General features: G+C 42.7%; 99 protein-coding genes, 6 pseudogenes and 1 other annotated feature (2 of these 106 cut by a window edge). Of the genes and pseudogenes, 20 read left to right on the top strand and 85 right to left on the bottom strand.

The features are described 5' to 3' along the window. The 9 genes from MKY42_RS16860 to MKY42_RS16900 form a co-directional block, all read right to left on the bottom strand. Positions 1-114 carry the beginning of an FAD-binding oxidoreductase gene (locus tag MKY42_RS16860; RefSeq protein ID WP_179264681.1) on the bottom strand. Its footprint begins 1,221 nt before the window's first position, so only the first 114 of its 1,335 coding nucleotides appear in the window; it begins with the start codon at positions 112-114; its stop codon lies off the left edge, out of view. 47 nt (positions 115-161) lie between these two features. Further along, positions 162-1,178: an ABC transporter substrate-binding protein gene (locus tag MKY42_RS16865; RefSeq protein WP_179264679.1), complete on the bottom strand. Its 1,017-nt coding sequence runs from the start codon at positions 1,176-1,178 to the stop codon at positions 162-164. 35 nt (positions 1,179-1,213) lie between these two features. Then, positions 1,214-2,080, bottom strand: coding sequence for a fumarylacetoacetate hydrolase family protein (locus tag MKY42_RS16870; protein WP_179264678.1), 867 nt, complete (start codon positions 2,078-2,080; stop codon positions 1,214-1,216). Further along, complete coding sequence (locus tag MKY42_RS16875) at positions 2,077-2,919, bottom strand: creatininase family protein (protein WP_179264676.1); 843 nt, start codon at positions 2,917-2,919, stop codon at positions 2,077-2,079. The genes MKY42_RS16870 and MKY42_RS16875 overlap by 4 nt, the downstream gene beginning before the upstream one ends. A gap of 72 nt (positions 2,920-2,991) precedes the next feature. Continuing rightward, a complete protein-coding gene (locus MKY42_RS16880) occupies positions 2,992-4,179 on the bottom strand; it encodes an amidase (RefSeq protein WP_179264673.1) in 1,188 nt (395 codons plus the stop codon). Between the two features lie 21 nt (positions 4,180-4,200). Continuing rightward, positions 4,201-5,013 (bottom strand): cysteine hydrolase family protein, encoded by an 813-nt coding sequence (locus tag MKY42_RS16885; protein WP_179264671.1) that lies wholly within the window; start codon positions 5,011-5,013, stop codon positions 4,201-4,203. 63 nt (positions 5,014-5,076) lie between these two features. Continuing rightward, entirely contained in the window at positions 5,077-6,105 is a 1,029-nt protein-coding gene (locus MKY42_RS16890) for an ABC transporter substrate-binding protein (protein WP_179264669.1), read from the bottom strand. A 26-nt stretch (positions 6,106-6,131) separates the two neighbouring features. Beyond that, the gene (locus MKY42_RS16895; RefSeq protein WP_091037235.1) at positions 6,132-7,010 is read right to left on the bottom strand and encodes an ABC transporter permease; all 879 of its coding nucleotides are present in this window, start codon (positions 7,008-7,010) and stop codon (positions 6,132-6,134) included. 30 nt (positions 7,011-7,040) lie between these two features. Continuing rightward, a complete protein-coding gene (locus tag MKY42_RS16900; RefSeq protein WP_179264667.1) occupies positions 7,041-7,838 on the bottom strand; it encodes an ABC transporter ATP-binding protein in 798 nt (265 codons plus the stop codon). 272 nt (positions 7,839-8,110) lie between these two features. On the opposite strand from MKY42_RS16900, the gene MKY42_RS16905 reads away from it, so the two are divergent. After that, a complete protein-coding gene (locus tag MKY42_RS16905; RefSeq protein WP_339843444.1) occupies positions 8,111-9,709 on the top strand; it encodes a PucR family transcriptional regulator ligand-binding domain-containing protein in 1,599 nt (532 codons plus the stop codon). 635 nt (positions 9,710-10,344) lie between these two features. Here the strand turns inward: MKY42_RS16905 and MKY42_RS16910 are convergent. Further along, positions 10,345-10,902 (bottom strand): TetR/AcrR family transcriptional regulator, encoded by a 558-nt coding sequence (locus tag MKY42_RS16910; RefSeq protein WP_339843446.1) that lies wholly within the window; start codon positions 10,900-10,902, stop codon positions 10,345-10,347. Positions 10,903-11,162: 260 nt separating this feature from the next. Between MKY42_RS16910 and MKY42_RS16915 the strand changes: the two genes are divergently transcribed. After that, positions 11,163-11,954 carry an SDR family oxidoreductase gene (locus tag MKY42_RS16915; protein WP_179264663.1) on the top strand — a complete coding sequence of 264 codons (792 nt, stop codon included), beginning with the start codon at positions 11,163-11,165 and terminating at the stop codon, positions 11,952-11,954. 602 nt (positions 11,955-12,556) lie between these two features. Here the strand turns inward: MKY42_RS16915 and MKY42_RS16920 are convergent. From MKY42_RS16920 to MKY42_RS16980, 13 genes are all read right to left on the bottom strand, one after another. Next, the gene (locus tag MKY42_RS16920; RefSeq protein WP_339843448.1) at positions 12,557-13,471 is read right to left on the bottom strand and encodes a phosphotransferase; all 915 of its coding nucleotides are present in this window, start codon (positions 13,469-13,471) and stop codon (positions 12,557-12,559) included. 829 nt (positions 13,472-14,300) lie between these two features. After that, on the bottom strand, positions 14,301-14,795 hold the full coding sequence (locus MKY42_RS16925; protein ID WP_339843451.1) for a hypothetical protein: 495 nt from the start codon (positions 14,793-14,795) through the stop codon (positions 14,301-14,303). A gap of 554 nt (positions 14,796-15,349) precedes the next feature. Then, positions 15,350-16,342 (bottom strand): WG repeat-containing protein, encoded by a 993-nt coding sequence (locus MKY42_RS16930; RefSeq protein WP_339843453.1) that lies wholly within the window; start codon positions 16,340-16,342, stop codon positions 15,350-15,352. A 1,142-nt stretch (positions 16,343-17,484) separates the two neighbouring features. Continuing rightward, complete coding sequence (locus tag MKY42_RS16935; protein WP_339843456.1) at positions 17,485-18,459, bottom strand: copper amine oxidase N-terminal domain-containing protein; 975 nt, start codon at positions 18,457-18,459, stop codon at positions 17,485-17,487. A gap of 245 nt (positions 18,460-18,704) precedes the next feature. Next, on the bottom strand, positions 18,705-18,896 hold the full coding sequence (locus MKY42_RS16940) for a hypothetical protein (protein ID WP_339843458.1): 192 nt from the start codon (positions 18,894-18,896) through the stop codon (positions 18,705-18,707). Between the two features lie 852 nt (positions 18,897-19,748). Further along, on the bottom strand, positions 19,749-20,273 hold the full coding sequence (locus tag MKY42_RS16945; protein WP_339843460.1) for a hypothetical protein: 525 nt from the start codon (positions 20,271-20,273) through the stop codon (positions 19,749-19,751). Between the two features lie 176 nt (positions 20,274-20,449). Then, a complete protein-coding gene (locus MKY42_RS16950; protein WP_339843462.1) occupies positions 20,450-21,418 on the bottom strand; it encodes a hypothetical protein in 969 nt (322 codons plus the stop codon). A gap of 955 nt (positions 21,419-22,373) precedes the next feature. Next, positions 22,374-22,979: a hypothetical protein gene (locus MKY42_RS16955; protein ID WP_339843464.1), complete on the bottom strand. Its 606-nt coding sequence runs from the start codon at positions 22,977-22,979 to the stop codon at positions 22,374-22,376. Between the two features lie 922 nt (positions 22,980-23,901). Then, a complete protein-coding gene (locus tag MKY42_RS16960) occupies positions 23,902-24,327 on the bottom strand; it encodes a MarR family transcriptional regulator (RefSeq protein ID WP_090898565.1) in 426 nt (141 codons plus the stop codon). A gap of 139 nt (positions 24,328-24,466) precedes the next feature. After that, positions 24,467-25,207, bottom strand: a complete 741-nt coding sequence (gene nfsA / locus MKY42_RS16965; RefSeq protein ID WP_339843466.1) for an oxygen-insensitive NADPH nitroreductase — start codon at positions 25,205-25,207, stop codon at positions 24,467-24,469. Positions 25,208-25,533: 326 nt separating this feature from the next. Further along, a complete protein-coding gene (locus MKY42_RS16970; RefSeq protein WP_090898571.1) occupies positions 25,534-26,637 on the bottom strand; it encodes a Gfo/Idh/MocA family oxidoreductase in 1,104 nt (367 codons plus the stop codon). 210 nt (positions 26,638-26,847) lie between these two features. Continuing rightward, entirely contained in the window at positions 26,848-27,975 is a 1,128-nt protein-coding gene (locus MKY42_RS16975) for an NtaA/DmoA family FMN-dependent monooxygenase (protein ID WP_339843470.1), read from the bottom strand. After that, positions 27,951-29,036 (bottom strand): LLM class flavin-dependent oxidoreductase, encoded by a 1,086-nt coding sequence (locus MKY42_RS16980; RefSeq protein ID WP_339843472.1) that lies wholly within the window; start codon positions 29,034-29,036, stop codon positions 27,951-27,953. The genes MKY42_RS16975 and MKY42_RS16980 overlap by 25 nt, the downstream gene beginning before the upstream one ends. 249 nt (positions 29,037-29,285) lie before the next feature. Between MKY42_RS16980 and MKY42_RS16985 the strand changes: the two genes are divergently transcribed. Continuing rightward, a complete protein-coding gene (locus MKY42_RS16985; protein WP_090898580.1) occupies positions 29,286-29,639 on the top strand; it encodes a helix-turn-helix domain-containing protein in 354 nt (117 codons plus the stop codon). 217 nt (positions 29,640-29,856) lie between these two features. On the opposite strand, the gene MKY42_RS16990 is transcribed toward MKY42_RS16985, so the two are convergent. The 11 genes from MKY42_RS16990 to MKY42_RS17040 all read right to left on the bottom strand — a co-directional run bounded on the left by MKY42_RS16990 (position 29,857) and on the right by MKY42_RS17040 (position 47,619). Continuing rightward, the gene (locus MKY42_RS16990) at positions 29,857-31,281 is read right to left on the bottom strand and encodes a glycoside hydrolase family 32 protein (protein WP_339843475.1); all 1,425 of its coding nucleotides are present in this window, start codon (positions 31,279-31,281) and stop codon (positions 29,857-29,859) included. Beyond that, positions 31,278-32,948 (bottom strand): glycoside hydrolase family 172 protein, encoded by a 1,671-nt coding sequence (locus tag MKY42_RS16995; protein WP_339843477.1) that lies wholly within the window; start codon positions 32,946-32,948, stop codon positions 31,278-31,280. The genes MKY42_RS16990 and MKY42_RS16995 overlap by 4 nt, the downstream gene beginning before the upstream one ends. A 166-nt stretch (positions 32,949-33,114) precedes the next feature. Continuing rightward, on the bottom strand, positions 33,115-37,791 hold the full coding sequence (locus tag MKY42_RS17000) for a GH32 C-terminal domain-containing protein (RefSeq protein WP_339843479.1): 4,677 nt from the start codon (positions 37,789-37,791) through the stop codon (positions 33,115-33,117). 205 nt (positions 37,792-37,996) lie between these two features. After that, positions 37,997-40,276, bottom strand: coding sequence for a GH32 C-terminal domain-containing protein (locus tag MKY42_RS17005; RefSeq protein ID WP_339843482.1), 2,280 nt, complete (start codon positions 40,274-40,276; stop codon positions 37,997-37,999). Next, positions 40,273-41,775, bottom strand: coding sequence for a glycoside hydrolase family 32 protein (locus tag MKY42_RS17010; RefSeq protein WP_339852950.1), 1,503 nt, complete (start codon positions 41,773-41,775; stop codon positions 40,273-40,275). Before MKY42_RS17010 ends, MKY42_RS17005 begins: the two co-directional genes overlap by 4 nt. A 105-nt stretch (positions 41,776-41,880) precedes the next feature. Continuing rightward, the gene (locus MKY42_RS17015) at positions 41,881-43,491 is read right to left on the bottom strand and encodes an ABC transporter substrate-binding protein (protein ID WP_339843484.1); all 1,611 of its coding nucleotides are present in this window, start codon (positions 43,489-43,491) and stop codon (positions 41,881-41,883) included. A gap of 124 nt (positions 43,492-43,615) precedes the next feature. Beyond that, on the bottom strand, positions 43,616-44,512 hold the full coding sequence (locus MKY42_RS17020; RefSeq protein ID WP_090898601.1) for a carbohydrate ABC transporter permease: 897 nt from the start codon (positions 44,510-44,512) through the stop codon (positions 43,616-43,618). Positions 44,513-44,524: 12 nt separating this feature from the next. After that, complete coding sequence (locus MKY42_RS17025) at positions 44,525-45,481, bottom strand: ABC transporter permease subunit (protein WP_192264214.1); 957 nt, start codon at positions 45,479-45,481, stop codon at positions 44,525-44,527. Between the two features lie 197 nt (positions 45,482-45,678). Further along, positions 45,679-46,647, bottom strand: a complete 969-nt coding sequence (locus tag MKY42_RS17030; RefSeq protein WP_090898607.1) for a LacI family DNA-binding transcriptional regulator — start codon at positions 46,645-46,647, stop codon at positions 45,679-45,681. Between the two features lie 439 nt (positions 46,648-47,086). Then, complete coding sequence (locus MKY42_RS17035; RefSeq protein ID WP_179264643.1) at positions 47,087-47,428, bottom strand: hypothetical protein; 342 nt, start codon at positions 47,426-47,428, stop codon at positions 47,087-47,089. 35 nt (positions 47,429-47,463) lie between these two features. Continuing rightward, positions 47,464-47,619, bottom strand: a complete 156-nt coding sequence (locus MKY42_RS17040) for a hypothetical protein (RefSeq protein ID WP_339843487.1) — start codon at positions 47,617-47,619, stop codon at positions 47,464-47,466. 121 nt (positions 47,620-47,740) lie between these two features. Between MKY42_RS17040 and MKY42_RS17045 the strand changes: the two genes are divergently transcribed. Continuing rightward, a complete protein-coding gene (locus MKY42_RS17045; protein ID WP_143067025.1) occupies positions 47,741-47,905 on the top strand; it encodes a transposase in 165 nt (54 codons plus the stop codon). 212 nt (positions 47,906-48,117) lie between these two features. Here MKY42_RS17045 and MKY42_RS17050 read toward each other — a convergent pair whose 3' ends face one another. Further along, positions 48,118-48,786 (bottom strand): SDR family NAD(P)-dependent oxidoreductase, encoded by a 669-nt coding sequence (locus MKY42_RS17050; protein WP_256222212.1) that lies wholly within the window; start codon positions 48,784-48,786, stop codon positions 48,118-48,120. Positions 48,787-49,289: 503 nt separating this feature from the next. Between MKY42_RS17050 and MKY42_RS17055 the strand changes: the two genes are divergently transcribed. Beyond that, positions 49,290-50,048, top strand: coding sequence for an SDR family oxidoreductase (locus MKY42_RS17055; protein ID WP_179264641.1), 759 nt, complete (start codon positions 49,290-49,292; stop codon positions 50,046-50,048). Positions 50,049-50,187: 139 nt separating this feature from the next. After that, positions 50,188-50,805 carry a TetR/AcrR family transcriptional regulator gene (locus MKY42_RS17060; RefSeq protein ID WP_090898619.1) on the top strand — a complete coding sequence of 206 codons (618 nt, stop codon included), beginning with the start codon at positions 50,188-50,190 and terminating at the stop codon, positions 50,803-50,805. Between the two features lie 347 nt (positions 50,806-51,152). Here MKY42_RS17060 and MKY42_RS17065 read toward each other — a convergent pair whose 3' ends face one another. The 5 genes from MKY42_RS17065 to MKY42_RS17085 form a co-directional block, all read right to left on the bottom strand. Beyond that, positions 51,153-52,232, bottom strand: a complete 1,080-nt coding sequence (locus tag MKY42_RS17065; RefSeq protein ID WP_179264639.1) for an alkene reductase — start codon at positions 52,230-52,232, stop codon at positions 51,153-51,155. 45 nt (positions 52,233-52,277) lie between these two features. Beyond that, positions 52,278-52,976, bottom strand: a complete 699-nt coding sequence (locus tag MKY42_RS17070) for an SDR family oxidoreductase (RefSeq protein WP_179264637.1) — start codon at positions 52,974-52,976, stop codon at positions 52,278-52,280. Positions 52,977-53,199: 223 nt separating this feature from the next. Next, positions 53,200-53,778, bottom strand: coding sequence for a TetR/AcrR family transcriptional regulator (locus MKY42_RS17075; RefSeq protein ID WP_090898626.1), 579 nt, complete (start codon positions 53,776-53,778; stop codon positions 53,200-53,202). Positions 53,779-53,859: 81 nt separating this feature from the next. After that, positions 53,860-54,639, bottom strand: coding sequence for an SDR family NAD(P)-dependent oxidoreductase (locus MKY42_RS17080; protein WP_339843493.1), 780 nt, complete (start codon positions 54,637-54,639; stop codon positions 53,860-53,862). An 18-nt stretch (positions 54,640-54,657) separates the two neighbouring features. Then, positions 54,658-55,659 (bottom strand): NADP-dependent oxidoreductase, encoded by a 1,002-nt coding sequence (locus MKY42_RS17085; protein WP_179264633.1) that lies wholly within the window; start codon positions 55,657-55,659, stop codon positions 54,658-54,660. Positions 55,660-55,861: 202 nt separating this feature from the next. Here MKY42_RS17085 and MKY42_RS17090 point away from each other — a divergent pair, with 202 nt between their 5' ends. Beyond that, positions 55,862-56,461, top strand: coding sequence for a TetR/AcrR family transcriptional regulator (locus tag MKY42_RS17090; protein WP_218152273.1), 600 nt, complete (start codon positions 55,862-55,864; stop codon positions 56,459-56,461). Between the two features lie 808 nt (positions 56,462-57,269). Here the strand turns inward: MKY42_RS17090 and MKY42_RS17095 are convergent. The 5 genes from MKY42_RS17095 to MKY42_RS17115 all read right to left on the bottom strand — a co-directional run bounded on the left by MKY42_RS17095 (position 57,270) and on the right by MKY42_RS17115 (position 62,032). Continuing rightward, a protein-coding gene (locus tag MKY42_RS17095; RefSeq protein ID WP_339843497.1) for an IS3 family transposase occupies positions 57,270-58,630 on the bottom strand; the annotation gives its coding sequence in 2 pieces (ribosomal slippage) (positions 57,270-58,174 and positions 58,174-58,630; 1,362 coding nt in all). 295 nt (positions 58,631-58,925) lie between these two features. Continuing rightward, positions 58,926-59,594, bottom strand: a complete 669-nt coding sequence (locus MKY42_RS17100; RefSeq protein WP_090898636.1) for a hypothetical protein — start codon at positions 59,592-59,594, stop codon at positions 58,926-58,928. Between the two features lie 711 nt (positions 59,595-60,305). Beyond that, positions 60,306-60,446 (bottom strand): recombinase family protein, encoded by a 141-nt coding sequence (locus tag MKY42_RS17105; protein WP_143067026.1) that lies wholly within the window; start codon positions 60,444-60,446, stop codon positions 60,306-60,308. A 489-nt stretch (positions 60,447-60,935) separates the two neighbouring features. After that, positions 60,936-61,457 carry a riboflavin kinase gene (locus MKY42_RS17110; protein ID WP_090898645.1) on the bottom strand — a complete coding sequence of 174 codons (522 nt, stop codon included), beginning with the start codon at positions 61,455-61,457 and terminating at the stop codon, positions 60,936-60,938. A gap of 8 nt (positions 61,458-61,465) precedes the next feature. Next, positions 61,466-62,032 carry an NADPH-dependent FMN reductase gene (locus MKY42_RS17115; protein WP_339843500.1) on the bottom strand — a complete coding sequence of 189 codons (567 nt, stop codon included), beginning with the start codon at positions 62,030-62,032 and terminating at the stop codon, positions 61,466-61,468. A 284-nt stretch (positions 62,033-62,316) separates the two neighbouring features. On the opposite strand from MKY42_RS17115, the gene MKY42_RS17120 reads away from it, so the two are divergent. The 4 genes from MKY42_RS17120 (at position 62,317) to MKY42_RS17135 (ending at position 65,066) form a co-directional block, all read left to right on the top strand. Continuing rightward, a complete protein-coding gene (locus tag MKY42_RS17120; protein ID WP_339843502.1) occupies positions 62,317-63,153 on the top strand; it encodes an alpha/beta hydrolase in 837 nt (278 codons plus the stop codon). A gap of 302 nt (positions 63,154-63,455) precedes the next feature. After that, positions 63,456-63,917: a nuclear transport factor 2 family protein gene (locus tag MKY42_RS17125; protein WP_090898654.1), complete on the top strand. Its 462-nt coding sequence runs from the start codon at positions 63,456-63,458 to the stop codon at positions 63,915-63,917. Then, positions 63,914-64,495, top strand: a complete 582-nt coding sequence (locus MKY42_RS17130) for a TetR/AcrR family transcriptional regulator (protein ID WP_179264618.1) — start codon at positions 63,914-63,916, stop codon at positions 64,493-64,495. Before MKY42_RS17125 ends, MKY42_RS17130 begins: the two co-directional genes overlap by 4 nt. Before the next feature lie 100 nt (positions 64,496-64,595). Next, positions 64,596-65,066 carry a DinB family protein gene (locus MKY42_RS17135; protein WP_179264616.1) on the top strand — a complete coding sequence of 157 codons (471 nt, stop codon included), beginning with the start codon at positions 64,596-64,598 and terminating at the stop codon, positions 65,064-65,066. A gap of 821 nt (positions 65,067-65,887) precedes the next feature. On the opposite strand, the gene MKY42_RS17140 is transcribed toward MKY42_RS17135, so the two are convergent. From MKY42_RS17140 to MKY42_RS17190, 11 genes and pseudogenes are all read right to left on the bottom strand, one after another. Then, the gene (locus tag MKY42_RS17140; protein WP_177185715.1) at positions 65,888-66,064 is read right to left on the bottom strand and encodes a hypothetical protein; all 177 of its coding nucleotides are present in this window, start codon (positions 66,062-66,064) and stop codon (positions 65,888-65,890) included. 102 nt (positions 66,065-66,166) lie between these two features. After that, positions 66,167-66,610, bottom strand: a complete 444-nt coding sequence (locus MKY42_RS17145) for an ASCH domain-containing protein (RefSeq protein ID WP_090898665.1) — start codon at positions 66,608-66,610, stop codon at positions 66,167-66,169. A 470-nt stretch (positions 66,611-67,080) separates the two neighbouring features. Then, a complete protein-coding gene (locus tag MKY42_RS17150) occupies positions 67,081-67,260 on the bottom strand; it encodes a hypothetical protein (RefSeq protein WP_339843509.1) in 180 nt (59 codons plus the stop codon). A gap of 439 nt (positions 67,261-67,699) precedes the next feature. Then, a pseudogene (locus MKY42_RS17155) lies at positions 67,700-67,942 on the bottom strand (RHS repeat-associated core domain-containing protein); the annotation flags it as partial. A 608-nt stretch (positions 67,943-68,550) separates the two neighbouring features. Beyond that, positions 68,551-69,423, bottom strand: a complete 873-nt coding sequence (locus MKY42_RS17160) for an SDR family oxidoreductase (protein WP_339843511.1) — start codon at positions 69,421-69,423, stop codon at positions 68,551-68,553. Between the two features lie 69 nt (positions 69,424-69,492). Next, on the bottom strand, positions 69,493-69,888 hold the full coding sequence (locus tag MKY42_RS17165) for an NAD(P)-binding domain-containing protein (protein WP_339843514.1): 396 nt from the start codon (positions 69,886-69,888) through the stop codon (positions 69,493-69,495). A 219-nt stretch (positions 69,889-70,107) separates the two neighbouring features. Further along, on the bottom strand, positions 70,108-70,449 hold the full coding sequence (locus MKY42_RS17170) for an antibiotic biosynthesis monooxygenase (protein ID WP_179264612.1): 342 nt from the start codon (positions 70,447-70,449) through the stop codon (positions 70,108-70,110). 163 nt (positions 70,450-70,612) lie between these two features. Beyond that, a complete protein-coding gene (locus MKY42_RS17175; RefSeq protein WP_090898686.1) occupies positions 70,613-70,960 on the bottom strand; it encodes a helix-turn-helix domain-containing protein in 348 nt (115 codons plus the stop codon). 229 nt (positions 70,961-71,189) lie between these two features. Beyond that, complete coding sequence (locus MKY42_RS17180; RefSeq protein ID WP_256222071.1) at positions 71,190-71,321, bottom strand: hypothetical protein; 132 nt, start codon at positions 71,319-71,321, stop codon at positions 71,190-71,192. A gap of 59 nt (positions 71,322-71,380) precedes the next feature. Next, on the bottom strand, positions 71,381-73,252 hold the full coding sequence (locus MKY42_RS17185) for an alanine--tRNA ligase (protein ID WP_177185716.1): 1,872 nt from the start codon (positions 73,250-73,252) through the stop codon (positions 71,381-71,383). A gap of 109 nt (positions 73,253-73,361) precedes the next feature. Next, positions 73,362-73,605: a binding site (T-box leader), on the bottom strand. 611 nt (positions 73,606-74,216) lie between these two features. Then, entirely contained in the window at positions 74,217-74,621 is a 405-nt protein-coding gene (locus tag MKY42_RS17190; RefSeq protein ID WP_339843520.1) for a helix-turn-helix domain-containing protein, read from the bottom strand. 227 nt (positions 74,622-74,848) lie between these two features. Between MKY42_RS17190 and MKY42_RS17195 the strand changes: the two are divergent. After that, positions 74,849-75,697: pseudogene (locus MKY42_RS17195) on the top strand (N-acyl homoserine lactonase family protein). Between the two features lie 317 nt (positions 75,698-76,014). Here the strand turns inward: MKY42_RS17195 and MKY42_RS17200 are convergent. Beyond that, complete coding sequence (locus tag MKY42_RS17200) at positions 76,015-76,896, bottom strand: TetR/AcrR family transcriptional regulator (RefSeq protein ID WP_090898695.1); 882 nt, start codon at positions 76,894-76,896, stop codon at positions 76,015-76,017. A 130-nt stretch (positions 76,897-77,026) separates the two neighbouring features. Here MKY42_RS17200 and MKY42_RS17205 point away from each other — a divergent pair, with 130 nt between their 5' ends. Continuing rightward, a complete protein-coding gene (locus MKY42_RS17205; protein ID WP_090898698.1) occupies positions 77,027-77,605 on the top strand; it encodes an isochorismatase family protein in 579 nt (192 codons plus the stop codon). 256 nt (positions 77,606-77,861) lie between these two features. On the opposite strand, the gene MKY42_RS17210 is transcribed toward MKY42_RS17205, so the two are convergent. From MKY42_RS17210 to MKY42_RS17225, 4 genes are all read right to left on the bottom strand, one after another. After that, positions 77,862-78,326, bottom strand: a complete 465-nt coding sequence (locus tag MKY42_RS17210; protein ID WP_339843523.1) for a hypothetical protein — start codon at positions 78,324-78,326, stop codon at positions 77,862-77,864. Between the two features lie 326 nt (positions 78,327-78,652). Then, entirely contained in the window at positions 78,653-80,119 is a 1,467-nt protein-coding gene (locus MKY42_RS17215; protein ID WP_339843525.1) for a pyridoxal-dependent decarboxylase, read from the bottom strand. A gap of 351 nt (positions 80,120-80,470) precedes the next feature. After that, the gene (locus tag MKY42_RS17220) at positions 80,471-80,668 is read right to left on the bottom strand and encodes a transcription initiation factor TFIIIB (protein ID WP_090898719.1); all 198 of its coding nucleotides are present in this window, start codon (positions 80,666-80,668) and stop codon (positions 80,471-80,473) included. Between the two features lie 234 nt (positions 80,669-80,902). Further along, entirely contained in the window at positions 80,903-81,145 is a 243-nt protein-coding gene (locus MKY42_RS17225; RefSeq protein ID WP_339843528.1) for a hypothetical protein, read from the bottom strand. A 536-nt stretch (positions 81,146-81,681) separates the two neighbouring features. Here MKY42_RS17225 and MKY42_RS17230 point away from each other — a divergent pair. Further along, positions 81,682-82,095, top strand: a pseudogene (locus MKY42_RS17230) (N-acyl homoserine lactonase family protein); the annotation flags it as partial. A 263-nt stretch (positions 82,096-82,358) separates the two neighbouring features. On the opposite strand, the gene ilvD reads toward MKY42_RS17230, so the two are convergent. The 11 genes and pseudogenes from ilvD to MKY42_RS17285 all read right to left on the bottom strand — a co-directional run bounded on the left by ilvD (position 82,359) and on the right by MKY42_RS17285 (position 95,938). Then, positions 82,359-84,050: a dihydroxy-acid dehydratase gene (ilvD, locus tag MKY42_RS17235; protein ID WP_339843530.1), complete on the bottom strand. Its 1,692-nt coding sequence runs from the start codon at positions 84,048-84,050 to the stop codon at positions 82,359-82,361. A 16-nt stretch (positions 84,051-84,066) separates the two neighbouring features. Further along, positions 84,067-84,732, bottom strand: a complete 666-nt coding sequence (locus MKY42_RS17240; RefSeq protein ID WP_339843532.1) for a GntR family transcriptional regulator — start codon at positions 84,730-84,732, stop codon at positions 84,067-84,069. Between the two features lie 336 nt (positions 84,733-85,068). After that, positions 85,069-86,994 carry an FtsX-like permease family protein gene (locus MKY42_RS17245; RefSeq protein ID WP_339843534.1) on the bottom strand — a complete coding sequence of 642 codons (1,926 nt, stop codon included), beginning with the start codon at positions 86,992-86,994 and terminating at the stop codon, positions 85,069-85,071. Further along, entirely contained in the window at positions 86,972-87,757 is a 786-nt protein-coding gene (locus tag MKY42_RS17250; protein WP_339843536.1) for an ABC transporter ATP-binding protein, read from the bottom strand. The genes MKY42_RS17245 and MKY42_RS17250 overlap by 23 nt, the downstream gene beginning before the upstream one ends. 102 nt (positions 87,758-87,859) lie before the next feature. Then, positions 87,860-88,897, bottom strand: coding sequence for a sensor histidine kinase (locus tag MKY42_RS17255; protein ID WP_339843538.1), 1,038 nt, complete (start codon positions 88,895-88,897; stop codon positions 87,860-87,862). A 12-nt stretch (positions 88,898-88,909) separates the two neighbouring features. After that, positions 88,910-89,593 carry a response regulator transcription factor gene (locus MKY42_RS17260; RefSeq protein WP_339843540.1) on the bottom strand — a complete coding sequence of 228 codons (684 nt, stop codon included), beginning with the start codon at positions 89,591-89,593 and terminating at the stop codon, positions 88,910-88,912. Positions 89,594-89,753: 160 nt separating this feature from the next. Continuing rightward, on the bottom strand, positions 89,754-91,802 hold the full coding sequence (locus MKY42_RS17265; RefSeq protein WP_339843541.1) for a serine hydrolase: 2,049 nt from the start codon (positions 91,800-91,802) through the stop codon (positions 89,754-89,756). 277 nt (positions 91,803-92,079) lie between these two features. Further along, a complete protein-coding gene (locus MKY42_RS17270) occupies positions 92,080-93,039 on the bottom strand; it encodes an L-threonine 3-dehydrogenase (protein WP_090898725.1) in 960 nt (319 codons plus the stop codon). Positions 93,040-93,076: 37 nt separating this feature from the next. Further along, positions 93,077-94,267, bottom strand: coding sequence for a glycine C-acetyltransferase (locus MKY42_RS17275; RefSeq protein WP_339843542.1), 1,191 nt, complete (start codon positions 94,265-94,267; stop codon positions 93,077-93,079). 712 nt (positions 94,268-94,979) lie between these two features. After that, positions 94,980-95,063: pseudogene (locus tag MKY42_RS17280) on the bottom strand (DNA-binding response regulator); the annotation flags it as partial. 110 nt (positions 95,064-95,173) lie between these two features. Continuing rightward, complete coding sequence (locus MKY42_RS17285) at positions 95,174-95,938, bottom strand: YheC/YheD family protein (RefSeq protein WP_256222074.1); 765 nt, start codon at positions 95,936-95,938, stop codon at positions 95,174-95,176. Between the two features lie 202 nt (positions 95,939-96,140). Between MKY42_RS17285 and MKY42_RS17290 the strand changes: the two genes are divergently transcribed. From MKY42_RS17290 to MKY42_RS17300, 3 genes are all read left to right on the top strand, one after another. Then, positions 96,141-96,950 (top strand): DUF6492 family protein, encoded by an 810-nt coding sequence (locus MKY42_RS17290; RefSeq protein ID WP_090898737.1) that lies wholly within the window; start codon positions 96,141-96,143, stop codon positions 96,948-96,950. Positions 96,951-96,967: 17 nt separating this feature from the next. Continuing rightward, positions 96,968-98,347: a sugar phosphate nucleotidyltransferase gene (locus MKY42_RS17295; RefSeq protein WP_090898740.1), complete on the top strand. Its 1,380-nt coding sequence runs from the start codon at positions 96,968-96,970 to the stop codon at positions 98,345-98,347. A 507-nt stretch (positions 98,348-98,854) separates the two neighbouring features. Next, the gene (locus tag MKY42_RS17300) at positions 98,855-99,055 is read left to right on the top strand and encodes a hypothetical protein (protein ID WP_090898746.1); all 201 of its coding nucleotides are present in this window, start codon (positions 98,855-98,857) and stop codon (positions 99,053-99,055) included. 573 nt (positions 99,056-99,628) lie between these two features. Here MKY42_RS17300 and MKY42_RS17305 read toward each other — a convergent pair. The 3 genes from MKY42_RS17305 to MKY42_RS17315 form a co-directional block, all read right to left on the bottom strand. Further along, a complete protein-coding gene (locus MKY42_RS17305; protein ID WP_339843545.1) occupies positions 99,629-99,874 on the bottom strand; it encodes a hypothetical protein in 246 nt (81 codons plus the stop codon). 53 nt (positions 99,875-99,927) lie between these two features. Further along, the gene (locus MKY42_RS17310) at positions 99,928-100,509 is read right to left on the bottom strand and encodes a TetR/AcrR family transcriptional regulator (protein WP_090898749.1); all 582 of its coding nucleotides are present in this window, start codon (positions 100,507-100,509) and stop codon (positions 99,928-99,930) included. Positions 100,510-100,601: 92 nt separating this feature from the next. Then, positions 100,602-101,612, bottom strand: coding sequence for a fumarylacetoacetate hydrolase family protein (locus tag MKY42_RS17315; protein ID WP_339843547.1), 1,011 nt, complete (start codon positions 101,610-101,612; stop codon positions 100,602-100,604). A 166-nt stretch (positions 101,613-101,778) separates the two neighbouring features. On the opposite strand from MKY42_RS17315, the gene MKY42_RS17320 reads away from it, so the two are divergent. Beyond that, on the top strand, positions 101,779-102,801 hold the full coding sequence (locus MKY42_RS17320; RefSeq protein WP_339843549.1) for an MBL fold metallo-hydrolase: 1,023 nt from the start codon (positions 101,779-101,781) through the stop codon (positions 102,799-102,801). Positions 102,802-102,952: 151 nt separating this feature from the next. On the opposite strand, the pseudogene MKY42_RS17325 reads toward MKY42_RS17320, so the two are convergent. The 3 genes and pseudogenes from MKY42_RS17325 to MKY42_RS17335 all read right to left on the bottom strand — a co-directional run bounded on the left by MKY42_RS17325 (position 102,953) and on the right by MKY42_RS17335 (position 104,998). After that, positions 102,953-103,826: pseudogene (locus MKY42_RS17325) on the bottom strand (IS3 family transposase). 108 nt (positions 103,827-103,934) lie between these two features. Continuing rightward, complete coding sequence (locus MKY42_RS17330) at positions 103,935-104,402, bottom strand: hypothetical protein (RefSeq protein WP_090898759.1); 468 nt, start codon at positions 104,400-104,402, stop codon at positions 103,935-103,937. 65 nt (positions 104,403-104,467) lie between these two features. After that, entirely contained in the window at positions 104,468-104,998 is a 531-nt protein-coding gene (locus MKY42_RS17335) for an S-layer homology domain-containing protein (protein ID WP_090898761.1), read from the bottom strand. Positions 104,999-105,551: 553 nt separating this feature from the next. Here MKY42_RS17335 and MKY42_RS17340 point away from each other — a divergent pair. Further along, a complete protein-coding gene (locus MKY42_RS17340; protein WP_090898764.1) occupies positions 105,552-106,829 on the top strand; it encodes an MFS transporter in 1,278 nt (425 codons plus the stop codon). Between the two features lie 185 nt (positions 106,830-107,014). On the opposite strand, the gene MKY42_RS17345 is transcribed toward MKY42_RS17340, so the two are convergent. From MKY42_RS17345 to MKY42_RS17365, 5 genes are all read right to left on the bottom strand, one after another. Then, complete coding sequence (locus MKY42_RS17345; RefSeq protein ID WP_339843553.1) at positions 107,015-108,346, bottom strand: hypothetical protein; 1,332 nt, start codon at positions 108,344-108,346, stop codon at positions 107,015-107,017. Continuing rightward, on the bottom strand, positions 108,343-109,485 hold the full coding sequence (locus tag MKY42_RS17350; protein ID WP_090898772.1) for a glycine amidinotransferase: 1,143 nt from the start codon (positions 109,483-109,485) through the stop codon (positions 108,343-108,345). Before MKY42_RS17350 ends, MKY42_RS17345 begins: the two co-directional genes overlap by 4 nt. Before the next feature lie 274 nt (positions 109,486-109,759). Further along, a complete protein-coding gene (locus MKY42_RS17355) occupies positions 109,760-110,926 on the bottom strand; it encodes a cytochrome P450 (RefSeq protein WP_090898776.1) in 1,167 nt (388 codons plus the stop codon). A gap of 1,335 nt (positions 110,927-112,261) precedes the next feature. After that, complete coding sequence (locus MKY42_RS17360) at positions 112,262-112,450, bottom strand: hypothetical protein (RefSeq protein ID WP_090898779.1); 189 nt, start codon at positions 112,448-112,450, stop codon at positions 112,262-112,264. Between the two features lie 412 nt (positions 112,451-112,862). After that, on the bottom strand, positions 112,863-113,318 hold the full coding sequence (locus MKY42_RS17365) for a hypothetical protein (RefSeq protein ID WP_256222076.1): 456 nt from the start codon (positions 113,316-113,318) through the stop codon (positions 112,863-112,865). Between the two features lie 76 nt (positions 113,319-113,394). Here MKY42_RS17365 and arr point away from each other — a divergent pair. After that, positions 113,395-113,712, top strand: a pseudogene (arr, locus tag MKY42_RS17370) (NAD(+)--rifampin ADP-ribosyltransferase); the annotation flags it as partial. Between the two features lie 66 nt (positions 113,713-113,778). Here the strand turns inward: arr and MKY42_RS17375 are convergent. After that, positions 113,779-114,741, bottom strand: a complete 963-nt coding sequence (locus tag MKY42_RS17375; RefSeq protein ID WP_339843557.1) for an amidohydrolase family protein — start codon at positions 114,739-114,741, stop codon at positions 113,779-113,781. Between the two features lie 16 nt (positions 114,742-114,757). After that, a protein-coding gene (locus MKY42_RS17380; protein WP_339843559.1) for an ABC transporter substrate-binding protein crosses the window boundary here: on the bottom strand, positions 114,758-115,343 show its 3' portion. It continues 908 nt past the right edge of the window; only the last 586 of its 1,494 coding nucleotides appear in the window; its start codon lies off the right edge, out of view — the gene reads right to left on this strand; the stop codon is at positions 114,758-114,760.

Raw genomic sequence — 115,343 nt, forward strand, 5'->3', positions numbered from 1 at the left:
CACAGGAGAGAAGTGATGATAATCCATCGAATATTTGGCAAGCGCCGCCTCCTCCCACTGCAGCAATTCCGGATCCATGCGTTCTTTCAATACGGCTATCCAATGTTCATTCATTCGGTTCCCCTCCCGTATTTGTAATACTGATCTCCCAAAGGAATCTCTTAGGACTTCGGCAAGAATTCATCCGTAAACACCTTGCTGACATCAGGCTCCTCTTTCAAGGCCCCAATCTCCTTAAGCTGCTTTCCGAGCTCCGTCCAGCGTTCCTCTGTCATATAGCCAACACCATGTGTCGCTGCATCACCTTCATATACAAACGGGATAAGCGCTTCTGCGGCATAGTTCAGCTTTTCTTTCGTAAAATCAGGGTTTTCCTTTAAAATGACGTCATTCACGGTATCATAATTGGTCTTGTAATAATCCCAGCCCTTCATCGAAGCCTCGACATAACCACGCACAATATCAGGATGATCCTGAATATACTGCTCCGTGGTGAACAGCACATTGGAGTACGGGTTATAACCGGCATCTGCCAGTAGCAGGAAATTAATATCCACATTCTGCTGCTTCATCTCGTAAGGTTCACTGGTTACATATCCCTGAATCGCAACCGTTTCATCGGCTACAAAAGGAGCCAAAGAACCGGTATAAGCCAATTCCTTCACGTTACCCAATTGGTATTTACTCTTCACAAAATCCCAAAACACCGAGCCTGTACCCACGTATACGGAGCGGTTGTTCAAATCGGCCAGGGAGGACATGTTCTGATTGGCATGAACCATAAGTCCCTGCGGGCTTTTCTGGAATATCGTTGCAATCGCTACAAGAGGGATTCCTTCTTCACGAGCGACCAGCAATTGATCCGCTGTAGCAAGTCCGAACTGCGCCTTGCCTGAAGCCACGATCTGTGTTGGAGACACCTGCGGCCCACCTGCCTGGATGGTCATATCGAGACCGGTCTCATTGTAATATCCTTGTTCCTTTGCCGCATACAGCCCCCCGTGCTCTGCTTGTGCAAACCAGTTCGTCACCTGTGTAATTGCCGTGAGTTCCTCGCTTCCCCCCGTAGCAGAGGCATTCTCAGCAGTTGGCTGTTTCCCGCAAGCCGCCAGTAATGTGGATAAGGAAATCATTGCTGCGAGTAAAACGACAGTTCCCTTTTGTCTGTACTTGTTCATCTCATTACCACTCCCCAAGGAAAATTACGGATGATTTACTCTACTACTGCTACCGGATTTTGAAGCGTCATAAAGCCACTGATTCTACACTCGGCGACATCTCCTTGCTGAATCCGGACGGACCCTGGTGTGCCTGTCATGATCACATCTCCCGGATAGAGAGTCATCATCTGTGAAAAATACGAGACAATGAACCATGGATGATACATCATGTGAGACACCGTATTGCTATGAGTAACCTCATCATTTAACACCGTTTCAACCACGAGGCTCTGCAGATCACTTATTTCATCAGGTGTTATTAGTTGTGGTCCAAGACTGAAAAATGTATCGAATAACTTGGATCGCTGCAGGAATCTGGGGTTCCGTGCGTGAATGTCCTGGTTAGTCATATCAAGCGTTGCGGCAAAACCTGCAATGACCTCCTGCGCACGTTCTTCCGGCACATTTTTGCAGGTTCGGCCGATGATAATGCCAAGCTCAGCTTCTGATGTCACATTCACATCCTGAGCCGTCAGCTGGATATACTCTTCCGGCCCGATCAGGCTTGAGTCCGGCTTCATGAAGCAGACCGGCTCACGCTCTGGAGGAGTAGATGCGAGATCGATCGCTTTTTGCACATAATTCATGCCAATTCCCCATATTTTACGAGGGTGGCGGAAGAGAGGAGCAGGTATGGCTCCCTCTGAAGGTATGAAAGGGATGGATGAAACTGTTCTGTCCCCGTGCTTCTGATACCACTGGATTAACTCGTCTAGCTGGCTTTGCTGCAAGATCTCCATAACGGAGGTGCCCCATGTGCTTCCTTCCGCCTTGTTGATCTCCTCTAGAAGAAAGAATCGTTCCGCATGTTCAATCGCTGCCTGTTCACCATCGCCGTGTTTCAGACTGACGAGCTTCACGGGGTGCTTCCTGCTGGCTGTTGAACCGGTTCAGTCCCACGGACATCGGTGATTTCAAAATCACACAGTTCCTCCAGAGCCTCCGACAAAATCGTTGAGATTCTATCCTGAATAATCCTGCCTTTCTCAGGCGTGGCCGTCGTAGCATCGCCAGCAATGCCGGTAGCGGAGATATCAGCCATCTTCCAGGCGAAGCGGATGTTCCCTTCTAATGTAAGAAAGCGGTAAGAGGACATATCGGGAAGCTCTTTAACGAGGAACTCCTCCTTCACCCAGTCCGGTTTGATGGACATCACGAGAGAAGTCTCATAATCGCCACCATGAATACCATATTCCAGCTCCTCGGAAGACAGGAGATCCTCTGCCACATTCAGACTGCTGGGACTGAGATAGAAAACCATCATCCCCGTTCTGATCCGTATTTCTCGTGATACTGTATTCAGCAAATCCACGTTGCCGCCATGGGTATTAAACAACAGTAACTTGCGAAATCCACTGGCCTTCAGACTTTCTGCAATGTCCAGCATGATGGCATGCAGTGTGCTCGCCGATAAGGAAATGGTGCCTGGAAGTCCAATATGTTCATTGCTTTTGCCATACGAGATCGGAGGCAGCAGCCAGATCTCCTTATCCTCCCGAACCCGCTCCAGCGTTTGTGATAATGTCGCTTCCCCAATCAAAGTGTCCGTATATACGGGCAGATGGGGGCCATGCTGCTCCACAGCTCCGACTGGGAGAATAACCAGCGCCTTATCCTTCGGCAGTTCTTTGACCTGTTTGCTTGTCAGACGGGGCAAAAATCGTTCTTCCCACGCTGTTCCTTCATATCGTTGAAACATAACTGACACCCTTTCTCCTGAGGCTTTATTGTTTTTACGCGTAGCTTCATGTCCATATATCCAATGATGCTCCTACCCTTTTACTTCTGAATTTACTGCTGAAAGAAAGGATGTGGCCCATTCCAGCAGACGTTGATCCTGTCCTGGACCTGCAATGATTGAAATACCGACCGGGCGGCCCAGTACCTCCGCAGCGGGAATCGTAAGCTGCGGCAGACCCGACAAGCCGGAAATGCAGGTTAAACGCATCGTTTTCACTCTTCGTTCTTCAATTAAAGGCCCGCCCAAGCCCAGCTTCGGGGCTGCTCCAGTTGTCGTCGGAATCACAAGCACTGTATCCGTTCTGAGCAGGTCAGTCATGTGCTTGCACACCTCAACCCGGCGTTTGGCTGCCTTCTCCTGATCGGCACGTTCAACAGTGCTTGCCCAGGAGAATCGCCCGGCCGTATCTGGCCCGAAGGTTGGCTGCTCACGTTCAATCCACTCCCCATGCTCCTGCCATATTTCATAGCCTTGGATCGTCCTGAACATGGTCATCCATTCAGGCAGACCCTGCGGGGCGATGCGAACTGTTTCATGGCTCGCAGCCATGCCGCATAGCAGCTTCAGGTAAGGGGTAAGCGCATCTTTGCTCTCCGTGTCAGCAAGCTCCCACGCATCCTCACCAATGAGCACCCGACTGAAGCCTGTACCCGAGTCTGTCTGCGGCAAAAGCACTTCTCCTACCCGGCACAGCGTCTCGAGATCACGTGCCATCCAACCGACGGTGTCGAAGCTGGGAGCGAGTGGAATAACGCCTTTCGCGGAGACAATGCCATGTGATGGACGCATTCCATAAATTCCACAGTACGAAGATGGCACACGTACCGATCCTCCCGTATCCGTTCCAAGGGAGAAGTCAGCAAGCCCAGCGGCGACAGCAACCGCCGATCCGCTCGATGAACCGCCAGGGATGCGATCGGGAGCCCTTGGATTCACTGGTGTTCCATAATGAACATTTTCACCATTCAAGCTGAACATCAGCTCATCCGTATGCGTCATGCCCGTTAGCCTTGCTCCTTGCTGCAATAGCAGGTTGAGCGTTTCCGCGTGTTCCGCCTCGGGCCCATGCGTCTGGAGCCAACACGGATTACCCGCGCCATTTGTATTGCCACGGACGGCATATACATCCTTGACCATCAAGCTGAGTCCGTTCAGCCTACCCTGACCTGTCGGTTCAACGATCACCTGGTTGACAGTGGCGTTCCATTGGTCCTTCATTGCTTCATCCCATCCTTCCGCTCAGCCTTCTAACGATGCCAGCTCTTCTGAGGTATTTCTCTCTATAGGAGTCGCTGCCCCGCTCAGCTCTTGTACCAACCAGGTGGAATCCGTAACGAAGCCATAACATTGCTTGATATTGTACAATGTCGCTTCTATGCAGAAATCCGGGGAGCTTGTTGCCGAGCAATCCTCCAGAAGTATGCCGTCATATCCGAGACAAGCCGCGTCCTGCAGTGTATGCATGACACACTGATCGAGATTTACTCCGGCAAACAACACCGTTTGAATATTGAGATTGCGTAGAATACTGTCCAGTGGTGTATCCCAGAACCCGCTCATGCGATATTTATCCACATAGATATCATCGGGGGACGAATCCAGACCATCGACAATGGCCGTTCCCCAACTGCCTTTCTCCAGCACCTTGGAGCCGTTCCCCGGCAGCGGGTCCCCGATGCCGTTGCCTCGCCCATCCGAATTGTATACATGAAGCACGGATGGCGGCACGTTCATTCGGTCTTCCCGATTGCCCCAGTTCACCCATATCACAGGCACTCCCGCTTTGCGCAGCTCGGGCATCAGTCGGTTCAGCCGGCTGACCGGGTTAAGGAGCGGAGAGGTATCGACCCCAATGGAATCCAGCCATCCACCCGGTGTACAGAAATCATTCTGCATATCGATGACAATAACTGCCGTATGGTCGAGATCAAATATGACTTCCTGCGGCTGTGCAGGGAGGGTTACTGACTTGCCGTACTTTTGCGTTCGCCTCAGATCCACCAGCGTTTCGGACACTTGCCAATAGCTCTTTCGATTTCCAAGTTTGAACATATTAAGTCCCCTCATTTTTTCTGAAATTTCTGATTTGAAGCTTCAAATACTTTTGGTTCAGGTCTATGGCTTCATCAGATACTCCGTTGTAAACGCCTGGGTAACATCTAGTGATTTCGTTAATCCTCCGCCCTTGATCATCTGATCCTGCAGGGTGCTCCAGCGTTCCTTTGTCATGTAACCAACACCATTTGCTTCGGAATCCTTGTTAAGAATAAAGGGTTTTTCCTGCACTGCCTCATAATTCATTGCTTCTACCGTCATATCGGGATTGTAGGTTTGGATAAACGGGTTTACCTTTTCATAGTTGTCTAGATAATAGCTCCAACCTTTCTGACTTGCCTGCACCACAGCTTCAACAACATCAGGGTGCTCTTTAAGGTAATCTTCCGTCGTGAAAAGAACGTCTGCATAGTTCGCATAACCGGAATCGGCGATTTTCAGATAATCCACCTCAACCCCCTGCTGAGAAAGCGCGTAAGGCTCATTCGTGATGTAACCCTGATTGAGAGAACTGGGGTCATTGATAAAATTGACCAGCTGCCCGTTATACTTCATTTCTTTTACATCTGTCAGATTGTATTGGCTCTTGATATATTCCCAGTAAGGCACCGCTGTACCGATGTATACGGTTTTGCCGTTCAGGTCTGTGAAATCCTGAATGTTCTCCCCCTTGTGGTACATCAGAACCTGCGGTGTGCTTTGAAAACCGGCAAGGATACCGACAACAGGGATTCCCTGTTCCCGCGCCTTCAAAATTTCATCCGCATAAGAGATGCCGAATTCAGCTTTGCCTGCAGCGACAAGCTGCATGGTTGACACCTCAGGGCCTCCTGGCTGAATTGTCATGTCGATCCCCTTGTCCTTATAATAGTTCTGCTGCAATGCCGCAAAATAGCCTCCATCTTCCCCTTTGGCGTACCAGCCCTCGATCAGTTTCACCTGCTTCAAATCTGTTCCGGCTTCCCCACCCGCCGGGGCGGCGGATTCTAGAGCGGAGGAATTGGAGCATGCGCTCAGAAGCAGTAGGATCAAAGAAGCAGCCGACAGCAGCCATTTCTTGTAACGAAAGTTCATATGATGTTTGGACATGCTGGATCTCTCCCCCGGTTCTGGTATCATTTCATTGCTGATTCATGCCAGGACTTCAAAAGTTTGTTCGACACCATGTTGATGATCAGAAAAAATGCGATTCCTAGGGCCGATGCCGCTAAACCGCAGGCGAACAGGTAAGGCGTTTGCAGGCGGGTTGCCGCAACGGTAATCCCGTAACCGAGTCCGCCTTGTCCGCCACCAATGCCTGCAATGTATTCACCCACGATTGCTCCGACAACCGAACTGGAGCATGAAATTTTCAGCCCTGCCATAATGTACGGGAGTGCCGCCGGAAATCTAAGCCTCCAAATGGTTTGAAGCTTGCTTGCATTATACAGATAGAATAAATTCTTCATGTTCTGATCCGTTGAGTTCAATCCGATCAGCGTATTCGATAAAATTGGGAAAAAGCTGATTAAGAATGAAATGATCACAATGGCATTTATTCCCGCTCCGAACCAGATCACTATGATTGGCGCTACCGCAACGACCGGAATAGTCTGTAGGATAATAGCGTAGGGATATACGCTTTTTTCTACCGTTTTGGACAGGGCCAGCAGAATGGCCAATGAAATACCGAGCACGACACTGATCGTAAAACCGATCAACGCCTCAACAATGGTTGTGCTTACCGACGTAATCAGATTCGCGCTGTTCTCAGCAGCGGCTGCGGCAATATCGGATGGCTTGGGCAAGATATATGGGGGCATTCCGAGTATCCGCACGATTAATTCCCATCCACCGATAAACAGGACAAACACGACGATTGGCGGCAGAATTTTTTTCAGCAGTCCAATGACTGGGCTCTCTTCTGCCGGATGATGGCTGCGGGCATTGTCCTTCCCGGAAGCTCGGATACCTGGTGTCGTTTCAACGGCTGGATTAGCTACCATCTCTTCCATGTTGCTTCCCTCTCCTCTCATTTCTGGCTATCAATGATTCAGTACATTGGACACGCTGCGTACATATTCACCGAATTCAGGCTGGGTCCGAAATTCATCATCCCTCGGATAGGCAAACGGAATATCAATGAAATCCGAAATTTTACCGGGACGAGGGGTCATCACCACGACATTTGTTGATAGGAACACACTTTCGAACACGTTATGCGTAATGAACAGAACCGACATCTTCTTGTCCTGTTCCCAAATATTTAGCAGTTCATTCTGCAGCGTCTGCCTGGTAATTTCATCTAGGGCGCCAAACGGTTCGTCCATTAACAGCAGCTTGGGACGGGATATCAACGCTCGTGCAATAGATACTCTCATCTTCATTCCGCCGGACAACTCACGGGGCAGCACCTTCATATAATCCTTCAGGCCTACCAGCTCTAGAACCCGCTCCCCTTCGGTAATCCGCTCCTTTTTGGATACGCCACGCAAAGTAAGAGGCATGGTGACATTATCAATCAGTTTGGCCCACGGGAGCAGGGTATGCTCCTGAAATACAAAGGCAATTTCATTCTGTTTACGTGCTTCCTTTGGAGAAGTACCCAGCACGGTCAGATGACCGGAGGTCGGTTCCGTCAAACCGGCAATCATATTGAAAATGGTAGATTTCCCGCAACCGGAAGGACCGACAAAACATAGAAATTCTCCTTCCCCCACATGCAGACTCGCATGCTGCACAGCTACAGTGCCATTGGGGTAGATTTTGCCGACATCATCGATTACAAGCATGGAACGACTGTCCTTTTGGGCCGCTGCCTGTTGATTTTGGGTGAGCTGCATCTGAATCCCCTCTTCTCTTTGAAGTTGTGTCCTATCATATAGCCAAAAAATATGCGTGTAAATATTCCTTACACAATTTTGGTTTTTTATCTAACGGTATACGCTTTACGTTGGTTCAAAAACAGAAAATTCTATGTTTTGGGTTAACTTATATGACATATATATAACAAAAGGGATTGCAGAAATTCGACAAGAGCCTATATAATTGCTTAAAAGTTACGTGATGTCCGGTACCTGATTCAGATATGTATCGTTTAGGAGGATGGATTGACATGCAATTAACTATAGAAGATGCGTTGGCGGTGTACCCGTTATCGGAAGGGAAGTTGGCAGCCGGTAAAAAAGGAATTTCTCGAACGATTAGCTCCATCAATTTGATGGATGCGCCGGATGTGATTAACTGGATGAAAGAAGGGGAACTCTTACTGACTACAGCGTATGCGATTAGGGATTCACCCGAGGAATTTGTTAATTTGCTGCAAAAGCTGAATGAATGTGGGGCCTCCGGACTTGGCATCAAGCTTGGTCGATACTGGGCGGAAATACCAGAGATAGCCCTGCTGGAAGCTGATCGGCTGGGCTTGCCCCTAATTGAGCTGCCTTTTGAGTTTACCTTCTCCGAGCAGATCACCGCTCTCTACCAATCCGAGTTTCAACGCGATACCCGCCGGCTGAATGAATTGCTTGAAACGCAGAAGAAGCTGGTTGATTTTGCCATGCAGGCGGATGAGTACACCAATTATTTTCAAAGTATCACAAGCATTTTAGGGGTTCCTTTAGCCATCGTTACCTCTGAAGGACAGACCTTGTATAATATGACCCGCTGTTCCGATATGGAGCTGTTGAGCGATTGGCCCTGGAATCAGGACAATCGGTTTTACAAGTCGGCGAGCAACCTGTTGTATAGGGTTCCCCTGCTGAAAAACGGAAAGTCATACGGTTATTTGCTGATACAAACTGAAAATCTGCTGGAAGCACATGAAATGGAGGGCATTTTTCACCAAGCTGCCGTTATTCTTTCCTATCATCTGGAGGTCATCCAGAATCAGGAGGCTACTGCGGCAGGCAGTCGTCTTGGCACGGCCATGGAACGTTACTTAAAGGGGAATGCCTCTTTGAAAACGGTGCTCGAATTTGCCGAAGCATTGGGAAGCACATTTTGGAGCACGCCTTACGTATGCATGGTATCTTCCTCAAGAGCGGATGCTTGGGACCATGAAAGTCAGAAGCGCAAACTGAGGGAGATTCAGAATAGGCTTCAGGATCATCCCAAAACATCCTCCTTGGAATCCCATCATTTTTATGTGATGAACCGCATATATTCACTCTTCCCCCTTCTAGAAGAAGAGGCCAAGGATCGAAGGAAGTATGAGGATTCGGTACGTTTGTATGCGGATTTGATGCATTCATGGGACCACGGAACAAGGACATGTTTTATCAGTAAAGTAAGAACGGGCATGGAGGAGTTCATCGACGGCTTCCGGGAGTGCGGGGATGCTGAGAGAATCAGTACGGAGCTTGGTTTAAGCGAACCGGTTGTCATGTTTGCTGACCTGGAATTTATTTATCTCTTCAAGCATATTCCACAGGAGGTCATGGTCAGGTATTGCTCTTATTTATTCCGTCCACTGCTGGACAAAGAAGAGGAATACACCAGCGAGATGATGCACACACTTGAAGCCTATTTCGCCAACAACGGCCAAGTGAATGAAACTGCACGTGAGCTATATATCCATCGCAACACAGTACTGTACAGGCTGGAGAAAATTTCGGGGCTGCTGAACCTGGATATGAAGAATACCGATCATCTGCTGCTCTTAAAGCTGGGACTTATGTTTAGGCATTTAATGTCTCCCGAGAGACAAATTTAAAAAAGGTCTAGGGTATACCTAGGAGCCTCGATTCCTGGTAACCGGTCAGAGCTCCCCGCGAATTGGCCTGGTTGAAAAGTTTGGGTCAATTTCGAATGAGCAACCAGTATTCAGATTGAACAAAAATGCTCAAACAAGTTATCTTTCAGTCGAATTATCATCCAAATGTAACTATTTACTTAATTCCAAATGTTTTTAAACGGCAAAGTCTTATATTAATGTGCTTTTTCCCGCCACACCTGGGGTTAACAATCACATGGTGAATCCTGAGGACCTTAACATTAGTTCTGTCATGATAATATTTAGATAACAATCTAATCCGCAATGACACAATGTTCTTGTCCTTTTCGGCAAAGGAACCAAGTTCTTGTCCTCAGTTTAGGACAAGAACTTGGTTCCTTAAAACAAAAAAGCCGCTATAATAGCGACTTTGAATGGAACAATGTTCTTGTCCCGCAACAGCTTATTCGTTTAGCAGTTGTTTCTTCCTTACCTACGCAAAAATCCTAATACTACAATAACATTCTGTTTTTCTACTAAACTATCTATTACTTCTCCCAAAGGCATTTATTGCGGATCAAATTACGGTGCAAACCTGGTGAATCCTTTTCTATGTTTTAATATGATATCAGAAGCTAGACCTTAATGGCTCTCCAGCACGCATCCAATGTTTGCCGAATCTGCTCCTCGCCAAAAGGGTATTTTCCTCCCAAATACCCCCTTATTGAAGTAGCAACCATGCCTTTGATGAGATGACAGCAAAACATTGGATTCATTTCGCTGATGATGCCCTGCTTCTGACCTTCTTTGATAACAGCAAAAATTTCAATCATCGCAGGATTCATCATATTTCTCACTTCTTCGTCGATGTAAGGAGAATCGCTATATCCTTCCAGAAACAGAATTTCTTTTGGGTAATTCAGCCCGTAATCCACCATGTGTCTCAGAATTCCCTTGGTTCGTTCATAGACTGTGAGATTAGGGTCATAGCCGGTCATGATCACTTCTCCCATGTGCATGAGTACACTTTTATATAGCTCATTAACTAGCTCTTCTTTGTTTTTATAATAATTATAGAAGGTGCTGGAGCCAACATTGGCTCGTTTGAAAATTTTTGGGAAAGTAACGGACTGTATGCCCTCCTCAATGATTAAATCCAGCGCTGCAATTCTAATATCCTCTCGCTTACCCATGTTCACCCCTCCTTTTCGGAAAATATTTTCTATCAAAATTATAGATCTGAAAAATAACGATGTCAATTTTAGAATAAAAATTCCACAAAATCGATGGAAAATAGATATTTCCTGTGATTATCAGAAAAAAAACACAGGAAAAAGAATTAAAATTCTATATTATTGACAACTACAGCCTCAATACGTATATTTTATTTAGAAAATATTTTCTAAACTTTTAACAAACAACATAAAACCTTATTAATCAGGAGGTCATATTAATGATTATTTATAAAGGTAAAGTCGCTCTGGTCACAGGTGCTTCATCTGGTATAGGAGAGGCCTACGCAAGAGAGCTTGCTGCAAGAGGCAGTCATGTCATTGTGGTTGCACGTTCGAAGGATAAACTTGAGTTACTTGCCAAAGATTTAAAGGCTACTTATGGAGTTAATACTTACCCTCTAGTCAGTGATCTTTCAAAGCTGGGGGCTGCTGAAGAACTGGCCGAAAAGGTTAAGGAGCTTGGACTTAAGGTGAACATTTTGATTAACAATGCAGGATTCGGAACAGACGGCCGGTTTGAAGAAACCTCTATGGAACGTTATCGCGAGATGGTTGATCTGAATATCACCTCACTCATGGATATGACGGCTCAGTTTTTACCCTACATGCAGCAACAGAAGGATGGAATTATCGTTAATGTTTCTTCTTTTTTAGCTTTTTATCCATTTCCATATATGGGGGCTTATGCCGCTACCAAAGCATTTGTACTTTCTTTCTCGGAATCACTCTGGGCAGAGAACAAACACTTGGGAATTCGTGTTATGGCACTATGTCCAGGAGCGACCAAAACAGGATTTTTCGATAAGGTCGATGCTACGAATTTGCCAATAAACGTTACGGGTACTCCTCAGTCTGTTGTAAAGACCGCCTTTCGTGGACTTGAGAAAAACCGTATCTATGTGATAGACGGTGTCGGCAATTACTGGATCTCCAATAGTGCCCGTTTTGTCACACGTAAATTTATGGCTGCCCTCTCTGAACGTCTTGGACGTCCTGCATCGAAGAAATAAAAGTTGATTTTTTGGAGACTCGCTACCCATGAATATATTAAAAAGCTTGAAAACAAATCGTTTGAAGAAAATATAGATTGATTCAGAGCAGCTAGGTTACGTAAAGTTCAGCGGGGAAAATGGTCAATTCGGGCCAAACTTGCGTGGCACCCGATTATGTGCTTGTCCATGAATTGGTGAAGGTGAAGCTAATCAGCGAATTGATCCTGACGATTAAGCAGTTTTTTGGTTCGGAAATCGTCAAAAGCTGTGATTATGGCCGCATTGTGAGCGCGAGGCATTTCAACCGGTTGAAATGCCTTCATTGAGAAAGGCAAAGGAGAAATCATATACGGCGGTTCATCCGATGAGAATAGCGGCTTTATCGAACCGACTTTAATGGGATGGTCGCCACATGGAGTTCGGCGACTATGGCAAATGAAATTTTTCGGTCCAATTTTGCCTATAATTAGCTATAGCAGATTGGAAGACGCAATCGTGTACCTATTGCTGTAGCTGGACAAGAACGGCATCAGAGAAGGCGGATCGTACCTTATCGCTGCCTTTAAACGACAAAATGGTGCCGATAGCCATAGCCCCATAGCCGCAACGAAATAATGAGCCTAATCCGACAGTGCCCGCATGATGTTGGATTTTGCCTCTGCCGCAATCGCTTCATTCCCGTCATCGACCGCTTGCATTAAGATCAGTATGGGGATGTATACCGCGATCAGCCGCCCCAGCAGCTTCGTTTCCTCGTCCGCTCCTCCGTACATTTCGAAAAACACGCCGCGAGCGTAAGGTGGTAAAAAGCTATAAGCAACGCTCAAATCGCAAGCCGGATGGCCTACGCTCAGATCGCCCCAATCAATGATGCCGGAAACGATCCCGTTCTCATTCACAAGCATATTTTTGAAATGAAGATCGCCATGTAGCACTGCATTCACCGCCTCGACACGGTCCTTTTGCAGCCTGCTAATATACGCTTCGATCACACCGGACTCCTCCGGCGACAAGTGTTCAACCACCTTCGATAGAAATCCTTCCAATTTCACTTTGCGCGATGCTATGTCCGTCAAGTTTCGATGATCTTGCTGAACTCCGCACTTCAGCGCCGCCTGCAGCGGAAACTCATGCAATCTCCGCAAAAATTTCGCCAGCGTCTCTGCCGATAAAGCCCGGCGTTCTTCCGTCAAACCGATTGGGAAATCTCCTGGCACGTAGGCATAGCCAAGAAATGGTGCCGGGTATTCGTCACTTGCTTCGCCATAAAACAACGGTTTCGGATAGGGGATGGTCATATATGCTTCCAACTTCGGCAGCAGCTTCCCTTCCATACGAATCGAGCCAACTGCAATAGATCTTCTTGGAAACCGGAACACGTACTCGTCACCGATGAGAAAAACCGTATTGTCCCAGCCCCAGCCCAATCGCTTCACTTGCTTCGATGACAGCTGAGGGAATTGTCTGCCGATCAGCGTCCGCGCCTGCTCTTCGTTAACCTCCCACTCCGCATCCCAAACATTCGTTCCACCCATGAATTGTCTGCCTCCTCGTTCCTTACGTTATTTAGATGTTTACATTCCTTGGAAGTTACGCATAACTGCCCGTTAGTTGAGTAAAAGCAGCCAATCACAATGATAAGCTGCTTTCTTGTTGTTATTGAGCTAACGTTTCCCGTTAGCTTAGTGGATTACAGTCTTTTTGCGTTATTAAATCTATGTATGCCAAATCCTTTGAAGTCTGAGGCTAATATTGCTTCTCTAAGAGGATATAGATTCGTTGTGAATCTTAATCCGACTCCTTTTTGGATGAATCTCTCCAACAAATATCCAAACGTATCAACTGATTTAACCTTCTCTACTTGACGAGAAATATAGTAACCAGCAGTCTTGTCAAAAAGCTCAAAGCCCTCATCATCAAAACAATATCTAAAAATGGTCTGATTTGTAATCCTTGTATACCAATCTCTTTCTACGGTAACTATGGTATCAGCTATTGTATAGTTAAAGAAAAGTTGCAAATGTTGGTCCGCCGTAGCCTCGTCTCTCCTACACACAATTCGAGGACAATCCCTCGGGAAATAGTATGTAAACTCATGCTCTTCATTAATTGCCCAAACTACTCAGGAAAATCTGGTCGATTTTAATACTGTTTTGCACCGAAGATTGCATACCATAACTTTGATCCACTCCAAGCAGTGATACTCGGGACATATAAAGCAGCAGCCAGTATAAAAGCTAAGGAGATCAACGACCCGGTAAACAATAATATTCCACCTATTATTACCTTTTTATTAAAATCCCTCCATTCGTATTGACTAATATAGCTCTCCCTCGCTAGAGCTATGATTTCCCGTCAGCTTAATCATCTAATTTCAATAACAAAAACTGCTGATGTATCCCCCAGCGAAAATTCCCCATCATCGGTGGTCCAGAATGCTGAAATCTCGTAGTAATACGTACCTTGTTCATTCGGGGCATTAAAAGAGCCATTTTCCAAAGGAATATGTAATGGTTTATCATCGACTAATTGCCGAATGTTCAACCGTTCCGGTGCTGGTTTATAAGCAAAAGAAACTGCAATGTCTCCTTCAGGAGTTATAACTGTAGGACTAACCCCTTTTAACATTGTTCTTCCTCCTGCATAATCTGCACATCCTAAATTGCCCCAACAATAACTACTCTGGATAACTGGAATTTGGATTTGCCCCGAAGTAACTCTAGGAAGGGGTAGCGATTTCTCTGTAATTCTAATACCTACGCTCTTAGCGTATCCTTCAAATCTTGTATTTGCTACGAGGTTTCCTACAAAAGGAGTTAAATAAATAAATAAATAAATAAATACCACTAGTAAAGCCAAAAACCCCGTAACAAATATAATAAATACTTTTTTTGATTCATCACAATCCTCCTTACTCTAAAATAAAAAACGTAATTTTACCGTATAAGTTACGTCATTTTTAAAGTAATCTGCCCGTTAGTTTAATGAATTGAAGGGCAAGATGACGATTAGATACACGCCTAATCGGCAATAGGAACATGTTCTTGTCTATTCCGGCAATCGGTACAAGTTCTTGTCCTTGGCTCGGGACAAGAACTTGTACCGATAAATTAAAAAAGCCGCTAAAATAGCGACTTCAATGGGACCATGTCTTGTCCCTCGACAATACATAGTTAAGCAATACTTTATCTATATTCTGGCTGAACTCCTCACTAGGATATGAACTATTTTGGTTACAATTTCATCTTTAGATTATGATGCTATTATTATAACACAAACTCAGATTAATTATTCATTTATGTTCATCTCAAGTTAATTTAATCATGGTTCCTTCCCAATCAGGCCTTAGCAGCATGTTCTCAATAACTCACAAAGGTTTTCCTTAAAACAGGACTTCATTGTTCGTACTAGTTTTACTCATCATATTCCCACTTCAGAATGTCTTTAGCCTCCTTTATCACTTTTCCTTTTTTGTTGATGTAATAGGCTTTTCCATTCTTATAAACGATAGCTTGTCCATTACTGAAGCCCGTTACACTACTGTAAATCGCGGGGATGACCATTGTACCTTTTTTGTCGATGAAGCCGACTTTTCCGTTATGTAAATATACAGGAGCTAACCCTTCCGAATAAAAAAAGATACCAGCATACTTAGGCTTCACAACAACTGTTCCTTTTTCATTGATGAAACCCCAATTTTTGCCGATTCTCACTCCAACCATTCCTTCATGAAATCCAGCATCATCAATTTCGTCAAACTGCGGCTTAATTAAGTAGGCTCCTTTTTTATTGATGAACCCATACTTTCCATTGATGCTGACTCGAGCTGCCCCTTTAGCGTTAAATGGTTTGGCTGTCTGAAATTTTGCCGGAATGATGATTTTTCTGTTTTTATCAACATAGCCGTATGTCCCTTGGCTACTCTGGTAAACATATAGCTTCTGATTGTGAGGATCATCATTAAAGATTTTTAGAATACTAGATTCTGAAGATTCAACGATAAATTCGATGGTAAACTCACTTAATACACCACCACCGATTTCATATACCGAGAGTTCTAGCAGGTATTTCCCAGGTTTCACCTTTTGGGCGAATTTGACGGTATACGAAAACGCGCCACCATCGCCCGGAAGCAATTTTAGCATCGCTGGCGAGCTTGTGACCGAAACCATGTTTCCTCCAGCGTGACCCCATCCGGACAAATAAGCTCGGGGTTGTAGATACATCGTTTCGTTGGTGTTATTGGTATAATGGGAGGGAACCTTGAGCTTCTTCGCTTCGCCAGGTTTTAATTTAACCGTTTGGATCACTTTTTGGCTCGCGGCAACTTGAGTAGGAATGCAAAATACAGATAATAGAATGGTAACAATAGAAAGCAGTAATGCTAATTTCAATTTCGTTCTCATGCTTAAACCTCCAGTTAATTTTTCATTAAACTCTAATATATATGTAAATTTCTAACTTATAAATGAGCAATTCACTTCTAGCAAACTGTAGAATGAAAAAGTAGCAATTCCTTGTGATGAAGGGTAGTTACATACCAAATCAGGGCCAGAGGAGAAGCGACGACGTCATATAAGGGTACCGTACCCGAAAGTCCGCTATTTGCAACTATTTATTACCAGGAGCGCCTGCTCTTTTTCTTAATCCAAAACGGTTATGGCACAATATGGAGTCATATATAGTTGCTTCGACGGTCAAAAGATTCCGGGGGAAGTTGTCTGTTGGGTTAAACACAGCCATTTAACTTCCATTGGCCATTTCTGGTGTAAGGCAAATGGGTCAAAAAAGCGCCCTAGCCCTTCCTATCATTTTAATAAATTTAATTAACTATATATTTTACAGTGTACTTTTGGAGTAGTTTTTTGGCTATATTAATTTAAAAAATCAATATTGATTTTTTAACTAATCAGATATCCTTTGGTTGGTTCTCTTATCCCATCTTTTCATATAAACATTGCAGATGCTGATTTGTCTTCCATTTGAAGCACCTTATTGAGATAAGTTTCTGTTGTGCAAATGCTTTTTCTTTTCCATCAGCTTATAAATGGGGTACTTTTTGAACAAGGGTACTTGTTAACAAGCATTACATTATCAGATTCTATTTTGGTCCCGATAGTTTTATCATAAATATAAAGTGCTAATTCCAGAAGTTCTTTATTGTTCGATAGTATATATGTATGCACTGATACATCGCAAACAAAACATATTAGTTTATGTTGAATTTCCGAGCGCTGCTTGTGTCCTAAAACCTGCTTGAAATCGTTTGTTTCTGAGATAGGTAGTAAGGCTACTCATTAAAACCTCCCTCATGTACTTCCAAAGCATACCTGTATATTCTAAATATACAACTGAATTTTGCATAATGTAAAATTATGATACCCATAGTTTAATTATTTCGAATTAAAAACAGCCACCTATACACTTGATACAAAGGAAAATGACGTGCCAGATTGTTGTCAATTTGCACGTCATTATATGTATCATTTAATGCTTTTGCATCAAAAGGGAACCCGTTTAGAAATCTTGAACCTGTTTTTTTGTTTATTTATGGGATAGTGCTTACACTAACGGTTGTTGGATAACCACTATCGGTATCAAATATTAAGGTTACTTTATTGGTTTTATAATCGAATAAAGTGGAATACACTACAGCGGTTACGACATACTTTCCACCCAAGTATTTCACATTACCAATTCTATGCAGCATATCATTTCCATCACCTGAAGGGTCGCTATCATAAACGCCTCTGTATGCCTGGTGAATATAAATGCTGGTAGACTGATACTTATCATGCAAATAATTTGCAACGGGCACTGTCATGTAGATCGAGGCTTGTAGGTTCTTAATGTTTGCATCAAAAATATGATCGGTATCTTCAAGATCGTACAGCATCGTGATCTCCATACTATTCTCATCTGAAATCTTCGCTAAATATTTAATATCATACAGGATTCCATCATAGGTCAGTAGGCTCTTATTATTAGTTAAATCATTTACAACAGTATCAGCAGCCACTTTACTAGGAGTGCTAGTATTTTTAGAAGGTATTGCTGCAGTTTGTGTAGGTGTGGTATTTGAATTGTAATTGGATGTTGCTATGTGTATTGTATTCCTTTTAATAGTAATACTTGCACCAGTCGCTTCACTTACTAGACGTAGCGGTACAAACATTTTCCCCTTCACAATTCGTGGTGCAACCTGCAAGGTAGTCACACTACCATTGACGATCGCTTGCTTCTTCCCTAAGGTAAGTTCAATTGTTAAGCCTTCTTTCACTGCTGTGACGGTTTTAGTAGCACCATCCCACTGAAAAAACAAATCTAGCTTTTGAAAAATCGGGGTAAACTGCACTAACGTTGTACCCTCCGTTTGAATGGGGTCCACCTCAAATTTCACCTTTTCACCATTTATTAAAATCGGTATCGCTGTTGCCGCTTCAGCCTTCTCTTGTAAAGCAGGTAAGCCAAGTACAGTGAATGCTAGCATGAATGTGAAACAGTATATCACTAATTTCTTCATTCCTCAGTCTCCTTGTCATGATGTCTACGTAGGTACTAGTTCCTATTTCTCCCTTTAGCTTATATCGGTAATATTAATGGTTTAATTAATACTTCATACCCGATTAAACAAGAATATAAATTCGTTGCGCCACTGAGGTACATTCCCACGCTTTGTTGACATGTAAAACGCGGCATTTCGTCAATAATATGCAGCATAACTTCCTATAAAAGAAACGGGCGAAGCAGTAGGCCCAAGCATCGTATCTACAAGTATTTTTTATTGTCAAGACTGAGTAAAAAAGCTGAGTGTCCAAACCATGTTAAACTATCTTCAGGACCTTTAATTTTGTCCCAATTGATTTTGGTTACAGGCAATTCACCAGTAGGATTGCGGTCTTGGTCACCTGAAATATAATCCTTAATCATAGAAAAGTAATCAGATGTACTAGAGGTCATCTTAGTTGGCTCCTGTTCTTTATGAGGTAGTTATTTTAATTTATTTTATCTTATTAGAAGCAAACCTGTTAACAACATTATCATACTGATGATATCCAAGTTGTAAAGATTAGTGGATATATTCGGCAGCTTGTTACCATCATGTACTCCTGTTACGTTCTCAGCTGGAACAGTGGGTGCTCCTTCGATAATTTCATCGACAGGAGAATGCAATCCTTGATCTCCGGATGATGATGTACATAGGATTGAGTCGGAGATGTCGGTCTGATCCCGGTCCTGTCCTATCCGTTCCGTTCCCTAGGTGACCGTAAGGATGCACTTGTCATCGCAGATATGGTGAAGATGGTTACTACTCTCCTGTACGATTCCGCCGGAAGGCCTACGAGGAACTGCCGATTCTCATGGCCAACCCGTGATACGGTCGCTAAGCGACTTAACAGCGCCGTGAACCAGATTCATGGCTGAATCTAGCGGAGGCTAGTTCTGGGAGGCTTTGCACCGTTACAATGTGGAGGGAAAAAAGCTAAAGAAGATGAAGTCCATCATGAAGTTATGCAGCAAAGTAGCTCGCCTTTGTTCCCGCATGCCTATTTTTACGTCTGTCCGCCCACCGGCTCCGCCCACCTCCTCTTCTTCGCACTAACCGCACTAACTACAGGATGAAATCCTGCGAATTCATGAGCCTGTGTGAGGGCAGCAATTTAGGTATCTTATAATTGGAGTTCATATTAAAACCTCACTATCTATATAATAATTAACTAATTCTAATACATTCACAACCGACCTATATTTTTCCTTATACTCGACAGCAGACTTTAACTTGTTCTGAACAATCATTTCCCGTTAGCTTAATCATCTAACTTCAATAACAAAAACTGCTGACGTATCTCCCAACGAAAATTTACCATCATCGGTTGTCCAGAATGCTGAAATTCCGTAGTAATACGTACCTTGTTCATTTGGGGCATTAAAAGAGCCATTTTCCAAAGGGATTTGTAATGTTTTATCATCGAGAAATTGCTGAATGTTCAACCGTTTAGGTGCTGGTTTATATGCAAAAGAAACTGCAATGTCTCCTTCAGGAGTTATAACTGTAGGAGTAACCCCTTTTAACATTGTTCTTCCTCCTGCATAATCTGCACATCCTAAATTGCCCCAACAATAACTACTCTGGATAACTGGAATTTGGGTTTGCCCCGAAGTAACACTGGGAAGAGGTGGCGATTTCTTTGTAATTTTAATACCTACGCTCGTAGCGTATCCTTCAAATCTTGTATTTGCTACGAGGTTTCCTACAAAAGGAGTTAAATAAAAGAGCACCACTAGTAAAGCTACAAATCCCGTAACAAATATAATAAATACTTTTTTTTGATGCATCACAAGCCCCCTTACTCTAGAATAATGAACGTGATTTTTCGGTATTAGTTACATCTCCCCATTGAAAATGTATTTAAAATATTCTGCCCGTTAGTTGAACAAAAGCAGCCGATCACATGGATCAGCTGCTTTCTTAGTATTATTAAGCTAACGTTTCCCGTTAGTTTAATGATAAATTATTCATTTAGTCGTTTAAATTTGAAGAGCTCGAGTAATGCATAGAAGAATCGAAGTGTATCTTCCTGAGATGTGATTCTATCTTTATACTCCTCATACAATGCATTAGCTAAAGCGTGATTTCTATTTAAATTCCCTCCATAAAATCCATAAACTGCTCGTGAAATTGTCCAAGCAAATGAAGAACAATCAAGGCGTCTCTTTTGTGACGCTTTACCCGCAGTTGTTTTCCATGCCCAGATTTCTGCTAACGCGTTTAATGCCATCTCAGGAGTTTCTGAACTGAATTCCGGATCAAAACCCTCATCGCTCCCCATCTGCATCACTTCATCAAGACCTATCGGTTTTCCTAAAACCAAACTTAGGTCCTTACGCATTAAGTCACGAATCAACGGAAAGTCTATTGTTGAGAAATTTAATAAATCCTCTTTCCAGAACCATGAGTCATCGGGGTCTTTTATCTTTGTGAAATCAATTTCATTTATTTCATTCAATTGGCCCGGTGTTAAATCAGCGAGCCTAATATTATTTCTTTTTAAAGTAGTTGTAGTTTGAGGTGACTCTTTATAATAGCAAACACCATTCTTACAACCAAATTCTAATATGTATCCGGTGTCTTCATAGACTAATTTCTCATCGAAGTCAGCAGGTCTTGCTTTCTTTACATATTCAACAAAAAATTGAGCTGCATTAAGAACTGAGGCTTCATTTTCATTGCCTGCTATCGCAAGTCCACTAGGTCCCTGATAAACTGTAATTTCATAAGAACTTTGAACATTGTCTGTTGCTGTGATGGTGTATTGAAAGGCATTCTCCGCATTGGATGTTTTATAATCAGGTTCTCCAAACAGCGTCAACAGAGCTCCTCTAAATTGAGCGAGTTCTTCCCTATCTCCAATCTCTGGGGTAAGTATCTTCGAACTTTCAGAGTCATTAATATTTTTTTTACTTGCGATAAAATCATACATATTCCTTTAGACCTTTCTTTGTTTAATTTAATTCAATCATATTAAAGGATGAAATAAATAACAATAAATATTCACTTCAGATCACATTAGAACCTCGAGATGTTGTTAAACTAACCTGCCCGTTAGTTTAATGAAACGAAGAGCAAGTTGCCGATTAGATATACGCCTAATCGGCAATCGGACTATGTTCTTGTCCTTGACTTGGGACAAGAACATAGTCCGATAAAATAAAAAAGCCGCTAAAATAGCGACTTCAATGGGAACATGTTCTTGTCCCTCGACATTAAAGCTGCACTAATTTTGCCGTCAATTATACCTCTCCACTGAGTGCTCTACGATAGTTCCTCTATTTCTTTCAGAACATCTCTGTAAGTAATCTCATTGTTTATTAGATGTGGATAGCAATTGAATGCTTTGTCAAACTGAGCGTCTGTAACTTTTATATACCCGTTACCGATCATTTCTTGATCCGTTTCATCTGGGTCGCTTAACATCTTATACTCTATATTTTTTTTAAAAAAATTTCTTCCCATGATTGACCTGATTAGCTTTCCTTTTAAGTTCCATCTACTGTCATTGCATTATACTGCTGATAAGTAAGACAGTTCCAGATAAAGACTTACCGATCGTTTCCCACCAAGAAACGATTATATAGTTCACTTTTCCTCTCAGACATGCTACGACATTAAACTGCTATTAAAGAGGATCCTTTTAAACTTCGATATCTTGAGATTGAGCCTGTAGGTGATGTAATAAATCCCTTCAAAGATGAAGCATATATCGCAAAGAGTCTAGGGTCATGAGATGACTTTCAAATGAAAAAAGCCGTCAAGAGATGAATGACGGCTTTTTTCGTGTAACTAGTATATTCGAAAGGCTTCCCGTTGTAGAACTCACATCACTCCATCTAGCTTAATCTTCTGCAATAATAGAGAAAGAATCAAATCCTATTTGATTACTCATTTGCAAAATGATGAAGATCTTCAAGTTCCACATAACCAACTCTGCCAGTTTCGTCAAATTTAATCCTTGCTCGAAGGGGATTATTTAACTTGTCTACTTTAAAACCAACCAACTCTCCTACCATATTTCCTGTAACCACAAAGAGTTGATGAAGCAAATCCAGTACAGGCATGTGAGGTATACCATCTGGAGTTTCAGGAATTGACCAAAACTTGCAATCTAGAAAAATCATTGAAGTAATTGGAGCTGTGTTTTTTTCACCATTATCTGTCTCACGGTAATAAACTTGGGCAGCATCCTGGAATACCTCCTGGATCGTTCCTCCCCTCCCCTCTGAGAATATGATCCCGCAGGAAGCAAGGGTTACAAGAACATCCTCCCATATGCTATTGAGAAAGTATTTTGCGACATGAGTGGCAAACGGAGTAAATGGTTCATGACCATAATGCCACGTTGGAACAGCTAAACTTCGATTTATTGGTGTTAGGTGGTTCTTTAGATCATTAGCAATTTCCCAAGCTGGAAGCATCCATCCGTGCAGATTAGTTAATAATTCCTCGTTAATACTTTTTCCGTCTTTACTTATAATGTCTTTCATGTTTTTCGGAAATTCATCGTATGGCTTTTTTTGCTAATTTTTCGATGGCAGTAGTAAGGGATTCTTCTGATCAACCAGCAAAAAGTGCCCCAAGGTGTGTTGCTTCCATGCCGCCTGGCCCCCCACCACTTACGACATTGAAACCAGATTCAGAGAGCATTTTAGCAATTTGTGCAACCTTTCAGTAAGATTTTCTACCGCGCGGCTCTTTATGTTTGCCCATGATTGGACAGGACGGCGTCCTACCTGCATCTCTTTCGCTAAAAATGCATTTATCTCTATTCACGCGAATTTTTAAATTCATGTGCTTTTTTCTAGCCACGTGATCTTCATCATGATACTATTTAGGTAAAAATCTAATCCGCAATGACACAATGTTCTTGTCCTTGGACAGGTGATTGCTTCTGACCCTGACGTCCATGTAGTAGTGTTAGAACATTGTTCCATTGCCTTCCTCCTTACCTTTTTGCGACAACCAAAAGCCGTTAATCATCATTGCACAGATTAACGGCTCAAAAAATTTAATCTTTTCACATATGCTTCAACTGATTTTTGTAATACTTTCTTTTCATCATTCCTGAATGCTTCTTCTGATCAGCATCGCAACATGAGGTGTATAAGACTTCATAGTATAAATATTACGTTTGGCGCTTTCATGTTGATATGGCGGCTGACGAAAATTGCTAATTGATAGAGTTACTGAAGTTAGAAGTCAAAGCTTATAAGCATCCACAAATGTAATAGGATTATTTACTCCGTAGCTGTACCCATTTCGATTCAGCGGGTTATCCAGATCCAAATCTTGTTCAGAGTCCAATGAAATGAAGGAACCAAGTTATGTTCTTGTCACTCGACATGAGTACATGTGGAAATTTAATGATTTATATTTAGTTTACTAAGTATAAATCAAAAGAATAGAGAGTCACACTATATTCCTCTCCATTTGTTGCATGAGTTTTCTTAGTATCAACCGTTCTTCCGTCGAAATCGATTGAAGCAATTTCTCCTGCTGTTCCCTCCATTTAATATCGACCGGCTTTTCTAATTCTTGTCCTTTGTCCGTTAGATAGATACGCATGATCCGCGCATCTTCTACATCACGTTTACGATATATAAAACCGTTCTGCTCTAATGATTTAACCATGTTCGTTACTGTAGGTGGTTCACATTTCAAGTGTTCACAAAGCTGCATCTGGGTTACCCCATCACCCAACCATAGACGATACAACAAATTATCTTGCCCCACATAGAGATTAAGTTCTCTAAGAGACTCACTATAATTCCGACGCATCTGGGAAGAAATTCGATCTAATGACTGTCGAATATCACAATCAACCGCATCTGTCATAAATTATCCCTTCCTGTCATTCAAATAATATTTAGCCCGCTAAATTTATCACGATAAATTACAGTTGTCAATTTACCTTAGAGAGCTACCGCTATTATCGGTAGCTCTAAAGTTCAGGAAATTCAGCTTTGTCATAAACCTATTTTTTTGCAAATCCTTGCTTGTTCAAATAACTCATCATTTGAGGTTGAATACTTCTCTGGAGATGATCCTGGATGTGGTTACTCCATCCCTTTACTTTTTTCACAGTGAAAGGGGCTCTTGTCGGTCGATTTTCATAATACTTCAACATCGTTTCATCATAAGTTGCTAGTTTTTCTTGATTAAGAGAACTGTAATTATTTTCAAGCAACACCATAGATTGCGGTAGGCGAGGTTTCAGATCAGGTTTATCTCCAGCTGGAGTACCTATGCATAATCCCACCAAAGGAATCACATATTTCGGTAAATTTAATACTTCAGATAGTTCGTTAATATTAGCTCTAACCCCACCAATAAACACACCGCCAAGTCCCAAAGATTCGGCAGCTGTTAACGCATTTTGCGCCACTAGTCCGGCGTCGAACGAACCAATTAACAGAAATTCTATATATTCAATATCCACTTCTGGGGCAATTTGATGATTGCGATTAAAATCTGCACAGAAAATCCAAAACTCAGCCGCTTCTTCAATATAAGGTTGATTGACTGAAAGGTTTCTGACTTTTTTCCGAGTCACCGGATCAGTGATTCGAATAATGGAAACGGCCTGTAAGAGACTGAATGATGAAGTTTGATTCGCTGCCTGAAAGATCGCATTGATCTGTTCCTCAGTCAGGGGTTGAGATGTATAAGAACGAAACGATGTATGGTTATGAAGCAACTCAAGTGTCTGATTCATTAAAATCCTCTCCTCTATCCGTTTATTTCATATTCCTTGTGGTACAAACCGCGCTCCTGCAAGATGTGCACATCGAAATCCGCAACACCATAGTGGAAATCACTTATTTTAGTTCCGAAAATAATTAGCCTGCTAATTAAATGTTAAATGATTTTACTGTTCAGTAACATTGACACTATCATAAATATATTTGTTGCATCTGCAAAGAGGGCAATATGGATGAACTTAGTACAACTTTTTGTACCTTTAGATGATGCATAATCCTAACCAATAAGAATCCGCAGCAACAATGTGATTGAGTGCTGCGGATTCTTGTGTTTTTTAGGTTAAAAGTATTGGCGTTCACCCGTCTGTGCTGATTTTTCAATGGCATCTAGTAATTGATGAAGTTTCACCGCATCAGCAAAAGTAGGTGCTAAGGTTGTACCTTCTTGAATATCTTGTGCGAATTTACGATAAGCCTGAGCCATATTCAGAACAAATCCGGAGTCATTTTTTAGAGATTGTGGGCCCCAGTAATAGGAATCGGGAATAGTTAGTTCATGAAGTTCGTTGTCAGTAGCTCCTGCACCGCGTAGTTGGTGTGATCCAAATTGAATGGATGCGGGCGCACTCAGTACGATCGTTCCCTGATCTCCGAAAATTTCAAGGGTAAGTCCTGTCTGGTGTTTAACGCCACCTTGAATATGAACACTGGCAGCGGCACCACTCGTTAATTTTCCAGCAATCAGTATCTGATCATCTGTCGTCTTCTTAATAGTTTTCTGAATATCCACCAATTCAACTTCAGGAAACTGCTGTGCTGTGAGAGCAGAAAGTTCGGTAAAGTCTCCAAGCATGTAGGTAAATGCATCTAGATTATGTCCACCTACAATGGTCAGCAAGTTTCCTCCTATCTTCCGATCAAACAGGTAGGCATTGGACTTATCACTCACGCCACCCATGGCATCAATGGAGATCTTTAAATTGGCAGATAACACTTTACCCACATAACCTTCTGCTAATAAATCTTTCACATACTGAACGGCTGGGGCTTGTCTGGCCTGTAATCCAATCGCATTTGGTAATTTTGCGGACGCTACCCATTCCTGCATTTCAAGTGCTTCACCTGTATTCGATCCCAGTGGCCATTCACAATAGATCGGTTTTCCAGCAGGCACGATGGCTTTAACGGCGCTAAAATGTTCCTTGACGTTAATACTGACAACGACCATGTCCACTTTAGGATGTTGAGCCAGCTTCTCCATGTTATCAAAGCCGTGATCTGCGTAGAACGCTTCTGCGCTTTTCTTCGCACTTGCCATATTGCTCGTACCCACTGCTGTAAGCTCAAACTCATCCAAATGCTCTATAGCTGGAATATGTGTACCACTCGCCCACCCATTATTAATGGAAGCCCCTATGATTCCTGTACGAATTTTATTACTCAATGTAAAACATCTCCCTTATTTTAAATATATTCTCTCAGCCGCTCCTGTTCTTTGGCGGATCAATCACTTATATTAATTCATTGCTGCAGCAAATTCTGCAGAATTAACCCATGTCATCGCAGCTGAAATAATAGGATATTCAATACCAAGTAGTTCTGTAATTCGGTTTTTCATCATTAATATCTCCTCTTGTTAAACGAATTTTAATATTTACTTCGTGTATTTATTCTCAGGGTAAGGTAAACCTAAATTCCCCCGAAGTGTGTCGTCCTCATATTCCTTGCGGAATATGCCTTTATCTTGCAAGATGGGAACAACTAATTTAATGAAGTCCTTAAATCCTGCTGGATGATCTTGTCTAATGAGCAAGATATCCATGACGCCTTCTCGATACCAATGTTCGATTTGTTCAGCAACGTGCTCCGCCGATCCGATCAACCCCGGTTTAGGCATTCCATAACCTTTAGGCATCCATGATTCGATTTCCCTTAGCTTTTCCAGGGCTTCTTTTTCCGTTCTACCAACGATCGGATTGTGAGAAGGCATCATCAACAGGTCATGTGGTGAACGGCCCTGATTTTGTACTCTACGTTTCAGTTCAGCAGTGAATGCTTTGAGGTATTCCAAATCATGTCCAGGAGCCATGATAACTTCCGCATGCTGTGCAGCATTATCCATGAACTCCGGGGAATTACCCGCTTGAAAGACCACGGGTCTGCCTTGCCTCGATCGACTGATATTTAACGGTCCCTCTACGGAAAAGTAATTCCCAGTATAATCTAAGGAATACATTTTACTCGGATCATAAAATATCCCTCGTTCCTTATCACGTATAAAGGCATCATCTTCATACGAATCCCAGAGGCCTTCAACAATCTCTAGAAACTCTTTTTGCATGGGATAAAGATCTGCTTTTCTTAAATGGGACCGACTGTAATTGGCTAATCCTCCAGAATTCGATGTAATTGCATTCCATCCTGCTCGGCCCTTGCTAATCTTGTCGAGTGAAGCGATTTGTCTGGCAACCGTAAATGGATCAGCATATGAAGTCGCTATGGTTGCGCCCAAGCCAATGGAGTGTGTTACCATACTTAGTGCAGACAAAATGGATACGCCCTCAAACATGCTTAGATAGTGTGGGATCATGCCCGGTCCAATATGACTTACGTCTGCCAAAAAGATGAGATCAAACTTTCCCTGTTCAAGTTGTAAGGCTTTCTGTACGTAATACTCAATATTTTCACTGGCATCAGCTGGAATATCAGGGTGTCTCCACCCCGAGTAATTCCAACCCACGCCATCAATAATTCCTCCTATTTTAAGTATTCTTTTTTCCATGGTTGAATGCTCTCCTTTTCACGTGCTCGCTTATTTTCCTGTGATAAGCCTAATTCTTTGGCCAACAATTCATGCCCTTTCTTACGGCTCTCTTGATTGGGGTAAAAGTCTGCAATCATGATTTCATCCACTAAACTTGCTTTCGAAAGCTGACTGAGCTGCTCTGCAACTTGTCTAACACTTCCAATCACAAAGCGATCCTTATTACGTTCCCTAGCCAGCTCTTCATGAGGCGTGTATCGGTGATTTTTGGCTTCTTCCGGTGTAGGAAAAGTAAGATTTCTCTCCCCTGTACTCATCTGTGCCCACATTAATTCCGCCGGCCCCGCGGTATATTTAGCCTCTTCCTCCGTTTCAGCTGTAATAACGATCGTCGCTAACATACTTTGAGGTTCAGTTAAATAGGACGAGGGCTTAAAATTCGAACGATAAGCTCTCAACACAGGAATAGCGCGTTGTGGTGCCAAATGAGCTGCGAATACAAACCCTAATCCTTTTTCCAAGGCAAAATGTAATCCGCCCTCGCTAGATCCCAGCATAAACATATCCGGAACCATTGAATGATCCCCCGGAGGATGGATGTGATTTAACGGGTGGTTGGCTTTAAAGTCACGGGCAAAGAAGCAAAGCAAGTTATCTAATTGCTCTGGAAAATCATTCACTTCCATTAATTCTTGGGATCTTAACAATGCCCACATGGTTCTGCCATCCGTACCTGAGGCTCGGCCAATCCCGAGATCTACGCGCCCTGGATGTAATCCTTCAAGAAGCGTAAAGTTCTCCATGACTTTCAAAGGGCTATGATTTGGTAACATGATTCCTCCAGAACCTACCCGAATGCTTTTAGTGTGAGATGCTGCGTGCAGACTCAGTAAGTCTGGTGAAGTACTCATCAAAGTTGTTGTGTTATGGTGTTCAGTGAACCAATACCTGTTGAACCCCCACTGCTCTGCTAGTTGAACCATATCTGTCACGTTCTGAAGACTCTCCGTAGCCGAGGTACCGTTATAGATATGGACAAAGTCTAAAATTGAAAGCTTTAGTCCGATTGATGTATTCACATCAGGTACTCCTTTCTGTTTTCACACTTATTATTTAGCTTGCTAAATATAGAATTAAAAAATATACTTATTACTTAGCTTGCTAACTATAAAACCAAAATGAGTTTATATTTTGACACTTTAGCCAAACTAAAATGATTTTGTTTTAGTTGTTGATCCAATCATAAGTGTATCCGTTTCGTTTGCAAAGAGGGCAATTTAAATGAACCTAGTACATTTTTTTGTACCTACAGATTAGGAGAGATATCAATGAAAGTCTGTAATGATGGATTTGAACAAGAGTTTATGGATGAAAAAAGTGATATGTACGCAATAGCCTTTGCCCAGAATGTTCTTTCCGGACGTTGGAAGTACTTTATACTGTGGTTCCTAAAAAATGAAACACGCCGTTATTCGGATATCAAAAAATTCCTTGGAGATCTTTCTCAAGGCTCTCTTACCAAGCAACTTAAGGAACTAGAGAATGATGGCGTTATTCGACGTGATGTTTATCCGGAAGTTCCTCCAAAGGTGGAGTATTCATTAACAGACAAAGGAATGAAGTTACTCCCCGTCCTTGAAAAGATGGAAGACTTCGGTAAAATGTACGGCGGAAATAATTAATTTGAGGAATTTGAATTCTTGTCCATTCCGGCAATCGGTACAAGTTCTTGTCCTTGGCTTGGGACAAGAACTTGTACCGATAAAATAAAAAAGCCGCTAAAATAGCGACTTTAATGGGACCATGTTTTTATCCCTCGACAGGAATGCACTCCGAGAGTTTAATTCAAAAAGTCGAGCAAGGAACTCTTATTGGGTCCCCTGCTCGACTTTTCCCATATTATTCTCTGATCGCAATTTTCACATTGCTGAGTTGAGCACTGCCTTGACTGACGAACAAGCCCAGGTTCCCTTGAAGAATATCATACATTCTGGCACTCATCGCAATTTCATCGTCCACGTAAATTTCGCATATCGATCCGTCAATATACACTTTGATTTCATAAGGACGATTGGGAATAAGCTGAACGGGGCGTTCCAGCTCAACCTCATAAGGGAACGTCTTCCCCCCCTCTTCCGACTGCATAATCGCCCCCCGAAAGCTAATGCGGTTCCGCTGTGGTTCCAGCGTGACATAATAGGCCGCATCTAGAGTGACTTTTGTCCGGAGCATCAGCCCAACACCTTGAGTTTGTTCAGAGAATGAGACAACAGCCGATATTTTACATTGATCGGGTAAATCTTCCGAAGTTGTACAACCGGCAAACCTATACGGTGACTCGCAAGAGATCGATCCGTCTGCGAACTCCCACTCTCCAATAATACCATTGAATTGAACAGGCAGCGTTTTGGCGAAAGCGGCATCAACCGTTTCCGGTACTTTTACGCCAAGGGTTCCATCCGACCGCTGAACGATTTCATGCACAATCAGATTCCCGCCCCAGTCCCAAGTGTCGTAATCCTTGCCAAGGGACTTCGGCGGATTCCAGCCGAATAAATCGTCATTCTTCGTCGGATTCCATCCAAACAGATAGCGCTTCTCACCGTCTGAAACGGATTTGGCAGCATAGTAGGCACGACCGTCGAAGGTATCTTCCTTTGGAGTAATCCAAGGGCCTTCCAGGGAACGGCTCATCCGGTAAAAGGTCGCGAATCGTCCGGTATAAGAGGAGTAGATCAAATACCACCAATCTCCGATCCGAAACAAATCGGGACATTCGTGAGCCCCCACGTGAAGATTTGGCGAGTACAGGGGCTCGCGGTACTCCCAAGCTTTAAGATCCTTGGATGACAGCAGCGCGGTGCATCCCTTTCGATTAGTTGGCCCTTTTGCCATCGCTGCAAGCAACATCCAGTACTGGCCTTCCTCTTCATTCCAGAATACGAAGGGATCACGCCAATCGGATAGCTCATATATTCGGTCGTCAGCGGTAAAGGAATCCTCAGGGATCGCCTCCCATGTCTTGAAGTCTCTGCTTATCGCATGACATACCAACTGCTTGCCTTCAGGAAATATGCAATAGAACATATGGTAGATGCCGTCCACTTTCAGAACGTGACCGGTGCCGCCTTCGATCTGGCAAGCTCCTTCTTCCCGATAATTCACAAAATCCTTCGTTCCGACAAGATACCAGCCGTGATCGAGGTCCTCCCGGTAGTTATCTCTCCATCCGTGCAGATAGAACAGCTTAAACTCCCCGTCCTCATAATATGGAATAACGTCTCCTACCCATGCGTTATCCGGCCGATAGAAAAATTCCTTCATCTTTTATGCCTCCTGGTGTTTAAAGTAACTAAGCGGTCATTGACTGAAACAGGCCTATAATCATCGCTTGTGTACCGCTCCTGATACCAATAAACCGTGGAGGCATACAAACATTGGTTATTTGGGCCCCATTGATTCTCTTTATATTTTTCAATAAATCCCTCGAAGGAGTTCATGAAGGGAATGTTATCACAAATATGAAATCGGCTAACCGAGGTATGTCCGTTCGCATCCAATTCGATAAACGGCTGACTGGCGAAAGCACTGTCAAACATCGGGAAGGGAGGCTCAGCCGCCCAGGCATAGCCGATATAGTCCTCACTGCCCGTTCCGAAAGTGGACGGAAAGGATTCGCCATCCACGAAAAATTTCTCGTCCCCTTCTCCCCACCACCAATCAATCGTTTTTCGATCCCAACGCCCATACCACCAGGTTTCGGCTTCCTCATCGGGTTTCTCCCAGGTATTGTACACGTGAAGGTGAACGCCGCAGAACCTTCCCCGGCCTTTCGTCAGCAGCAGAGGCCAATCCGGCCAGCGATCCCCGCCTTCCTTGAAGCGCTCCACGTCCAAATCCAGATAATCGTCCCGGTGCCATTTCGCATGAAAACGCAGGAGATCGTCAGTATAAGATGTTGTTAAGGGAAAATAACGGATATCAGCTGATATCTCACACGGCTGCGTTCCATCATTTTCAATTTCGATCCTGGCGCCTTCCGAGAATGGCATGTACCAATAACTGTACATTTCATGTTCATTCATACCCAGAGGCAGTGAGCGGTACGGCTTGATGCCGGGAGCGCTTCCAAAAAAATCACCCAGTGGAGCCCATACGGAGGGATCTACTCCATTGTCCCATTTCATTGAGATGGCCAACTGCCTAACCAAGATCCGCTGCTGTTCCTCGCTCTTTCGTCCAAGGTCAGTCCTGATCCGGATCATGGAGATGGCGCCGGCCCCCTTTTTATCAAAAAGCACTGCCTTGCCCCCTGCTGGTACGGATACCGTAACGTTCTCGAGGGAAGACCCTTCCGTATTCAAGGAAGAATCGATTCCTCTTTGCTGTAATACCCGATCCGCTTCGGCCAGTGCAATAGCTGACTCCTTGTCGATGCTACCATCAAAAGACGGCAGTTTGACTTCGGAAGGGAATGAAGTATAAGTGATGTGGTAATAAGCGCCCCAACCTTTATCCAACAGCACCTTGCAATGTTTTTGAAAGGAGATCGGAATAAAGCTGTTTCTTCCGCGGGATAATGTTGGCGACAGATTCGGAAAATTGGCCGGGGGCCCTTCCTGGTTGAATTTTTCAAAATAATCCCGGAAGGGCTGATTGATCACAGGGGTATCGGCATGATCAATATAAATCCGGATATGTCCATCCTCCGGAAGCGCAGACCAGAATCTCCAGATCACGCCAGGACCGCTAAGTTCCATAGCGACGATGCTGTCCCCTTCCTTGCGAATGAAGCCCTCTCCGTCATCATTGGCGCCCCAATTCTCGTATAAGCCGGTCTCGGCATTATAAACAGAACTTCGGTCAAAGCTTGAGAAGCACCCCGATTTCTCACCCGCCTGCGGCGGTACCGCCAGCGATTCAAAGTCATACAGTCTTCTCACAAGGTCCTTATATAAATAAGATGGCTGCTCTTGCTTGGCTTGAGTCATACTGTATACTCCCTCCTTTCTTACCTGTTGATCTTCTCCATACTGCGATAATTTGAAGTCATAGACCTCTCATAAAGCGGATATATCCGCTTTATTCTTGCTTCCGGCACACTTATCCATTCCCTGCAAATCCTTCAATATCTCTGCGGGAATTTCGATCTCTGCATCACTGTCTGATCTTCGGAGCGTTCTTTTCATCGTTGGCCGATGTTCTGACCGGGAACCCACCTGCCGTTCTTCCTTCTCCATTTCGAATGACAAGCTGCTCTGACTTGCTCGGTTTGTTTGCGGTGACCACAGAGTTATTCGGAGGGCTGGTAGGACCGGCTGGGTCGATTGAATTGGTCGGATTATTTGGATTAGTGGGGTTATTCACCTTAACAGGTACATTGAAATCATCGACGTTAATATGTCCAAAACCACCTGTGGATTGGTCAACCACCTTGATGTAAAGCTCCTCACCGATATACGCGGACGCATCCCAAATCTTCCGTTGATACTCTTCATAATTGGTGGCGGTTTCTTTGAATAACTCTTTGCCGTCCGATACCCGTACCAGCGCAACATACAGTTTATCGATATCGCGTCCGCCGCTGACCAGAAAATTGAGTTTACCGTTCCCGCCAAGGATGAAGTTCTGTGATTTAAGCGTTCCCGTTAAACTGTCGCCGCCGGCTTCCTCATTGAAGCCCCACAAATGATAGCCTCCCGGAATTTTATGCGACGGGTTGAAATAAATCGTGTCCCAGAAAAACTGGGTATCGGTCACATGGACATTCTGGAAGGCCTCTCCTTCCGTTATCCAGCCTGTTAAGTCGCCTGTGGCAAAATCATGGTTAGGCAGGTCCGTAATATCGGTGTATACGGAGTTGTCCCAGTTGTCAGGCACATCGACCGGAGCAGCCGGTTCACCCGTCAAGGCATTCATATTCCATACTTCCATTGACTTGACCGTTATATCGTTGTCGCCCCAGACCTGCAAGCCCAAGGCGTCGTATCTGCCTACATAGACGCGGGTTGTCAGCTTTTTCTTGTAATTGGCAAAGGCTTCAACAACCGAGCGATCGAGGAAAATATGGAGCTTCAGGTTCTCTCCGTCCAAATCCACGTATCCGCCTTGAATACCATCCACGCGTACATCCGGATCAATGCTGCTTTTTGTCCGATCTACATTAAAGGTCCCGTTTGTCTTGTCATAATAAATCAGCGTCTCTTCTTGGCCATTATCGGAGCGCCGCACCTTGAGCCCAAATTTCTGGGCTTCGCCCGGATCAACTTCCATCACAATCTCCAGCATGTCGCCTTTGACATTTTGAATCAATTGATTGGCGGCAGCCAGATTTTTGTCCGAGAAATCAACTACCTTATCTCCCCGGAGACTCTGCAATTCTTGAATGGGCTCAATGCGCAATTGATCATGGTCGTCTAGGCTTAGGGAAACTGGCAGTGCCAGATTATGAGCCCATCCGGCTTGATATTCAGCTTGCGGCGTTCTTACATTTTGCACCATGGAGTAAACGACCGTTCTTCCGTCAGGTGTGACCATACCGCTCTCTGCGGTTAAATAGCCATCGCCCACATCCATTTTGGAGGGTGCCTCCTGGTCGGGAATAAATTTGAAGTGATCCCGGTCCCAGGTGCCTATCCAATAAAAGACCTCAACATCTCTTTGCACATCGTTCGCTGGAGGCACTTGCTCCGGTTTCTCATGAGGATTGATCATGAAAATATACTTTTGATTGCCTGCGCTATCCTTGCCTAACGGCAGCAATACCGGCAGTTCCCATACCGTACCGAGCTCCGGATACAGGCTTCTGTCGCTAACGAATAAAGGCCCCTTATACTCCCAGTTGTACATGTCGTCGGACACATACACCAAAGCTGTGCCGCTGCTGAAGTCTTGAAGACCGGATGTCACTAACTGATACCACTTATCCACCTCTTCGTCATACCAAACGAACGGATCGCGGAACTCGTTATGGATGCCGTTCCCGTTCTGTTCCGTCACCGGATCAGGATATTTCACCCATTGTTCCAGATTGGGGTCGGACAAATCTGTCGGAGTCGCCAGCCCTGTTCTTTGATTCGGCGACAGGGAGTCATTGCCGGCAGTATAGAACAGAACAGGATTGCCGTCTCGATCATACGCTGCACTACCTGACCATGCGCCGTCTGGATCAAGGGTGCCCGCTTCGGGGGCAAGAGCAGGCCTCACATTTTCCCAATGTACCATATCGTCACTCACCCAATGTCCCCAATGGATTTGATGCCAGTATGGACCTTGCGGGTTATGCTGATAAAACAAATGGTATTTGCCGTTATAATAAATCGGCGCATGCGCTTCATTCATCCAGTTTTGTGGAGGCATCGCATGGTACTGAGGACGATGCTGATCGCCATCAAACACACTTGGATCCTCATCAATATCACCATTCAGAATTTCCGGGACCGAACCGCCGTGAAGCGACTTCACATTCTCATACTCAGCAAGGACCTCCTGATCAGTGAGGACTTTGTTTTGCAGCTTCACTTCATCAATGAGTCCAGAGAACATATTGTAAGAGAACAACCCCGCCAACTCTATCGGTTTATTATGTTTACCAATGATCAGGTTTTCAGTAGAGGGTGTGATCGGAACGTTGACAGGGGTCGCTTGGGAAGCCACTTCCTCACCGTTCAGGTACAACTTGATCATTCCATCCTTTTTGTCGAACGTAGCCGCCACATAATTCCATTTGTACTTTTCGAGTGGATGATCTTTTACCCATACCTGAATCCACTGGCCGCCAATTCCGACCTGCATGGACCATGTACCGTGCCGGTACATGCCAAGCGCGAAGCCTTCCGCCTTATCCTGATCGGACTGGTTCACAATTGCAGACAGCTTGTTTCCATCTCCCCATTCGTAGCTGCGCGGCGCGACCCAAGTTTCAAGCGTTAACGCGTCACTTACAGGAACTGCATTCTGTGCATTGACCTCGATATTATTTGAGTATCCATCGAACAGCAGGGCGCCGCCTTTTACTCCGCGCGGAGTCCATCTCGGTTCCTTGGAGTCCATGTATCTGGCGTTGTTAAATACATAGTTCACATCGTGTTCAATATTGCTTACTTTCTCAAGCGCCTTTTTTCCTGCGTCTTCATCAAGACTCATGTGAAAAATGGTACCCGTACCATGAGCTTGAAAAGCATCAACGGAAATACGAGCTTGATTGGATTGATCGATAACCTTGATATAAAGCCGCTTGTTATAGTATTGCTGCATTTTCCAGGAAATCTTCTTATTCGTACTGACATCCCCGGTCTTCTCAAGCAACGTGTCAGTACTGGCATCATATAATGCGACGTAGGCATGCTGCGGATTGACGATGTCCAAAACAGTGAAGTTAATAGTCCCAGTTCCCTGCAGAGTGAAGGTGCTAGAGGTAATGGATCCCTGACCTTCCAAGGAGGATTTGGCAAAATAGTTGCCTTCTTTACCCGCTTGAGCTTCATTGTTCACTTGAAAAGCGTTGCCCTGGGCGGTCCAGTTCTCTAAATTTCCGGTTTCAAAGCTGGGATTCTGGATTTCAGTCGGCATAATATTATCTGCCATAACTCCTTCTTCCGGTACGAGTTCATTGAAGGTGTTGAAGGCGTCCGCAAAGATTACTCCCCAATCCGAGTGCCCATTATCAACGATCTCCACATACAGCTTCTTGCCGATATACTTGGAGAGATCGGCTTTATACTGCTCCATATTCGCGAGCCTCAGGCCCTGTGCCGGATCCGGGAACCCCGACTCGTTAAATTCGGTGTTACCGTACCTGGCAATCAGTTCACCTGTGTCCGCATTGATGACGCTCACATACACTTGATCCGTATGCTTGCCTCCGCCCAATCTGAAGGTAATCCAGCCTGTTCCGCCCAGCTCGAAGGTGCTGGAACGAAGCTTACCTGTCGCAGCCTCGTTATACTTCAATCCGTTTAAATGATAACTGCCTTCCTGGTTATACGGGATTTCTTCAACCCAATAGGTTGTTTCGTCCGACACGCTGTTCGGACCAAACGCCTCGCCTTCTACAACCGTCCAGCCTGTTAAATTCCCTGTTTCAAAGCCGGGATTTTCGATTTGATAGCGTTTGAAATCCGGCTTGATATCCGTGGCGGCAATTCCTACGGCCGGCTCGGCTTCATGGTACATGAAGAAGGCGTCCGCAAAGATCACGCCCCAATCCGAGGTTGCATTGTCAACGATCTCCACATACAGCTTTTTGCCCAAATATTCGGAAAGATTCGCCTTATATTGCTCCATATTGGCAAGCCGCAAGCCCTGATCGGGATTTGGGAAGCCAACGTCAGCGAAGGCGCTATTGCCATACCGGGCAATGACTTGCCCCGTCTCGGCTTCCACGATATTTACATATGCCTTGTTTGGATTTTTGGCACCGCCAAGCTTGAAGCTGATCCAGCCGCTGCCACCCAGCTCGAAGGTGCTGGAGCGGAGAACGCCGGTTGCAGCCTCGTCATGCTTCCAGCCATTTAAATGATAAGTACCTTCCTGATTGTACGGAATTTGTTCCGCCCACCAAGTGGTTTCGTCTGATACGCTGTCCTGACCAAACGCTTGGCCTCTTACAACCGTCCAGCCTGACATATCCCCGGTTTCGAAGCTTGGATTCTGGATTTGATAGACTGTATCCGTAACTGATAACCCCTCGTCAGCCTTAGGGGTTAACGCCTCCCGAGCATCTACTCCAGGAATATCGGCTGCAGCCGATATTCCTGGAGCAACAAGCTGGAGAACCAATACCCATATGACCATTCTGGAGATCCAGGTTTCCCTTGTTCTTACGTTCCTCATTCAAGATCCTCCTCCATGATTTCATATTCAGAAAACATCGATACCGCATTTCGACATGCTCTCCCTGTAACAAGGATGAATAGTCATGAAGGAAGGAGAGAAAAGATAAACGTATATGTGAAGCGCTTCCAAACTGCAGAGTACAAATTTTCCGAGATTTGCTCCCTTTATCCAAAGGGTGTAAGGAGCGCCTAAAGCGCTCTTTTTACCAAATGGATTTCATCTCCCATATATCCATCGATTTAACCAACAATTCCCCATCTCCCCAGATCTCAAGCCCCAAAGCATCTTTACGGCTTGGATACACCCGGGTCGTCAGACTTTTCAATCCGTTTGCATAGGCTTCGACCATGGAGCGGTCCAAATAAATATGAAGCTTTAAATTCTCCCCTAGCAGTTCCAGCTTACCGCCTTGGATCCCTCGGCACTTTTCTCCCGGATGAAGCGTCGTTTTCGTTCGATCAACCAAGAGCATCGATTGGTTCCAATCATAATACAGCAGGGTTTCTTCTTCGTTATCCGGCGTACACCGGACCTTGATGCCGAGTCGTTTGGCACTGCCAGGCTCCATCTCCAGTTGAATCTCAAGCATGTCTCCTTGTACATCCCCCAGCAGCATATTAGCCTCAGCCAATGATTTGTCCCGGAGTGATAACCGCTTGGCACCACGCAAGGATTGGAGCTCTTCAATCGGCTCCATTCCCAGCCGTCCGTCATCCCTCAAATACACGCTTAACGGCAAGCCGCCATTATGAGCCCAGCCCGATTGATATTCCAGCTCGGACGTCCGGTCACCTTGCGCTATCGTAAACACAATTTTTCGGCCGGTCTTCGGATCAACCATTCCGCTCGGACCGGTAAAATGGAAATCACCGACGTCAATCAATTGCGGCTCCTCTTGATCGGGAATGAATGATAGATTTTGTTTGTCAAGCTTCCCTATCCAATAGAATACCTCGACATCCGCTCCCTGTCCCACTGGACTCACCAATAGAAGATGCTTGTTCACTCCCTGCTTGTCGCTTCCAAGGGGAAGAAGCACAGGAAGCTCCCAGATGGGTCCGAGATAAGGGAATTTCTGAATATCCGCTTTAAATAATGACCCTTTGTACGTCCAATTCAGCATATCCTGTGATGCAAATGCGAGCGCTGCTCCACCTTCGCCTTCGATCCCGGACCCGACCAAGACAAACCATTCGTCATCGTCCTTCCACACGAACGGATCCCGGAAATCTCCGAATACGCCCATACCCTTCTTCTGCACGATCAACGGCTCCCCGTGTTTGACCCAGTGAACCAAATCCGGATCTCCATCCCGGGAATAGGTGCTTCGGGCAAGCGCCACGCTCTGATTGGGCGAAGCACTGTCATTGCCCGCCGTAAAGAATAAGACAGGCAGGCCGTCTGCATCATATGTCGCGCTTCCCGACCATATCCCGTCCGGTGCGAGCTGATCATTTTCAGGGGCTAATGCCACAGGAAGATCAAGCCAATGCACCAGATCCTTACTTACCCAATGTCCCCAATGGATCTGATGAAAAAACGGCCCAAGGGGGTTATGCTGATAGAATAAATGATAATGCCCGTCAAAATAGATCGGCGCATGGGGCTCGTTCATCCAATGAGCCGGCGGGCTGACATGATACTGCGGTCTATGCCGATCCGGCAGCAGTGGCGTCCGATCCAGCTTGATCTCATCATACGTTAATTGTGGATGGCTTCCTCCATGGGCGGTGTCCAGCACATGCCGATAGGAAGTGGCCACCTCGTCCGCGCTCAGAGGCCGATTATAAATCTTGAGCTCATCGATGATACCGCTAAACATGTGCAGGCTGAATACTCCCGCCAGCAGGTTGCCGTGATTATTTTTGCCGATGAGCAGATCCTCGCCCACAGCCTCGGCCAAGCGGGAACCACGAGGCAAGACGGCCGAAGCAATTTCATTGCCATTCAAATACAGCTTCATTTCCCCTTGGTCCCCATCGAACACGGCACTCACGTAAGACCACTCATTCTTAGGCAGTTCATGGCCGTCCGACGACCAAACTTCCTCCCATCTGCCCCCTTCAAGACCGACTTGGAAGGACCAGGTGCCATGACGAAACATGCCAAACAGATAACCCTGCTTGCGATCCGTGTTGTAGCGATTCACAATGGCGGACAACTTGCCCTCATCTCCCCATTCATACGAGCGCGGTGCTACCCATACTCCGATGCTTAGCGCAGAAAGATATTGCGGCCCGCCATTCGCATCTCCCTCATTGAGCGGATGGGCAATATAAGTCGAGTAGCCGTCGAAGAGGAGTCCGTTTCCCAAAACTCCCTTTCTCCACTGCGGATCGCACGGTTCGGTAAACTCCGCTTGTGTAAATACGTACTGAATATCATCCCGATCTTGGGAGACGCTCTCCATCGTGCTGGCTCCGGTTCCTTCATCGAAGGCCCAAGACATAATCAAACCCTGATTGTTGGGTATTTGGTTCACGATTCACCCCTCCTCGATGTATTTCCTGTGTTGTTATTGGAAATATGAATGGACTGAAGTGTATGGACATACAGCGAATTCAGTACAAACTGCCCTGATTCCGTACTTATTGAAATATGATCTACCTGGGCAACCGGAAAAATTTGATCCGTCAGCACAACCAAGCCTTCATTCGCATACACTTCAAGCGAATTGCGATCCAGCCAGATATGCAGCTTAATTTCCCCGTTTTCCGGAGCCAGCCTAACTCCATGCTGACATGCAAACGAAGGATGGAAGTCCGTTATGCCCGATTTGAAACGATCGATGAATAGCCATTGACGCAAAGGGTCATAGCCGATGATTGTTTCACTCTGCCCGGACGATTGCATTTTGATATGAACCTCGCCCGCAGTCCGAATATCGATGTCCGCTTCAATCTCCAGTAGATCATCCTTTGTCTTTATCATAAACGGGACATCCTGCGTAACCGTGACATCAGACCAGCTTTTCGACTCTTTCCGCAGCTGTTCTATTTCCCGGACAGGCATTTGGGTTAGCTCAATGCCCTCGTCCCGACTGGTCAGTGACAGGGCGCGAGGCAGAGTCATTGCGCCTCTCCAGTCTCCGGTTGGCGTCTCGTTTGCATATTTCCAGTTGCTCATCCAACCGATGATCACACGTCGTCCGTCTTGTTCATGCATATCCGACCAGGTGACCCCTGCATAGTTGTCCCGACCGTGATCCAACCACATGATATGATCAGCCGAATTGTCGTTGATGAATGTATTTCCGTCGAACTCTCCGATAAAATATTGCGTGCGTGATCCTTCCGGAAAGGCAGGGTTATCCCCAATGCTAATGATAAGTACCCATTTGGAACGTCCACTGTCATCGATTGGCAATTCAAAGAGATCCGGGCATTCCCAAACGCCGTCATGCGAGCCTTCCTTTTGCCCGAATTCCCCTGTTAATTTCCATTCACGCAAATTTTCCGACCCATAAAACCGAGCATGATCTCCCGCTACAATGGTCATAACCCACCGCTCACTTTGTGCATGCCAGAACACTTTCGGGTCCCGGAAGTCTACCAGATCCATTTCGGCAAGAATCGGATTCCCCTCATATTTATGCCAGGTTCTGCCTTTATCGCTGCTGTAAGCCAAGCTTTGCCGCTGGCGCGGCTGCCCTGTCTTTGGACAAGTATCCGCTTGGGTAAAGATCGCAATCAATCCATGAGAGCCCGCGAACAGTCCGCTGCTGTTATTAAAGTCAACCACACAGCAACCAGAAAAAATGGCTCCATGCTCGTCAGGGAACAGAGCGATAGGTTCATGTTGCCAATGAATCAAATCATGGCTTACGGCATGGCCCCAGTGCATCGGCCCCCATTTATTACTATAGGGATGATGTTGATAAAACAGATGATATTCTCCCTCATAATAGACTAATCCGTTCGGATCGTTCATCCAATGGGATGGAGGCGAAAAATGATATCCCGGTCTATATCTCTCATCCATAAACTGTTTATTTGACTCCATTACCTTATTCATTTCCTCAGTCTTCGACATAGATTGAAGAGCCCCTTCCCGTCTTGTTAATTCCATGATCATCGATTTGATTAATTATTTGTTTAAACTTGCGTTATAACGATCCAGCCCCTTTTGATAGATCTCCATCAATTCGTTCAATCCCATCTTATCCAGGTTCTTCACATAGCTGTCCCACTGCTCATCCACGCCGCCATCAACAATGAATTTTCCTCGCTGGGTATTTACATATTTAATCAATTCGGGCTCGATTCGATTGATTTTGTCCAGCTCCTCTGGCTCAAAGAAGATACTTGGGTAGTTTTCCTCTTCCATATAGGGATCGTAATATTTCTCCAAGTCTTTAACGCGCTGCTGGGCTCTAGGCTCCAGATCAACTACTTTTCCCAAATCTTCGATGGTTATGACGCCAGGGCCGCCTGCGCCTGGAGCCACTTTTTGACGGAATTCGCCAGCGGAAGTGCCCTCAGGAATCGGCAGGTTCACCAATTTCCCATTTTCGTCCTTCTTGAATACGACATCCAGCGGTCCCCAGTGGATTTGAGCAGCCATGTACGGTTCATACTGCTGGTCGATCCAACGCATTGTGATTTCCGGATTCTGGTTCTCTTTAGTAATCACGAAAGCACCGCGTCCTGGGCCGCCACCGTTGCCCCGACCGATCGATTGATCCCCGTTCGGTCCTTTGAGCGGGGACAGCAGAGCATAATCTTCGCTTCGCTCCGTTCCGACCACCTCATCGACTTCCCACCAGATATAGGAGCCGAGCGTTTCGACTGTTGTTTTCCCTTTGGCCAGATACTGAGCAGCGTCCTGGGTGAACGATTCAGGATCAATCAAGCCCTGCTTATACCATTTTTCATTAAAATATTTCAACGCTTCCTTATATTCAGGCTGCGTAGCAGTAAAGATCACTTTTCCGTCCCGGACGACCCGATGTTCCATGTTATCCGGAAGTCCGAATGCTCCGAATATCCCAGCAATGTCCATACACCACTGCATATGCATAAAGCTCAGCGGAATTTCGTCCGCCTTGCCGTTACCGTTTGGATCCTGTGTTTTAAAGGCAACTAATGCTTCCGTATATTCATCCAGTGTCTGCGGCATTTTCAGCCCCAGCTTGTCGAGCCAATTTTTATTGATAACGTGAAAGAAGGGGTTTGTTCCAAGATTGTTCTCTTCCCAAGAAGGCAGTCCGTAAATATGCCCATCCGGTGCCGTGATCGAGGATTTGATGTCAGGTCTGCGTTCTAAAAGCGCTTTCAGGTTAGGCGCATATTGATCGATTAAATCCTCCAATGGAAGAATGGTCCCGTCATCACCGTATTTGACCAGTTCGTAATCCGAGAATCCTGCTCCGTAAAAAGCGTCAGGCAAATCTCCGCTGGCCAGCAACAAATTTTTCTTCTCGGTAAAGTCGGTATCCGGAATGTTCTCCCACTCGATCTTAACGTTGGTTTGCTCTTCCAGCTTCTTGAAGATTTCCATTTGAGAATACTCTGGTGCCAAAGCAGCTTTCGGGGATACCATCCTTAACGATACCGGTTCATTCACAATCGGAAGACCCGTTTTGTTAAAACTCGCAGCGGAATTTTCCGACTGATTCTTGGAGTCTCCTGAACATCCACTCAGCGCAAAAGCTCCAGCCATCATAAGAATTCCCGCTCTTTTGAATACAGTTTTCATCGTGCATAACCTCCCTCAAGATCATTCCACAAGTTGAATATCTTACCTTGTCTTACCTATAGTGGTCTGGATGCAGATATATCGATTCTGCTGCACATCCCCCCTTTCAAGTACCATGACAACATCATCCCTTGATCGAGCCGATCATTACGCCTTTGACAAAGTACTTTTGCAGGAAAGGATACAAAATCAGCAGCGGCAGACTGGATACCATGATGACTCCATATTTAATCAGTTCCGTTACGCGCATCTTCGCTGCGTAGGATTCGACATCCACCATCATGCCGGAGTTTACTTGGTTCTGGACGAGAATATTGCGAAGCACCAGTTGAAGCGGATATTTGCTTTCGTCGTTCAAATAGATCAAAGCGTCAAAGAAACCATTCCAGAAGCCGACGACGTGATACAGCACCATGACAGCTAAAATGGACTTGGATAAAGGCAACACAATACTCCAGAAAAATCTAGTGTTGGAACATCCGTCGATCGACGCTGCTTCCCTCATTTCATCCGGGATGGAGGACTGAAAGAAGGTCCTTACGATAATGACGTTCATTATGCCACCGGCACCCGGGATCACAAGCGCCCAGATCGTATTCAGCATGTGAAGATCCTTGATTAACAAATATGTCGGAATCAACCCGCCGCTAAAAAACATGGTGATCAGTAAAAACCACATGATGACCGACCTTCCAACCAGATCCTTCCGTGCTAACGGATAAGCTGCAAATACGGTAACCGCTACTCCGATCAAGGTTCCTACGCCAGCGTATAATATGGAGTTCGCATACCCGATCCATATGGAGGAGTCATTGAATATTCGTTCATAGCCGTCGAGCGTGAATCCCTTTGGTAATAACCATACTTCCCCTGAATAAATTAGATTGGGATCACTAAATGAAGCAATCAGCACAAAATACAGCGGAAATAATACAAGCAGCATAACGACGGTCAAGAAGAAATAGTTGATAGCGTCAAACCATGCGTCTCCTCTGCTTTTTCTCTTCAAAAATTGGTTCAAAGTCAATCCCCCCTACCACAAACTGGTTTCGGTTAATTTTTTGGCAATTCGGTTAACGGTGACAATCAGGATGATATTGATGACGGAGTTGAACAGTCCGACCGCTGTAGAAAAGCTGTACTGCGCCTTCTGAATCCCCAATTCATATACATAGGTCGGAATAATATTGGAGGTTGCATAATTCAGGTCACTTTGCATTAGAAATGCTTTCTCAAAACCGATGCTCATGACGTTCCCGAGTGCGAGAATGAGCAGGATGACAATTGTCGGCAAGATCGACGGAATGTCCACATACCATACACGCTTCCATTTGCTGGCTCCATCCATAATCGCGGCTTCATGCAATTCGGGATTAACCCCGGCAAGCGCAGCCAGGTAAATAATGGTGGCGAAACCGGTCTCTTGCCATACCCCGGACAAAATGTATAAAGGACGAAACCAGCCTTCGTCAGCCATGAATAGAATCGGTTCTCCACCGAACCAGGAAATGATGAGGTTCACGATTCCGCTGTTTGGCGATAAGAAAACATGGAGCATACCGACGAGTACAACGGTAGAAATAAAGTGTGGCGCATAAATGACGGTCTGGATAAATTTCTTGTATCCCTTACCCAGCATCTGATTCAGCATAATTGCGATAATAATAGGAGCCGGGAAGCTGAACACAAGCGATAGAAAACTGAGTGTTAGCGTATTTTTCATGATCGTCCAGAAGTTATAAGAATTGAAAAAATCAATAAAATGCCGGAACCCCACCCATTCACTGCCCCAAATGCCCTGGCTTGGTGAAAAATCCTTAAATGCAATTTGTACTCCGTACATCGGGTAGTACTTGAACAGGAGATAAACCAGAATGATCGGCAGCAGGAACAGGTACAGTTCATAGTTGCGTTTAATTCGACTCCAAGTTTTGCGATTTTCTTTGATCAGGGTTTGTTCTCCTCCGGAATCTCGTGAAATCACCGTCATACTCCCTTTCATCATAAAATTACTATTTGTTATTGAAACGTTTCCAATTTATATGAAGCGCTTCCACATTAATTGAAACGTTTCCAATTTAACATGAGAAAAACGTCACCCGGCTAATCCACCCGGTGAAGCGGCCGTGGCTGCTGATGTTTTTCTAAACTACTTAAAAGGGTGAAGCTTTTTGTTCTCAGGAACCATCAAGTCGTTTCACCTTGTCTAAATATGACTGGAAGACGATAAACTTCCCGGTCCAATGTTTCCCCATCGATCTTTTGGTAGAGCAGCCTGATCGCCGTACGTGCCATCTCCTCTACAGGTTGTCTGATCGTTGACAATATTGGATGGAAATAAGGATGATCCTGAATGCCATCATATCCGATGACCTTTACATCCTCCGGAACGCTAATGCCCAGCCTGCCGGCTCTTTCTATATATTTGGCGGCGAACATATCCGTAATGGCAAAAATACCATCCACATCCCCATGCTCTTTTAGAAACTCATCATAATAGGCATCATCGTCCAAAACCGGGTCTGGCTTCTCGTATACAACGTAGTCAACCCCCATGGTTCTGGCTTCCTGAATGAAACCTTCTCTCCGATTCATGGTTTCACTGAAAACAGAAGTGACACTCCCCATAAAAGCCGGTTTTTTGGCTCCTGCTTTGACAAGTTCCCTTAACGCCAGGCGCCCTCCTTCATAATTGTCCGACGTAACACATGTAATTTTCTTGTTGAAGTGTCTATCGATACTGACAATCGGAATGTCATTGCTGACATAATTTTCGATATCGTTGTACGTAATGCCGACAATACCCGCCACTTTGTTTTGCTGCAGCATATCAAGATAATATAATTCCTTTTCAGGTTTGCCACCGCTATTGCACAGCATGAGCTTGAAACCTTCCCGATCCAGCTCATCTTCAATGTAATAAGCCAGTTCGGAAAAAAAAGGATGCCAGATACTCGGGAGCAGCAGGGCTACCATCTTGGACTTCCGCATTTTGAAGTTTCGGGCAATCTCATTAGGGATATAATTTAACTCTTGTATGGCCTTCTCGACTTTTCTGCGTGTTGCGGGTTTAACGGCGCCCGAATTGTTAATAACACGGGACACGGTTCCCACAGCTACACCAGCTAAGCTGGCTACATCTTTAATACTTGACATCTAACCCCCCCGCCTATCTCTCTGATGAAATCCATCATAACACCAAGTTGGAAACGTTTCAATATATTTCTTTGAAGCGCTCTCTTCTATTACTTTTCCTACTGAACGGGGGAATATGACCAGGTATAATTATTTTCAATGGCCGAGTTAAGCTCTGACACATACCAAGCTTCTGGATCGATATCTTTAAACGTTCCAGCATACTGTGATGACGATGTGTACCTCAAGGCACGATTTAGAATGATTGCAAATTCAGCTCTGGTTACTTCCTTCTTGATCCCAAAAGTCCCGTCGGCGTAACCTTTAACAATTCCTTTTGAAGCTAGAGAAAGAATTGCTTCCTTTGCATAACTACCATCTATATCAGAATAGGTTTTAGGCTCTGTTTCTTCTTCAGGAATAACTTCAACTTCATTGTCACCTTTGGGTCCTGGAATTGTTACTGTTCCATTAACTTCTGTTCCTCCATTGGCGTTGGTTCCACTTGTCGTACTCCCCCAGATGATGGGTTTGTAACCGCCCCACCAGTTCCTGGTGTTGCTGGAGTAGTCGGCGCGGTGCCACCTTCATTACCAGTACCTGGGTTGGTTGGTGTTGTACCGCCGCCAGTACCCGGATCGACAATCGTCCAAGGGCTGTCTAACGTTTGGAAGCAGCGCTGATGACGGCATCCGTACTGAACATGAACAAGATGGCGATTCACCTGGATTCGCCCGATTAGCAGAATGTAGAAAAGAAACCCAAGGTCATAAATGACCTGAATTCCTCGGTACGTTGACAAGGTACTTTTTCTCCTCCTTCGGGAATGGAAAGATTTCAGAGCAGCTTGTCCACCCCGACTTCATTATGATCATGGATCGAGCCTATGGAAAAATCGAGCGACTGGATCGCTTCAAAACCAGCAACCAGTCTTATGTGGTCAGGCTCCGAGATAACGTTTATTTGCACCAGCCTCGCTCCCTGCGTAGACATCCATCGAAGGATTCTGGTGTGATCCGGGACATTTCATGCCAGCTAGGTACGCCCCAAAATCGTAGTCAGGAACGTCACCGGGTGATGGTTTTTTAAGGATTACGAGGGTCGAGAAATTCGAGTGGCTACCGATTTAATGGAGGTTAGCGGTGAGCAAATTGCTCAAATGTATAAAGCTCGCTGGGAAGTCGAACTCTTTTTCCGTTGGATTAAGCAAAATCTGAATGTGCCCACCTTATTTGGAACAACGAAAATGCCGTTTATGGTCAGTTATATGGCGCTTTAATCGCTTATGTTATCCTCAAAAGTCTCTATGAGTCGGCAAAAATGAACGTACCCAAACATGTAGAGCTTTCATTTATTCGTTTTTTTCGTTTGTTTCTTACGGAACAATTGCCCGTTGATTTCGATTTACATAAATTAGATATTCAACACGCGTGTTATGGTTACTAAAAAACGTCTAATATAGTCAGGATTTATATAAGTCCTAGCATTTATTTATTTGTTGATAAATTGCATGATTCCCTTAGGAAAAGTATCCTCTACCTCTGTTCTTTTATCATACAGATTGTACCAAGCCTCAGCCACTTGATCGGGATCAAAACTTGTACCCTGTTTGATTAAAGGACTAATGGATAAATGACCCACAAATACTCCAAGAGGAAGCAAACGCTCGTGTAAACTAAGAATATAGTTTCGGAGTCCTGACATGGCAATACCTGAATTTCCAAACATAGAGCTTGGACTCATTGCGGAAAGATCGCTTGTGAAAAGAAGAGCTCCTTCACCCCGTTCAATCATTTCTGGAAAGACTTGTCTAGCTGTATTAATAGCTCCGATGACAACATTGTTAAAAAATTGAAGTGCGCTCTCATCAGTCGTTTCCAGAACAGATGTTGTAGTAACATTTCCACTATGCGGGCTAAACTCCAAGACATCGATGGTACCGAACGTATTCTTAATTTCTTGAAAAGCTCTCATAAGTTGCATTTTGTTAGTGATATCGGCAGCAAAACCCTGAGCTTCAATTCCCATCTCACCAAGCTGCTCTGCATATTTGTCCAATTTCTCCTGTGTTCTTGAAACTAAGGCGATACGGAAACCGTTTTTTCCAAAAGTCTTGGCCAGCGAGAATCCCAGACCTGGTCCTGCACCGATAATTACCATTGTTTTCAATGTATACTCACCTTCCATAGAGACATTAATAGTCATGATATAGCCCAACATTATCAAAAAGAGTTGCATAAGAGTTCAAAATCTTATCAACCTTCTTCTATTCTCTGAAACAAATTATTCAGCGATTGGTTTTCGTGACTTCAATCGCAAACGGGGGCCGACTTCCTATAGATACAAATACTCTTCTGTACGAGTATTTGTATCTAATTTAGACACTGGCAGACCTCCCGGATTCTCCTACTTGATAACGATCTTCAGACGTTGAACCTATGTAGCTGATGTCCCATCAGGACTACTCCTCCCTCATTTGTTAGTGTCCATCTCTCACTTTCTCTAAACGAATAAAAAAACTTCTTTATCTCTGTATTCACAGTCTGCTGTTCTCAAAGTGATCTTAGCACATAAGAAAAAATAAATAAAGTTGAGTTACTTGACTTAACATTATTATTCGCTTATATTTGTCCTTGTAAGTATCTTGCGATGGAGGTTTTAACATGACTAGACTTAATGGTAAACGAGCACTTATTACGGGTGGCACCAGCGGAATTGGCTTGGAGACAGCCAAACAATTTCTGGCTGAAGGCGCTGAATTGATTGTCACCGGAGTAACCCCGGCAAATGTAGAAAAAACACAAAAGGAACTCGGAAATCAAGTCCTTGTGCTTCAGGCAGATTCCCGAGACCTCAACGCTCAACTTCAACTGGCTGAACGCGTTGAACAACATTTTGGCAAACTGGATATTGCCTTTTTAAACGCAGGCGTATCTGACTGGCGTCCATTCGAGCAAATCGATGAAGAAGCCTTTGACCGCTTGTTTGCCATCAACGTAAAAGCTCCATTTTTCTTAATGCAGGCATTGACTCCAGTGATGGCGAACCCATCCTCTGTCGTTTTAATGGGATCGAGCAGTTCTCATGCCGGATATGCACATTCCAACGCTTATGCGGCTACTAAAGGTGCCATTTCCACCCTGACCAAAGCCTGGAATTCCGACTTATTATCGTCTCACGGAATTCGCTTCAATACGGTGAGTCCTGGACCGATTGATACCCCGCTTTACGATAAGAACAAGCTCGGCGTGTCTGACGAAATTCGTGAGATGGTTATTAACCGCATTCGTGACGGGATTCCGGCTGGACGCATGGGTACTGCCGAAGAGATTGCCAAAGCTGTTGTTTATCTGGCTTCGGATGAGTCCCGCTTCACCATTGGCGTTGACTTGGTTCTGGATGGCGCTCAAACGATTCTCTAATATGTTAGCCCTATTGCTGCTTAAGCCCTCCGAGGGTGCTTAGGCAGCTTTTTCTTTTAGAACACGATCAACTGTTGTATAGTAGAGAAAAGGGTGCTATCCCTCTGATAAGACTTAAATCCAACTTTGGAGTGGAATTATGGGAACAAAATCAACTTACCATGAACGTATAAAGGAAGAAAAAAGGGCGTGCGCGATTGCCGCCGCACAAGAACTGTTTTTTGAAAAAGGGTATGCGCGTACTACTTTAGCTCAGATTGCAAAACTTGCTGGTCTCTCTACAGGTACACTTTTCAATCATTTCCCGACGAAGGAATTGATTTTTGAAACCATCGTCAAGCATTTTTGGGAGCTTGATCCCGAATGGGACTTTCTACCGGTGCTCGGCTCTCCCCTGCAAGGATTAATAAAGTTCGGACGAGACTACGCATGCGTGCTGACTCGTGATGGAATGGCTCCTTTATTCCGGGTCGTCATTGCAGAAGCCAAGCAGTTCCCCGAGCTCAGTCTTTTTCATTATGAACTGGGCGAAGGCGCCGTGCATCAGAAATTGACGCAATATTTAGTAGATGAAGTTCAATTGGGTAATATAAATCTGCCGGATGCGTCAAAAACGGCCAATGAATTTATGAGTCTAATTGCTGGGCAAGTGCTATGGCCCAAAATGTTGCTGCTTGATTTCAGTATTTCACGAGAGCAGGCTTTTCAAATAGCGGATGAGGCTGCTCATACGATTATAAACAAGTATGCTGACTAAAAAGACGAATACGAGAGATCTCCCAATATGAGACTTCCTCGTATTCGTTTTATTTACGTTCTAGTCGTAAGCGCGCACTTTGTTTGGAGAAATGAAGAACAATCAGGGTTTATCTCCTAACGAATATCTACGAGTAGCTTAATGAAGAAAAAAATAAATCCCCTCAGCTTATGATCCCCTTGGGGAATGCTCCTCTGCCTCCGCTCTGTTCTCGTTCAGAGCATACCAATACCTGAATTTCCAAATATGGGACTTGGGCTCATTGCTCCATCCCCCTGTGTGAAGTCTGTACGCCATAGATTTCTGTAAAATACTGCATTCTTTGCTTTTTTTGATGTAACTACTCCTTAGCTCTTGTGTGCTTCTAATTCTTTCAAGGTAGGATAGTCCGTGTAACCTTTGCTTCCCCCCGCGAAGAAGGTTGTAGGATCTGCCTCATTTAGTGGAGCCCCTGTTTTAAGGCGCTCTACTAAATCCGGATTAGCTAATGACCATGCACCAACTGGTATGATATCAGCTATGCCGTTGTCAAGATCGACACTCAGATCCTCCAGAGCACGTCCTGCCCGGTTGACTAATAGTGGATTGGTCCAAATGGAGCGGACGCTCTGGAGCAGCTTTTCATTTCCAAGATGCATCACATGAAGGTAAGCCAAATCCAGCTTCGCTAATTGTTGGACCAGGTAGAGATACAGTTCAGGTCCTTGTTTCCCATCCTGAATTCCTCCAAGAGGTGTTCCCGGTGAAATACGGAAGCCTGTTCTTTCTGCGCCAATTTCTTCTACAACGGCTTTCGTCACTTCAATCGCGAAACGGGCCCGGTTTTCGATCGATCCTCCATACTCATCCGTCCGTGTATTCGAATTTTCACCAATAAATTGATTAATGAGATATCCATTTGCTCCGTGAATTTCAACGCCGTCTGCACCGGCTTCAATAGCTGCTGCTGCTGCCTTACGGAAATCGGCAATAGTCGTCTGAATATCCTCTTTGCTTAACTCGCGCGGAACTGGGATGTCCTGCATTCCTTTAGCAGTAAACATCTGTACACCGGGAGCAATCGCTGACGGCGCAACGGGCTGACGATGATGGGGGGTATTGTCGGGATGTGACATCCGGCCAGCATGCATTAACTGGATGAACATAAATCCGCCTGCTGCATGAACGGCATCCGTGACTTTTTTCCACCCTTCAATATGATGTTCCGTATAGATCCCTGGTGACCACAGGTATCCTTGACCATCATCGGATGGTTGTGCACCTTCCGTAATTAGAAGCCCCATCGATGCTCTTTGTGCATAATAAAGGGAGGTTAATTCACCCGGCGTACCGTCTTCTTCTGCTCTGCTGCGTGTCATCGGTGCCATAGCTAAACGATGCGGCAATTTCAGGTTACCGACTTTGGTTTCACTCCACAATTTGTTCATTCTGTACACTCCTCTTCAATGTTTAGTTCAAAACAGTACTTGTAATTAAGAAAGATGCGGGTATAGAGTAGCAACTCCACCGGAAAGTCCAGCTTGAATCATTCGACTGTTATCATCGGCAAGAATCTCAAAGCTGTCGCTTTCGATGCCATCAATAGCCATTCTCGCAACATCCGAAGGGTTCGATTTGGGAGCATCTACACCGGCTGTCATGTCTGTCTCCATAAATCCTACATGTAAGCCTGCAACTCTAATCTGACGAGGGTACAAATTCAAACGCAGATCGTTCGTCAATGCCCAAGCTGCAGCCTTCGCAGCAGTATAAGCACCCGCAGTTCCGCCACTGAACCAAGATAATGCGGAAAGAATATTCAGCACCGTACCTCCACCGTTGTTTTCGATAACCGGGGCAAAAGCGCGAACCATGGATAACGTACCGAAGAAATGCGTATCCAATTCCAGCTGGATTTTTTCCACATCCCCTTCCAGCAGAGAAGCGCCTGTAGATGATCCTGCATTGTTGATTAAAAGGGTAACGTCCTTAGCAAGACTGGCAGCTGCTGCTACCTCTTGAGGATTGGTTACATCAAGCTTTACAGGTGTAACCCCTGGAATATCGATCGTCTCGGGATTTCTTGCCCCTGCGTAAACCTTAGCCCCTCTAGATAGAAGTTCAAGCGTAAGCTGGCGGCCAAGCCCCCTGTTTGCTCCAGTAACAAATGCGACTTGTTCAGAAATGTTCATTGTATTAGCTCCTTTTTTTGTTTTTTGATGGTAATCATTCATTATAAAATCGGGCGTCCAAAGGCTGAATCATTCAAGAATGATCATTCTAATAATAGGAGAATAAAGCACCGTTTATGAAAGTTTATTTTGATGAAGGATAGATAAACGATTTAAGAACGATCATACTAGAAAAGGCATAGGGAATGATACAATCATACTATCTTAGTCGGATCTTTAATCATTATTTAATTAGCAGTTGAATCGATGCATCGGCTATATGCTGCAATTTTTCCGTGGGTATGGAGGTTCTTGTCATTACTCTTATCCCTACATAAACAGCATGCAGATGTTCCGCTTGGTCTTCAGCACTAAAATCAACGCTAAACTCTCCATTCTGCTGTCCCCACCAAATAATATCTTTAAACAACTGTTCTGATAAAGCAAACAAATCTCTGGTCTTTGTATCTACTTCGGTATCCCGCATTGCCAATTCCACAGCTGAATTTACCATCAAACAACCGGAAGGTGAGTCATCTTCACTCCAGATTACGGAACTGAAAATAAGCTGTAATGCCTCCGCAGCAGTCTTTGAGCGTTTAACCTCTCCTGCAAGCCCAGCACTTAATTTATCGTGAAATCGGTCCATCGCTTTCAGAAACAGCGTGTGCTTGTCGCTAAAAGTGTCATATAAACTTCTTCGGTGAATCCCCATATGCTCCACTAAGTCCGTTATCGATGTCTTCTCGTAACCCTGTTCCCAGAAAAGCTTCATCGCCTTATCTAATACTACATTCTCTTCGAATTCCTTACTCCTTGCCATTCGGTTCCCTCCCTGTTATTCAATATAACATATTGAGAACGATCGGTAAATAATTTTAAAGATGTCATCACTTATTAATGCTTACTGCTTTGATTTAAGGAGCATTCGCCCCCAAGTATGTGTGATGAAATCTGGAGCGAACTTCATGGAAAAGCGCATAACTTTCGTAAACCCTGCATTCACTCGAAGTTTATTTTTTTCCATCCCTTTAATACCCACATGTACAAGATTCTCTAATGGCAAAGAAATGATCTTATTCAAGAAGCCTTCGTCAAAAGTGTCTGTGAGATTGGTTTCGGAAATAACCGGTGGACAAAGTTCCACTACATGGATGTTTTTACCCTTAGCCCGAATTTGCTCACGTAACGCATCACTAAACATGTGAATGCCAGCTTTTGTAGCAGAATACGTAGGTGCGTTGGCAATAGTGATATTGGCAAGTAGAGAACTCATGTTAACAATCATTGCCTCCTGTTGTTTAGCTAACAGGGGTAACAATGCCTTGGTCGTGTAGATTGTCCCCTTCAAATTTGTGGCAATTTCTGCAGTAAGGTGCTCGTAAGTGACTGTTTCATCAAACAAGTCGAATTCGTGTATAATACCTGCATTATTCATAATAATATCCAGTTTGGGATAGTGAATGGTTAGTTCTTTCGCAAGATACTCTACACTATTGGGATCACTAACATCAGCCACTATGCCGATAAGGCCCGGATTGTTTTTTACAACCTGGTCGATTCGTTGTTGCGAGCGCCCAGTTATGATTACCGTATTCCCCATATCGAGCAAACGCTTCGCAAAAGCAAAGCCGATTCCAGACGTACCGCCGGTCACCAGAATGGTTCTGCCTTTCAATTTCATGATCATCACCCCCTTTCTTTAAAATCGGATAATAACTTTCCCTTTAGGATGACCTGTTGCAACAAGATTTAGAGCTTCATTGATATCTTCAATGTGGAACTCTGTGGGGTCCACCGCGGGAACAATCCGGTTCTCTTCAATAATCTTAGTAATTTTCCGTAATTGCTCTCCATCGCTGCGTACAAAGACAAAATGATATTCGATCTTCTTTTTCTTTGCTTTGTGATCATACTTGGCCCCGGCAATATGGAATAGCTTTTGTTTCCAGCCCGGCAAGCCCATTGTTTTGGCGAAACGTTTATTAGGGCCTGTCCTTAGAGACAGAAGATGACCGCCTGGTTTAATAATGGAGAGTTCATGATCAAATTCACTGGGTCCCAAGGTATCGATCACATAATCAAGATCGCGAAGTCGTTCCCAATAGTTCTCAGTCGTGTAATTAATGTATTGATCAGCTCCAGCGGCCATTGTACGTTCGCGTGCTGTTGGACTTCCGCTAACGATGACCTTAAGCCCCATGCTTTTGGCGATAGGAATAGCCATTTGGCCAAATGAACCAGAGCCGCCCGGAATGAACAAGCTTTCGCCAGCTTTTGGTGTTAGCTCTTCATGCAAACTTTGATAGGCAGTCAATCCTGTTAGAGGTGCAGCCGCACCGGTTACAAAATCCAGATTACCCGGTAGGGATGCGATGGCATCCGCATGAATCGCCGCGTATTCGGCAAACGCCCCGATTTTTTGCAGCGGCAGGCGTGAATAAACAGCATCACCAACTTGGAAACCCGTGACGTTCTTGCCAATCTTCTCAACAATACCTGTGAGCTCATTACCGAGTGTCAGTGGGAACTCATAGTCCTGGATTAACTTCACGCTTCCAGTCGCGATAAGCAGTTCCAAGTGGTTAACCGCCGCAGCTTTCACCTTAACCAAAACTTCGTAATCCGTTATTTCCGGGACTGGGATATCGCGCACTTCAACTTTAAACTGTTTTGAATATTTAGTAATTTGTGCTGCTTTCATAAAAATATCCTCCTATACGCAATTTACCAAGTAACATTTGTTGGGTTTTGTAACTTGCGAAGCAAGCATAATATTATTGGTTACAAAAGTCAACATTTGTTACTATATATTTTATATGCTAAAATAAATTGAAGGTATGATCACCGGTTGGTAAAGACTAATGAACGAAAGAAGGGTAGGCAGCACGGTGTGAGACTGGGGTATGGCAGTAACTGCTCGCTTCAAAAAGCCTCATATTCACCTGCCAATACAAATGGCTAAAATCACGCAGCAGCTTATTATTGAAACCGCCGAGGCATTAATTGAGCGCACGGAGAAATCCGAAGTGACGCTCTCACAAATAGCGGATGAATTGAATATCACTCATGCAGCACTCTATAAGCATTTTAAAAATAAACAAGAACTCTGGGCAGCTGTAGCTAAAGACTGGTTCAATCTCATGATTTCAGAACAAATCAGTATAAACATGGCTAACTCGGCCTCACCTCAGGAAGTGCTCCACGATTGGCTTTGGGCATTTGTGAATGCCAAAAAACGCGCTTATAACGAGAATCCCAAAATGTTCGCTTTGAATACACAATATGTGGACAGTAATCCAATGGTATTACGTGATGTGCTCTGGGATTCATATCAAATTATTGATAGGTTTATGGATTATAACGATCCTCACTTTGAACGGGCAGAGGCAATCCTATCTGCTTTTGCAGTGTTTAGTCTTCCCTCTTTTAAAGAATCCTGGAATTCACCAGACTACCAAGAGCGGTTTGAACGCATCTGGAGTTTAATCAAACAGGGGGTTTGATATGATATCTATATAAAACAAGGAGCAGTGCGCCGCACTCATCGAATTATCCTCAAGGAACGGAAGATGATGAAGTAATTCTTGAATATCACCAATCATTCAACAGCTTTTTCCAGAAAATCTTCGATTACGATCTCGCAATGGCCATTTCGGACACGATACACCCAATTGCGATTATCAAGCGTGATAGCAAGTTGGTCCAAGAAGTGAGCAATCCCTAGCTTTCGGACAACGGTGCTAACAGCTCAGTCATTTGCGAGCACCCTTCTTAATTTCTAACTTAGCCATCCTTCCATAAGGAATCAACTGACTGAAAGAAGACCCTCAAATCACCATACTAACCAGCTACGTATAATAATAAATCCATGTCTCCAAAAGTTGTTGAGCTAACCTGACCGTTAGCTTAATAAAAAAGCTGGAAATCCCGATTAGATAAACATCTAATCGGTAATCGGAACATGTTCTTGTCCATTTCGGCAATCGGTACAAGTTCTTGTCCTTGACTCGGGACAAGAACTTGTACCGATAAAACAAAAAAGCCGCTAAAATAGCGACTTTAACGGGACCATGTTCCTATCCCTCGACATCAAATCCGGATGAAAACATGTTTGGGTTTGTCATCATACCCCAAATGCTCATGTAAGGAAGAGATCGAATCAATTCTGATCATTTCGTTCATCATATCATCCTTTAGTTATTACCATTAGAATTTAATTCCCGTCATTTCCTCTGAACGTTTCCATAATTCTTTAGTTGAACAAAAGCAGCCGATCATATGAAGTGACCCCTTAAAGTTAGACAAATATTTTTATGCAATTTGTTGGGCATGAGCCCGGTATTGTACCGGACTCATGCCTTTTAATTTTGACTTGATGCGTTTGTGATTGTAGTAATCCATGTATCGTGCTAGCTCTTGTTTGAAGTGATCTACACTTTCAAATTCATGAAGATAAAAAAACTCTGACTTCATAATGCCAAAGAAGTTCTCCATTACTGCGTTATCATAACAATTCCCTTTGCGTGACATGCTCTGGGTAATCGCTTGTCCCTTTAAAGCCTGTCGATACTGTTTCATCTGGTAGTGCCAGCCTTGATCCGAGTGCAGGAGGAGTTTATCCTCGTTGGACAAGCGTTTAAAGGCTTTATTTAGCATCTCGGAGACTAAGGAATACGTAGGGCGAGACCCTACTGTGTACGTAATAATCTCACCGTTATACAAGTCCAGAACAGGTGATAAATACATCTTTTCTCCAAACAACTTGAACTCTGTAATATCCGTAACCCATTTCTCATTTGGTTTTTTTGCTAGAAAATTACGATCCAGTACGTTGGGTGCAATTTTACCTACAGTTCCTTTATAGGAACGATATTTCTTCATACGCACCACTGATTTCAAGCCTAATTCTTTCATGATACGCAGTACTTTTTTATGGTTAACTCGATGTCCACGATTAACTAGTTCATCACAGATACGACGATATCCATAACGCCCGTGATGTTCCTCATAAATGGATTGAATAAGGAGTTTCAGGTCTGCGTCTAGATCGGGCTTGTCAAACTGCTTCACCCAGTAATAGAAGGTACTACGTGGGACTTCAGCGAACGCTAATAATGCAACCACCGGGAATTCAAGCCTTAATTCATAGACGACTTGCGCTTTGTCTTGTTTGGTGATTTTTCCTTGTTTTGAACTAAGGCATTCAACTTTTTTAAGTAGGCGTTTTCCATACGCAAACGTTCTAATTCAGCTTGTAGAGCTTCAGTCGATCCCTCAGCAGGTTCTTGCTTTTGAAGTCCTTTTTTATTCTTATCCGTCATACAATGACGCCCCTTTATCTTTGGTTTTAGGGCGTCGATCCCATTTTCATTGAACTGACTGCGCCACCTTCGAATAACCCCTGGAGAAGAGATATTGAAAATGACCGCAGCTTCATTTGGAGACGTCCCATTTTCGTTCATATAGTTGAGTACGTCTAGTTTATAGGTTAGAGAGTAAGCTGTATAGGTTTTTTCAAAAGCTTCTAAACCGTGATATTCGTATTGCTTGATCCACATACGCAGGATTTCATGATTAATTCCTAAGGATTTCGCAATGCTTTTAATCCCTTCATTTCCTGATAAATATTGATGAATAGCTTCTATTTTCAAGTCTAAATTAAATTTTGACAAAAAAACTGCACCTCCAATTGTTAGATGGTGTCTAACAATTGGGGTGCAGTTCAATATGGATCAGCTGCTTTCTTGGTAACATTGAGTTATCGTTTCCCGGTAGCTCAACAGCGTCATAAAGCAGAGCGTAATATGCTTTCAATCCCCCTTATAAGACAATCCACTGCTCCACCGATCGCTTTGTTAAATCATGCCTCATTACGCTAATAGCTTTAATCAAACAAACCTACTGTAAAGGCTATTCCCCTTAACAGTAGGTTATTATAGTTGTAATCTTTTAACATTGAAGGTTATTTCAATATTTTATCACATTAAAATAACTTCGTTTGAAAACAAGATCAAAATCGTATGAGAAGTCAGCATAATATTTGAGAGCAATTTCACGCTGAGCATAAAAACGTTCTAAATCTTCCTTTTTCTCATCTTCAGTGTACGTGATAAGTGAGTTAACAGCTTCTTTGTAAGCATTTATACTTTCATTTGCACTGGCAAAAGCAAACGAAGAAGAATAATCCATGATAGGAGTGAAATTTTCAGTATTAAAGCCCTTAGATTCTATTTCAACATAACGGATTAACTCCATTAATTTTGTGGTATCAATTTCATTTTGCAATAACAGATTCCCAAGGATATTCGTTATTTCCTGATCTATTTTCTGAAAATGATTGATGAAGGTATAATGAAAAGCATTTAGTTCCTCTAGGTTTTTAGCATAGTAGAGATTTCTATTGACCATGGTGAGCGTTGAATTCTTAAAGGATACTGAAAAGCCGGCGTCTCTAAATATATTAACCGGGACATACAATCGGTTGTTGATTATTGTGGGCTCCACATCAGTTTTTGTTTTTATTTCTGTATTGTTGATTTTAATACTAATTTTCTCCGATACACTATTCGCTGCAAATGTTGCGACTGGGACACTTAAGAGCAATAAAACAATTGCACCAATATACATTTTCTTCATTTTTTCACCTCTCATTTAATGATTAGGGTCATTCACTCAATCATTGCCCCGTAGAATTAAAAATGTCTTATACCCCCTTATTATTGTAAATATATTCAAATTTATCTTATCATACCTTCACGCTAACCTGCCCATTAGTTTTATGAAACAGATAAAGATTCTTATCAACCATTGGTACCACTTCCTTTACAGTTTCAACGATAACCTAGTCCTTACCTTCGATCAGAGAAAAACTAATTGACGTTGCATCAATAAGAAATAAAACAATAATCCTCCTATAACCCCCAAAAAAGCATATAAATCCATAAACATATACGCTATTAAAATAGAAGTTATTAATGTCACGACGATCCCGATCTTTATATTAGAAAATTTGTAGACCATAAAACCCAGAAATCCAGAGATTAAAGTCGTGATAAAAGGAATAAAAAGGTACATATTTGCTAACCTCCTAACTAGCACTAAATTTTTACAATGGTATACTCGGTTCACACTAAATTTTGGGAGGTAATAAATTTGATTAGACAGATTCCAACTTATAGAATCATATCATTAGCTCTTATCCTTTTCTTACTGGGTACGCTCGTTTACCCTACGTCTTATTCCAGCGCCTCTGCTAGCTACTCAGATAAGGATTATAACTTGACTGCCTGCTCCTCATAAATTTTACAGCTGACAGCTCATTATTCTTCCAGTTGAGATACTCGGCATTCAGGACTGACCTGGTGTAAGTGTACTCAAATTCATTTGTGACCGCCCCAAGTGTTTACCTTTTTTCTTGGCTTCAGCAATGCCCTCAGCCTGTGCTTGCTTAATGCCATTACGTTCCTCTTCTGCAAGCCAGCTAAGCATCTCACAAGATCCATAATAAGCCGACCTATCCCTGAAACTCCTAGTACTTTCTCGTACCGACAATCCTAATGTCGATCACCACAATATGAATTTTTGCAATGATCAGCCATTGCCTCTCTTTTCTACTTTTTATTCCCCCCAACCGTGATGAACTTAACAAATTATTTATCTCCCTCACGGATGAAACGCTGTACAGCCTCACCTTCTCGAACTTCATCTGTATGTTGGCCAGAGCATTTTTAAATATTAGATACTCATAAAATCGGTAATGAGGACGGTTTCTAAAGTCTAAGTAACAAGTGTAAATTTGTCTAGGTCACCATCTTATCGGATTTGACACAATGTTCTTGTCCTCAGTTTGGGACAAGAATTCGGTTCCTAAAACAAAAAAAGCCGCTATAATAGCGACTTGTATGGAACAATGTTCTTGTCCCGCGACACTTTTAAATGTCTCTTTTTCTTCCCGGTAAGTAGTTAAACTAACCTGTATCACTGTTTATTCAGTGGGTTTCTATGGCTAAAGTAATCTCTGGCGCGCTGTTCATCTAATTTCATTTGTATGATTAACTCGTCAAGACTGGCAAACGTAATTTCTTCCCTCACATATTTTAAAAATTGAAGTGATACGTTCCGCCCGTACAAATCGCCTGAATAGTCTAATAAAAAGGCTTCAATAAAATAAGATTCTCCACCCACAGTAGGTCGGTAACCAGCGCTTATTATGGCGTTATATTGCTCATTCTCCCGATCTCCTTCCAATATTACTGAAGTCCCGAAATAGATTCCGGGTTTTGGAGATACATAGAGGTCAGCTTCCCCTCCAAGATTTATGGTTGGATAGCCTAGCGTTCTTCCCAGTGCTTGACCATGCACCACGGTCCCCTTAATAGTATATGGGTGCCCATACAGTTGTGTAATTCTCTCCATATCTCCCTGTATCACTAACTCACCAACGGATCTGTTGTCAGGAGACAACGACTCAGCCGTAATATCCTTATAAGTCATCATCATTTGCTCCTTTAAAATCCATATTTCGCTTCTTCAGCTTCTCGGATTTTGGTGTAAGTCTCTGCTAATACGAAGGTGTCTTCCACTAAGCGGTCTATACGAAATAAGACATCATCATTCACGAGCTCTTTACGAAGGAAATCTTTTTCTTCTATGAATACATAGGTTTGTACAATTTGGGCTTTCATGAAGGTCAGAATAGGTTTTAATTGTTGTTCTGCAACCAGGAAGTGTCGCTGAGAGCCTGCCGTAATGATCATGCTTACAACCTTCCCTTGGAATGCTTTTTCAGGTGCCAGATCAATAATATTCTTGAGTGTTGCTGGAATGGAGGCTTGAAAAATAGGGGTTCCGATCACAATTACATCTGCCTCCATAATCATTTGGATGACGAATTTCGTGTCTCCTTCATACTCCATATAATTCCGTCCATCACTGAATTGGACATTGAAGAGTGCCAGATCTAACAGTGTGACATCTGAATCCGGGTACTTTTTGTGGATAGAGCTTACGGTGTAATTCATAGCAATTCTGGTTTTGGAGCCGATCCTCGAACCGGACAATACGACAACTTTCATACTTTTGACCTCCAATGTCTTATTTTTTTGCAGTATGCTTCTTTATAGCGGGTAAATATACATATTGATCATACCAATTTAGAATAAAAGGAGTTCCCTCATGCAGCCCGAACGGAATGAAACGAAGACCACAAAAGATATGAACTTGCAAGTGTAAACCAATCGGTTTATACTAATACAATCAGTACAGAGAGTGAGGCGATCCATGAACAAGCCCCCTTCATGTTTCTGAGCTTATAGCTTCTGTATAAACAAAAATATAATAACTAATGGAGGTATTTTTCATGTCTAAAGTAAATGTAGGTTTTGAGAATGAACAACCAATTGAACTGTATTATGAAGATCATGGTGCGGGAAAACCAATTATTCTGATTCATGGATGGCCTTTGAGTGGGCGATCCTGGGAGAAACAAGTTCCTGCCCTAATTGAAGCGGGCTACCGTGTTATCACATATGACCGTCGTGGATTCGGTCAGTCTTCTCAACCTTGGGATGGTTATGACTATGATTTATTTGCTTCGGATTTGCATAAATTGATACTGCACCTTGATCTGCGTGATGCCACATTAGTCGGATTCTCCATGGGTGGCGGCGAAGTTGCACGTTATGTGGGAACCTACGGAACAGAACGTGTTTCTAAAGCCGTATTTGCGGGAGCGGTTCCCCCTTATCTCTATATAACCGAAGATAATCCTCAAGGAGGATTGGATGATGATACGATTGCAGAATTCCAAAACGGGGTAAAAGCGGATCGGCTAGCATTCCTGGATGGTTTTACAAGCAACTTTTTCGCTGCTGGAGACCGTACAAACCTTGTGAGCGAGCCATTCCGTATCTATAACCGTGATATTGCAGCTCTGGCTTCACCTAAAGGCACATTGGATTGTATTGCTGCCTTTGCCCTTACTGATTTCCGTCAGGATCTGGAGAAGTTCAACATTCCAACACTGGTTATCCATGGCGATTCAGATGCCATCGTGCCTTTGGAGGTGAGCGGACAACGTACTCATGAATCCATCCCTAGCAGCCAACTGGTCGTTGTTGAAGGAGGACCACACGGATTTAATGCGACCCATTCTGAACAATTTAATGCAGCATTGATCGAATTTTTGCAAGGTTAATTTAATTCGACTGATGATTTTAGCTAAAAGAACAAAATGAGAGAAAAAGTAGAACCCTCCTATAGAGGAGACGTCACGTCCTGCTCTTTCATTATTTTGTAGGATATGCATATGAAGAATGAACACCCTCTTGATCATTGGTAATGCACAAAAAGAGCCATTATGCATATGATTGATGGCTACTTGGTACATTATGAATCTGAACCGATTCGAAATTTGTATTGAATTTCGGATGTAAACTTGCATTTATAAACCGATCGGTTTATATTAATACAAACGGTATAGAAAGTGAGGAAAATTTAATGAATAATTTAACTCCCCCATTCACTCGTGAGACAGCAATCCAAAAAACCCGTATGGCAGAAGACAGCTGGAATAGCCGAGACCCTCAGCGCGTCTCACTTGTATATACTGAGGATTGTTATTGGAGAAATCGGAGCGAATTTATAACAGGCCGCCAAGAAATTGTCTCTTTATTAACTCGAAAATGGGCCAAAGAACTGGAATATCGCCTTATCAAGGAGCTTTGGTCATTTACGGATAACCGTATTGCAGTTAGATTCGCATATGAATGGCATGATGATAGTGGCAATTGGTTCAGATCGTATGGAAACGAGAATTGGGAATTCGCTGACGACGGCTTGATGAAGCGTAGATTTGCTTCGATTAATGACATGCCGATTAAGGAAGAGGAACGAAAATTTCATTGGCCTCTCGGCACGCGCCCCGCTGAACACCCAAGCCTAAGTGAGTTAAACCTATGACGCGCACTGTTTTTGAAAAATCTGATGTTATCCCTCTCGTTACTGAGGTATTTCGTGAATTAGGTTATGAGGGTGCATCTTTAAGTAAAATTACAGCCCGTACAGGTCTATCTAAAGGAAGCTTATATTATTTCTTTCCGGGTGGAAAAGATGAGATGGCTGCTGAAATTCTTGCTCATATTGATCAATGGTTTATCAAGAACATTTTTGAACCGCTCGAAAAGAATGAACCCCGGGCAGCCATTGACCATATGTGGCAAGAGGTCGATACTTATTTTCAATCTGGTCAGCGTATATGCCTTATTGGTGCATTCGCTTTGGACGAAACAAGAGATCGATTCGCTGCTGTAATTCGGCAATATTTTATAAGATGGATTGAAGCCTTAAGCGCGGCACTAGTTCAAACAGGTATCTCTAAAGAGACTGCAGACCAAATTTCAGAGGAAACAATTGCTAGTATCCAAGGGGGATTAATTTTGAGTAGAGCACTTCATGATGAATCCTATTTCGAACGTACGTTGGCAAATCTGTCACAACGAGTCTCAACTTATGTTTCTGAAAGCAACTCTGGTTACTGACACAAAAGTGTTTTTTAGTATACTGGCGGAATTTCTTCTCACCAAAATACAAGTGATTTTTTCTTAAGGATTTTTAGCAGCTTTATGGGAGGTCAATGTCATGAGCAATTTTGTCACAGATCAATTAGGTTTTGTTCGCCGTCAGGCAGTTGATTATGTGAGGAATATAAATGACTCTGTCTCGGAAATAATTCCAACAGGTTTGAAAAACAATATAAAATGGAATCTAGGCCACATGTATGTCATACATGAGAAGTTCGCTTTCCAACTTACTGGGGAAGAAACCAAATATCCTGCTAATTTTAGTAATTTGTTTGATCCAGGAACTAAACCGACTGATTGGAATATAGAGCCTCCAACGTTGTCTCAATTAATTAACTTGTTAACTGAACAAATTGAAAGGGTTGAATCGATACTTTCAAACAAATTGAAAGAAGAAATCAATCCTCATTACAAGTCTTCTACAGGACTTATCTTTACAAATGTAGAACAATTACTAGGTTTTCTGATTTACCATGAAGCAATGCACTTTGGAATAATTAAAAATATCAAAAGCATAATTAACAGTTAGGTTTAGTAAAGAAATTTGTTGAAATTAATGTCTCCATGAAATATTGAGTTATCTTACTTCGTTATTGGTAGTGTCCCTTCACTAAAACAAACCGACCTTAAATTCTACTGAAATCGAAATAAGGTCGGTTTCTTTTTTATAACTTCACCTTTCTAATCGGAATTTTCCAATTCAGCAATCGGTGCAAGTTATTCTCCTCAGCATCGACTAGTTCCAGTACCAAAATTTCGATTCTGAAATACCTAGCCCCTTTTTTATCTCTTATCAAGTTTTTTGTTCGTAAGAATGTAAAAACTATCCTAAATTATGCCGCTTAATGATGTTTAACATTTTGTTTATATATCCATCTAATCGGAAATCGGACTATGTTCTTGTCCCTCGACATTGACACAAGGACCAACTGTAGTTGTAGCCACTTGCGAAGAATTGAAGTCTCCTCCCTGTTTACTCCACAAGTTTGTAGCATCTGCATACATCCAAGATGCCGAGTATTCCGTCCATGCTTTATTGACACTATTCAGTGTGATGTCCACATTGGTATTATTCGAAACGGACGCTAACCAGAGGTTCAAGTCAGCCGTTAGAACCTTTGCTCCTTGTGGGATCGTCGATGTATCAAATTGAATGAGTGAACGAATGATATTTGAGCTAGTAGCGTCTTTATATAGACCTACTCCTAGTGTTGTGTCTGTTGCTCCAGTTTGTTTCGGAAAAGCACTACGTATATTGGGTATGTCGGTTGAAATTTGATAATGGTCGGGTCTATGGTGACTGGGTATACACGTGACGCGTCATTAAGCTACGCCAGACTGGGGATTACATCAATGTATAACTGTCCCTTTTTTTTCTTTCAATTCATAGTGAATATCGAAGGAAAGAGATTCTTCAGGGTAAGCATTAACCCCCTCTACTTGTTGATAGCCTTCAGGTATAAAGGAATCATACATTAACGGTTTGTATATGATATATTCAGTATCGCCTGTAGATGGGTTAACCAAGGAAACGGAGCCATCCTGTTCCTGGCGATAATCCAGATTACCTAGGGTTAAGGCGAATGAGTAATAATGTCAGAACCCCCATTAATTAATTTTTTACATAGGTTATATCATCAACTCTTCGTCTATCGGATATTCCCATAGTCCCAGTTTTCCCTTCACTGGAATATAGGTCTTCAGCAGACGGAAACCCACTATTTCCCACGCAAAATAACCTGGACTGTAATCACCTAACAGGATGTCCTTACCTGACACAACCTTCCCGCAATCCAGAATGGCTGACGTATGATTAGCGTCAATGACTTGGTAACAATTTGAAAGCTCGCAAGTTGCAAGGATAACCCCCGTAGGGAGGTTTTGTTCCGTATAGCCATTCTTGGCGAGTAAAGAACGTATCGGTTCATGTTTGCAGGCTAACTTATCGACTTTCTGGCTTGCATGAATGGCCAACGGACCGCGATACCGGGTCTTCCAGGATCTGGTTTCATAGAGAGTCTCGCCTTGGACAAGCAGAGTCGCCCATGGTTGAATCATAGATAATACTTTCATTCCTCTACGCTCCATTTCTGTTCATAATGAATTACTATTCCCCAAACATTCTCGAGACTTTCCATATCCGCATGATGCGACTCAAGTGTAATTCTTGCTTTGACCATTGAATTCGATCCTCATAGGCCACTCTCTACCGCCTTAGAACCATGTGTAAGACTGCCATCCCGAAGTTTATTACCGTCCTTACCAAAATTTCAATTTTATTATTTAGATATACATCTATTCGGTACTCGGAGCATGTTCTTGTCCATTCCGGCAATCGATACAAGTTCTTGTCCTTGGCTTGGGACAAGAACTTGTATCGATAAAATAAAAAAGCCGCTAAAATAGAAACGTGTAGATTACTCAACCGTGCTCATTCATCAATAAGATTTCCCCTTCCTTAATTTTGAAACTTCGTCGATGGCCGGTAAGGCGATTCCAATCAGCAATGCCGCCTCCCAGGCCCCCGTCGTGTTGTCGATTTTTTAATAATTTATTTTATTCTCTAGATTTATTGAAACCATCCCATCATTATCTTCATCAATTAAAGCAACTTCAGAATCAGATATCCATTTAAGCTCACCTAGATGCCTAGCATAGGCGAATTCATTCGGATTTTCTGAAATCACTTTTTCTAACAGTATTTGTGTTCCGTCTCGGTGCATAATAGAAAGGTATATATCCATGCTTTCTACATTGTGTTGACAAATAACCTTAGCACTATAGTTCTTTTTAGGACTCTTGATACTTCATAAGCAGTTGGAGCGTCGTTTTTTTCTCTGTCTCATTTTTTACGCTGAAGTCATCTAAATTAAATTTAATTTAAACTACACAGACTCCTGAATTAATAATCCTCTCATCCGAAATGTTTTCAACGCAATCCACAAGAATTTTCCAACAATCTTTCGTTTTTTGTTTTCCGATTAAACGTTCAAACATAGCAGTTATACAACGCGTCTGCAAACTTAATAAACGCCGTTTCCGTTTCCATTTCCAATTTAACTTTTAATCCTTTTTTGTCGCAGTTGATTCGACATTTTCATCATCAATTATATAAGGGAAATCTAGATCAATTGCTTTTAGATACAATACACTCATCTCCCTCTATTTTTCCCATGGACGTGGTTGTAGATGTCTACTCATTGAATTGCCTTTTTTCAATAGACTCATAGCATTCGCTTTCTCCCAATCGAGGGCTTCCTGTCTGTTACGCATGTTAGTTTTCACCACTTTTGCTTCGAATGTTATACTTCCTGCATCTTTATTCCATTTATTCACTTGGCTATTTGCTCGTGGGAATGTACCATTTTTATTTAACCGTTGACCACTAATCCCCGTTTTCACAACATCACCTGATGACTTGTATAGTCTTTACCTTTGATCGAAAGAAACCTAATTCCTGATACAAAAAAATCGTTATTCACGCGAATTCTTAAATCCATGTGTTTTTTTCTAGCCAAGTGAACTCCATCATGCTGCTATTTAGATAACTACCTAATCCGAAATGACACAATGTTCTTATCCATTTCGGCAATGGAACAATGTTCTTATCCCGCGACAGATATCCTTTACTCTTGAAGAATAGCAAAGAACCGCTAATCCACATATTTATGGATTAGCGGCTAAAAAATTTTTCTCATCATAAAAACTTCAACAGATTATTGAAGTATCTTATATTCAACAGTTTGGACCATCGCGTTGAGGAGTTAATTGAAGGTTCGGAGTACTTTGCGGCGATTAGCTGGAAATGTGCTCCTTGTAACTCTGACCAATACATCGCCTATGGCGAGCTTGTAGTCAAAAGTCGTGAACTTCACATCGAGAACCTCTTGAGGATCACAGAAGCGATTCTGATGGTACTTTGCCTTTGCGGCCCATAGTATGTCTTCCTTGCAAATAACTCTAAACTTTTCATAGAATTAAGTTAGTAACATGCCAGCTTTCAATCTTCAATTTTAGAAAGGCGATTTGATTTTAAAGAATTCTTTATACGTTATTGGTTTTCGGCCAATCAGACGTTCAAGATCTCCAGACGTCTCCGAGAATTCTCCAGTGTTGATTGCTCGCACCCAACCTAATACGAAATCAGTCATAAGAACAGGCAAGCCATTCGCTACCATGGTATCTATATATTCTTTTTCGCTAATTGCCTCATAAGGAATATTTATCTCATTAATCTCCGAGAGGGCCTCAGCAATGTCCGCAAAAGAGCCTCCCTCGCTACCACTTAAAGTATATGACTTATTTTCGTGCCCGTTTTGAGTGAGAACGGCTACGTTGGCTGCCGCCAAATCGTCCAGAGATGCAGCGGCTACTTTACCGGAACCCGCGGGTACTCGCACGCCAACTTTAAGCGCATCTCCGAAATACGAAGTCATGACTTCAAGATACGGTGGATTCCGCAAAATGGTATAATCTAATCCGGATGCTTTAAGCGTTTGTTCAGCAAATAAGTCTGACATCGATACTTCGGGCACAATAAGATTTGAATTTTCTCTTCGTATGATCGACGTGAAAATCACTTGTTTGACACCAGCCTGTTTTGCAGCTGCGATGACATTGAAATGTTGCGTATTGCGGTCGGTAAATGCTTGCGCGGAAATAAGCATAACTTTTTCAACACCATTAAAAGCTCGCAGAAGTGAGTTATAATCAAAATAGTCGCCCTGGTGAGCTTCTATACCTTCGTTAACAAACTTTTTCATTTTTTCGGATTCCGGATCACGTACCAATACAGCGACCTGATTTGACGGAACTTTTTTAAGAAGAAGCTCTAGTGTCCTGCTGCCGAGATTACCTGTTGCTCCAGTAATAAGTATTTTACCCATATGAATAACCCCTTTGTACTTTTATTAATGCTTTTATCTTATAACTAGAAACCAATCACGACTTCCGGATCATTCACTTGTTTTATGACCATATGATTGACTAAAAGTCCTAGTCTTCGGCTTCTCTTCCGTGTAATTCTTAATCCATTCCATCGGAACACTGTTAAAAGCTTTGATTACCCGAGCACCCGGAGCATATTGCGCTACGATTTCACTCGAATTCTTTCCTGATAATTCACCAACCAAAGGTTCCATATTTTCAAAACGGTTGGTAGCATCAATAAGAACACGGCCTGTCCAGTCAGGAACCATGGACAAAGCAATAGGCATTTGCGGCCACATTACGCTCAAAATTACAAAGTCCTGCTCAGCTGCTTCTAAAGGTGTTCCAGATTTTGCGCCAGTACCGAGCGAGCTTACCAGCTCTGAGAGCGTTTCGGGACCACGGCAAGGTAAGTTGATCATAATGTAACTATATAAGTTACATTATGATCAAAAAAAAGGTTATCATATCGTCCACATCATCTTTTATCGTGAAGCTAGCAAGAACTCTTCCATTGATTAAGTTTGGCAGTAGATCGAGCGACTCTTGTTTCACGGTGAAATATTCAGAGATGATTTGTAAAATTCTAATTTGGAGGCTACAGAATGGATTGCAAGTGATAATCCTTACCTTTAAGAAACTTACCGTCTTACATTCGTCAGTGTACTTCCCCATTCACCGACTGGTTCAAGCCAGCTTACGATTCTATCATCAATTAGGTTGGTAAGTGCACCTTCATACTCAGCACGATAAGGTTTATTAAGTTCGTGTCGAATCCAACTTTCTCTTGTACCCTGCCAGATCTCATAGATGACAAGATCATCAGAATGATCAAGATCATCGGAGACGATCGCATTGACAAAGGTAGGTTCACTCTTGAAGTTGCTAATCATTGCAAATAGACTTTCACGGAAAGCTTCTTTCTTACCAGGCTTAATTTTAAAACGTATATTGAGAATTATTTGACTGCTGTTTGTTGACATTGTTAGAACACTCCTCCTATTAATTTTTTTATTTTCTTCATGGTCACAAGTCTCATTATGTACTATGTATCACTTTTAAAATAGTACGTACTTTTTGGTTATATAGTAACCAAAAAGTGATAATTGTGATAAAATGCAGCATAAATTGATTTTTTAAATTACTCTATTCTACATTTAATCTCCGATATTCATCCTTGTTCCATGTCTTCTCTGCATAATCCTGACCCCAATTACAAAGAGCTCGCAAAGTGGGTTCAAGTGACATACCCATTTCTGATATTGCATATTCCACTTTTGGTGGTACCTGATTGTACATTTTTCTTATAATCAAATTATGACTCTCCAACTCCCGCAATGACTGTACTAACATTTTCTGAGAAATTGATGGAATGAGCCTTTTCAATTCACCGGTCCGTTTAGGACCTTTTATTAAGTAATACAGTATAAGAGGTCTCCACTTTCCGCCAATGACATCTAAGGTTATTTCCAGATCACAATAAAAAGTTTTCAATTGAGAAACACCATCCCTTATTTTATTTCCATTATTATAGTATATGTGTTGATTAAATCCACCTCCCTTGCCATATATTCTGTCTGTTTTTATCAATGCTATTACATGGTCTGTTTAAATCAGATAATTTTCAAGACGATTAAACTAACGGGAAATGATTGCTCAAAATGCCTGAGTTGTTTATCCTTATTCAAGATTCAAATGCGAAAAAAAGAGCTGGACGGGTACCTTAACTAGGAATGGATAAATCCAGTTCAGTCAGGGGCTTGCTCCAGCTCTTTTTCTTTGAATACTGTTCTCCGGTACCGCCAACGGAAAGGCCAAGCGATGTCAAACCCTCTTCGAGTGCCGGCTTTATCATTCATCCTGGATTCCCGGCAACTCATAACGTTGTTACAAATGGTAATCCTAAAACATCAGCTATTGTTCCGCGTTTTTATTAATTACTCCTTTAATCCTTCTAACTCCAGCAGCAGAAGATTGTTCTTTTTTAATACTGAACTTTCCTAAGTTTGTTGTATCTTCTACATGAGGTCCTCCACATACTTCTCGACTCCAAACTTTCCCTTCGTTATCTTTGATTGTATACACCTTAACGATATCCGGATATTTATCCCAAAAATTCCCTTCAACATTACTTTCTTTCGCTTCAATTTTAGACAGCTCTGAAATATAGGTAACTGCTTTTGATGAAATCGCATCATTCACATACTTTTCCACCTCAGCTATTTGCTCTGGCGTAAGTTTTTCATCATGGTTGAAGTCAAACCGTAATCGTTCTGAAGTAATATTACTTCCTTGTTGATGAACATGATCACCTAAAACTTCCCTTAAACCAGCAAGTAATAAATGAGATACCGTGTGCAGGGCTGTCGTTTCTGTTGAATGTTCAGCGAGTCCACCTTTAAATTTACCCACAGAAGCAGTTCTGCTCTTTTCAGCATGTTTGTTTGCCGCCTCTATATAAGACGCCTTGTCCTCCATCCTATATCCACTTTCAGTTAGAAACTCTTCCGTCAACTCCAAGGGAAACCCATATGTTTCGTAAAAATAAAAGGCATCTGCACCTGTAACTTTACCCTTATTCTTAAGATGTTTTTGTATTTCAAATTCTCCTTGCTGTAAAGTTCTATAGAAAAGATTTTCTTCCTTATTTACTATTTCGATAACTTTCTTTTTATTACCGATCAAATCTTCATAAGCTGTTGCTTCATCGATATAAACTTCAGACAACTCACCCACAAAACTTCCGTGTATACCTATTTTTTTACCTGCACGAATCGCCCTTCTTAATAACCTTCTTGTTATATACCCTGCATCACTATTAGCTGGCTCCGCACCATCATTAATTAGAAAAGTAGCCGCTCTCACATGATCAAGTATGATTCTAAACGACTTTAAATCGTCAGTATATTGTTTACCACTTAACTCCATCAATTTTTTCTTGGGATTAAGGAAGAAAGCCGTATTATAAATATCCTTGTCACCATTAAGGGCTGTTGCAACCCTTTCTAATCCGCCTCCATAATCAATATTGGGATTTTTCATTTTTACAAATCCTGTGTCTTCTTTTTTGTAACACATAAATACGTTGTTCCCAATTTCTAAAAACCTCTCGCTTTCAGAAGCAGGATGATCCAGTGAATCACCGTCTGGCTCAAGATCGTAGAACATTTCACTATCAGGCCCACCGGGTTCACCAACAGGCATATTCAATGGACTTCCGGATCGGCTCCACCAATTTTCTTTTTCATCATATAAGAATATTTTCCCACCTCTAGATACCCCATATTGATACGGATTATCTTCAACGATAGGTTCTATACCTACTGATTTAAATTTTTCTGACCAGATTTGAATGGTTTCCGTATCTTTCTGTATATTCAAATCATCACTTCCTATAAAAACACTGATATATAGTCTGTCAGGATCAATTCCTAATTCTTTAATATGCCAATTCCAAACGGCATCGATTTGCTTTTTCTTATAGTGATCTTCATTTGCTTTAAACTCCCATCGACCTACCATTTCAAAAAATGTCAGATGCGACGTATCTCCTACTTCATCAATATCGCCTGTCCTTAAACACTTCTGAATATTAGCAATGTCATTGCCTATTGGATGCTTTTCCCCCAATAAATATGGAACCATAGGTTGCATTCCACTTCCCGTAAAAAGCGTTGAGGGATCATTTTCTGGTAACAAGCTAGAAGAGGGTACTTGGCTTGCCCCTATTCCTTTCATAAAGTCAATGTATGATTTTCTTAACTCATCTGGTGTCATTTTAACCATGCTCAATGCCTCCATTTTAATTATTATTTATTCTTGGAAAATGTTTTTACATATGTTTAAACGAAAAAGAATAAAACAAAAAAGCCCTAAGCTGACATATTACATGTCAACTTAGGGCGAACGATTATGTCCGTGGTACCACCTAAATTCAGATTTCTCTGCACTCAATCAATACGGGATATCTCCGATATTGTTTCCTGAATAACGGTGGAACTCCGTTGAAGCCTACTGAGATTCCTCTGTTCGGTTCACAGCTCCGAGACTGCTTCACTATTAGTTCAATGAAGATTCGCACCAACCATCTTCTCTCTGTGAAATCCCTAATACTTACTATTTCTCATCATAGCCTTTTCGTTTTAAATTAAACCAAATGCTATCACACTCAACTTACTTCGTCAAATCAATCCCACATTTTTATATGTTATACGTTTGTTTATTCTTCATCTGCATTGGCACTTCTGTTGCTTTGCATCCTTTTGGACAGTGTAGATTAATATATTTGATTTTTATTATGCATCGGGCCCCCCGCGAGTCCGCCACCTTTACGAGGTGGACTGCGGCGGCGAGCTTACGAGCAAGAATCCACCCATAAAATTTGTTCCAAGAATTCCTAAGTTTATGCGTATTCACTCAATGTGTAGATATTCATCTAATCGGCAATCGGTAGAAGTTCTTGTCCTTGGCTTGGGACAAGAACTTCTACCGATAAAATAAAAAGCCGCTAAAATAGCGACTTCAATGGGATCATGTTCTTGTCCCTCGACAGTAATCATCTACGGGGTAATCTTCGGCCCAAATGGCAGCTCCCCTTCAAGAATCTCGGCATGGCCGGATAATGCGGTGCTCGTTAGGCAAATTGAAATAGTCCGTTTTCAGCCTCTTCAATGAGTCTTCCAAGGTCTAGCGGATATCCAAAACTACGCTACTACAACGTGATACTTCAAGTACTGTAAAGTCCATCAATTTATCTGTCGGCTTCACTTGAACCAGTAGTATAAGCAACGTCATACTTAACCCTCGCCTCTACAACTCGAGTGAAATTTTCTCTTCCCCACTGCCTTAACTCTTTCATCGGTTTGAGCAATGTTTCCCCTAATGTTGTTAGAGAATATTCCACACTTGGAGGTACTGTAGGCGTAATGTGTCGTTGGACCAATCCATCACGTTCCAGCTTGCGTACCGTCTGGGTAAGCATTTTTTTAGATATCCCTTCAACTCTCCGTAGCATTTCTCCATATCTGATTTTACCGTTTTCCATGGCATATATAACAAGTGCAGTCCACTTGTTAGAGATAATGTCAAGAACCTTGCTATAGCCGCAATTGGATAACGAAATATCAGATTGTTTAGTTATGGATGAATGTACCAAATAGTTTCCCTCCTAGTGCTCTATGAAATTCCCAGGACACTTTAAAGTGCCTACTTATATCATTTTATTTTTTGTATTACTGTATGTCTATACCAGTACTGAACAGCTTGAGCTAGATCTGCCATAGCAAAGACACCGCTCAAGGGCAAAACCGGGTGTTCCAAGGAGATGTGCTCCCGAAAGGGGTTACCTTGTACTGGATTACTTCGATAGGTAGGTAAATAAACATGACAAATATTATTAAGATGCATCCCAAGCTATATGTATTGGATAACGGTCGAATGAGCATGGATAAAAATTGGATCATCTCCATGCATAATCCAGCAACAATTAATAATCCGAATGCCCAGACACAATTTGTGGAGTTTCCAATTTATACGGTATTGATCGATCATCCTGAGGGGAAAATCTTGTTTGATACAGCCTGCAACCCAAACTCAATGGGCGCTCAAGGGCGCTGGACACAATCGACCCAACTGTCGTCTCCATGGGTGGCAAGCGAGGAATGTTACCTGCATAACCGATTGGAGCAGCTTAAGGTTAGACCCGAAGACATCAAGTATGTTGTTGCCTCCCATTTGCATCTGGACCATGCAGGATGCCTCGAATTGTTCACGAACGCGACCATTATCGTCCATGAGGATGAGTTTAACGGAGCACTGCAGACCTACGCCCGCAATGAAAAAGAAGGAGCCTATGTGTGGGCTGATATTGACGCATGGATCAAAAACCAGCTGCAATGGAAAACGATCAAACCGTGAGAAGACAATTTGGATCTGGTGGATGGTATCAAAATCTTGAATTTCGGAAGCGGTCATACATGGGGAATGTTGGGTCTCCAGATCGACATGCCAGAAACCGGCGGAATCATTCTATCTTCCGATGCCATCTATACTTCGGAAAGTTTTGGTCCTCCTGTCAAGCCGCCTGGGATAATTTATGATTTGATCGGCTATCGAAACACAGTAGAGAAAATTCGTACATTGGCTGCCCGTACGAATTCCCAAGTCTGGTTCGGTCATGATCTGGATCAATTCAGCAGTTTGAGAAAATCTACTGAAGGATTTTATGAATGACTCAACTTTCGCATACGAACGGAAAATCATCCATGCCACCATTAACCGCACGCGGGCTTCACGCAACATCGCTCTTTTTGGGCAGGAGTATCAAGCTACAGCTTCCGAATGCCGTTCATCTTTACAAATCGGTTGTGTTCAAGAACGTTCCTATCGAGTAGATCGAGCCCCTGCTCTATTTAAGAGCAGGATAGCTTTCATTAGAACTACCCTTTGAAGTGATTTAGCAACAATTGTTCAACCTTTTTTAAATATACAGCTATAGTTATCATCATTGGAATATTCACATTTCTCTAACTAACACCAATATTCCTTACCTATGCTAGGACGATTTGCTTTAACTGAATAACTGAACTTCTTAGTTCTTTCTCTTGTTCCAAGTAAGCACATAACGCTTGAATAACCGATCTCTTTGGCTCAGTCTGAGCAATCTCGCTATTCAACAATTGAACAATTTCTTGCAATTCCTTACGGCGTTCTGCCCCACCCTTCCAAGCCTCAATAATAGCAATCACTCTGCCGAGCAACTCTTCGGTAATCCGTTCTTTTTCACCGTTCCAGTCGTTTGAGCCTGAATGAATAAAGGTATCATATGCGCTTTGCCCGAGCAGTCCATTCGAACCTGACTTGGACATGTGGTTGACTAACGCATCCATCTTATCAACGATAAACCAAGCTGTATCCTCAACGGACAATAGATTCTCTTCGGAGATGACGCGCTGCAGATAATCTTTAATAAAAGACCGGTAAATAAAGATCAAATCCCAGAGAAAAGGCTGAATTTTAGGGCCGTAGACTTCTAAAAGCCATGATCTGTGCCACTCCATCATTCGCTCGCGAACGTGATTTCTCAATTTGCGGAATGTTTCGTACTGCGTAATTGGTAGATCAATGAAATCCACCATAATATGACGATATTCCATGAAATACTGAAAACGAAATACAATCTGATCCACTAGTCTCTCCTGAGGGCTCCCCTTTCCGATATCTTTCAAACGTTCAGCCCGATCAAAATAAGCCATTTGGCAATGGTCGAAAACCTCACACAACAAATCCTCTTTAGAAGGAAAATATTTGTAAACGGAGCCCTTTGCTATGGAACAGTCCTGGGCGATTTCCTGAATGGATGTTCCCAGGTAACCTTTTTCGTTAAACATTTTAGAAGCCGAATAAATGATATCTTGCTTCGTTACGCTCATGCTCAAGCATCCCCTCTTGACAACTTTGAACTAATAGTACAAAATTATGAACACCAAGTCAATGAATAAAAGTTCAATTTTATGAACTTACTATTAAGGATGATCAAATTGAAATTGGAGTGTGATTAACATGAAAGAGCATTTATATCAATTTTCTAAAACGGCATTAATCGTAATCGATCTGCAGAAATGGATCGGAAACCAGTACGCCCCTCATTCAGCAGAACAAGTTGTCGAACGTGCCGCTGCCATGGTTCAAACTTTCCGTGAGGTTGGTGCCTTCGTTGGACTCGTACGTGTTTCTTCGAAAGATTTCAAAGATATGCCCCATCCGCTGCTGGATCAAGAACCGCCAGCGATCAATCTGGTACCTGGATGGGATGAAATTGTGCCTGAAATTGGAGTCACTACTAACGACCATCTAATTACTAAGCGTCAGTGGGGTGCATTTTACGGGACGGATCTGGATCAGCAGTTACGCCGGAGAGGCATTACTACGATCATACTCTGCGGAATTGCTTCAGGAATTGGGGTTGATACAACTGCGCGAGAAGCATTTGCTCATGGGTATCAGGTGATTTTTGCAATAGACGCAATGACCGGATTCAGCGAGGCAGAACATGATCACGTAAGAAAAGTCATCTTTCCACGTATTGGCCGATTACGCACTACCGACGAGATTCTCGCTTGTGCAGCGCTTCAATCATAGATCCACATAAAAGAACTTAATAGATGAGAGGTCCGACAACAAGCACGCATCGGGAATGATACCTTGTTAATTTTTACGACACCCTTCTTTCTAAGTTAAAGCAAAGGCACTCATACCTTTGCTTTGCTTATCTAATCTGTTGACACTTAGATCACTACCTAATTTTAGTTGGTCCACTATTCTATGTAATCCATTCTAGAGTCTAATAGTTGTTCCATGAACAGAGCTACCTCCATCTGCTAAAAACACAGATTATTTAAGCCATTAAATAATTTGGACGTCCGTCTATTTTCTGAAGCAGAAAGCTTTTGGCCCCTCTCATTAGTCTAGCCTTCAGTACAATAAGCTCTAGATCGTTGATGCACAGACTAATGGGTAGCTGCGCTATAAAATCACTATGCCCAACTTCATACCATAAATAAAAATGGTGTCGAGGATAATGTTCACAACCGCAGCAACAAATACCGTGAATAGCTGTTTTAGCAAATCCTTGTGCTGCAATTAACCTATCTAATCCCAGAGAATTGAGTACACCTAAAGTTCCAAAAAGGTAAATGTTTAAAAATTTCATTATCGAATGATAAAATCTCATGACTGGCACCAAATAGTGTAAGCATGGTGCATTAAATGAAACACAGTTGTTATTAGCATGGATGCCATGAGTAGCATAAAAACGACAACCAAGCAAGTCTTCCTCTTTGTTTTGTTCCCCTTCTCCCATTTTTATAGAAGCTAACGGAGCACCACCAGTTCCAAATAAAACTGCTTAGGAACATCCTATCAAATACGCTAACAATATAAGGTGAAAATAGCTCCCTCTCAGGCAATGCCAACAAAGCACAAATCTTCACGAATAAATGTACAATTATCAATTATACCCATTTCAAATATCTTGTTATGAACTATTCCTTAATAAAAGAACCTTGAGGGAAGTTAGCCCATCAAGGTTAAAAAAGCATAAACTAACCTGTATAAATAAACTCAATCATACGGGAATTCTTCAGTAACAAATTTACTATTGACTGCTTGTCTTGCGCCACAAAAATTCTAGTTAAGGTCCATACTGGCAAGCACGCGCGCGACTGCAGCTACTGTCGCATGCACATCGGCGTCCGACGTACGCCAGTTGACAACTCTGATTCGCATTGCACTCCTCCCTCTCCAAACTGTGCCGCTGAAAAATGCCGTTCCTTCTGCGTTGATAGCGGCAATCACTGAGGTTGTGCGAGCATCATGGTCATCTTCTGAAGCATTGATTTCTGGAGAGAGGAACCTGACCAGTGCTTGGTTTAGCGTGGGTTCAAAAACCATCTCGGCTCCATGCAACGCTGCGATACCGCTCGCGAGCGCTGCGGCATGATCACAACTTCGTTCAATGAGATCGGCCACGCCAGCTCTACCAAGTTCACGCAACGCTGCATAAACCGCAAAGCCTCGTGCGCGTCTAGTCCAATCTGGCGTCCAGTTAATTTGGTCGCGTGTTTCCGCATCATGGGTCAGATAGACTGCGCTAATCCCCATTGCAGCGCGATGTGCATCGGAATCAGTAATTAGAGCTATCCCATTGTCCTTCGGTGTATTAAGCCACTTATGCGCATCCGTCGCCCATGAATGTGCCAGTTCGATTCCTGCCAGTTTGCTTCGATGTTGTCCACTTGCTTGCGCCCAAAGTCCAAATGCACCGTCGATATGCACCCATGCCCCAGCTGCTCGCGCGATAGGGATAAGTTCGCTGAATGGATCGATTGCGGCTACGTTAAGATCCGCTGCGTCAAGAATAACAATCGTTGGACTGTCAGAAGCTTTAAGAGCTATGGATAGCACATCTACTGTGACACGCGCATCTGCGTCGGTTGTGAGAGGAACCAAGGCAGCTGTTCCGATACCTAGGAAGCGCAGAGCTCGTTCGATACTTCCATGACGCTGTTCAGACGCCAGAATACGGATTGAGGGAGCTCCGTTCAACCCGTCCAGCTCCACATTCCACCCCCTATCTCGAAGGAGCGCATGACGTGCTGCGGCGAGACAAGTGAAGTGCGCCATCTGGCAGCCGGTGGTAAATGCGAACGAAGCTGTGCTAGGCAAATCAAGTACCACCTTGACCCATGCTCCGGCTATCTCTTCCACTACAGAAGCGGCAGGCCCGCAAGCATACAGAGCTGCGTTATTGTCCCAAGTGGAAGTAAGCCAATCGGCTGCAAGCGCTGAAGGTAGTGCACCGCCAATCACCCATGCAAAAAAACGCCCCCCTGCAGAGCCCAGATGTCCTCCTTCAGTAGCAGCCACCAACTCGTCAATCACCCGTTCGGCGGGAATGCCATCATTGCCAAGTGGAAGGCCCAATCGACGACGTAATGTATCTGTGTCTGTTGTTGCGCCGACAGACTGGCTGTCCAATTTGTTGAGAAAATCTACAGCATGAACCTGGGTACGCTCAAGAAGAGAGCGGAAATTTTCATTCAGGTCATTACTATCCGTTTGTGTTTTTCTTATCAGAATAAAAATCCCCAGCAAGAATTTAAGACAAATTTATTTTAACACTACCATCCTTTTGATATCTTGCTCATCAATTCGCTCTCCTCAAACTTTGCTGATTATATATACCAACCAAATTTGATAATGGGAACATGTTCTTGTCAATTTCGGCAATCAGGACAAAAACTTGTACCGCTAAAATAAAAAAGCCGCTAAAATAGCGACTTAAATGGGAGTATGTTCTTGTCCCTCAACAACATTGACACAAAGTTCCCTACCAAAAAATAAAAAACCTTATTCTATAAGGGACTTCATGGTTGGTAACTTTATGTACTTCTACATGAGCAGAGTTAAAACTTGATCTGTTGTTCCCCTTTCTTGCAGTACAATTTATTTATTATCCTCAAATTTATGTGGCTCTTTAACAAAACTTTTTAAAATAAATCCACACGTTATACAAATTACATGAGTAACATCTGATCCTAATGTTAGCATCTTTTTCATAGGATATACCCTAGCTTCGCCGTGCGACTTGCCCTCCCCAAATTTTGTTCCTCCACATTCAGGACAACATTCTTCGTTTCTCATCCCGAACCTCCTTCAATGAAATTATCTTTTCATTGTTTCTATATAGTCCATATGTAACTTTCTATTATCAACGTAAATCCCATTTTTTTTGTAAACGGCTATTAGAGCAACGTGTGAAATCGTAATACCCATTTCAATTAGACTGTCAACCCAACGGATCGCTACTATTTCTATAGGCGTCAAGTAGTACTCCTGCAAGGTTATTCCCTTCCTTCTTCAAAATACAAAATTAACTTATAGCAGCTTGCTAAGCGGTAATAAGGCATGATGCAGATTTCCTGCCATATGGTATTGGTATTTACGAACTTCTAACGAAGATACTTCAGTGGTATAAGAGACACCCGTTAATTCCCAGAATTCTTGCCCAGCTAGTTGATAACCGTTATAACACGGATCTCCAAATTGTATCTTAGTTACATTTTCTGACGGAATTACTACGTAAGAATTATCTTTTGTTTCTTTCGAAAACGAACCCATTATATGCACACTCCTTGCTTGATTAATGAAACTATCATTTTATTCTTTTATTAATGTGGCTCAAAGGGTTCTCTTGTTTGGTAACTTTGTGTCATTGTACATCTGCATTATATCTATAAATGAACTAACAGGCAAAATAACGTGTACATTGACACAAAGTTTCCTACCAAAATGACACAAAGAACTCTACTTTCATACATCTGTGCCCTTTGTCTTTAATTAACGGAGCAAATTTGGAACTTGGTAGGCTCTTTATGATGTCATTCTCCAGCTTAGTAGGTAACTATGTCTCTATTCTTAGAAATAAATGATTTCGAATTCAGTTTACCTTCACATATGAATAAAAAGCCAGTACCTAAGCACTCTCTTATTTGTTCAATTTCGTTCCATTGAGGTACACTTACTTCTACACTTCTTTCTCCTGCAACTCTCAACCAATCAATAATTAGCTAACAATCTATTCTGTAATGACACAATGCTCTTGTACTCAACAGCTAAATTGAGTCTAATTTCGCCTTTTTTAATTAATCGAAAAGCAGACCTACGCCCGCAATGAAAAAGAAGGAGCCTATGTGTGGGCTGATATTGACGCATGGATCAAAAAACAGCTGCAATGGAAAACGATCAAACCGGGAGAAGACAATTTGGATCTGGTGGATGGAATCAAAATCTTGAATTTCGGAAGCGGCCATGCATGGGGAATGTTAGGTCTCCAGATCGACATGCCAGAAACCGGCGGAATCATTCTAGCTTCCGATGCCATCTATACTGCGGAAAGTTTTGGTCCTCCGGTCAAGCCACCTGGTATAATTTATGATTTGATCGGCTATCGAAACGCAGTAGAGAAAATTCGTACTTTGGCTGCCCGCACGAATTCCCAAGTCTGGTTCGGTCATGATCTGGATCAATTCAGCAGTTTGAGAAAATCTACTGAAGGATTTTATGAATGACTCAACCTGGAAACAACTAATATATGGATGTTCAATGATGATGGATTCCCGATGAAATTCATTAACTTCACCACAAAAAAACCCCCGTTAATTTTCAAATGATGAAACTAGCGGGGGCTAAAAATTTAATCTTTACTTAACGTATTCTTCATCATTTCTTGCGACATTCTTGATCTCTAAAGCTGGCCTTTTTTTGTTTCGCGTGCTTCATGCATTCGTTATAGCAGCTTCCCGTTTTATATGCAGCATCAATGTTTATTTGTCTATTCCATCAAATCTGTTACTGCACCTCTTGAAGCAGAGGAAACTAATTTGGCATATTTGCCGAGTACACCGGATTTTACTTTCAGTGGAGGTTGTACCCACGCTTGCGCTCGAGCGGCTAACTCTTCTTCTGACACCTCAACCTTAATTTCCTGAATGTCACTGTTAATGGTAATAATATCCCCATTTTTGAGCAAAGAGATTGGTCCACCTACTTGTGCTTCAGGTGATACATGACCGACTACAAATCCATGCGAGCCGCCTGAAAATCTACCATCTGTTATGAGAGCAACTTTTCCACCGAGTCCTTTTCCTACGATGAGTGCTGTAACGGAAAGCATCTCAGGCATACCAGGTCCACCCTTAGGACCACAATAGCGTATGACCAATACGTCTCCTTCTTGAATTTCATCATTCATAATCGCTGCCGTCGCGTCTTCTTCGCTATCGTACACTTTTGTCGGGCCGGAAAACTGCTGTATCTTCATGCCTGACATTTTGGCAACAGCGCCTTCAGGAGCGAGGTTTCCTCGAAGCACAACCAGTGGTCCATCTGGCTTAAGCGGATTATCGAGTGGTCGTATAATCTCTTGATCATTTTGAAGTGGAGCAGCTTCCGCTAAATTTTCCGCCAACGTTTTACCCGTTACGGTAAGGCAATCCCCATGAAGCAATCCTTCAGCGAGCAATAGCTTCATTACTCCTGAAACACCGCCAATATCGTTCAGATCCTGCATCACATATTGGCCACTCGGCTTCAGATCTGCCAAATGAGGAACACGCAAGCGAATACGCTCAAAATCATCCAAGGTTAAATCCACTTCTACGGAGTGTGCAATAGCTAGCAGATGGAGAAATGCGTTGGTTGACCCCCCTAGTGCCATGACAACGGTGATCGCATTCTCAAATGCTTTCTTCGTCATAATGTCTCTTGGGTAGATTTCCTGTTCAAGAAGTGAGATGACCTGCTTACCGGCTGCTTCGCATTCCAATGCTTTATCCGCTGAGATAGCTGATGTCGAAGAAGAACCAGGCAAACACATACCCATTGCTTCTGCAGCTGCGGCCATCGTATTAGCGGTATACATGCCCCCGCAAGCCCCTGGACCCGGGCAAACACTACATTCGACCTTATGCAACTGTTCATCTGTTATTTTTCCATCTTGATATTGACCAACGGCTTCAAAAGCTGAAACGATATCCACTTTTTTACCGTCAAGACTACCAGGTTGAATGGTTCCTCCATATACATAAACGGAAGGAATGTTCATCCGTCCAATAGCCATCAAACATGCAGGCGTATTCTTGTCACAACCACCGATTGCAACAATGCCGTCAAAACGCTCGGCTCCGGTCACAATTTCAATTGAATCAGCTATAGCTTCCCGACTTGGTAGAGAGAACAACATTCCTCCATGCCCCATCGAGATCCCATCAGAAACGGTAATTGTGTTAAAAATTAATGGAGCACCGCCGTTATTACGTGCGCCCTGCTTAGCTTGCACCGCCAAATCATTGATGTGCATATTGCACGGTGTTACTTCACTCCACGTACTCGCTATTCCAATCATTGGCTTTTTAAAATCCTCATCTTGAAAACCAACTGCACGCAGCATCGCTCTGTTCGGTACCCGGTTAGCTCCTTCACTGATTACCTTGCTTCGAATACGAAGATCTTTTTTATTTTCCATGTCCCTTACCCCCACTTCAAAGTATTTCGTTCAGCTCCTGCATCGGACGAATAAAATTTTGTTTCATTATTGCATGCGCATCATCGCTATTTTTGCCTTCAAAAGCTTCAATAATCAAATCATGTTCTTCAACTGAAGTAAATGTAGCCGTAATAGGTTGTTTTAAAAACACATATTTAAAACGCCTAATGTGAATCTGGAGAGAGGCATTAAATGTGGCCACATAAGGATTATCTGAGAGCTCCACAATATAATTATGAAATAACTCATCCACCTCCATGGCGTGATACACTTGGCCATTTTTAATTGAAGTTGCAAATTCCAAATTGATGGATCTTAGTTTCTCGATCTGTTCTGGAACAATAATGTTGGCGGTGATTTCAGCAGCCAATGCCTGAAGAGCAGCCATCGTTGAATACATCTTAAAAATATCGTTTTTCTCAATATTCGTTACTTTTGTTTCTTTTCCCGGATGCATAGACACGAGGCCTTGAACTTCAAGTAACTGAAATGCCTCCCGAATCGGGGTCCGACTGACTCCAAGCGATTCAGCCATTTCCGCATCAATAAGCTTTTCACCTGGTTGCAGTGTTCCATCAATAATCCATCGCTGAATCTGAGAAAACGCTCTTTCTTTTGCGGACATACGGACGGGTAAGGAAAAACCTTTAGGAATTGGCATTGTTTTCATCCTCATTACAATTATTCTTATATGCAATATATCGCATACACAATCGAGAAGCAATTATTATTTCATTTTTTACTCGCTCAATTAAGTTTATCCAGATAACTACCTGCTTTTTATTGAGAGTTTGCCAGTCCAAACTAATTTCCGCCATTCTTATCAGTACGTTTATACACAGCATAACGGTACCTTTCTATTTTGAAGGCAAACATCCTTAAGGTAATGGCAGTCCGCATATCACCCGTAAATAAAAAAAACGGATGCTCCGTCCTGAGTACTTGGAAGAGCATATCCGTTTCATTATGTATGGGGGATTTTGAGATTTCCCCGCTTTTACAATGCCTCTGCCACAACTTTTCGATAATAGCCTATAGTAAGAGCAGCAAACAACAAGTAAATCAAAGCATAAATGCACATTGCAACAGTTGCGGGAAATATGATATCCGTTAATATCAGTGTAGCAGCTGTTTTCACAGCAAAGATGGAATGAATTACACCAATGCCCAGCGGAATCGCAAATACATACAGCTGCTTGCGAACAATACCGCCCATGATTTCGCGCTCGCTGAATCCCAGCTGACGCAAAATCTTGTAGCTGCTCTTCTCCTGCTCCGCTTCTGTCATCTGCTTAAAATACAGAATACTTCCTGTCGCGATTAAGAATATAAGACCGAGAAAAGCTGCCGTAAAAATGATTAATCCGAACTTACGCATAGATTCTTCCGCATACGTATAAAAGTCAGGTGTGCTTTTTTCATTCTTTACGTATTTGGCGTACAAATTCGAAGCTGCCGCTTGATCACTTTTCATTTTAATCTGATATGTTATCATGGTGACAATATCTTCCTCTGCCTCCAAAAACAACTTTTCCCGAATGCGTTGCAATAGTGCCTCCGAAACAACCAATTGACGCCCACTTACAATAAAGTTCACGGCATAACGATCTATACTTCTGACGGCTTGAATCATGAAGCTGCGATTCCCTTTCTCTAGTTCAATAGTTAGCGGGAATGTCTCTCCATCCGTTTTCATTTCTAACGCATTCTTCTGTCCCTTGTACCAAATCGCTTCATCAAGTTGAGGCATAATAAATTCAGCATCCCTTTCCTGCAGCTGTTCCGCAGGAAGTAATAATATGGTATTTGGCTCTCCCGTTTTCTTATTACCAAAGGTACCTTTCAGCCTGACTGCTTCAATTGATCCCTTATGAAAGGCAATCCCTGCCTTCTCCAGTTCATTACGGAACGAAGTCGCTTCCTGCTCACTGCCTTGAAACATGAAATCATACGGCATCATAGCCCTGGATTCACGATCAACTGAATAATACAGTGAGTAGGCAACTGAACTCATCGTCAACGTCATGGCTGACAGGAGCGTGATCAAGGTGAGCGAATTGGCATTTTCTTTGAGCCGATGCATCATGGGAGCCAGCGACAAGCTGTTTTTTAAGCCAAGTTGTCCGTTCCTGCTTCTTCTAAACCGATAGAACAGCCAACCAATTGTAACCCGAAACAGCAAATAGGTTCCAAGTATCGTTGACGCGAGGATGATCACGATTTGCCTCAGTAAATGGTTGCCGGACAGCGTGCTGGAGAACCAGTAACCTGTTGCGATCAGGGCTATGCCGAGCAATCCCATCAAGGCTGACAGTGCCTGATTTGACTGTTTTGGCTTATCGATTTGCCGATCCTCCTTGAATAGTTCAAGCAGCGTTGTTCCGTGAACTTGCAATAACATCTGAACGATGGTCAGTCCGATTAATACAGTGAAAACATAGGCAGTTTGCATCGCGGCTGCGCCTGAAAATGTAAACGGAATGACTCCCTCTATACCAATCAGCTTCATCAAAACAAGCAGGAATAAACGCGACATGAGTGCACCAGCACCAATGCCTATGCCAAGCGCCCCCAACCCAAGAATTATATTTTCTAAAATGAGGAGCAGCATGACTTTATTCCTTGTCAGACCAATGAGCTGGTAAAGACCGATTTCTCTACTCCGCCGCTTAAAAAAAATAAGGTTCGCATAAAGTATGAAAATGGCTACAATGACGACCAACAAGAATGCTGATGCCTGGAATAAGGAGGCAAACTGGACATCCCCAAAAGTCGCTGCCAGGATTGATTTATCATTTTGTAAAGTGGCAAAGACAAAGTACAAGATCGCACTCATCATGAGAGCGAAAAAGTAAAGATGGTACTGTTTTATATTTTTACGCATGCTGCGGATGACCAGCTCAAACAATGTCAACGTTGTCACCTCCAAGCACTGCCTGTACATTCATAATGTCCTTGAAAAAAGTTTGCCGTGTTTTGCTGCCCCGATATAATTCGGAATATAACAAGCCGTCCTTCAAAAAGAAGACACGACTGCAATAGCTTGCAGCGACCGGATCATGCGTTACCATCATAATGGTTATATGGTCCTGACGATTTAACTCTTCCAATTTGCAGAGCATAGCAGAGGCTGCCTTTGAATCCAATGCGCCAGTCGGCTCGTCAGCAAAGACGATAGCAGGCTTGTGAATCAACGCCCGTGCTGCAGAAGTTCGCTGCCGCTGCCCACCAGAAATCTCATGCGGATACCGATGAGCAATGTCCTTGATTCTAAAGTGTGATGCCAGTTCCTCAAAAGCAGCTTCCGCCGCTGCTTTATTTGCCTTTCCGAGCGAGACGGGCAGCAGCACATTTTCTTTGACCGTCAGCGTGTCCAGCAAATTGTAATCCTGAAAAATAAAACCGAGCTTATTCCGTCTGAAAACGGCCAATTCCGCGCTCTTCATGGTGGAGATATCCGATCCCTCGACGATGATCCTACCTTCCGACGCTTGATCTATTGTCGCCAGTACATTGATCAGGGTGGATTTCCCTGAACCGGATGGCCCCATAATACCAATGAAATCCCCTTCCATAACACGTAAGTCGATGCCCTTCAACGCCTGCTGCATATTGCTCCTATAACCATAGGTTTTACGCACTTGCTGTGCATGGAGCATGGTTTTTTGTATACCTTGTGAATTCATATTGTTGGCCTCCTGCTCTAATCTAATGTTTATTATAGAGAGTCAGATGCAGCCCATCGCTCGATACAGATGACAAGTGGGATATCTAATGTGACATTATCGTCATGAAGGTAATCCATGTGCTTGAACATCCTGAAATGCATTTCGTCCCGTGAAGATCATGTCCATTTCCGTTCCTCTATCCAGCTGTGATCTTGCTGCCAACCGAATACCGATTTTACTCCCCACCGTCTGTGCCAGATAAAGTCCAAGCCCGGTTGCGGCATTTTGAAGTCTGCCGTTGTCGCCAGTAAATCCATGGTCAAATATGCGAGGCAAATCATGCGAGGCTATCCCTTTCCCCTCATCTCTCATTGTTAATCTCACATAACCTTCAGGAGTGATGGACGTGCTCATAAGGATCAACGATCCCTCCGGGCTGTATTGGATTGCATTGGTAAGCAATTGACGAATAACGAATCGGCACCATTTGCGATCTGTAGAAATGTACATTTCTGTTCCTTCAAACTCCACAGCAATATTTTTTTCCATACACCAGGAAGCCACTTCACGGACTTCCATGGAAATAAGTTTCTGAATGCCTGCATTTTCGAGTACAAAATCCGACTCCAGTGTGGGCAATCGGGAGATATACAGCTGTTGATCAATGAGCAGATGAATACGCAGCCATTCTGATTCTATGGTGCGGATGACAGGTTCGCTACGATTAGCTTCTATGACTAATTTCATCGCAGTGAGCGGTGCTTTGACCTCATGCACCCAGGCGGCTGTATACGCCTGCTCACCTGTTTGCGAGGTGAAATTGTCCGCAAGCTTTTGCCTGTGCAATTGCCCCACCGCCATTAGCAACCGATGGTTTACCACTTCGTTATGATAACGAGCATTCGGTAGTGCAGCCATCCAATCTTCTCCAATCTCCTTTGTCAGTTTTTCCAGTGATATCACGTAACGGGTCTCCTTCCGATAACGCCAGCCCAAAAAGACCATTGCGGATAACAAAAGTATCACGTTCAGATAAAGCAAAGCATCCAGACGGACAGCTATGCCATTGTCAAGCCAAATCAACAAATCTACAAATAACAGGGAAAGCAAATAAAATAAAATCCAGCTTATTCGATCGGACAGGTAGCGGAACAGCAAGGTATTTCCTCCCTAGCGTGTAGTTGCCATGTAACCAAGACCTTTTTTCGTTACGATAGCCTCCTCCAAATCAACCGCCATCAGTTTATGGCGCAGTCGTGTAATATTTGCAGTAAGCGTATTATCATTAACAAAACGTTCGTCATCCCACAACTTGCGAATCAGGTCATGACGTGAAATCACCGTGTCCTTCGCCTTGACTAACTCCACGAGTATGAAAAATTCATTCTTGGTCAACATCACATCCTGCCCATCTTTGCGAATCAAGCCGCGCTTCATATCGAGGATGGAACCGTTCCATTCCAGCAGTTCGGCAGCCTCATCCCCGTATGCATATGTTCTGCGAAGGATTGCCTGAATCCGGGCCATGAACACATCCATATGAAAAGGTTTCTGGATATAATCATCGGCCCCCATATTCATTGCCATCACCATATCCAGAGGATGATCACGCGAAGACAGAAACAGAATCGGCACTTTAGAAATCGCCCGAATTTCACGACACCAGTGAAAGCCGTCATACATTGGCAGCTGAATATCGATAATGACCATTTGAGGCTGCACAGCAACGAGGGTGCTCATAATATCGTCAAACCTTTCGGGTACAAAAACGTGAAATGACCATTGCTCCAATCGCTCTCTCAAGGATCGCAAGATAGCAGCATCGTCTTCAATGATAAAAATGTTCATATCCATTCGTAATTTCACTTCCCCTTCATTCCTTCTCTTCCTCACGCTCTTTTTATTCACCTAGCCACCTTCATCATTATAGTATCGGTCATTTGGTACTTACAATAAAACAGGAGAACCACTCTGAGGCGTGGTTCTCCTGTTTTATTGTACTCACTTAATGGGTTTATTCATTGGGCAACAGCATGGAGAATAACAAAGCGGCCATCTCCTGCTTGTTCATTGCCCGTTGTGATCCATAATCTATTCTGCCGTTTGATTCGGTTACCTCCGGTCCGTGCAGCTTCCATTTTATAGCGGAACTGACGGCTTCCACTGCCCATTCAGATGTACCTGGCGCCAGCACTGCTGTAGAATCCGCTTGCTTGATCCCGTTTCCCGCCAGCAATCGAAAGGCAATTACTGCTGCTTCCTCACGTAGAATCGGTCGATCTGGTTCAAATAACTCATTGCTCGTTCCAAGTAGCAATCCCGACTCAGCGGCCGCCTGAATATCCCCTCGATACTTTGAATGATCCATATCTTTAAACGAAGACGGGTTGACTGACGCTTGAATTCCCCATATCGCATTGAAAGCATGCACAAAGGCTCCCCGAGTGACGAGCTCCTGGGGCTCAAACAGGGCTGTTGGATCATCCGAGAGGAGATCCAGAGACTTCAGAGTAAAGATATATGAACCATAAGGATGATTTGCAGGCACATCTGGAAAGCTGTCCTGAACCTCCTTTAATTTGGTGGCATAGCTGAATAAATTCAAATATTTTAGATCAGTAACATGTCCATCCCCGTCTATTTTGAAAGCAAGTGGCTTGCCTTGCTCATCCACGAAAATGAGATCACCGACTTGCTTCAACTGATGCTGTTCGGTTACATCACTTACCGTCAGTGTTCCCTCGACTGCTGTCGCTTCAATTCTCGTCAGGAATCTGGTACGTAAGTCTGAGTATAATCCTTCAAACCTGGCAAGTGCCTCTTTCGATTGCGACTTAAAGCCCTTCTCTTCAAAAACAGTTGGGTGACCGGTAAAATAATGATCCATAAATGCAGCAAACAGGTCATTTCTTAAATCTGAATTGGCATTGTACGTCACAAAGACGCCTGTCCGGCTGTCTGGCAAGATCCATAAGAGTGAACTGTACCCTGCAATATCACCCCCTTTGGAAATCACGCGTTCCCCATTTGTTTTACTGGGCTCTATCGGGGATTCAAACCCATAGGTCATATCCGGAAAATCCGGATGGATAGCCACTTGATACGTAGACATTGCCTTTACCGAAGCAGGCGAAAGAATAACCTTATCATTAGCAGTCCGTCCGCCATTCAGAAAGGTTTGCATAAACAGAGACATATCGGAAGCAGTGGATATCAAACTCCCCTCCGGCCACTCGCGTGGAGACAAGTCATATGGTGGAAGTTCATTGTTCTCCGGATCGTAAGATTTTGCCATTCGTTCGGACAGTTCCTTTGTTAATGTGAAGCTGCTGGATTTCATGCCGATGGGTTCAAAAATATGCTTTTGCACGTAAACTCCGAATGGTTCTCCGCTGGCTTGCTGGACGATGTATCCGAGCAACCTTGATGCAAAGTTATCATACATGTAGGAGGTACCAGGCTCACGCACAACCTTAGGAAAGGCATCGAATATACTCTGTTTGAGCGAAACTGGCTTTATGGATGGATCAGTCACGTAACTGGCATCCGAAGGCTGAGTTGACTCAAAACCTGTGGTATGTGTCAGTAAATCTTCAATGGTAACAGGCGTTTGAAACGAATTATTAATTTTGTAATCATCCAAATACTTCTCAATGTTGTCCTGAAGTGAGATTTTACCTTGCTCCACGAGCTGCATGGCAGCAGCAGCCGTGAAAACTTTGGAGATAGAGGCAACCCGGAAAGTGGTCTCAGCAGCATCTATTGGCGAATTTGTCTGTTGTTCAGCAGCACCATACCCTTTGGACAAAAGCACCTTTCCATCCTGAACGATTGAAATGGCGACAGCACTGGCTTTTGATTTAATCTCTTCCTTAGCGAAAAAGGTATCCAGAAACGCCTTAACTTCCTTGGCATCTCTTGGTCCATTCGTATACACACCGACTTGTGGAGTCGACTGTTCCACATTGATAATTGGCTGCTGTGCATTCACAATGGCTTCCCCAGCTGTACTAAGCACCATAACTACAGCCAAAACGCCAGACATACGGCGTGCTCTTTTCATATTTTTATTCATTCCCATCCACTCCCTCATAGTTAAAATTTCTATCATTAGCGCAAGACGCACATACACACTTATTTTAGAATATCACTAGGAGAGAATCGCTTGATTCAGATGATAAATCAGACAGGAATGTTACATTGTTGTCACACAGACCACGGAAATGTCCGGGCTGGAGGGTCAAAAAGAAGCTGCAACAAAAGGTCCGGGTAACGCCAAACCTCTTGATGCAGCTTCTTTTGTATTTCAACTGGCTTTGCACAGCGAATTCATAATCACTTTAAGCCTTGCGAAGCATTTGTCTCTCGCTTAGCTGTGAAAGCATATCCTTCGTCATGGCCTTCAGGTCGTAGCGGGGAAGAAATCCCCATTCTGTTTTCGCTGCCGTCGCATCAATGGAATGCGGCCAGCTATCGGCAATCGCCTGTCTCTTCGGATCAACGTCATAATCGAGGATAAAGCCGGGAAACTCATCCCGAATCGCTGCAGCGATCGCCTCCGGATCGACGCTCATTGCGGTGACATTAAATGAATTTCGGTGCATCAACCGGGATGAATCCGCTTCCATCAATTCGATGATAGCATTCAGGGCATCCGGCATATACATCATGTCCATGTTTGTGTCCTTGGCGATATAAGATGTATACCGGCCAGCCGTCACGGCTGCGTAATAAATTTCCACGGCGTAATCCGTCGTTCCTCCGCCGGGAGGCGTCATATAAGATATCAAACCCGGGAATCGCAGCCCCCTCGTATCCAGGCCGTATTTGTGAAAATAATAATCACAAAGCAGTTCGCCGGACACTTTGTTCACACCGTACATCGTATTGGGCCGCTGGATCGTATCCTGCGGGGTATTGTCTTTCGGAGTCGAAGGCCCAAAAGATCCAATGGAGCTTGGAGTGAAAAATTGGCAGCCGAGCTCCCTGGATACTTCAAGTGCATTCATCAATCCGCCCATATTCAAATTCCAGGCAAGCAGCGGTTTCTCCTCAGCAGTAGCCGACAGCAGCGCAGCCAAATGGATGACGGTATCCACTTCGTACCGCTTGGCGATTTCGAACATCGCCTTATCATTCGTCACGTCCAGCAGCTCGAATGGCCCGGATCGGGTAATTTCGTGGGCTGATGACCTGAGATCCGTAGCAACAACGTGATCCACACCATAAATTTCACGTAATTTAACAACTAACTCAGAACCGATTTGGCCCAGTGCCCCAGTCACCAAAATCTTGTCCATAAGACATTCCTCCCGAAATATACTCCCGCGAATGCAGCTAAATCAGCTTCATTTCCTTGCCAACTTTCTCATAAACGGAGATCACCTGGTCGAGCATCTCCCTGGTATGGGCAGCTGTCGGCATGTTGCGTATTCTTCCCGTTCCTTTCGGAACCGTCGGAAACAGGATTGCCTTGGCGTAAACTCCTTCTTCATAGAGCCGTTTGCTGAACTGCTGAGTGGTTACTTCATCGCCAATGATACAAGGTGTGATTGGCGTTTCGCTTTGGCCTACATCATATCCAAGCTGGCTCAGGCCATTTTTCAAAGCATTGCCGTTCTCCCACAGCCTTTCGATCAGCTCTTTGTCATTCATCAAAATGTCGACAGAAGCACTGCAAGAAGCGATTACAGCCGGAGGTAGCGATGTCGAGAACAGAAACGGACGGCTTCTCAGCTTCAACCATTCGATCAGTTGTTTTTTACCCGCCACATAACCGCCGACAACGCCGATCGCCTTGGAAAGAGTACCAATTTGAAAGTCAATGCGGTCGGACAATCCAAAATGCTTCACGGTTCCCGCACCTGCTCCGAGAACGCCCGAACCGTGGGCATCATCCGCATAAGTAATCAGATCGAATTCTTCAGCTATTTTCACGATTTCGGGCAGCTTTGCTATATCACCATCCATGGAGAAAACCCCATCGGAGATGACCATAATTTTATGGTACTGACCGGATTCCTTGGCCTCTTTTGCCTTCTGTCTTAAATCATTCATATCCGAATGCTTAAAGCGAATCACCTTGGCTCTCGACAGGCGGCAGCCATCAATAATCGAAGCGTGGTTCAGCTCATCGGATAAAATCGCATCATGCTGGTCCATTACCGCGGATATAGCAGCCATATTGCAGTTAAATCCCGATTGATACACGATAACGGCTTCCGTTTTTTTGAAACGGGCCAGTTTTTCTTCAAGCTCAATATGAAGATCCATCGTACCATTAATTGTTCTCACAGCCCCTGCGCCTGCCCCGTATGTCTGCGACGCCTTAACTGAAGCATCAATCAGGCGGTAATCTGTTGCCAGTCCCAAATAGTTATTGGAAGACAAATTGATTAGGGACTTTCCGTCGATACGAATAACAGGACCATTTGCACCCTGCAGCGTATCAATGACGTTATATAGACCTTTAGTCTTTAGATCTTCGATGCTCGAACTTAAAAATTGGTCCAATGCTTGACTTGACATTCCATTCCCTCCTCGATATACGTATGTCCTCGTACAGGAGACATAGTATTCTTCAAAAAAACCTGTTATAAAAGGAATTAAACTAATTTCAATGTATCATCTTTTTTATTTATTGTACACATGTGGCGGACAAAAAATAAAAATATCCGCAAAAAAACATAGCGATTGCTTCCCCCATTCCCGGAAGCAATCGCTACTAAATCTTTGCTTATATCTTTTGCTGCTCGGAACTTCTTGTGCAGCCATTATTTCTTTTGCTTATTCCTTTAAATCAATCGATTTACCCCGGTTCAAACGGGATTCTTCCGCGGCAAACGCAATGAGATGACTCCGTACGGAAGCGCTTGCCGAGGTTAGGCTCTCCTGACCACTACAGTTCCATAGCTATAAACTCCTTAAGGTGCTAGCATTACCCATGCCAACAGCGCTGTTCGGATCATCATGTTCGCCTGTAGCAATAGCTGCCTCTTCAATATAATAGACACTCGTTTCTTTTGAAGAATGTCGACGCCATCATGCGATAAACGGGGGGCCGTGGAGTCGATGTCGTGTTCGACACCATCGGCGGCAACACATTGTCGCGCAGCCCGACACGCAAGTACTCCTTGAACGAAGCTAACAGGTTCTTGTCCCTCTACAATACTCAACACTAAGTCACTTTCTCTACTCACTACAGCATCTTTCAAAGGACCATCAAGAATAACTCCCAAAGCAACATCTTTTCCTCGAAAACTTGCGGCTGAATTGGCTTAATCAGATATTGAAAGGTGATGACATCGAAGCTCTCCACCATGTATTACGATGCATTATCAGACCCTAAAAGGCAGTTCAAGCTCAAAAGTCGCCATATTGGCGACTCTTGAGCTTGAAACCTTCTCCATCCATTCCTATGAAAAAACCGGTCTGTTATTCTGTTTTTTTGGGGAAAGCATGGCGGTAATATCGTATTACCTTGCGATACATCGTCTTATCCTTTAATTGATTGAATATAAATGGGTCCGGTTTGACATTTACCTCTATAATCCAGGGTTTCAGACTGTGATCAAGGCCGATATCCACACCGATTTGCATTAGATACGGGTACTTTTTTTTCATATGACGAGCTATGCGCAGGCTAAGCTCATTCATCTCCTGAACCAGTTTATTTCTGCGTTTTGTGGATGCATGCGATTGTAGCAGCTTGTGAATATCCATCGGTGTACCACCACTATGATAATTGGTTACGATTTTCTTTGGATGACCCAGTCGCCCTATGATTCCGGTAGCTTCCCAATGTTTGGTCGGGCTTAGCTGTATCATGACTCGGATGTCAAAACGTCTGTTATTGTGCTTAAGCAGATGGATTCCTCTCTGAATCAGATAACTTCTTTTATGCACCAAACGAGTCAGACTGCTATAAAACGATTCAAAGCTGTCAAACGTCAGGCGTTTTTGCTCTATCTGATAGACAAAATGTTGATGACTGTCCATCTCGGCCTTAATAACACCCATCCCGAAAGTACCTCTCTCGGGTTTGACATAGACCATTCCATATTTGCTGATCATGGATTTCAGATTCGTTTTGTTATATTTCTGTGTGTCGGGGATAAACGGTTTAATTGATTCATTATTAATGATCAATTTTGTTTTTAACCATTTGCTTCTTAACGGCTGCAATTTATCAACTCCCATGTCGTAAACTCTCCCTTCAGCCACCGCATCAAAGCTCGCTGTTTGATCAAGATCCTGCATGCATTATATGTAATACCGATAAAGGAACCCTCAACAAAAGCCCTATTCGTAAAAAATGTATATTTGCACATGCCCTGACCAAAACACTTTTGTACACATACCATATAATAAGTCATCACGATTTGTGCAAGGAGTTGAGAAGATGTCCGTCGAGCCTGGAATCCGGTTGAATAATGCGCCTAAGATTGATGTTCTTATACCAGCGATAGAGAAAGATTTGGCTACCCTTCCCCTCGTCATCAATAACATTCGCCGTTATGTAAAACATCCCATTGGAGGCATTTATATTGTTTCTCCGGTCAGCACCAAAATCAGAGAACTTTGTTCCCGTAAAAACTGTATTTTTGTTAATGAGCGATCCGTCCTGCCTATAACCAAAAACGAGATACACTACCAGTCCTCCCGATGGAATCGGTCAGGCTGGTTATATCAGCAGCTGCTCAAAATGAACGGAGATTCCATTGTGAAGGCAAAATACTTTCTAGTCATGGATGCGGATACCGTACTGATTAAACCTCATTCATTTCTTGTAGAAGGCAAAACAGTATTTTACTGCCGTGACTGGAGCCAGCCGGAATATTTCAATACCTACCGTAAGTTGTTAGGCATGAAAGCTCCGCGCCCGCGCTCTTTTGTCACCCATTATATGCTGTTCGACAAATCGAAACTCTCTGCCTTAAAACAGAAAATCGAAGCGGTTCATAAGCTGCCTTGGTACAAAGCGATCATCTCCAATATCAATAAGAAGAAGCAGTTTGGTTTCTCCGAGTATGAAACGTATGCCAATTTTATGTATACGAAGAACCCAGGCAGCATGGTCCTTAGAAGTTCCATGAATAAAAGTCTGAATGTGAACGCTTCTTCGTTAAAAGAGCAACAAATCCGTAATCTGGCTCTTAAATACCGTTCTCTTTCCTTTCATAAACGGAAAATCTATAGTAAAGCTCCCTGAGCTTAAGGAGGAAGCCCATGCATATCGTACTGCTGTGCGGCGGCTCTGGCAAAAGGCTCTGGCCGTTATCCAATGAGCTTCGCTCCAAGCTGTTCATAGATATACTTCCATCACCCGCTGGAGGTAGGGAATCCATGATCAGCAGAGTATGCCGCCAGCTTGACAGTTCATGCCTAACGGATTCAACGCTCATTATTTCACATCAGGATCAGGCTAATATTACGGCTCGACATACTCAAGGCAAAATACCAGTAATCGGGGAACCTTATAAACGAGGCACTTTTACTGCGGCGGCCTTAGCGACGTTATATCTGCAATCCTTCCGGATGGCCAAAGATGACGATGTGATCTGTATCGCGCCAGCTGATGTGTTCGCAGGTGAAGATTTTTTCAGCAACTTCCAATTACTGCCGGACATCTTAAAACATTCTCAAGCCGATATCGCTTTAATTGGGACAAGGCCTACACATGCTTCAGAGCAGTATGGATACATCCTGCCGGGTGGGGAAGAACGTAATGCTTATGCGCCCATAACACAATTTATAGAAAAACCCGAAGCCACTATTGCTGAAACTCTGCTACAACGTGGGGCACTATGGAACTGCGGTGTGTATGCGTTCACCGTCGAGTTTATGATATCCCATATTAAAAAAATGGGGCTGCCGGTTCATTATGATCAATTGTCGTCCCTGTATGAAGCGTTGCCTGAACGCAGTTTTGACAAGCATGTTGCAGAAAAGGCACAGCGGGCCGTAGTCCTGCCTTATAAGGGAGTATGGCAGGATATCGGAAGCTGGGATACGCTGTGCGCAGAGTTAGATTCCCATGTAATCGGACACGGTGGAATCTCGGGCTCTTCCTCCGATTCCTATATTATTAACGAGCTTCCCTACCCCATCCAAGTCATTGGCGTGCCAGGTATTATCGCTGCCGCAAGTCCGGACGGCATTCTCATTGCCAACAAAAATAATTCAAATGAAATTAAAGCGCAATTGGGCAACTTGCCATTAAAACCGATGTATGGTGAAGCAACCTGGGGCAGTTATCGTGTCATTGAGAGTTCGGTAGAAGATGAAAATACAACTGTAACCACATTAAACATAACCGTTCTACCGGGCAAACATATCGGGTTGAAATGGCACCGGGCAGGATGTAGAGCGTGGACGGTACTTGCAGGCAGCGGTCAATTGCTTATCAACGGACAGGTCACACAGATGACTCTGGGCACTCAGTTCGCGATGATCTCGGAGAGCGTCTATTCTATTTTCGCTGAAACCAGGTTGGTCTTCCTTGAAGTACAGATCGGCGAACCCGAGGATGAGAACAACCTCCTTTTTGAAGAAGAAGACTGGAATATAATCGTAGAACGTGCAGGATCGTATAACTATGGAGTGTAAATTGAATATTCAAATCTTAGCCCCGTCCATTCGTGGGGGCTATTTGCTTTGCGTATCGAACGAAACATGGGGTAAAACCAAATCTCAGTGTGCTAGGGAATATGTTCTTGTCCCTCGACATTTTTGTACATTGACATAAAGTTATTATATTCGGGTTGCTCATACATTCGCCTCTATTCTTAGAAATAAATGATTTCGAATTCAGTTTATCTATCTTTACATATGAAGAAAAAGCCAACATTTAAGCGCTGGCTTTTTATTATAAATCGTTTTAAACTTCTTCTTATCTGCTGCACGATCTCGCAGTTGAAGCTTTCCAGCCTAAATAAATGTCGCTTAAACTCGTTCAACAATTTTATGATTCGTTAATATGACTATTCACTCGATGAGATTGTTAGCCATTGTACTCGTTCAGTTTCTCCCAGACCCACTCATTTACATACCCTAACTCTTTAATTTTCAGGGCAGTCTCTTTAAATGGTGTAATATCCCCTGTGAGGTGATTTGATGAACAAGATTTTAGCGATCTCGATTTTGGGAATGGGTTTAACAGGTGCTGTTTTAATCATCTCAATTGCTCTGTTGTTTAACCCCCCAATAGGAAATGTGTTGAAGATGGTTACTGCTGCTTCAACATTATCTTTTATTATATTTGCTGTTTCGGCTGTGGTATTTCGTCGGCGATTAGATAATGAAAAAAGAGAGTAATTTATTTATACTTCCTCGATTTAGGACGAATGATGCCCAGTAGCAACCCTAACAATGTTTTTACTCAAGCAAAAAAAGCATCTCCTTCAGGAGATGCCTTTTTTGTGCTTATCTTCAGAAAATAATGAAATATATCTCCTCCAACAAGGTATTCTCCCCTACAAGCACCCGTGCCAGAAAATAGAATCTTCTGTTTTAAGATATATGTAGTTATAATACTGAACATAAGTGCTTATCCCAAGGTGATCTTCTCCATGAGAGTACCGATCGAATTTTATCTCCGAAATTACTAAATAAACAACCTCATTTATGTTGCTCTTTAGAAAAATCCTTCTTCAAATAAAAATAACTAAAAGAGCCCACCTAATACTTAGGTGGGCTCTTACTCCTATTTCCCGTATAACTTTTGGGAACGGATTCTCTTTGGAGTAACTTTAAATCAATGCGTAAGCGGAGAAAGTGCCGCAGTTACATCTCTTTCTTACTCATCTTTAAGAATCCAGTCGGTCAGTTCTTTGTCACAACATTGCGGTTCCTCGAACCTAAGTGGGACAATGTGCTTGTCCCTCGACACTAATAGTTAAAACATTCCTGCTCTTGTGATGTCTCTACTCCGGAATAAATATCGCCAAATGCAAACTCGATAATGTAGTTAGCAACATCAGGAGCGATATCTTGCAATGATTCGACTAGACGTTCTACTGCTCCGCCGCCCGCGCATACTGCTATTAATTTGTTCCATCCTAGTTGATAGCGTTCTGTCGTCATTGAGTATAAAAATGCTGAGATGAAGAGGTTCCACGGTATGGCAACAGCCAAGTACCCAGTCGAGCAAAAGCAATCTTTCGCATATTTAAATAAATCAACAAAGCTTATGACTGAGACAAAATTCCTTTTACAAACAATGAAACACTGTGCTTGTAGAAATCTTCCTCGGTGACGAGTTGGGACTGATATTGCCCGTGAATCAGCTCGCTCATCTGAAATCCGTAGCACATCGAGAGAAAAGACATGGCGGCAAGGCGCTCATCCTGTCTGGCTATAACTTTTTTCTTCTGCAAGCGTTCAAAATATTCAACCAGCAAGGAGTGCAGCTTCACCGGCGGATCGGCCAGCACTCTGTCCAATTCGGGAAACATTCCTTTGTCGCGGATGCCAATCAAAATGATGTCCGCATTTTTATGGAAAAACAATCGGTACTGTTGACTTACATTCAGCAGATCGACTTCCGGATTATCGGTCGCGTCCTCTTTTAACAACTTCTCAAATTGCGGAATATCCGAATGTCTTTCAATGATGGCTTCCAATATGCCTTGCTTGCTTCCAAATTGCCGGAAAATCGTAGATTCATTGACTTTAGCTTCCGTTGCAATGGCTTTGGTGCTTACTCCCCGATAGCCCTTCTTTTTGATGAGCCGTGTCGCGGCTTCAATGATTCTGTCTGAAGTTTGCATTGTATTTCTCCTTTTGCATATGTTAAACCTATTCTACTACAAGTTTTGTATATGCAGCAGGGTAGGGATTCATCATTTTTATAAACGTTTATTTAAGGTAAATCGCTTCTTTTTTCCCAGCGGCTTGGTTCCGTAATCTTGACATGATCAGGCACCAATTGCGTGAGCGTGCCTAATTTATCAAATGTAATCTGGATTCGGTCAGAGGGCAACAGCCATTCTTCGGTCTCGATTGCGCAGCAATCCGGGATCGTCCCCATTCCTATAATCGTGCCCGGGAGTGGCGTGAAAACTTTGAGAACCTCCTCTATCACTTTTGCAGGGTGTGCAGAATACTCGGATGTGCTTCCCTTCCAGTGCAATCTCTCCCCGATGCGTACATCCACATCCAATGCCAGCGGGTTGTCGATTTCATCCGGCGTTACCAGAAATGGTCCTATTCCTTTGCTGCGATCGAAATCTTTGCAGCGCGTCGGTCCGGTCATCGCCTGGAAATCCAGCCACTGCACATCGCGGACAGTACTGTCGTTAAAAATAACATAACCTGCAATACAGTTCCCCTTCCCTGTAACAAAGGCCAGCTCCGGCTCGATATCCAGGTAGGATGAGTACGAAGGCCAATGAATCGTATCCCCATCGCCAATTAATGCATTATGGTTACACTTATAATAACTGAAAGTTACTTTATTCAGATCTTGCTGGAATTTTTCAGAAATTTTACTTGTAAGCTCTTCTCTTTCCGGCCCTGTATATTCTCTTTGCAGCAGATTTACGCCAGCATTTCTCAGATGTCTTGGCGTCAGCCCGAAATCGATAAGCGCAGCCGGATTCGGAACCGGCGGTAGCAGGTTTACGGCTGCAATCGGGCTGATTTCATTTTCATTGAATTGATGCAACTGTTTGACAGCATATTGCATCATTTCCTTAGCGGCATCATAACTTGCCGGCAAATAATGAAGATAGCTTTCCATACTTTCAAGACTGTCAACGAATGTTCCCTGCTTTTTCATGATTGCAGCAAAAGACACGACAAATCTCTCGTTAATTACAAACCCAAACAAAGGTTCCTGGGATGTATTGGTTTGAAAGGTTACTAGTTTCATGTTGCAGCGCCTCCATCCATGTAGTGTGATGTTGTTCTGTTAGTAGCATACAGTATGGAATTAATGCATGCAAGTACATGCTTGCATTTCTGTTTTCCATTTTCTATAATGAGGACATAGTCAGTATGACTTACCAAAAAAAACATATACACGAAGGAGAATTTTTATGAAGTATGGACGTATTATTCAAAAACCTCGCGTTAAATTTTTTGAAGTCGCAGATGATGTCTTTGCCGGTATTTCGCCGTATCGCGGGATCAGTTGGGCCAATGCCGGGTTCATCAACAAGGGTGAAGGGCTAGTGTATGACACGTTCTTCGATTTGTTCCATGCGCGGGAAATGCGGGAGACTTTTAAGGAAGTAAGCAACGGTGGCTCTCCCGCATATGTGGTGAACTCGCACTATAATAGCGACCATGCCTGGGGAAACAAAGTGTTTGAAGATGCTTGCATTATTATGCACAAGGAAGCGTCCAGAGAGCGTCTTACTGAAAATATTGCCTGGATGGACAGCGTCATCAGAAGAGGAAAGGATTCTCCGGAATCTACTTCGGGCGAGCGGTTTTTTGCAGCGGAATTTGAAGGATTCGACCTGAAAGGCGTAGAATGGGTGCTCCCAAATATTGAGATAAAGGACGATATCAACATCCGTCTTGGCGATACGGAAGTAATGATTTACAACGTTGCTCCGGCCCACTCTGACAGTGACTTGCTGCTGTGGATGCCAAAAGAAAAAGTGCTGTTCGCCGGCGATGTCGTGTTTAACGGGTGTACGGCATACAGTGAAGAGGGAACCCTCAATTGGGTTAAAGTGCTTGACCGCATTATTGATGAAATTAAACCCGAAATCGTTATTCCAGGACATGGCGCCATCTGCGGCCTGGACTTCGTGAAGGAGCAGAGAGACTACCTCCTGAACCTGATCAGCGAGTTCAACAAGCATTACAATGACGAAATTGATGCCTTGTCCCTGACCAAGCAAATTGATATTTCCCGCTTCCTTCATTGGATTCAGCCAGAACGCTTGTATGTTACAGTGGACATCCTATTGAAAAGCAAACGAGGGTTACCTCCCCTTCCAATTTGGAACGAGGTGCCTGCTAAGCTGGAAGACATGAAAGTTTTTTTGGCCGGAAAATATGGTAATCAAATCAAGCCATGGGACCCTATGAGTGTTTGGCAAGAATGAATAGCAATTTGAAGCTAGCCTACGAAAAACAAAAAATGGAGTTGGACTTATAAGTTACTAGTAGAACTCTTCTAAAACGATATAACCTGCCCGTTAGCTGAATAAAAGCAGCCGATCACTTGAAGTCACCCCTTAAAGTTAGACAAATATTTTATGCAATTTGTTGGGCATGAGCCCGGTATTGTACCGGACTCATGCCTTTTAATTTTGACTTGATGCGTTTGTGATTGTAGTAATCCATGTATCGTGCTAGCTCTTGTTTGAAGTGATCTACACTTTCAAATTCATGAAGATAAAAAAACTCTGACTTCATAATGCCAAAGAAGTTCTCCATTACTGCGTTATCATAACAATTCCCTTTGCGTGACATGCTCTGGGTAATCGCTTGTCCCTTTAAAGCCTGTCGATACTGTTTCATCTGGTAGTGCCAGCCTTGATCCGAATGCAGGAGGAGTTTATCCTCGTTGGACAAGCGTTTAAAGGCTTTATTTAGCATCTCGGAGACTAAGGAATACGTAGGGCGAGACCCTACTGTGTACGTAATAATCTCACCGTTATACAAGTCCAGAACAGGTGATAAATACATCTTTTCTCCAAACAACTTGAACTCTGTAATATCCGTAACCCATAGCAGGTTCTTGCTTTTGAAGTCCTTTTTTATTCTTATCCGTCATACAATGACGCCCCTTTATCTTTGGTTTTAGGGCGTCGATCCCATTTTCATTGAACTGACTGCGCCACCTTCGAATAACCCCTGGAGAAGAGATATTGAAAATGACCGCAGCTTCATTTGGAGACGTCCCATTTTCGTTCATATAGTTGAGTACGTCTAGTTTATAGGTTAGAGAGTAAGCTGTATAGGTTTTTTCAAAAGCTTTTAAACCGTGATATTCGTATTGCTTGATCCACATACGCAGGATTTCATGATTAATTCCTAAGGATTTCGCAATGCTTTTAATCCCTTCATTTCCTGATAAATATTGATGAATAGCTTCTATTTTCAAGTCTGAATTAAATTTTGACAAAAAAACTGCACCTCCAATTGTTAGATGGTGTCTAACAATTGGGGTGCAGTTCAACTTTGATCAGCTGCTTTCTTTCATTTTCCGATAATTTAATAACACAAAGATCTATCAATAATTTAAAGCAGTTTTTAAAGATGTTACCATTATATGATAGAGTACCTGGGTTTCATCATCGACAATAAACGTGATCGTATACACAACTTCAATATTTTGGATTGGATCATAGATTGAAATATCCTGATAGGTGCCATCGCTCATCTTCTTATAAAAATACTCTATGATGCCTTGACCGCTCACTCCAGATGACCCATATCGATCTATAATATCTGATAAGGTACTTTCACCCAATACAATTCCTTTTTTTGTAAGTAGTGAAGAAGCTGTATTAGGTGAGTATTGCATGTATGAGTCGGTTTTCCAACCATCTAACTCTCCACTCTGGTTAAAGTGTGCAGTGAATAACGGATATGTATCAGAATCAAAAATATTCTTTCCTTTAGATTCTCCGAATTGTACATCAATTGATTTTTTCGAATCTCCAAATCTAAGTTCTGGAGAATCGCCAAGAATGTACAAATTAAAATCCTCATCAGTAACAGGCTCTGTACTAAAATCAGGAATTACTTCAGAAGATATGTCTATCAGATCAGGAAGAAGACTGAGATCTGTAGAAACTTTTGGTCTTTCATAGATCTTAAGTCTTCCATGAAAAGCAAGCTTGCGTATCCATTAAAGTGCTTCTGCCCTCGTAAGTGTACCTTCCTCATCAAACTGCTTTGGAATATTAGCTTCACTGTTGGTAATCCATGTACGATCAGATAGGCGACAGCATATTGGCCAGTATAATGAACCCCTTGAGTTGCACTGATAATTTCGGCAGCACGTAGTTTGGTAATGGACTGCATTCTCATCGCAAAGTTGTTTTCTCCAGTTGTCGGATGGTTATATCGCTTAGCTACCCTGTAGAGACCTTCTGTCCAACTCTCACTGGGTAGGTATGCACTATTTGCACTTGCATTTGGAATAGCCATACTCATTGCTCTGTATAACATCTTGAGGAATTCAGCCTCTGTTATTACTTGATCAGGCTTAGAGCTGTAATTGGAATATCCATTAATTATATTTTCAGAGATACCCCATTGAAAGAGACGCTTGGCCCAGTGCTCGTTCATGTTTTCTGCCAGGAATTCCCCTCCACATCAAAGTGGCTATATTTTTGTCATTCTGCTCCTGCATCTCGGATTCGGCTACTGCAGTTGTAGATCCCAATAGTAATGCGGCTAAAACCAAGCAAGCGGTCATACGTTTAAGACTGATCATTATCGTACCATCCTTCTAGGATTAAATCGTAACTATAATAATTTATCAGGTGCTTGGCTCGGGATACAAACTTGTACCGAATGTAATAAAAAGCCGCTAATTTAGCGACTTCATAGGGTTAACATTTTGTCTCAAAACAATTCACAATATAGATGACTTGTCATGCCAGATGATTAGAGCAAGTAGGCTTTGCTTTAGGTGGGATTCATGAATAATTTTTTCGCAGAAAAGAACATTTGTTCTTTTTTTGGGTCATTTGAATATAAAAATGTATTATATTGTTTTTACATTATTATTATAGAAAAAAAATAAAAAAAAGTCTATATTTTTTTCTGGGTTCTGGCTATATTTAATCTACCGATATTTTCCAGACAGTTAAAAAAATTAAAAAAGTGAGGTAATTGAATGAAAATAAAGTCATGGGATTTAAACTTAAAGATACGGCTCAGTGCGGAAACCATATTTAACTTACTTTACTGGATGTATTTTCCCTTTATCACGATTTACTTCAGTCAATCTTTAGGAAATCACATTGCGGGATTATTGATGACAGTCCCTCCTTTAATCTCAATCTTCGGAAACATATTAGGAGGATATCTCGCGGATAAAATGGGTAGACGATTTGTAATGTTATTGGGTGCCTCAATCCAAGCCATAATGTTTGTCGGATTTGCTGTTACAGGTAATGATTGGATAAGTTACATATCTTTTATAGGGATAGGTCTAGGGGGCGCTGTTTATGGCCCGGCGAGTGATGCAATGGTCGCTGATTTAACTCCTCCTCAAGAAAGAAGACAGGTTTTTGCAACGTTTATTACCGCTAAAAATATAGGAGCAGTACTTGGGCCAGCACTTGGGGCATTTTTCTTCTTCAATTATCGAAGTGAATTACTGTGGACATGTGCTATTGTAATGTTATTATATGCACTTGCAATTTATTTAAAAGTATACGAATCCATGCCAAACCACGAACTGAAAAGATTAGAAAAAACTACTTTCAAAGCTGCATTCAAAGAAGAATGGAGCGGTTATGGAACAATTTTTCGTGATAAACCATTCTTATTATATCTCTTTGGTGGAGTACTTGGAGTCATAATTACAATGCAATTAGATTTATATTTAGCGATTTATGTGAATGATTATGTTCCAGCTCAAGATCTGTTTAATTGGAATAACTTTAACTTATCGCTCAATAGTAGTGAAATATTAGGTTGGATGCTGGGTTTGAATGGACTCTTATTTGTATTCTTTGTCCTCCCTGTAACGAAGTGGTTATCGAAGTGGAGTGATAAAAATGTTTTTATACTTTCAGCTGTTCTCGCTGGTGTAGGAACATTTTTATTAGGTTTTACCACAAACATTTGGATTCTATTTTTACTTACAATTGTTTTTACTTTCGGTGAGATTGTTAGAGCACCTGTCATTGATAATTTTATAGCTGACTATGCACCCGAAAATGCAAGAGGGAAATATATGGGAGCATCACGATTGCAGTTCACAATTGGTAGGTTTTTAGCCCCTGTAACTGTATTTATGTCTGAATGGATATCCCCTATTGGGATATTCAGTACAATACTAATTCTTGCTGCTTTGAGTGCTCTCGTATATATAAGACTTTATAAAGTTTATGATAATTCTAAAATTGAAAAGGTTGAGGCAAGTTCTTCGGATCTTACTCAGTAATAGGACAGTTCACTTTAGTCATTATGGTATGACTGCATCACAAATCTAGGTGAGGCAATCATACCATAATTTTATTGGGTTTTTATGAACCTCTGAAAACACAAAGAACCCTAAGAGGGCTACGATGTGTAGTTGACCAATATTTTAAATTAGTATTCCAATAACAATCATTTGCTAGTTAGATCTCAAAGATAGAGTTTTTTTGTGCTAAACTGATTATCCAATAAACTGTAATATTGCTTCTCTTCTTGTTCATTTTCATAAACAATACAAAAACTCACGTATCCACCTACCTCAAGTAGAATCGGTAAGGATATTAAAATTCCTTTACGTTTTGAAGAGTCATAAAGTAGATTATTGTCTTCTAAAAATTGGTGAAAAGTTTCAAAAGCAACAGGTGTCCAATTGAGTGGGGAGTGATATTGAACTACAGTTCTTTCTGGCTCTTCTTTAGCTTTAACTACTTTATTAGCTATTGAATCATAAACATGCAGAGAACCGCCTACGCGAGAGTTTACCTCAGTGAATACTATGTTATCATCTTTTTCTATAACTGCATCAGCAGACAAATAACCACGATATCCAATGGATTGATAGAACTTGGCAAGTGATTCACCATAAGTTGTTAATTTTGTTTCTACTTCCTTTGAGATACCTCTTAAAGGAGCTATTTCTGTAACAAGCCTTTGATTAGTATATCCTAAACGTCCTGAACCCGTAAAATAAACACCTTCATCGTTAGCAAAAAATTCAGCATATATTGTTTTTGCATCTGGAATGAACTCTTCTATAATAACAGGCCTCTTTCCATTTGCAGAAGCCCAGTTCCAACGCGAGTCTAAATAACTTTTAATAGGGTCATTAGCTGTACTCAGTACATGCATATGAACTGCCCCTACATGACCTACTCCCAGACTTTTATCTCTTATAAGCAACTCATTCCCCGCTCCTGCTCCATTGTGTGCCTGTTTAATCATTACCGCATCATTAATTGACAATAGATTTCGTATTGCTAGTTCAGCTTCTTCAATTGAGTGGCAAACCCTTCCATCTGCAATAGGTGCGCCTGCTGCCGTAGCAAATACCCTAAAATAAGCTTTGTTATTAACCAGTTCAACTCCATTTTGTAAGAAAAAGGATGCGCCTTGTAATTTATCTGATAAGCTAAGTTTCTCTACAAAGTGTGCAATAGCAGGTGATGGCCACATTGGTAATACCTGAGTTACATTATTTATTTCTTTTCGAATGCTGTTTATAAATTGTTCCTCATATAAAGCCTGGGGATCAAAATGTTTTTCATTGGATTTGTTATTAGACGTAACGAAAAACTTAAGGCTGTTTGCATCCACCCCAGTTAGAGATGTAACATGCTGTAGGAATTGCATGTCTGGTTTAGATGGTAGAATGATTAAATCTCCATCTTCAGCAAACCAAATAACTCGTTGCGAAAAGATGCGATCATCGTTGCTCAATTTTAGTATTGAATGTTCAATATGATTTCCGATTATTATTTTCATATTGTGTAGTCCTCCAGCCCACCGTCCCTTACTGTATCAAGAGTAAAACAGTGGAACCCTCCTCCAAAAAGTCTACGGTGACGATGTTTTACCGGGACAACTGTAAATCCTTCTTTTTCAAGTGTCTTTATTAAATCAACACATACCTCATTCACTAGTACAGTTTCTGGATTAACTGATAGAACATTCAAATCTATATAGGGACTTGTTAATAATAAATCGCCATCATCATAAGTAGGAAAGTTGGTTGCGCTTGGTTCTGGAGGTACTATCATTTTCCATTTTTTAAACGGTTCAGGAAGTAAATCTTTTAGATCTTTATGTCTAGCTAGAAAAACTCCTGGTCTAAGTGCTAACAACATACTATCAATATGGTTATCACTCATCCGATAAACTCTGTGAATTCTATAACGGTTCTCGACATGTCTTTCAAGCCAGTCACAGGCTAATTTATGATTTTGGTTTGCAATATTAACGATAATATCTTTACCTAATCTTAAACACTGCGCACCATCGAGCATCATCTCAAATCCCACATCATAAGGAGAACTTTCGGGATCTTCAATAGGTTCAGTAGGCCCACCTAATGTAGTCTCTAAATCACGTGCATAGGAAAGATCAAAAGACATGTCTGTTAAAATTGGTCTAGGCATGGTGGTCCAAGTCGCGCCGGCTTCAAAGTACTTCATAAATATTGGAGCTAACAATCTAGTTTCTAAATACCTAGATCTAATAGCTGGAGGAGTTTCAATGATTTCATCTCCCAAAATTAAAGTGTTATCACGAACGTTTAGAGCTGGTACTGGTGCACTTTCCCACCCAAGTCCTTTGATATTTTGTGGATTAAACGGTAAAATCATAGGTCGATGAACAGTTACATCGAATTTTTTTAGTAAATTCACAAGATCTTCCACGTCTTCATTGAGTTCCTCAACATACTTTTGTTTGATTTGCCAGTTGAGATCATTCACCTCTTTGGACGACTTATTTAAACGGGGATATGCCCAGTCCGATTTAAAAAGGTTTTCATGAAAGAATATATCAAACGATAGATCTCTTTCATGCGATATGTAGTTTTGGGCTGTTCCAACAATTATCTCCTTTAAAGGAGACCAGTCATCAAAGCTATTTAATTTCATCTATTAATCACTCCTGTTTATATTTTTAAAACAAAATATTCAGAGCCAGACTAACATAATTATGTACTGTCTGACTCTGGCTCATTTTTGTTATGTTAAATTAATGCGTGTAAATCATAGTAATCACCTCCATAGAAGTATTACTATTGAGAATTATTAGTGCGTGTAGATCATAGTATTCACCTCCGTTTGAAGTAATACTCAAACACTCTTAATGTGTATAGATCATAGATATCACCTCCTTCAAGTAGAAAGATTGTATGAATCAAAATAATTAAATGTTACTAAATAACACTGGGAGTTCGTCGATGCACCTAACCGTTGCTGTATTCCTTCTTGTAGGAGTACGAACTAACTCAAGACATCTTGATTCAGAAAGCAGAGAATGGATTAATTCGCCTATTGCCAACTTCCCAAATAAAGTGCCTACGCAAGTATGAGGGCCCCAACCAAACCCTAAGTGCTTATTATTTGTTCTATTTAAAATAATCTTATCTGGTTCTGGAAATGCAAGGGGGTCTCGATTCGCTGCAGCCAATAAAGTTAGTACAATATCTCCCTTTTTTATTGCTGTGCCCCTAATTACAGTGTCTCTTGTAGCAAATCGACTCGTCCCCTGTGCTGGGCCATCAAACCTTACTAACTCATCAATTCCAGATGAAAATAATGATTCGTCTTTGAAACTTTGAAGAATTTCAGGATTGTTTATTAAAGCGAGTACCACATTACCAAACGTAGCATATAAAGTACCGAAGCTAGCATTAAACATAGTACCGGTTGTATTTCTAATATAGTAACTTGGCACATTGGCTTTTTCGCTGTTCGCTCTAATATACGGCAGTATACCGGTCGTAGCGTTTGACTCAAACCATAAATCAACTAGCTCGTTTAATTTTTTTCTTGCTTGTTCTCCAGGCTCAAAATTTTCAGGGGACAATCCTGAATCCATTTGGTATGCAATAGCATCAGAAATCTCCATGTATAGTTCCAATTCTGGTTCTTCCACTCCTAGTAATATAGAAGTCAAGCTTAAAGCAAGAGGAGCAGACACCTCTTTCATCCAATCAAATTCCTTATACGTTTCCTGCTTTTGAAAGGTACTATTTATAGAAGTACGTATTTTCGCCCTAATATTCTCAATATCTTGCGACTTGAAAGCCTTCATCATTAGAGCTCTTAAAGGTCCATTTTCCGGAGGGTCTAATGACTGTAAATTTTTTCGAACATCTGAAATTTCCACTCCAACTCTTCTCATATCTAATGCAAACAAATCAGAATCTTGTAAAACCTTCATGCAGTCATCATGCCGAGTCAAGACCCAAGATTTCATTCTCTCATGCCAAAATATTGGCGTGGTTTCCCTTAATTTTTTGTAGATTGGATAAGGATTCTCTAAAGTGTCCGGATGTAAGGGATCATACGTAAGTACAGCACTATCCATATCACACCAGCCTCTCTGGAATTTTTTATAATATATTGAATATAATTCTATTAAATAGTTGAAATTCCTTCTTTTTTATTACATTTTTTTGCTTTAAAGCAAAATATAAGATTTTATACGGATTCCAGACAAAAAAATCATCATTGTTAAGTGAATTAGCTAAAAATCTTGTCACCACCAAGTATAAGTTGATTTCCTATCTTAAATCAGTCACCTCCTAGCCATTTCAAACTGCCAAAGCCATGTGTAGAAGTATTGTGAAATATGTGAGACTCGTGTATCTTGAGTAACTGTGTAAATAAAGAAGCATTTGTCTTCTAGGCGGTTACCAGACATCACCCTGTATACATACTAGAAAACGTTGGTATATCTTTCTTTCATTTAGGATTTATATAATAACGAGATCGTAGCATGGCATCTTTCCGAGCTTAATGACCTCTATAAATTTCGACACCTTTTCTTTATTAAAGTGCTTATTAACCGAGCTTGTTTTATCCATTCCAAATGGGATTACAGTTCCAGTGGAAATACTTCGTAGCGTTGATCTTAATCCAACCATTTGCCTGTTAGTCTTTAAAAGAGACTCACTACTCACTCACACTTAGATATTCACCTAATCGGAAATGGGATTATATTCTTGTGTAATTCGGCAATCAGTACAAGTACTTGTCCTCAACAGCTCGTTTCAGTCGGTATTTCGACTTTATTACTACCTAACCAACCCATTATGGTACTTAATGAAGTATTAAATATACGTCATCAATGTTTAGATATACATCTAATCGAAAATCGGACTATGTTCTTGTCCATTCCGGTAATTGGTACAAGTTCTTGTCCCTTGACAGTTTTTGAACTTTTACTCGTCATGTGAATACCTCCATGATTTTCTCTGCCTCGAACTTTACAATGTATCTCTTTAATTAAATATTGTCTTACGGCTTCCTTAACGCCTTTGGGTTCACCATCCCATTGAACGATTGCCCCCCTTATAGCTGCTTTTCTTTTCAATCCAATAGAAGAACGTCTTAAGGGTGTTTAGATATGCTAAAATTGAACTCTCATTTATTCGCTTTATCTGATCGCGATCATACTCGGTCAACGGAATAAAGGGCTCCTTCTTAGAATCGTAAACAATCAGTCTGTATTTACTGGTCACTCCTTCGGGACAAAATATATGAAAATAGGATCCCACTTGCCTCACCGCCACAATCATTTTCTGCCACAAAAAAAAGGACCTCCCACACTCTCTTTTTGTGGATGTCCGTATATGATGTGTAACACTATATAAAAGTACTGTAGCTTCATAGCTTGGTCAACAAAACTTACATATTAATATTACGTAGGATTTTGTACATATGCTCCTACGATATCATAGCTGTTCTGTTCAAATATATGCCCCGTACGCTGGTAAACAACGGTCACTTCGCGATCAGGACCACCATCTAACGAAGGAGCCATGAGTTTCACTTTCGGGAGGTCGCCAACTCGCTGTTGTTTAATAAACTCTTCATTCGTTTTACTCATTTTAATCCCCCCATAGAGATAATTTAATGTGGTGATCTGGGCATATCAGTAATATCAACGTTTATATGTTCAGTTAGCATTAAGGTTACATCTACTTTCACTTTGCTCCACAATAGTGTCATTTTATGAAAGTAAACCTCTTACGGAATAATTTATTGTTAAACTCAGTCACTCATCTTCATGGATCAGAGGTTTCGCTTGATAGTGAACTCAAGTACGATGCTGTATAATTCGTTCTTTATGTTGTGCAAGCATCATGCGGCTCGATTCCCTTAATCCATTGGCCTCCAGTTTTTTGCTCATTTGTAATGCCCCCTAATTTTAGATGCTCTATCTATCGCTTGACCGGCAGCCGTAATGGAGCTCGCTCGTAGAATGGCAATATCGCCAAATCGATCCTTAATGTCGTCCATCACCTGATCAATGGCTCGTTTTTGCTCCTGATCATCAAAAACGATAGTTGAAATGTATCCGCGTTGGATAATTGAGAAAGGGATACGCCTACACGGCGTACAGGTTGCCCGTCCCAGTGTTGATGAAATATGCGTTTGGCTATCTTGCACACATCAACAGTTATGTTTGTAGGATCAGACAGTTTAACCTGCCTGTTAAAACCCGTTGGGTGGTCAAAATCCGCTCCAGACACATTCACGGATACGATACTACCCATCAGCCCCTTTTTGCGGGCTCTTCTGCATACTTCTGTGCAGATATCGAGGATAACCACTTCGATCTCCCAAGCCTCTGTGAAATCCCTAGGCAGGGTCATTCCGTTTCCGATATCCTTTTGAGTACTGTGCGAGTTGACGGTTACCGGCGAATTGTCGAGCCCATTTGCGACTCTCCAGATGACCTCTCCATTAACCACCCCACTTACTTCTTAATTTAGAAAGAGGCGTATTCGCCAGGCTCTAATGGTTCGGATGCCCATCTTCCACATCAGTATGGATGACAAAAAAGTGATCATAGATCAAGGTCCTTTTTTTCATGGTACAAAAGCAGAACTGCAAATTGGTGATTTATTAGAACACCAATTCTTATCAAATTACCAAGAAAAAAATTCTAACTATATATACTTTACTGCAACATTAAATGCTGCCAAATGGGGTGCTGAATTGGCAAGATTCAATGCAAAAGAAAGAATCTACATAGTAGAACCATTAGGAGATTTTGAAAGTGATCCAAACTTAACTGATAAAAAGTTTCCTGGAAACCCAACACGTTCATATAGATCTAAATCGCCACTTAAAATAATAGCTGAATAAAAGCAGCCGATCACTTTGATCCGCTGCTTTCTTTATATTATTGGTTAATCGTTTCCTGTCACTTTAAATTAACTTTTTCTCTATATCAAAAAGCTTAGAAATGCGGGGAAATAGACGAAAGGCATTGCCATAAGCGATCATCTTCGCGTTTTCTTCGCTGATCTGCTGTGCTTCATGGAATACCCACTCCCGCTGTATACGAAGGACGCTGTCCGCTGGCCATGGTATGTCCGCTCCGAACAAAATCCGATCAGGCGCAATCAACTTTTGGATTGTGCCGAGGTTCAACGTGGAATCATAGTAAAGGTGGTCCAGTTTGGCTATTTCGGCTTGAAATTGTTCCGGCGTTGTTTCAACCTGAATCGAATCTTGCCCAATGGCGGCAAGCGCAATTCTCCATTTGATATACGGAACCATGCCCCCTGTATGGGGAAGAATGAATGTAATGGATGGATATTGGTCAAAAATGCGATGAACAGCCATCGTAGTGACGGCCCGCGTCGTATCGAAGGTGCCCTCAAGCAGTGCAGGACTAAGCCCAGCGATTTTTTGCGGTATGAGGATGGGGTGCAGAAACACAACAGCACTGCGCCGATCTAATTCGGTTAACAATTCGGTGTAATCCGGATGGCTTAAATATTTCCCCTGATAACTTGTCAGCATTGCAACTCCATCCATCCCGAGAACATCAAATGCATACAAGGTTTCTTCCATGGCCGCTTCGGGATTCGGTAGTGGAAGTGTTGCAAACGCACCATACCGTTCAGGATGAAGTTGAGCATACGATGCGAGCTCTTCATTCATTTTACGTGCCAACGCATTGGCAGAAGATTGGTCGATGAACGTCAGGTCTGACGGGGCTGAAAGGAATGAAAACGAGATGTCACATACATCCATTTTTTGCATCCCGATCTCGGGCGTCCACTTCGGCATAAAACTTGGAATCTCCATTCCCAGCTCCCGCTGCTTTCGTTGCATTTCTTTAGAGATGATATGGTGGTGAACATCAATGACAGGATTAAACATGTATGATCAGCTCCTTCTATTTATTTTCAAGCCATTGGTTTAACTGGTTTTGCTTTTCCGTCAATATTTTCTCTACGCCTGCATTCTTTAGTTTGTCGATATAAGCACCCAGTTCTGACGGGTCAAAAGTTCCTGTCTGAAAGCCTGCATCATACTGGTTTTGGACGTTGGCCACCGCGGTAATTTGGGTTTTGACCGGATTAATGTCGAAGCTGAAGCCCATCGCCCTTGATTTTACGGCACTCTCGTTTTCACCTTTCAAGTGATCCCACATGTCAGGATCGTTCCCTTCCCATATATAGGACAGGAAATTGTTCCCCACGGCATATTGGTTTGAATCGTATCCTGTTGCAGTAACACCTTCCGGCTTGCCGATCAGGTCATTATCCCGCTTAACATAATGCTTGCCCTCAATACCGTTGGTAAACAGATTAATGACTGCTTCGTCCGAGTAAAACAGTTCCAATACTTGAATCGCCTTATCCGGCTGCTCACTGTTCCTTGCCAAAGACATCATGTTCGAAGCTACGCTATTACGCGTCATATACGAGTCCTCAAGGGGTACGCATACTAGTTCGGTCCTAGCCGCAAGCGATTCCGAG

Source organism: Paenibacillus sp. FSL W7-1088 (assembly GCF_037969855.1).
In the GTDB taxonomy this organism is placed as follows: domain Bacteria; phylum Bacillota; class Bacilli; order Paenibacillales; family Paenibacillaceae; genus Paenibacillus.

Bases quoted from the DNA above. Each gene is read 5' to 3' on its own strand.
- MKY42_RS16865 (WP_179264679.1), bottom strand. From the start codon at position 1,178: ATGAACAAGTACAGACAAAAGGGAACTGTCGTTTTACTCGCAGCAATG.
- MKY42_RS16875 (WP_179264676.1), bottom strand. From the start codon at position 2,919: ATGTTTCAACGATATGAAGGAACAGCGTGGGAAGAACGATTTTTGCCC.
- MKY42_RS16880 (WP_179264673.1), bottom strand. From the start codon at position 4,179: ATGAAGGACCAATGGAACGCCACTGTCAACCAGGTGATCGTTGAACCG.
- MKY42_RS16885 (WP_179264671.1), bottom strand. From the start codon at position 5,013: ATGTTCAAACTTGGAAATCGAAAGAGCTATTGGCAAGTGTCCGAAACG.
- MKY42_RS16890 (WP_179264669.1), bottom strand. From the start codon at position 6,105: ATGTCCAAACATCATATGAACTTTCGTTACAAGAAATGGCTGCTGTCG.
- MKY42_RS16895 (WP_091037235.1), bottom strand. From the start codon at position 7,010: ATGGAAGAGATGGTAGCTAATCCAGCCGTTGAAACGACACCAGGTATC.
- MKY42_RS16900 (WP_179264667.1), bottom strand. From the start codon at position 7,838: ATGCAGCTCACCCAAAATCAACAGGCAGCGGCCCAAAAGGACAGTCGT.
- MKY42_RS16905 (WP_339843444.1), top strand. From the start codon at position 8,111: ATGCAATTAACTATAGAAGATGCGTTGGCGGTGTACCCGTTATCGGAA.
- MKY42_RS16910 (WP_339843446.1), bottom strand. From the start codon at position 10,902: ATGGGTAAGCGAGAGGATATTAGAATTGCAGCGCTGGATTTAATCATT.
- MKY42_RS16915 (WP_179264663.1), top strand. From the start codon at position 11,163: ATGATTATTTATAAAGGTAAAGTCGCTCTGGTCACAGGTGCTTCATCT.
- MKY42_RS16920 (WP_339843448.1), bottom strand. From the start codon at position 13,471: ATGGGTGGAACGAATGTTTGGGATGCGGAGTGGGAGGTTAACGAAGAG.
- MKY42_RS16930 (WP_339843453.1), bottom strand. From the start codon at position 16,342: ATGAGAACGAAATTGAAATTAGCATTACTGCTTTCTATTGTTACCATT.
- MKY42_RS16935 (WP_339843456.1), bottom strand. From the start codon at position 18,459: ATGAAGAAATTAGTGATATACTGTTTCACATTCATGCTAGCATTCACT.
- MKY42_RS16940 (WP_339843458.1), bottom strand. From the start codon at position 18,896: ATGACCTCTAGTACATCTGATTACTTTTCTATGATTAAGGATTATATT.
- MKY42_RS16945 (WP_339843460.1), bottom strand. From the start codon at position 20,273: ATGCATCAAAAAAAAGTATTTATTATATTTGTTACGGGATTTGTAGCT.
- MKY42_RS16950 (WP_339843462.1), bottom strand. From the start codon at position 21,418: ATGTATGATTTTATCGCAAGTAAAAAAAATATTAATGACTCTGAAAGT.
- MKY42_RS16955 (WP_339843464.1), bottom strand. From the start codon at position 22,979: ATGAAAGACATTATAAGTAAAGACGGAAAAAGTATTAACGAGGAATTA.
- MKY42_RS16960 (WP_090898565.1), bottom strand. From the start codon at position 24,327: ATGACAGATGCGGTTGATTGTGATATTCGACAGTCATTAGATCGAATT.
- nfsA (WP_339843466.1), bottom strand. From the start codon at position 25,207: ATGAATCAGACACTTGAGTTGCTTCATAACCATACATCGTTTCGTTCT.
- MKY42_RS16975 (WP_339843470.1), bottom strand. From the start codon at position 27,975: ATGGAAAAAAGAATACTTAAAATAGGAGGAATTATTGATGGCGTGGGT.
- MKY42_RS16985 (WP_090898580.1), top strand. From the start codon at position 29,286: ATGAAAGTCTGTAATGATGGATTTGAACAAGAGTTTATGGATGAAAAA.
- MKY42_RS16990 (WP_339843475.1), bottom strand. From the start codon at position 31,281: ATGAAGGAATTTTTCTATCGGCCGGATAACGCATGGGTAGGAGACGTT.
- MKY42_RS16995 (WP_339843477.1), bottom strand. From the start codon at position 32,948: ATGACTCAAGCCAAGCAAGAGCAGCCATCTTATTTATATAAGGACCTT.
- MKY42_RS17000 (WP_339843479.1), bottom strand. From the start codon at position 37,791: ATGAGGAACGTAAGAACAAGGGAAACCTGGATCTCCAGAATGGTCATA.
- MKY42_RS17010 (WP_339852950.1), bottom strand. From the start codon at position 41,775: ATGGATGAGAGATATAGACCGGGATATCATTTTTCGCCTCCATCCCAT.
- MKY42_RS17015 (WP_339843484.1), bottom strand. From the start codon at position 43,491: ATGAAAACTGTATTCAAAAGAGCGGGAATTCTTATGATGGCTGGAGCT.
- MKY42_RS17025 (WP_192264214.1), bottom strand. From the start codon at position 45,481: ATGACGGTGATTTCACGAGATTCCGGAGGAGAACAAACCCTGATCAAA.
- MKY42_RS17030 (WP_090898607.1), bottom strand. From the start codon at position 46,647: ATGTCAAGTATTAAAGATGTAGCCAGCTTAGCTGGTGTAGCTGTGGGA.
- MKY42_RS17040 (WP_339843487.1), bottom strand. From the start codon at position 47,619: ATGTCTACGCAGGGAGCGAGGCTGGTGCAAATAAACGTTATCTCGGAG.
- MKY42_RS17050 (WP_256222212.1), bottom strand. From the start codon at position 48,786: ATGGTAATTATCGGTGCAGGACCAGGTCTGGGATTCTCGCTGGCCAAG.
- MKY42_RS17055 (WP_179264641.1), top strand. From the start codon at position 49,290: ATGACTAGACTTAATGGTAAACGAGCACTTATTACGGGTGGCACCAGC.
- MKY42_RS17060 (WP_090898619.1), top strand. From the start codon at position 50,188: ATGGGAACAAAATCAACTTACCATGAACGTATAAAGGAAGAAAAAAGG.
- MKY42_RS17065 (WP_179264639.1), bottom strand. From the start codon at position 52,232: ATGAACAAATTGTGGAGTGAAACCAAAGTCGGTAACCTGAAATTGCCG.
- MKY42_RS17070 (WP_179264637.1), bottom strand. From the start codon at position 52,976: ATGAACATTTCTGAACAAGTCGCATTTGTTACTGGAGCAAACAGGGGG.
- MKY42_RS17075 (WP_090898626.1), bottom strand. From the start codon at position 53,778: ATGGCAAGGAGTAAGGAATTCGAAGAGAATGTAGTATTAGATAAGGCG.
- MKY42_RS17080 (WP_339843493.1), bottom strand. From the start codon at position 54,639: ATGAAATTGAAAGGCAGAACCATTCTGGTGACCGGCGGTACGTCTGGA.
- MKY42_RS17085 (WP_179264633.1), bottom strand. From the start codon at position 55,659: ATGAAAGCAGCACAAATTACTAAATATTCAAAACAGTTTAAAGTTGAA.
- MKY42_RS17090 (WP_218152273.1), top strand. From the start codon at position 55,862: ATGGCAGTAACTGCTCGCTTCAAAAAGCCTCATATTCACCTGCCAATA.
- MKY42_RS17100 (WP_090898636.1), bottom strand. From the start codon at position 59,594: ATGAAGAAAATGTATATTGGTGCAATTGTTTTATTGCTCTTAAGTGTC.
- MKY42_RS17105 (WP_143067026.1), bottom strand. From the start codon at position 60,446: ATGCTTAGCTGGCTTGCAGAAGAGGAACGTAATGGCATTAAGCAAGCA.
- MKY42_RS17110 (WP_090898645.1), bottom strand. From the start codon at position 61,457: ATGATGATGACTTATAAGGATATTACGGCTGAGTCGTTGTCTCCTGAC.
- MKY42_RS17115 (WP_339843500.1), bottom strand. From the start codon at position 62,032: ATGAAAGTTGTCGTATTGTCCGGTTCGAGGATCGGCTCCAAAACCAGA.
- MKY42_RS17120 (WP_339843502.1), top strand. From the start codon at position 62,317: ATGTCTAAAGTAAATGTAGGTTTTGAGAATGAACAACCAATTGAACTG.
- MKY42_RS17125 (WP_090898654.1), top strand. From the start codon at position 63,456: ATGAATAATTTAACTCCCCCATTCACTCGTGAGACAGCAATCCAAAAA.
- MKY42_RS17130 (WP_179264618.1), top strand. From the start codon at position 63,914: ATGACGCGCACTGTTTTTGAAAAATCTGATGTTATCCCTCTCGTTACT.
- MKY42_RS17135 (WP_179264616.1), top strand. From the start codon at position 64,596: ATGAGCAATTTTGTCACAGATCAATTAGGTTTTGTTCGCCGTCAGGCA.
- MKY42_RS17145 (WP_090898665.1), bottom strand. From the start codon at position 66,610: ATGAAAGTATTATCTATGATTCAACCATGGGCGACTCTGCTTGTCCAA.
- MKY42_RS17150 (WP_339843509.1), bottom strand. From the start codon at position 67,260: ATGCACCGAGACGGAACACAAATACTGTTAGAAAAAGTGATTTCAGAA.
- MKY42_RS17160 (WP_339843511.1), bottom strand. From the start codon at position 69,423: ATGGGTAAAATACTTATTACTGGAGCAACAGGTAATCTCGGCAGCAGG.
- MKY42_RS17165 (WP_339843514.1), bottom strand. From the start codon at position 69,888: ATGATCAACTTACCTTGCCGTGGTCCCGAAACGCTCTCAGAGCTGGTA.
- MKY42_RS17170 (WP_179264612.1), bottom strand. From the start codon at position 70,449: ATGTCAACAAACAGCAGTCAAATAATTCTCAATATACGTTTTAAAATT.
- MKY42_RS17180 (WP_256222071.1), bottom strand. From the start codon at position 71,321: ATGATAAAGCCGGCACTCGAAGAGGGTTTGACATCGCTTGGCCTTTCC.
- MKY42_RS17185 (WP_177185716.1), bottom strand. From the start codon at position 73,252: ATGGTTAAAATGACACCAGATGAGTTAAGAAAATCATACATTGACTTT.
- MKY42_RS17200 (WP_090898695.1), bottom strand. From the start codon at position 76,896: ATGAGCGTAACGAAGCAAGATATCATTTATTCGGCTTCTAAAATGTTT.
- MKY42_RS17205 (WP_090898698.1), top strand. From the start codon at position 77,027: ATGAAAGAGCATTTATATCAATTTTCTAAAACGGCATTAATCGTAATC.
- MKY42_RS17210 (WP_339843523.1), bottom strand. From the start codon at position 78,326: ATGGGAGAAGGGGAACAAAACAAAGAGGAAGACTTGCTTGGTTGTCGT.
- MKY42_RS17220 (WP_090898719.1), bottom strand. From the start codon at position 80,668: ATGAGAAACGAAGAATGTTGTCCTGAATGTGGAGGAACAAAATTTGGG.
- MKY42_RS17225 (WP_339843528.1), bottom strand. From the start codon at position 81,145: ATGGGTTCGTTTTCGAAAGAAACAAAAGATAATTCTTACGTAGTAATT.
- ilvD (WP_339843530.1), bottom strand. From the start codon at position 84,050: ATGGAAAATAAAAAAGATCTTCGTATTCGAAGCAAGGTAATCAGTGAA.
- MKY42_RS17240 (WP_339843532.1), bottom strand. From the start codon at position 84,732: ATGCCAATTCCTAAAGGTTTTTCCTTACCCGTCCGTATGTCCGCAAAA.
- MKY42_RS17250 (WP_339843536.1), bottom strand. From the start codon at position 87,757: ATGAATTCACAAGGTATACAAAAAACCATGCTCCATGCACAGCAAGTG.
- MKY42_RS17260 (WP_339843540.1), bottom strand. From the start codon at position 89,593: ATGGATATGAACATTTTTATCATTGAAGACGATGCTGCTATCTTGCGA.
- MKY42_RS17265 (WP_339843541.1), bottom strand. From the start codon at position 91,802: ATGAAAAGAGCACGCCGTATGTCTGGCGTTTTGGCTGTAGTTATGGTG.
- MKY42_RS17270 (WP_090898725.1), bottom strand. From the start codon at position 93,039: ATGGACAAGATTTTGGTGACTGGGGCACTGGGCCAAATCGGTTCTGAG.
- MKY42_RS17275 (WP_339843542.1), bottom strand. From the start codon at position 94,267: ATGTCAAGTCAAGCATTGGACCAATTTTTAAGTTCGAGCATCGAAGAT.
- MKY42_RS17285 (WP_256222074.1), bottom strand. From the start codon at position 95,938: ATGGGAGTTGATAAATTGCAGCCGTTAAGAAGCAAATGGTTAAAAACA.
- MKY42_RS17290 (WP_090898737.1), top strand. From the start codon at position 96,141: ATGTCCGTCGAGCCTGGAATCCGGTTGAATAATGCGCCTAAGATTGAT.
- MKY42_RS17295 (WP_090898740.1), top strand. From the start codon at position 96,968: ATGCATATCGTACTGCTGTGCGGCGGCTCTGGCAAAAGGCTCTGGCCG.
- MKY42_RS17300 (WP_090898746.1), top strand. From the start codon at position 98,855: ATGAACAAGATTTTAGCGATCTCGATTTTGGGAATGGGTTTAACAGGT.
- MKY42_RS17310 (WP_090898749.1), bottom strand. From the start codon at position 100,509: ATGCAAACTTCAGACAGAATCATTGAAGCCGCGACACGGCTCATCAAA.
- MKY42_RS17315 (WP_339843547.1), bottom strand. From the start codon at position 101,612: ATGAAACTAGTAACCTTTCAAACCAATACATCCCAGGAACCTTTGTTT.
- MKY42_RS17320 (WP_339843549.1), top strand. From the start codon at position 101,779: ATGAAGTATGGACGTATTATTCAAAAACCTCGCGTTAAATTTTTTGAA.
- MKY42_RS17335 (WP_090898761.1), bottom strand. From the start codon at position 104,998: ATGAACGAGCACTGGGCCAAGCGTCTCTTTCAATGGGGTATCTCTGAA.
- MKY42_RS17340 (WP_090898764.1), top strand. From the start codon at position 105,552: ATGAAAATAAAGTCATGGGATTTAAACTTAAAGATACGGCTCAGTGCG.
- MKY42_RS17345 (WP_339843553.1), bottom strand. From the start codon at position 108,346: ATGAAAATAATAATCGGAAATCATATTGAACATTCAATACTAAAATTG.
- MKY42_RS17350 (WP_090898772.1), bottom strand. From the start codon at position 109,485: ATGAAATTAAATAGCTTTGATGACTGGTCTCCTTTAAAGGAGATAATT.
- MKY42_RS17355 (WP_090898776.1), bottom strand. From the start codon at position 110,926: ATGGATAGTGCTGTACTTACGTATGATCCCTTACATCCGGACACTTTA.
- MKY42_RS17360 (WP_090898779.1), bottom strand. From the start codon at position 112,450: ATGAGTAAAACGAATGAAGAGTTTATTAAACAACAGCGAGTTGGCGAC.
- MKY42_RS17375 (WP_339843557.1), bottom strand. From the start codon at position 114,741: ATGTTTAATCCTGTCATTGATGTTCACCACCATATCATCTCTAAAGAA.